We start from the raw sequence: 114,873 nt of genomic DNA on the forward strand, positions 1-114,873 counted from the left end.
CGCGGCGCGTCGGTCGGGCGAGACCGGCCGCGCCCCGCCCGGTGCGTCCCCCGGAGGCGCCGGAGCCCGGGACGGGCGGTGGCGGGCCGGGAACGGGGCAGGCGCACGGGGCGCCTATCGGCGGGCCTCCCGCGCGCAGGCGTACGCCAGCGGACTGATCAGCTCCTCGACGTCCGGCAGCCAACGGTTGGCGTCCGTGGGACGGTTGGCCCACTGGACGGCGCCCCGGGTGCCGAAGCGGGTCGGCGGCGCGGCGACGTACTTGCCCTCGCCGAGGGTGTCCAGGTCCAGCGAGGACGGCGGCCAGCCCAGCTTGCGGATCAGGTCGGGGACCTTCGCCGAGGCGCCGGGCAGGACGAAGAACTGGGTGCGCCCGTTGGGCACGCTCAGCACCGGGCCGAGCGTCAGTTCCATCCGCCGCATCCGGGCCAGGGCCAGGAACCCGGCGGTCTCGGGCACGTCGATCACGTCGAAGGTGCGGCCCGTGGGCAGCAGGATCGACGCGCTCGGCTGCTTCTCCCAGATGCGACGTGCGGTCGACGCGCTCCCGGTGGCCTGCGCCGGCCAGTCGTTGCGCGTCGGGTGCGCCCCCGGCGCGGCGCAACCGGTGTCGTCGCACGAGCACCGCGGGACCCCGTCGACGGTCTCCATCCAGGTGCCGGGGAAGACGTCCCAGTGTCGTTCCTCGGCGTACCGCACCGCCGTGTCCTGCGGTGCTTCGCCCCGCTGCTGGGGGATCTGGGCGGTCGATGCGGCTCCGCGCTGCTCGATGGTCTCTTCCACGTGCTTCTCAACTCTCGCTTTCTGTAGGGGTAACGACACTCCTCGCGCACGGCATGGTGCACGAGGGCCCGCGGCGGGGCGCATGGGTGCACTGGCAGGGGCGCGCGGAGGGTCGAGCCGCGGCTGTGGGTAACCAGGGTAGGGGCGTACTACCGGCCGTTACCCCGGCATTTCTCGTATGTCCCGCATCTTCCCTTTGTCGTCGGGGCATTGATCAGCGAGAAGCCGCCATCTCGACGGCTGAACAGTGCGAAACCACCTGAACCGGACACGATGTCAGAGAAGACCGGGACACCACCCGCAGCACCCTCCACACCCGCGGCAGCCACGGCGGCCCCGACACCCACACCATCCGAACCAGACGAGGCGGCGGGCTGGCGAGCGCCGCAGCAACAGGGGGTTCACGTCATGGCCGCACGGCCTCTCGTCGCGCGACAACCGAACGAACGGCTCCAGTCCCTCATCCAGGAAGCCGCCTGCTCCAACGCCGGACTGGCCCGCCGGGTCAACATGTGCGGCGCCGAGCACGGCCTCGACCTGCGCTACGACAAGACCTCCGTGGCCCGCTGGCTGCGCGGCCAGCAGCCGCGGGGCCGCGCCCCCGCGATCATCGCCGAGGCGCTCGGCCGCAAGCTCGGCCGGACGGTCACCATCGACGAGATCGGCATGGCCAACGGCAAGAACCTGGCCTCCGGCGTCGGCCTCCAGTTCTCCCCCACCGTGCTGGGCGCCATCGAGCAGGTCTGCGAACTGTGGCGCAGCGACGTGGGCCGCCGGGACTTCCTGTCCGGCTCCTCCGTCGCCGCCTCCGCCCTGGTGGAACCCAGCCGAGACTGGCTGATCTCCGCCCCGGACGCCCAGGTGGCCCGTCAGGCCGGCCCCCGGGTCGGCACCTCCGACGTGGCGGCCGTGCGGGCCATGACCGCGGCCCTGGTCGACCTGGACCACCAGTACGGCAGCGGCCACGTGCGGCCCGTGGTCGTCCACTACCTCAACAGCGTGGTCTCCGGACTCCTCGCCGGCTCCTACCGGGAGACGGTGGGACGGGAGTTGTTCGCCGCCGTCGCCCGACTCACCGAACTCGCCGGGTACATGGCCGTCGACACCGGCCAACCCGGCCTGGCGCAGCGCTACTACATCCAGGCGCTCAGGCTCGCCCAGGGGGCCGGGGACCGCGGCTACGGCGGATACGTGCTGGCCGCCTCGATGAGCCACCTCGCCGCCCAGCTGGGCAACCCGCGCGAGATCGCCCAACTCGCGCGCGCGGCGCAGGAGGGCGCACGCGGGCGGGTCACCCCCCGCGCGGAGTCCATGTTCCACGCGGCCGAAGCCCGCGGACACGCCCTGCTCGGGGACGTCCGCTCCGCGCAGGAGGCCTCGGTGCGGGCGGTGTCCGCGATGGAACGCGCCGACGCGGCGTCGAGTGACGACCCGGTGTGGATCGCCCACTTCGACGAGGCGTACCTCGCCGACGAACTGGCCCACTGCCACCGCGACCTCGGGCAGGCCGAGGCCGCGGCCCGCACGGCCCGCGAGGCCCTCGACAAGCACCCGCCCACCCGGGCGCGCCGCCGGGCCATCGCCCTGGTGCTGTTGGCGACGGCCCAGATCCAGCAGCGCGAGGTCGAGCAGGCCTGCCACACCGGGCTGCGGGCCGTGGAACTCCTGGGGACCCTGCGCTCCCAACGGGGCGCCGAGTACCTGGAGGACTTCCACCAGCGGCTCGAACCGTTCCGGGACGAGCCGGTGGTTCGCGAGTTCGGGGCCCGCCTGGAACTCCAGGCGGCCTGACCTCCCGCGTCCCGTGCGGACGTGAGACGGGTCACGGAAGCGGCCCGCCGGTGCCCCTTCGCCGGGCCGCTTCCGAGACCCGTCGCCACGTCCTTCCCGCACCCGCGCCCGCCCTCCCCGCTGGTCGGACGCCTGGTCAACTGGCCGGCGCAGAAGGAGGGAACAGCGCTCCGCGCCGGGGCGGCACCGCTCCCGCCCGGTCGTGCCGCGACGCGTCGACGCACTTGGCGTGCGGACGCGGGCACCGGGTAGCGTGGCCGGTCTGTTCGGAAGTTCCCTCATCCGAAGGAGTCCCGGTGACGCAGAGCGGACAGGGCGAGGACGCGCATCCCGCTCCGGCACGCCACCCCCACGAGGGCCTCGTGCTCCCCGCGGACGGAAGCGGGCCGTTCCTGCCGCCGGCTCCGCAGCCCACCGCCCCGCCCGGCTGGGGCGCACCACCCACCACCCCGCCGCCGGCCCCCGTCGGCTGGGGCGCGCCCGTCCCGCCCCCGCAGCAGCCCTCCCGCGGCCGGCACGCCGCCCCCGGCAGCGGCCCGCTGCCGCCCGAGAGCGGCACCGCGCCCGGCGCCCACCGCGGGCCCGGCCCGGACGCCGAGGCCACCGCGCTGCTGCCGCCGGTCCCGCCCACCGGCCGTCCGCTGCCCGCCGCCGGTCCACCGGCCGGCCCCGCGCCCGGCCTCTTCCCGCCCGCCGCGGCCGGCGACGACCAGGCGACCCAGTACCTGCCGCCGGTCCCGGCCGCACCCGCCCCGCTGCCCGCCGGCGCGGACGCCGCCCCGACCGAGCTGATCCCGCCGATAGCCGCGCACCCGCCCGCGCTGCCCGCTCTCCCCGGGCCGGACGCCCAGGCCACCCAGGTGATCCCCCCGGTGCCGGTCGCCCCGGACGCCCAGGCCACCCAGGTCATGCCCCCGGTGCCGGCCGGGCCCGGAACCCCGGGCCGGCACCTGGAGGCCACCCAGGTCATCCCGCCCGTCACCCCGGGTGCCCTCCCGCCCGAGATGCCCGCGCCCCCCGGAGCCCCCGCCGAACGGACCCACTACCTCGGCACCGTTCCGCGCGCCGGATCGGCCCCCGACATGCACAGCGCGCCCACCCAGCACGTTCCGCAGGTGCCGGCCGCCGCCGCGGGCGCCCCGCACGGCGAGCGCACCCCGCCCGAGGCCCTCGCCGGCTTCGACGCCCTGTTCCGCGACGGCGCCCCCGCCCCCCGGCCCGCACCGCCGGGCCCCCGCCCCCCGTACCCGGGTCCGCCGGGGCCGGCCGCCGCGCCCCCGGGGCGGGCGGCGGCCCGTCGGGCCGCCCGCGATCCGCAGCGCAAGTCCCGGGTGCCGCTGATCGCGGCCGTCGGGGTGGGGCTCGCCGCGATCGGCGTCGGCACCGGGGCGCTGCTCGGCGGCGGCGACGGCGAGGACGCGAAGCGCACCACCAAGGGCAGCGCCCCCGTCTCCGCGGCCGAGGCCGCCGACGCCCCGCCCGGGCCGACCGAGCCCGCACCGTCCGCCCCGGCCCCCGACCGGGCCGCGGACCAGGCGGGGAAGCTGGACGAACTGCTCGCCGACAGCGGCGGCAGCCGCGCCACGGTGATCAGCGCGGTCGCCGACATCAACCGCTGCCGGGACCTGGAGAGCGCCGCCGAGGACCTGCGCGACGCGGCCCGGGAACGGGACGAGCTGGTGACCCGGCTGGCCGGGCTGTCCGTGGACCGACTGCCCCGGCACGGCGAGTTGACCAGTGCGCTGACCACGGCCTGGCAGGCGTCCGCCGAGGCCGACGAGCACTACGCGGCCTGGGCCGAGCGGGTCGACGGCAAGAAGGGCTGCCGCGGCGGCAAGGCCCGGCAGACCAAGGAGGCGGCGGCCGGCAACCGGGCCAGCGGCGAGGCCACCGAGGCCAAGCGGACCGCGTCCGGCCTCTGGAACGCCATCGCCGAGGAGCACGGGCTGACCACCCGGCAGCCCACCCAGCTCTGACGGCCCCGGCGTCCCGGGCGCCCGCCGTCACCGGGCGGGCAGGCCCTCCAGGGTGGCGGACACGTCGACGAACCCGGGGCGGGCGGCCACCAGCCGACCGTCCCGCACCGACTGGAAGGTGACGTTGGCGTTCACCGCCCGGGGGAACTCCCGCACCGCGAGCAGGTCCTCGAACCGCCAGCTCAGCACGGGGGTCAGTCCGCCCGTGTCGACCCGGAGCCCGCCGTCCAGGACGTCCCGCACCCCGCGCGCCGTCACCTCGGCCCCGTCGATCGCCTCGACGGCCTCCCGGAGCACCGTGTAGGCGACCCAGGTGGTCTGCACCCCGGCGTCCGCCGGGTCGATGCGGTTGTCGTCGAAGGCGTGCGCCCCGATGACCTTCCGCATCGGCGCCCACCGGGGGTCCGAGGACACCGGGTACCAGCCGCAGACGTAGGCGCCCTCGTACGGGCCGGAACCGCCGCCGGTGCGGTCCACCGCCGACTGGTCCACGCTGCCGAAGACCGCCCCGACCCGGACCGGCGGGTAGTCGGCGCGGACCCGCCGGAAGGAGTCGGTGAACGTGCGGGTGCGCTCGCCCAGCGCCGAGACCACGCACCCTTCCCCGGGCCCGCGGCGCTGACCCGGGACAGGGCCTCGCGGGCCTGCCGCGTGTACTCGGTCGCCTCCTCCGCGGCCATCACGTCGTGCGCGGCCGGCCGCCGACCGGTGGCGAGTCCGCCGTTGAGCAGCACCGGGAGCTCGTCCCCGGCGGAGGTGTCGGGCCGCACCAGCGCCACGTCGGTGCAGTGCGCGGCGAGCTGTCGTCCCAAGCCCGCCGTCAGCGCCGGCTGTCCGCCGTGCACCGGGTAGGACAGCGCCCGGGTGAACTCGTCCTCGGTGACCCCGTAGCCGCCGATGTACGGGATGCCCGCCGATTCCAGCGGCCCCAGGAAGGCCCGGCTGTGCTGGCTGTAGGAGCCGACCACCGCCACCGCCTCCTCGGCCACCGCACGGTGGGCGCACTCCGAGGCGCCGGCCGCGTCGTTGCGCTCGTTGCAGGTGATCACCTCCAGTTCGCGGCCCCCGATCCCGCCCTCGGCGTTCACCCAGCGGGCGAACGCCCGGGCCATCGCCGGGATGCCGGGCAGGTCGGCGCCCCCGGCCCGCTCGGGCGCCCAGGTCATCACGGTGACCGGGGACCGGTCCGGGCCCGAACCGGGGAGCACGCCACAAGCCCCGACGAGCGCCGTGAGCGCCGTGAGCGCCGTCGTGCGGCGCAGCGCACCGAGGGCGCGGGCGCGCGGTGCGCGCGGTCTGGAGAACCGGGAGGTGAGGAAGCGCGCGGGGCGCGTGGACGTGCGAGGGGAACCGGTCATGGTTCCGCACCCTTGCGCCGCATTCCCAACCGCTGAGTGCCGCCGGGACACGAAGGGGCGACGCCGAGGTGAATTGAGGGAGCGTGCGTGCCGAGCGCGCGGGAACGTACGATCGGGAACCGTGCAAGGTCCGGAGAACCCTTCCCGTCGTGGCCGCCGCTCCTCCACCATGGGCGGCATGCCGCTCAACGACATGCCCTGGTGGCGCTGGCGCAGCCAGGTGCGCTCCGCGCTGCACATGCTCTCCGACCCGGCGTTCCAGCGGGAGTGCTGGCTCGCCGGGCACACCGGCTACGGGGACGTCACCGACGCCGTGTACCGGCTGGTCGAGGACACCTGGCTGGACAACTGGTCGGCCGAGAAGTACGTGGGGACGATCTTCCGGGACGCCGAGGAGGCGGCCCTGGTGGACGCCGCCGTGCTGCGGGTGCTGCGGATCATGCACCAGGTCGGCCCGGACGCCGCCGTCTCCGCCTACCTGGAGCACCCGGGGTGGCCCGAGGCCGTGCACGCCGCGCGCGAGGCGCACCTGCGGCTCGCGACGGCCGACGGGGACGACCCGCACCAGCCGCCGCGCACCCTGGAGGCGCTGCGGATCATGACCGGCCGGGGCTGAGCGCCGCCCCTCCGGCCGGGACCCGGGACGCAGGCGCGGGGGTGTGCGACCCTGGTCCGCATGAACGATCAGGCCGCCGCCCCAGCCGAGCAGTACGTCCTCACCCTGTCGTGCCCCGACAAGCAGGGCATCGTGCACGCCGTCTCCAGTTATCTGTTCATGACGGGCTGCAACATCGAGGACAGCCAGCAGTTCGGCGACCACGACACCGGTCTGTTCTTCCTGCGGGTGCACTTCTCGGCGGAGCCGCCGGTCACCGTGGACAAGCTGCGGGCGAGCTTCGCCGCGGTCGGCGACTCGTTCCAGATGGACTGGCAGATCAACCGGGCCGACGACCGGATGCGGGTCGTCCTGATGGTCAGCAAGTTCGGGCACTGCCTCAACGACCTGCTCTTCCGGGCCAGGACCGGGGCGCTGCCGGTGGAGATCGCCGCGGTCGTCTCCAACCACACCGACTTCGCCGAGCTGGTCGACTCCTACGGCATCCCCTTCCACCACATCCCGGTCACCAAGGACACCAAGTCCGAGGCGGAGGCCCGGCTGCTGGAGCTGGTCCGCGAGCAGGACGTGGAGCTGGTGGTGCTCGCCCGGTACATGCAGGTGCTCTCCGACGACCTGTGCAAGCAGCTCAGCGGGCGCATCATCAACATCCACCACTCGTTCCTGCCGAGCTTCAAGGGCGCCAAGCCGTACCACCAGGCGCACGCGCGGGGCGTGAAGCTGATCGGCGCGACGGCGCACTATGTGACCGCCGACCTGGACGAGGGCCCCATCATCGAGCAGGAGGTGGAGCGGGTCGGCCACGGGGTGACCCCCGAGCAGCTGGTGGCGGTCGGTCGGGACGTCGAGTGCCAGGCGCTGGCCCGGGCCGTGAAGTGGCACGCGGAACGCCGCATCCTGCTCAACGGGCGCCGCACCGTCGTCTTCCCGTAGCCCCTCCCGCGGCCGGTCCGCGGACCGGCCGCTCAGAGCCGACTGAGGGACGCCGTCGCGGCGAGCACCTCCTGGATGGCCCGGCGGTCGCCCTCCCGGCCCGCCACCGCCTCCTCGGGCGCGATGTGCCCGGCGGCCAGTCGACAGAACTCGGTGTCGTCCAGCGCCACGTGCGCGACCACGTGCACCGCCGGGTCCGCCCCGCCGGGCGGGTCCAGCGGGATGTGCCAGTCGCCGCCGCCGAACCCCTCGATCTCCAGCCGCACGCTGCGCGCCGGCGCCCCCGGCCGCCCGGAGGGCTCCGCACCGGGGCCGAGCCCGGCCCGCCGCCGCCGGGCCAGGCTCCGGGGCAGCACCCGCACCCCCAGCGCGACGAGCTGCCGCAGATGGCGCGGCGCGGGCGGTTCGTAGGGGTAGGTCACCGCCTCGGCGATGTCGGTGGCGTGCACCCAGCACTCGAAGGCCCGGTCCAGCATCGCCTCCCGCAGCGGCAGGGTGAAGTCCCCGTACGGCACCGGCACCTCCTCGGCCGGGCCGCCGGGCACGGTGCCGTCCGCGGCGAACGCGGCACCGCGCACCAGTGCGTGGCCCTGTTCCCGCCAGGGCCCGCGCACCGTGCGGTCGGGCGGCGCCGCCAGGGTCCGCCAGTACGCCTCGGTCCGGGCGGTCGGCCCCGCGGCGAGCGGTCCGCCGTCCTCCGCGGCGCCGGCCAGCGGGTCCGTCAGCCCCAGTGCCGCGGCCACCAACCCGTCGACGGTCCACAGGTGGGCGATGACCCCGGCCACGGTGGTGGCGCGGCTGCGCGGTCCGGCGTCCTCGTGCCAGCGCAGCCGCACCGGGGTGTGCCACTCGGCCGGGCCGAAGTCCTGGAGCAGCGCGTCGAGACGGGCGGCCTCCGCGTCGTAGGGCGTGGCCCAGGCGGGGACCGGCACCCGGGGCGGGCGGCGGCCCAGGCAGCTGTCGAGGACCCGGGTGCGCAGCCGCGGGTCGAGGTCCAGCGGTTCGGCGGGGTGCAGCAGGGTCACCGCGTCCCGCAGCCGCAGCGCCTCCACCGCGCAGGGCCCGCACTCGCCGAGGTGCCGTTCCACCGCGGCGACCTCCGCGGCCGAGCAGGCGTCGAGCGCCCAGGCGCCCAACAGGGAGGTCAGGACCTTGTGCGACACGGGCTCCGCCGGGTCCGGGGGAGTGGTGGGCGCGGGCGGCGGCCGGCGGCTCGGGGGCGTGCTCATCGCGGGCTCCCCGACTGCGGCGGCCCGCTCGCGGTGTCGTGGGCGGTCGCCAGCAGTTGCAGGCCCAGCCGTAGCCGGCGGCGGGCCTCCTCGGCGGTCACCCCGAGGTCGGCGGCGGTGCTGTGGTAGTCGCGGCGCTGGAAGTACGTCTGCTCCAGCGCGGTGCGCAGCGGCGCCGGCATCGACGCGACGATGTAGTCGGCGCGGGCCGTCGCGGAGGCGTGGCGCACCTTGCGTTCGAGTTCGGCGGTGGAGGCCGCGGCGTCCGCGGCCCCCTCGGCCAGGGCCGCCGCCTCGGTGCTGCGCAGCCGCTCGACCGCGAACCGGTGGGTCAGGGCGGCGACCCAGGTGCGGAGCGGTTCCTTCCGGGGGTCGTAGGCGTGGGGTCGTTCCCAGACGTGGCCGAAGACCTCCCGGGTGATCCGGTCGGCGCCCGCCTCGTCGCCGAGCACCCGGTGGGCCAGTCCGTGCACCAGCGGGGCGAAGCGGTCGTACAACTCGCCGAGCGCCGCCGCCTCGCCGCGGGCCAACCGTTGCTGCATCCTCCGGTCCCAGCGCCGCGGCGCGTCCTGTGTCACGTGCCCCCCTCACCCGGTCCGGCCGCGCCCTGCCCCGGGCGTCCCCGTCGACGTCGACGGGTGCGACGTTCGCATCCCGTCCCTCGAATGTAGTCGGCCCGGCCGTACGGGGGCGCCCCTTTGGTCCATGAGATTTCCAGTAAATCCGCAGATGATGACCGGGTGGGGAAACCTTTTCAGCCCATCTGCCATAAGTCTGACTGCTGTTGAATGAGCATGTCCGAATGTGATCGTGACAGCGCGAATACTTCTCTTCACGATTCTGGATACCCGTGTTTCGTGACGGCCGGTGCGGGAAGTCGGCCTGGGAAACACGAGAAATGCTTCCGGGCGGACCGCCGGAGTGCGAACCGGCGCGCGGCGGACGGCCCGACCACCGGCGCGCGGCACCGGGAACGCAGGAATGCACGACGGAACGACGGAACGACGGCAGTGACGGCAGGCGGCACGGACGGCGCGGCGACCGCAGCGCCGGGCGGTGGAGGGTTCCGGACGGATTCGACGGTTCGGCGGACGAAGGGCTGGGGCGTGGCGTTCAGAGTGACCGGGGACGAGCGGGGCGAGTGGACGGTGCTCCGGGTCTCGGGGGAATTGGACCTGATGACGTCGCCGGTGCTGCGGCAGCACGTGCGGGACGCCGTGGCGCGGGGCCGGCACGACCTGGTGCTGGACCTCTCCGAGGTGTTCTTCTGCGACTCCAGCGGGGTCGGCGTGCTGATCGCCACCCGACGCCTCATCCGCTCCTGTCGGGGCCGACTGCGGCTGACGCTGCCCGCCCGCGGCGCGGTCGAGGGCTCGCACGTGAACCGGGTGCTCGCGGCGCTCGGCGTCCGGCGCCTCTTCGACGTGTTTCCGGACGTCGAGGCCGCGGTGACGGAACGGGTCGAACCGCTGTCGGCCTGACCGGCGCCGGGTTCCGGCCGCCAAGGTGGCCGAACACGGCCGGGGACCGAACGGGTTCGCCGCCCGGGGGGAGCCGGAAGCACGTACGCTCCCGATCGGAAGCAACCGGAACCCGTAACGTGAGGCGGTCCGAGAACCCATGGTCAGTACCGAGAACGAGCACCGGATCGCCGAGCGGTTCGCCACCTTCGACCAGGACGGCAACGGCTACATCGACCGCGAGGACTTCAGCGCCGCGGCCAAGACCCTGCTCGCCGAGTTCGGCACGACCGCCCGCTGCGACAAGGGCCAGGCCCTCTACCTGGGCGCCGAGGCGTTCTGGCAGGGCATGGCCGGCATCGCCGACCGCGACGGGGACCAGCGCATCAGCCGCGACGAGTTCGTCAACGGTGCGGTCAAGCGACTGCGCGACAACCCCGACCGGTTCGCCGAGATCGCCCGCCCCTTCCTCCAGGCCGCGCTCGCGGTGGCGGACGCCGACGCGGACGGCGCCGCGACGGTCGAGGAGACCGCGCGGGTGCTGCGCTGCCTCGGGGTCGACGCGCCCACGGCGAAGGCGGCGGCCGCGGCGCTGGACGCCGACACCGACGGCCGGGTGACCCAGGCCGAGGTCATCAGCGCCTTCGCCCGGTACTTCACCGTCCCCGAGTAGCCCGCCCGCCGCCGGCCGCGGGACGAACCGCCCCGCGGCCGGAAGACGTCGTACGCCGGTGGCCCGGGTGCGGACCGTCCGCACCCGGGCCACCGGCGTGCCGTGCCCCGCCGCCCCGCCGTGCCGCCGTGCCGACCGTCGCCCCGGACGGTCGGCCGTGGTGGCGGGCAACCGCCCCACAGCACAGGGGAGATGGTGACGCAGCGTGCACGCGAGGCGGGTGCGGAGGGAGGGAATCCGGGGTGCGGAGGTGTCGGGCGCTCGGGTTTACCGGGTTGTGTCCTTCGCGTGACTCGTCACGGTGTGGTGCGAACGCGTCACTCCGGTACCTTGTGAGGGATGCGAGCGGAGTTGTGGCCGAGCCCTGCCGGTGTTGCCCCTGAGGCGGCTCCGTGCCTGGTGACGCACCTGTTCACTCGTACAGAAAGCGGTCCGACGTCCGCTTGTTCGACCCCCCGTGGCGAGCGTCGCACAGTATGCCGCACGCGTACTCCTTCGCGCTGGAATATGCCCGAAGCGCTTGTTGGGGTAATTGAACGTCAACCATGCTGTCTCACAAGGGAATCACGTTCCGTGACCCTCGGGAGGCGCGAGGCGATGTGTCCGCCGGTTCGGATGGTGTGAGCGGTGCAGGTGCTTCAGGTTCAGCTGGAAGTCCGGCCAGACCCCGCGGAGGTGGGGCGGGCCCGGCGATGGGCGCGGTCCCGGCTCGCCGGCTCCGGCATAGCCGCGGACGAGCCGGTGGCGGAAACCCTCATCCTGCTGGTGTCCGAGCTCGTCACGAACGCCGTCGTCCACGCCGGGTGTCCCGCCGTGCTGCGACTGCTGCTGTCGGGCCGGGCCGAGGCGGCACCCGCCACCGTACGGGTGGAGGTCGCCGACGCCTGCGCCCGACCGCCCCGCCCGCGACGGGCCGAGGGCGACGAGACCGGCGGCCGGGGCCTCGAACTCGTCGACGGACTCGCCGACCGGTGGGGCTGGCAGCCGGAAGGGTCCGGCAAGCGCATCTGGTGCGAGGTCGACCGCAGCGTCGCTCCCGCCGCCGCCCCCGGCGGCTACGGCTGCTCCTACGAACGGTACTGACCCCGGGTCTCGGGTCCCGTCCGGACGTCCGGGCGGGGCCCAACCCCTGGGTCAGCCGACCGGTCGCGGCCGAACCGGCGGTCCCGGTGTCGGCCGGTCCGACGCGGCGCGAGCCCGCCCGCCCGAACTGCCCGCCGCCACGCGAACGGCGGCCGGGGGCCTGCCGCGGATTCCTCTCCCGCGAGGCGGGCCCGGCAAGTAGTGCGCAATTCCCGTGAATTGACGGAGCGCCGGATGATCGCCCCGGCGGATCGGGGCAGGTGCGGGCAGATACGCGGATGCGGGCGGAAAACCCCGTGGGGGCATCGTCCCGCCGAAGAGGGTGCAGGGCAGGGGAGACGGAACTCCGAGTGCCCCGAACGCCCTTCACGGACTTCGGCACGCTCGCCATGACCGGCCGGCAGAGGGGTGCATTCCCGGTGCGTCGCCGCCCCGGTCAGCCGCCGGGTAGCGGGCCGCGGGTGCGGAAGGCCCGGCGGTAGGCGTTGGGGGTGACGCCCACGGCCGTCCGGAGGTGCTGGCGCATCGACTGGGCGGTGCCGAAGCCGCACTCACGGGCCACGTGATCGATGCCGAGGTCGGTCGACTCCAACAGGTGTCGGGCGCGCTGCACCCGCTGCTGGGTGAGCCACCGCCCGGGGCTCATCCCGACCTCCTCGCGGAACCGGCGGGTGAAGGTCCGCACCGACATGGCCTCGCGGGCGGCCAACTCCCGCAACGTGAGCGGCCGGTGCAGATGGGACAGGGCCCAGGAACGCCAAGGAACCGCTTGACGGCCGCCCACGCCCCCCGGGCGGAACTTCGTACGGTTCCGCGTCGCTGTTCAGCGACCGGCGGCCGGATCACGGCTTACCCCTGCGGCTTCTCTGGTTGGCCTCCGCGACCCTGCTCCGCAGGCCGTTCGCCGTCCGCTCCGCCGGGGACGGGTAGTCCGGGCACCGCTCTGATGCACACCGGCACGTCGGCCACCGCAGGGCATCCCCCGGAATGAGGTCTGCTCCCTCCGGGCCGGGGTCGGCTTTCTGCGCCAGGAGTACCCCGGCCACTCCGCGTGCTCCGGAGAGACGGGACAGGAATCGTCGGGCCTCAGTGCTGGCTTCACACCGTTCAGCGTCGGCCTGCGGAGGATCGACATCCATTGGCCCGGCATGGGCCCTCACATGGGCCAAGTTGTAGGCCACACTGGGTCGATGACCACCGTGATCGGGGCCAACATCAGGCGTCTGCGGAAACAGCGCGGGTGGACTCAGGCGCGCTTGGCGTGGGAGCTGTGCCGTGCGGCGGGGGTGCAGGGCAAGCCGGTCAGTGCCCAGGAGATCAGCAGGTGGAAAGCCGGTCGGCGCACTCCGCGTGACTGGCTTCCGTTCCTCGCTGCCGTCCTGGGGGTTTCCGTAGACGTGCTCACCAGCCCTCCAGTGCCCACGGAACCGGCGATGCCGATGCTGGCCGACTCTCTGCCTGCGGGTGACCCGCTGGCCCCTCTCAGCGCCAGGAGCGGGCGTCGTATCGGCGGAGGGGCCGTGCTCGACCTGCACCAGAGGGCTCACGGGCTGCGCCTTGCCGACGATGTCGTCTACGGGCTGGACCTGATCGGGCGGGCCATGCGTGACCTGCGGGCCGCTGTCACCTTGTTCCGCGAAGCCCGGTACACCGAGGAGACCGGCCGCCATCTCTTGAGTCTGATCGGCGAGTTCGCGCAGATCGCCGGCTGGATTGCCAGCGATGCGGGGCAGCACACGGAAGCTGAGCGGATCTACCGGCTGGGACTCAGCGCGGCCCAACAGGGTGAGGACCACACCTTGGCCGGGAACCTCGCCGGTTCGCTGGCCTACCAGCTCAGCAACACCGGCCGCGAAGCGGAGGGCCTGGACCTCGCCCGTGCGGCACTGGCCGAAGCCGGACCGGAGGCACCCCCGAAGGCACGGGCGCTGTACCTCGACCGGGTGGCGTGGGCCCACACGAAAGCCGGGGGGCCCGAGAGCGCGCAGCACGCTATGCGGGCTCTCGGAGAGGCGGGGGAAGCGCTGGCCGAGGACAGCGAGGGGACCGAGTCCCCAACCTGGCTGTACTGGGTGGACACAGGCGAACTCCAGGTCATGGAATCCCGCGTCTACACGGAGCTGCACCGACCGCTTCGGGCCGTGCCGCTCCTGCGGGATGTGCTCAGCCGGTACGACGCGACGCACGCACGGGAACTCGCGCTCTACCTGTCGTGGCTCGCCGTGGCTTACGCCGACGCCAACGAACCGGAGGAGGCGGCGGCGACCGCCGAACGGGTGCTCAGCCTGTCGGCGGACGTGGCCAGCGAGCGGACAGCGGAACGGGGCCGGGTCGTGCTGGCGCGGCTCACTGAGTATGCCCACGTCGCGGAGGTTCGGGCGGTGCTTGACAGTGTGGCGTGAGCAGGGGGCCGACTACCCCGTTCGCCGGACGGGTGACGCTCGCCCGCGACACCCGCACCTGAACGCCCCCGTGGGCCCCACGGGCCCGATCTGAACCCCTGCTCCCTTTTCCCCGGGGCGGGGGTTCTCTCATGAATCCGTCCACGGCCCGCCTGTGCCCTCCGGCCAGCCTGTCCTGGCAGGGGAACGACGAGACCCCCAGGTGTGATGCCCGGGGTCGTGGTGCGTCCGCCGATGGTGTTCTTCATCGTCTTCTACGGCCTGGACTGGGTGGCCACGGTGCCGTCGACCATCGCGCTGTGCCGGGAGCACCACGGGGCGGACGCGTCGATCGTGTTCGGCTGGGTGCTCGCCTCGCACCAGATCGGCGCGGCGCTGACCGCCTTCCTCGGCGGGCTGGCGCGCGACGCCTTCGGCTCGTACGACGTGGTCTGGTACGCCTCGGGGGCGCTGTGCGCGGCGGCGACCCTGATGGTGCTGGTGCTGCGACCGACGGGGGCCGGGGCGCCGGCGTCCGTCTGACGGGTCCGCCGGCGCCGCTCCCCGGCGGGCCGACCTAGACTTGCCGCACGGGGTGGTCGGGCCCTCCCGGGGGACCGCCGTCCGGTACGGCACACGAACGACGAACGGAACACCATGGTCCTGTCGATCACCAAGACGCACGGCAGCCTCAACGACATCCTGGTCATCGACGGCGCGCCCACGGACCACTTCGCCGAGGCGGACCTCGCCCGGGCCGTGCGGATGCTGTGCGACCGGGAGCGGGGCCTGGGCGCGGACGGCGTCTACTTCGTCGCCGACGAGGGCGACGGCACCGCCCGCGCGTACTTCCACAACCCGGACGGTTCGGCGTCCCTGCTGTGCGGCAACGGGATGCGCGGCGCGGGCCGGCTGCTGCTGGACCGGTACGGGGCGGAGTCGGTGGTGCTGCGCACCGGGCCGTACGCCTTCACCGTCCGGGACGCCGGCACCACCGGGCACGGGGTGCGGCGGGTGTCGGTGGAGCTGCCGCCGGTGGACTTCGGCCCGGCGGAGCCGATCGTGGCGGGCGCCGCCGGTCGTCCGGTGGTGGACGCGGCGCTGGCCGCCTACCACCCGAGCCGCCGGGTCTCCGCGGTGGCGGTGCCCAACTCGCACCTGATCACCGTGCTCGGCGGGGCGCCCGGCGACGGGGACGCCTACGACGAGGCGGAGCTGGTCGCCACGGGCACCCGGGTGGCCGAGGACCCGGAAGCGTTCCCGATCGGTGCGAACGTGTCCTTCGTGCGCCCGCTGGCCCCGACCGAGGTGTTCGTGCGGACCTTCGAGCGCGGGGCCGGGCTCACCCCGTCCTGCGGTTCCGGGGTGGCCGCCTCCCGGGCGGTGCTGTCGCGGCTCGGGCTGGTGGACCCGGAGCAGCCGGTGGTGGTGCGCAACCCGGGCGGGGTCGCCCGCAGCTGGATGCAGGTGGACGGCGACCGCTGGCAGCCGGTGCTGGAGGGCAACGCGACCAAGGCGTACGTGGCCGAGCTGGACCCGAGGGAGCTGCTCGGCGAGGGGCCGGTCCGCTACGAGAGCACCCCGTTCGCCGAGGAGAACCGCGCCTTCGCCGCCTTCAACGCGGAGAACCTCGCGGAGCTGAAGGCGGCGGGCGTGGAGACGACGCTCCAGCCCCCGTCCGGCGTCTGAGCGCCCCGGGCGCGCCTCGGGTGGCCACGGGCCGCCGCGACCGGCGCCTGCCGGTCGCGGCGGCCCGTGGTCGTGGTCGTCCCGGTCAGCGTCCGCCGAACGGGGCGCGCGGGCCGGGCAGCGGTGCGGGCGCCGCCTCGGGCGCCGCGCCGCGGGCGGTGGCCGCCGGGGCCGGGTCGGGGGTGCAGGTCACGTCCCCGGTCGGGAGTTCGCCGGTGGCCAGGTAGCGGGTGGTGAGCGCGTCGGCGCAGCTGCTGGTCCCGCGCCCGTACACGCCGTGCCCCTCGCCCTCCTCGACGTACACCAGCCGGGAGCCCTTCAGCGCCCGGTGCAGTCCGCGGGCGGAGGCGGGCGGGGTCTGCGAGTCCCACTCGTTCTGGACGATCAGCGCCGGCACCGCGTTGTCGACCCGGGTGGCGGGCTCGACGGGCCGCTCCCAGAAGGCGCAGGGCACGATGTTGGACACCGAGTCGCCGAAGAACGGGTAGCGGGCGCTGTCCCGCCGGCTGTCGGCCCGGTAGCGGGCCGGCTTCGTGGGCCAGCGGACGTCACCGCAGGTCACGGCGGTGTACGAGGCGAGGTCGTTGTCGGTGGGGACGAACGGCGGCTGGGGCTCGACGGGCTTGCCGGCGGCGGCGTCCCGCAGCTTCACCAGGAACGCGGCGCCGAGCGCGGGACGGTACATGTCCCAGCGCATCCAGTCGCGGATCTCGGCCCCGGTGTACGGGTGGCCGCCGAGGTCGATGGGGGTGCGGTCGGCGCGTTCGACCAGGTCCCAGAAGAGGCGGCCGACCTCGGCGGGCGTGGAACCGACCCCGTAGGTCGCGGAGCGTTCGGCGGTCCACTGCGTCCACCGCCGGAACGCCGGCTCCGCCTCCTTGGCCCAGTTCTGCACCATGCCCCGCCAGACCCGCTCGGGGTCGACGGCGCTGTCCAGGACGAAGCGGTCGGCGCGCTCGGGGAACATCTGGGTGTAGACGGCGCCCAGGTAGGTGCCGTAGGAGAGGCCGAAGTAGGAGATCCGCGGTTCGCCGAGGGCGGCCCGGAGGCGGTCCATGTCACGGGCGGTGTTGCGGGTGGTGAAGTGGGCGATGTCGGGGGTGTTGGCCCGGCACTTGGCGGCGAGGTCGCGGGCCCAGGCGACGTCCTTGGCGAAGGTGGCGTCCCGGTAGGGGCGGAAGGTGAGCCGCTCCTCGCGGGTGGTGGTGTTGCAGGACAGCGGGCTGCTGGCGCCCACGCCGCGCGGGTCGAAGCCGATGAGGTCGTACTGGTCCTTCACCGACTGGGGCAGGGTCTCGGCCATCCACAGCGGGTAGAACAGGCCGGGCCCGCCCGGCCCGCCGGGGTTGAACAGCAGGACGCCGCGGCGCTTGGCGGGGTCGGCGGCCTTGATGCGGGAGACGGCCATCTCGACGGTCCGGCTGCCGGGGTCGCCGTGGTCCACCGGGACGGGGAGCACGGAGCACTCGACGGTCGGGGGGAGGTCGGGGCCGCAGCTGCCCCAGGTGAGCGTCGGCCCGGTGGGGGCGGGGGACGCGGGGGCGGCGGCACTGGGGAGTGCGGGGACGAGGGCCGCGGTGAGTCCCAGGGCTATCGCAGGGGTGATCAGTCGTCTGGGGCGCATGGGGTGCCTTCGGCTAGCAGGTGGCCGGAACCCGAGGGTCGACCGGCCGCGGGGGTGCGGTCGGTCGGGTGGCGGGAACCGGGAGACGTGGGGTGGTGCCGTGCGAAGGCCCGGAGGGACGGACCGTGGGGTTGCGCACAGGGTAACGGTCATTGGCCGAAAGGAAGTTGCCCGTTCGGAAATTCGATCGGCGGAGGCGGCGGCCGGGTGGCGGTGCCGGCGGCTGCGCCGCGGGCACCGCCACCCGGTGCGTCAGCGGCTGCGGTGCGGGTCCGTCAGCAGGTGCAGTTCGGCCCACTGGCGGTCGGTCAGCTGCTTGGGCAGGGTGGTCGGGGCCAGCCGGTTGCGGCGGGCCCACTCCCGCACCGTCCGGCGGGCCAGTTCGGGGCGGGCGGCGGCCACGATCTGCTCGATGCCCCGGCCCCGACCGGTGAACACCCGCCCGACGAGGTCCTGGTAGGCGGCCCGGTCGGCGGCCGGGACCAGCGGTGCGGGGCGGCGGGCCACCGTCAACAGGCCGCCGTCGACGCCCGGGCGGGGCCGGAAGGCGTCCGCGGGCACTCGACGGACCAGCCGGAACGCGTACCAGGGCCACCACTGCGCGGTGAGCATGGTGGCCCCGCCGACCCCGGCCCGCCGCCGGGCGACCTCCCACTGCACCAGGAGCACCGCATCGGTCCAGTGGGCGGAGCCCAGGATGCGGCGCAGCATCGGGGTGGTGGCGTGGAAGGGGAGGTTGCCGACCAGCACGTGCGGGACGGCGGGGGTGCGGTGGCGCAGGAAGTCGGCGTGGACGAGACGGGTGGTCGGCCGGGTCCGGCGGCGCAGCCGCGCGATCCGGAGCGGGTCGATCTCGATGCCGGTCAGGGGACGCCCCAGGTCCTGGAGGGGCAGGGTCAGCGCCCCGTCGCCGGTGCCGATCTCGACGATCGGGCCTTCGGTGCGGTCGACGAGGTCGACGACGGTGCGGACGACCGCACGGTCGACGAGGAAGTTCTGTCCCAACTCGTGCCGGCCGCCGGGCCGGCGGGCGGGTGCGGGACGGGCGGATCGGTGGTGCTGGTGCACGGGTGGAGCTCCACGGCTTCGACGGGAGCCGGGCAGCACGGACGGCCGCTCGGCGGGGGCGCGCGAAGCGGCGGTAGGTCTCGGGACCGGCCGTGGCGCGGACCGTGGCCGCGGGCCCCTCGTCGGCGGGCCCGGGGGCGGGCGCGCGGGGGCTGCGGGTCGGATCGGCGCGGGGTCGGTGTGGAGGGGCCGCCGCTAGGAGCGGCGGGGACGGGTCACGGCGAGGCCGGCGCCGCAGCAGCAGGCTGCGGCCGAGCAGGAGATGCCACACATGGGGACCGAGTGTAGGGGCCGGGTCCGGCGGGGGCATCCGCATTTCCTCGGCCCCGGGCCGGGACCCCGGGTCGGGGTCCCGGCGGACGGGGGGCTATTCCGGGGCGCCGGTCTCGGTCAGTTCGCCGTCGGCGAGCCGTAGCCAGCGGTCGACCCCGATCCGGGCGAGGAACCGTTCGTCGTGGCTGATCACCACGAACGCCCCCTGGTAGGAGGCGAGGGCGCCCTCCAGCTGTTCGGTGCTCACCAGGTCCAGGTTGTTGGTGGGCTCGTCCAACAGCAGCAGGTGCGGGGCGGGTTCGGCGCACAGCACGCAGGCGAGGGTGGCGCGCAGCAGTTCGCCGCCGGAGAGCACGCCGACCGGCAGGTGGGCCCGCTCGCCCCGGAACAGGAACCGGGCGAGCAGGTTCATCCGCTCGGCCGGCGGGCGCCGGGGGGCGGCCGCCGCGAAGTTCTCGGCGACGGTGCGCCGCGGGTCGAGCAGGTCCAGCCGCTGGGAGAGGTAGGCGATCCGTCCGTCCGCGCGCTGCACGGTGCCCTGCTGGGGTGCGAGGTCGCCGTGGAGCATCCGCAGCAGGGTGGTCTTGCCCGCCCCGTTGGGCCCGGTGAGGGCGATGCGTTCGGGGCCGCGGACGGTGAGGTCGACGCCGTCGCCGGCGAACAGCGGACGCCCGTCGTAGCGGACCCGCAGCCCGGTGCCGAGGAACAGGGTGCGGCCGGCCGGGACCCGGGTGTCCGGCAGGTCCAGGGAGAGGCGTTGGTCCTCGCGCAGGGCGCGGCCCGCTTCGTCGAGACGGGTCTGGGCCTCGCTGACCCGGGCGGCGTGGGTCTGGCCGGCCCGGCCGGCCGCCTCCTGGGCGCCGCGTTTCATGTTCCCGGCGAAGATGCGGGGGAGGCCGGCGCTCTTGAGGTTGCGGGCCGCGTTGCTCATCCGCCGTTCGGCGCGTTCCCGAGCCTGCTGCAACTCCCGCTTCTCGCGCTTGAGTTCTTGCTCGGCGTTGCGCACGTTCTTCTCGGCGACCTCGCGTTCGGCCTGCACCGCGGTCTCGTACGCGGTGAAGTTGCCGCCGTACAGGCGGAGTTCCCCGCGGTCGAGTTCGGCGATGCGGTCCATCCGGTCGAGCAGGGCCCGGTCGTGGCTGACCAGCAACAGGGTGCCGGACCAGTCGGCCAGCACCTCGTGGAGCCGGTGGCGGGCCTCGGCGTCGAGGTTGTTGGTGGGTTCGTCGAGCAGGAGCACGTCGGGGCGCTTCAGCAGCTGCGCGGCGAGGCCCAGGGAGACGACCTGGCCGCCGCTGAGGGTGCCCAGTCGCCGGTCGAGGGCGAGGCCGCCGAGGCCGAGGCGGTCCAGTTGGGCGCGGGTGCGTTCCTCGACGTCCCAGTCGTCGCCCACGGTGGTGAAGTGTGCCTCGTCGACGTCCCCGGACTCGATGGCGTCCAGGGCGCGGATGATCCCGGCGACCCCCAGCACCTCGGCGACGGTCAGTTCGGCGGTGAGCGGAAGGTTCTGCGGCAGGTGGCCCAGGGTGCCCGTCACGGTCACCGAGCCGGCGGTGGGCCGCAGTTCACCGGCGATGAGCTTCAGCAGGGTGGACTTGCCGGAGCCGTTGGGCGCGACGAGGCCGGTGCGGCCGGTGCCCACGGTGCAGGACAGCCCCTGGAAGACGGGGGTGTCGTCGGGCCAGGAGAAGGACAGGTTCGAGCAGATGACGGTGGCGTCGGACATGGGGATACCTCACGGGACGCGGGCGGCGCGCGCACGGAGCCGGGCCGCGCGGTGCGCGGGGAACGGCGGGCGCCCGCCCTCGGCAGACGGGGCGGCGGGTACGACTGCGCGGGCCACGGCGCCGGCGCACTGGATGCGCCCGCCGGTGGCCGGTCAGCCCCGGGTATCACCCGGAGATGTCGTCGTCACCCGCCATGGGTCTGGTCTCCTCGCTGAGGTGGAGCGGAGGTCGTCCCGGAGCCCGTGGTCCGGGACCTTCCACCCTAACAGGTGGCCCCTTCCGGTCCACGGGGAATTCAGCCGGCGGTCTCCGGGGCCTTCCCGGAGGCGCCCCCGCCCTCCCGGGGGCCACGGGCGGCCGGGAGGCCGCGGGCCACGGCCGCGGCTATCCGCGGGGCGTCCCGCGCCAGCTCCCGGAGCATCCCGCTGATCGGGTTGGTGAACCCGGTGAAGTACAGGCCGGGCGCGTCCTTCGCGCACCGGCGTCCGTGCACCAGCGGGCGTCCGTCCGCGGCGAGCACTCCGAGGTGCCCCACCAGCGGGGCGAGGCCGCGCTCGTACCCGGTGGCGGCTATCACGCTCTCCGGGGCGATCCGCTCGCCGTCCGCAAGGACGACCTCGCCCCCGGCGAACGACTCCACCGCGGCCACCACCTCGATCCGCCCGGCGCGCACCGCCTTCACGAACCCGGTGTCAACGATCGGCAGCGCGCCCTGCCCGGCCCGGGCGAGCAGCCCGCTGCCGGGGCGGGGCAGCCCGTGCGCGGAGAGGTCGGGCAGGGTGAGCCGGGCCATCAGCGCGGCGACCGGGTCGACCACGAAGGGGGGCAGGCGACGGGCCACCACCGCATTGGCCTGCGAGGGCCACCCCAGGGTGGTCCGGCGCAGGACGTGCGGAACGGTGCGCACCGCGAGCCGCACCCGGGTGGCGCCGCCCTCGGCGAGGTCCACCGCGATCTCGGCGCCGGTGTTGCCGGAGCCCACCACCAGGACGTCCTGTCCCGCGTACGGGTCGGGCCGGCGGTAGCGGGAGGCGTGCACCAGGGTGCCGGCGAACCCGGTGGCGCCGGGCCAGTCGGGCAGGTGCGGGGTGTGGTTGTACCCGGTGGCGACGACGACGGCCGCGCCGACGAGTTCGCGTCCGCCGCTGGCCCGCAGCACCCAGTCGGCGCCGTCGGCGGACCGGTCCACCCGGTGCACCTCGACCCCGGTGACCACTTCGAGTTCGTGGTGCTCCGCGTACTTCTCCAGGTAGCGCACCAGGTGGTCGCGGGCGACCCAGCGGCCGAAGGCGCGCGGGATCGACAGCCCGGGCAGGGCGGAGCGACGCCGGGTGGTGTGCAGCCGCAGCCGGTCGTAGTGCCCGCGCCAGGAGGCGCCGACGTGGTCGGTGCGTTCCAGGACCACGGCCCGCACGCCCCGCGCGCGCAGCGCGTACGCCGTGGCAAGTCCGCCGGGGCCGCCGCCGATGACGTAGACCGGGCGGTCGTCCGTGCGGAGCAGGGCGGCTTTGTCGTGGTCAGAGGAGACGGCCATGAGCAGCGAGCGTAACCAGCTCCCGAGTTGATGGGTCTCGGGCAAGGGCGGAATGCGTTGCGAATTGATCACGAGCGGGCCCACGCCCACCCGGTGGGTGCGGTACGGGGATCGGGTGTTGAATGACGGAATGGACAGAACGAACGGGGCCGGCGGTGCGACGGCGAACGAGAACGAATCCGCCGGGCCGACCCTGGGCGGCGCCGGCCTGTTGCTGCGCCCCTGGAACCCGCAGGACCCCGGGGACGTCGACGCCTGGCTGCGCGGGCTGACCGACCCGGAGTTCCTGCGCTGGAACACTCCCATGATCATGGTGCGGGACCGGGCGGACGCCCACCGCTCCCTCGCCGCCCGCGCGGAACAGGTCGAACGGGGCGCGGTGGCCTCGTTCTGCGTCACCGACGAGGAGGACGGCACGGTCCTCGGCCACATGGGCCTCAGCAACATCAACCCGGCGCTGCGGGTGGCCATCGTCGGCTACTGGACGCTCCCGGAGGCGCGCGGGCGGGGCGTGGCGGGGCGGGCCCTCGCCCTGGTCAGCGCCTGGGCCTTCCGGGAACGCGGGCTGCACCGCCTGGAGTTGGGCCACGCCCCGGAGCACGAGGTCTCCTGCCGGATTGCGGAGCGGACGGGCTTCCGCGCCGAAGGGACCCTGCGCGGGGCGATGTTCGAGGCCGAACGGCACGACGCCTTCCGCGACGTGCACCTGCACGGCCGCCTCGCCACGGACCCCTACCCCGCCCTGGGCTGAGGGCGGGCGGCGACCCGCCCCCGCCGCGCCGGTCAGGGCCAGAGCAACTCGCGTCGCCAGCGGCCCCCCTGGGCGTCCTGCTCGTGCACGTACCGCAACCGCACGTGCTGACGGCGGGCGTCGCCCTGGAAGAACTCCACCTCCCGCGCGGCGAGCGCGTACAGCGTCCAGGTCGGGGCCGGAGCGTCCGGTTCGCTGCGGGCGCGCTCCCAGGCCGTCGCCGAGGCGGAAGCCAACTCCTCCCGGCTGGAGAGCACTTCGCTCTGGCGCCCGGTGAGCGCGGCGGCCAGCGCCCCCGTCGTGCGACGGGCGAGGTCGGCCCGTGCCTCCCGCGCCGGCAGCACCGTGACCGGGCCCCGCACCCGCACCTGACGGGCCCGGGCCGGCCAGTAGAAGCCCAGTGCCGCCTCCGGGCGGGCCGCCAACTGGCGACCCTTGCGGCTGGTGGCGTGCGAGGCGAACAGCCAGCCCCGGGCGTCCACCCCGTGCAACATCACGGTGCGGACGTCGGGCCGGCCCCGGTCGTCGACCGTGGCCAGGGACATGGTGTGCGGCTCGGGCTGCCCGGCGGCCACGGCGTCCGCGAACCACTCGGTGAACAGCGCGCGGGGATCCGCCGGGCTGCCCCCCGGATCGAGGGAGGGCAGTTCCGGCAGGTCCCAGACCCGCAGGGTCTTCAGCAGCGCGTCGAGTTCCGACTCGGGGGCGTCGTCCATGGCCCGAGTATGGCGGTGCCCCCGGACGGAACGGCTCAGAAGGTGCCGACGACGAGGGCGGTGCCGTTCACGTCGTGCACCGACACCGTGCCCTCCATCCCGTTCGGCGCGTCCTTCCACCCGTCGAACGCGGCCACCAGGGCCTTCGCCGCGCCCATCGGGTCACGCACCGATCCGTCGCCGCCCAGGTCGGTGGAGAGGTACGCCTCGGCCGACTCGCCCTCCCAGTCGCCGAGGACGCGGTCCACCCGGGCCGCCGCCTCCTGCTGCCGGGCGGTGCCCTCGGCCGCCGCCCAACTCCGGAACTCCTTCGCGGCCCGGGTCGAGCGGGCCTCGTCGACGTCCTCCGGAAGCTTCGGTTCCGACAGCCCGGTGAGCTGCGGCTCGGGCGTGGCCTCCGACTCTTCGGCGGACGGCTCGCAGCCGAGGGTGAGTCCGGCGACCAGCAGCGCGGTGAGCGCGACGGACGTGGAACGGGAGTGCCTGGTCGACATGTGCGGGTGTCTCTCCTCGCCGACGACGCACGTCCGCACGGCGGACGCACGGGGGGATCAGTGCGGTGGCGCGCCCCGGCCGACGGGGATGCGCGCCCGCCCCAGGGTACGGACCACCACCCCCAACACCTGGTCCACCGGGCAGGGCCCGTGCTCCCGCGAATCGACGCTGAACACGCCGTCGCCGACCACCGCCAGGTGGCCGGCCGGCACCGGCCGTCCCTCGAACGGGTCGCCCGCCAGTGCCACGGCCCGCTTGATGTACCACTCGGTGACCGTCAACTCCCCGGTCACCGGCGGCTTCCCGCGCCACGCCGAGTCCTGCGCCGGGCACGCCACCACCACGATGTCGTCCCGCCGCAGCCCCCGCGAGCCGCGACGGATCAGCACCCGGTCCCCGTCGTGCAGGGTGGGCACCATGCTCCCGCCGCGCACCGTCACCGCCACGTAGCCCGAGCGGACCCGCCACACCGCGAGCCCGGCCGCGCCCGCGCACAGCAGCGCCCCGGACAGCCACCGCACACCCCTCATACGACCTTGCCGTCCCGCAACCGGACCACCCGGTCGCAGCGGGCCACCACGTCCGGGTCGTGGGTCGCCATCACCACCGTCGTCCCGTGCCGCTCCCGCAGCCCGGTCAACAGGTCGAGGACCTCCTCGCTGGACCGGGAGTCCAGGTTGCCGGTGGGCTCGTCCGCGAGGATCAACCGCGGCCCCCCGATCAGGGCCCGCGCCACCGCCACCCGCTGCTGCTGCCCGCCCGACAGCTTCGACGGCAGGAACTCCTCCCGCCCCTGAAGGCCCACCGACAGCAGCAGTTCTCGGGCCCGGGTCCGCCGGTCGAAGTCCACCCGGTAGGGCAGCATCGGGGCGATGACGTTGTCCAGCGCCGTCAGCGTGGGCAGCAGGTGGAACCGCTGGAACACGAATCCCACCCGCCGCCGGTACGCGGCCAGCCCGGCCCGCTTCAGCGCGCTGATCCGCTCCCCGGCCACGTCGATGGTCCCCGCGTCGGCCCGCTCCAGGGCGCCCAGCAGGTACAGCAGCGTCGACTTGCCCGAGCCGGACGGACCGGTCAGGGCGACCGTCTCACCGTCCTCGATCCGCAGGTCCACCCCGTCGCAGGCCCGCACCGGGGTGCCGGAACCCGACCCGTACGTCTTGCACAACCCGCTCACCTCGACCACGGGTCCGCCGCCCGCCCCGTGGTCCGTGCGGTGCTTCCGGTCCTGGGACGGCGTCCTCGCCCCGTCCAGCAGCGGCTCGCTCACACCGTCACCTCCTCGCTCTCGGTGTCCTCGGGGAACCCGGTGCTCCCCGTGCCCTCGGTGCCCTCGGTGCCCTCGACGTGCTCGACGTACCCGGACGCCTGGAGGGTGAACAGTCTCGCGTACTCGCCGTCCAGCGCCATGAGTTGGGCGTGGCTGCCGCACTCGCCGACCCGGCCGTCCGCGAGCACCACGATGCGGTCGGCCCGGCGGGCGGTGCCCAACCGGTGGGAGATCAGCAGACTCGTCGCACCCTCCCGGTAGGCCCGCAGCCGCTCGTGCAACTGCTGTTCCGCGGCGGCGTCCAGACCGGTGGTGGGCTCGTCCAGGATGAGCAGGTCCCGGCCCTCGCGGAGCATCGCCCGGGCCAGCGCCAGCCGCTGCCACTGCCCGCCGGACAGCGCCACCCCGGCCGAGGGCGCGCCGCTCTCCTCGTCGTCCGGCTCGGGGAACGTCCGGGACAGCAGCGTGTCGTAGCCGCGCGGGAGTTCCTCGACGAACCCGTGGGCGCCGGCCCGGCGCGCCGCGCCGGCGATCCGGTCCGGGTCGTGCAGATGGGCCAGGTCCCCGATGCCGATGTTGTCCCGCGCCGTCAGGTCGTAGTCCACCCGGTCCTGGAACACCGCGCTCACCCGGTCCCGCAGGGCGGCCGGGTCCCACGCCCGGATGTCCGTGCCGTCCCAGCGGATGGCGCCCCGGGTCGGGTCGTACAGCCGGCACAACAGCTTCACCAGGGTCGACTTCCCGGCCCCGTTCAGCCCGACGAGCGCCACCGCCTCACCCCGCCGGATCGTCAGGCTCACCCCGCGCAGCACCCACGGCCCGTCCTCCCGGTAGCGGAACCACACGTCGTCCAGCTCGATACGGTCCGCCAACTGCCGCACGGGCATGGGGTCGGTCCGCACCGGGAGGTCGGACGGGAGGGCGTTCACGTCCACGTAGTGGCGGAACGACAACAGGCCCTGGTAGCCGCCGATGACGTAGCCGATCGTGGCGGTCAGCGCACCCTGCACCCCGGCGGTCGCCGCGAGGTACGCCGACACGTCCCCCACGCCGAACCGCCCGGACGCCGCACCGTGCGCCATCCAGGCCAGTCCGCCCGCGGCGATCAGCGCGCCCAGCGCGGCGGGCGGCGACTGGAGCGCCAACTCCTTCCGCTCGTAACGCTCTTCGGCCGCGTTGATCTCCCGGGTCTCGGCGTCCATCCGGCCGAGCAGGAACCCGCCCGCCCCGAACAGCCGGACCTCCTTCACCGCGGACAGGTTCAGCAACAGCGACTGGTAGAAGAGTTGGCGCCGGTTGCGGGGGCTGATCGTCCACCGCAGCGCCGCCTGCCGCCGGGTCAGCGACACCTGCGCCAACAGCGCCGGCACCGCCGCGGCGACCGTCACCACCGTCAGCCAGGGCGAGACGGAAGCGAGCACCGCCACCATCCCCACCACCGCGATGCACTGCTGCACCAATCCGAAGAGCGCGCCGTTGATCTGCTGGGGCGCACTGCCCGTCGCCTCCTGGGCCAGCCGCAGCCGGTCCAGGAACTCCGGATCCTCGAACCGCGACAGCCCGACGAACCCGTTCACCTTCCCGTACAGCCGCTGTTGGGCGAGGTGGACGATGCCCCGGCTGAGCCGGGCCTCGGTGTAGTTCGAGGCCAAGGGCAGCACCACCGTCAACGCCGTCACGGCACCGATGCCCACCGCCAGCGCCACCGGGGACGGGCCGCCCGCCTCCCGCCCGCCCCCCAGCGCGTCGAACAGCCACTTGGTGAGCAGGGTGACCGCGACCGGCAGCAACCCCTGCACCGCGGTCAGCAGCACCTGGCAGATCACGGCGACCGGACCCGCGCGCCAGGTCAGCGCCAGCGCCGCGGCCGCGCCGGCCGCCGCGCCCCGCAGCCCGCCGAGCCGGTGCGCCTCGGCGGGTTCCCGGCGGCCTCCTCCGCTCACGCCGGCAACTGGTCCAGCACCGGGTGGGTGCCGGCCTCGGCGTAGGTGACGGTGCCGTCCGCGTCGACCATCACGTTGGTGGGGGTGCCCTTGACCGCGAACAGGACGGACAGCGGGCCGTCCCTCTCCTCCAGGACCACCCGGGCGACACCGGCCACGGGGTCCGCCATGGTCCGGGCCTCCGGCCCCTCGCCGGAGATCACCACCACCATCTGGTCCACGTCCAGCCCGGTGCGGCGGGCGAACTCCGGCAGGTCACGGGCGGCCGCGACACAGGCCGAACAGCCGGTGGACAGGAAGGTCAGCGCCGCCTCCCGGCCGCGCAGGGCCTCCGAACCGACGCGCGTCCCGTCGACCGCGACCGCGGAGAACTCCGGCACCCGCTCACCGACCGGCGGCCCCGAGGGGATGTTCTCGAAGGTGTCGCCCTGCTGCTTGCGTTCCTCCTCGTGCCGGCGCAACCGTCGGATGACGGCGAGGATCAGGACCAGGTTGAGCGCGGTGACGACGCCCAGGAGCAGCAGTCCCAGGGACAGGTAGACCATGTCTTTGCCCTTTCGTCTCAAGCGGGTTCGTGGCTCTTCAGTGGTTCCTCGGTGCTTCTCCGGCGGCTTCCGGTGTCGTTCGGGCGTGGTGTCCGGCCGGTCGGGCCGCTACGGGTTGACGACGAGGTCGGCGATGTCGTCGAAGTAGGCGGTGACCGCGGTGATCACCGCCGCCGTCACCGCGCAGAGTGCGACCGCGGGAGCCTCCGGGTATCCGGACGGCGCCGTCCCCGCCCAGACCCCCCACAGGCCCAGCAGCGCCAGGCCCAGCAGGGGCGCGTTGCGCACGACGTGCCGCGGGCCGAGCCGGGCGGTGGGACGGCCGAAGCAGGCGCACGACACCTCGGCCCGGGTCACGGTGGCCACCACGGCGAGGGCGGTGAACCCGGCGGTCAGCACCGCCGCGGCGACCCACCCGACCCGTACGGTCGTCCCCGGCCCGAGCAGCGCCAGCCCGGTGAGCGCCTCCGCCGCGATCAGTGCGACGGTCGCGGGCCGCGCCAGCCGGTCCCCCCGCGGGCCGATCCGACGCAGGAGTCCGTCCAGCATGGTCCGGGAGTCCTCGAAGGCCCGCGCCTTGGCGACGGCGGACACCAGGAGCACCCCGGCGAGGGCAAGTCGTGCGATGAGGACGAGGTGGGTCATGCGGCTTCCGCGAGGAGTCGAGCGGTGGGCCGGCGTCGTTGGACGAGGACGGGGACGAGGCTGGCGAGTGCGGAGAGCGCGGTGCCGGCGGTGATCACGCCTGCTGCCGGTGGGAGCAGTGCGGCGGTGGCGTCGTCGGGTGCCAGCCAGAGTGCGGCGCCGGCGCCGAGGAGCGTTCCGGTGAGTGAGCCGAGGAGTCCGATGAATGCGCCTTCCAGGAGGACGAGTTGGATGGTGAGGCGTTCGTGCCAGCCGACTGCGCGTAGGAGGGCGAACTCGGCGGCGCGGTCCTGCACTCCGAGGTAGATGACGTCGCCCACCGCGATGGTGGAGAGGACGATCATCGTTGCCACGGCGGCGATGTCGGTGGTGCGGACTTGGAGGGAGATGGTTTCGCCGAGGAGCGTGCCCGCGAGGGTGCCTCGGAAGGTGGTGGTGGCGGCGATGAGGAGGAGGGTCGCGGTGGCGGCGGTGGTGACGGCGGTGATGCCGAGGAGGGTGCGGGCGCGGGCGCGGGCGGCGCCGGCGAGGGCCATGCCGGTGATGCCGGCGAACATGCGGGTGCGGCGTCCGGTGGTGACGGCGGGGCGCAGTGCGGTGACGGGGTGGACGCGGGCGGCGAGCCAGGCGGGTACGGCGCCGCTGAGCGCGGCGACGGCGAGCGCCGCGGGGACGGCGAGGAGTGCCCGGCCCGGGGGCACGTCGATGCCGAGGAGGTGTCCCGCCCCCCAGGCCACGCCCGTTCCCAGCAGCCCGGCGACGGCTCCCAGGAGGAGCAGTTCGCCGAGGACGACGGTGAAGAGGTGCGGTCGTTGCCAGCCGACGGCGGCGAGGAGGCCGAGTTCCCCGCGTCGGGTGCGTACGGAGGCTGCGGCGGCGTTGGCGACGAAGAGGGTGCAGACGACCAGGACCAGGGTCAGCAGGATCAGGGACTTGGTGTCGGAGGCGTTGATGATCTGGGTGGCGACGTTCTTCTTGCTCCACCACTCGGTGAGGCGGAGTTCGGGTCGGCCGTTCTCGCCGGCGGGCAGCACCACGGTCTGGGCGACGGGTGAGGAGCCGAGGACGATGTCGACGTGGAGTCCGGTGCGGTCGCGGATCTCCTCGGCGGCGACCCGGACGCGTTCCCGGGAGACCTCGTCGGCTCCGGTGACCCCGGCGACCCGGACCCGGATGGCCGAGATCGGCGCCAGGTTCTGTCGGTACGACAGGTGGTTGTTGTCCGCGAGCCAGCGGACGGTTTCGATCGAGACGAGGGTGGACGGGGGTTGTTGGATGTAGCTGGTGGGGGAGGAGGCGGGGCGCAGGGCCTTGCCGTCCAGCAGCTTCCGGCTGCGTTCGTCGGCGCCGGAGAGGGCGGGCTCGCCGTAGGTGCCGAGCGGCACCCGGCTGGCGGCGTCGTGCTCGGGGAGCCGCTCAGGGTCGAAGGTGCCGACGATCCGAGGCACCGGGACGCCCCAGGACTGTTCCTCGCTCGGCGGTCGCAGCTCGCGGAACCAGGTGTCCCGGCCGTCGAGCGGCAGCACGGTCTCGACGTTCTCGGGACGCTCGACGGTGCGGGGGCGCAGGGTGCCGTCCGCGGCCCGGTCGTAGGTGACCGGGGTGGTCGGCCGGGGGTAGAGGGAGTCCAGGGCCGCCTTCTCGGTGGGTTGGTGCGGCTTGAGCGTGCCGACCTCGTACCGCTTGCGCAGCAGGGGGCGGTCTTCGCCCCGGGGGGTGAGCACCGTGGAGAGCCGGAGGTCCTTCGCACCACGCGCGGAACGGAGCGCCGGGACCGACATCGTCGGCTGTTCGTTCGGGCGGGCCGTGAGGGTCGTCGGAGCCTTCGGGCTCAGATAGCGGCCCTGGGTCACCGCCTCGTCGAGGCCGAAGAGCCGGGCCTCGGCCTCCGGGTCGATCCCCGCGATGAGCTGACTCCTGGGGAACTGGATGTAGAGACCCGTGTCGGGTCCGTACTTCCCGTCACCCGTCACGGGCTTCAGGTCGGTGTAGCCCGACCAGGACAGGCAGTCCACGGCGGGGCGGAGCATGGTCGCGTGCTCCTCCGCCACGAGGCCGCCCTTGCACACCTCGCGGCGTTCCCCGGAGGGCAGCACCTCGAAGTAGCGGCTGCCCCGACTGTCGTGTGTGGTCCCGTCGGGCGACTCCGCCTGCATTAGGGCGCCGGGACGGACCTCCAGGTGGTGCGGGGTGATGAAGACGGTCCGCCGCTTCTGCACGACGGACGAGAGCCCGCCGTCGTACTCCCAGACCCGGTCCAGGTCGAACGTCCCCCGGGTCCCCTCGGGAACCAGCTTCGCGAGGTCGATGTACACCCCGCCCTGCTCCCGCTGGTGTCCGAGCATCGCGAGGGGGGCGGCGATGTCGGTGCCGGGGGCCCGGCGCACGGCGTCGAGTTGGTCGAAGGTGATGCCGCCGTAGATGTCGGAGAGCGAGTTGGGTCGGATCAGCCCCTCGGTCTTCTCCAAGCCCTGTACGGCCTTCCCGGGGCGGACGAGGACGTCGTAGGCGCCGCGGTTCTTGGCGATGGTGCCGGTGACGGTGAGCTTGCTGGACTCGGTGGTGGCCGTCAGGACCACGAAGGACGAGACGGCCACCAGGATTCCGGTGAGGAGGGCTAAGGACCGGGCCCACTGCCGTACCGAGTGGTGCCACAGCAGACGGAACACGTGCTCTCCTCGTCACGAGCGGGTGGGACAGGTGCGCGCGGGCCCGCTCAGCAGAGGCCGCAGAGCTCCCAGGCGCTGCAATAGCGCACCGGGCAGGCACTACCCCCCCAGTAGCAACAGCGGGCGCTGTACTTGTGGTCCTTGCAGGGGGTGGTCTCCGGGGTGGAACTCATGCACGCCCCGCTGGGGCACTTCCCCTCGCACGGCCGCGTTCCGGGCCCCGAGGCCGAAGCCTCCGTCTCGGGCGCGAGCTTGCCGAGCAGGGTATCGCCGAGTCGGTTCAGGAACTTCACGGTTCTCCACATTCGTCGGTCCGGAGGTGCGGTGACGGACGGGTCGCAGGACTTCCAGGCACGCCCCGTTGGAGCACTGGCCGGTACGGGGGACCGGACCTCAGCAGGCGCATTCGGACCAGGGGCCGCAGTAGCGCACCGGGCAGGCGCTGCCGCCCCAGTAACAGCAGCGGACGCTCATCTGACCGGCGATGCAGGCGCCGGTGGGTTGCGGTGCGCTGCTCAGACACGCGCCACTGGGGCAGCTTCCGGTACACGGATTGGTCTGGGCGGCGGCGGACGCCTCGGTCTCGGGTACGAGCGTGCCGAGCAGGGTGTCGCCGAGTCGGTTCAGGAACTTCACGGTTCGCCTCTTCTCGTCGGTGAACGGGATGGAGCCGGGCCGTACGGAACGGGGCGCGGTGGGCGGCGGGCCGTGGGGACCTCGGCTCCCCTGCCCACGTATCGCGTTGCCGTGCACGGGCGGGAAGCCGGAGGTGCCGTTCCTGCGCACGGCCGCATCCCCCGAACGCATCCCGGAGTACACCATCTGCCCCCGGCGAGGGCAATGCCGGAAGGGGGCGGCTGATCAGGGGATTTGCCGATGCGTGCATCTTCAAGTCATCAGGTTTTAAAGCTGTTTGGCACACTCACGGGGCATGTGCGGAAGCTCGTCCGGCGTGCTCGGTCGGACGGGGAGAGGGGAGGTGGCCTGCCGCTCGACGACGAAGGAGGCCACCGCGCGGGTCGGGGTGGGAAACGGTGCACGCCGGTTCGAACTTGTCCGGGAGTGACACGATCGTCGGGCGGTGCTGGGCGAAGCTGACGGAATCACCACCCGCCGGATGCCCGGTGACCCCCGGCCGGCGACCGCCGATCGGCGCGCCGGTCCGCCCGGCCGGAGGGCCCGCACCCGCCCTCTCCCCGGGCGGGGTCGGTCAGGGTGCCGCCCGCCAGGGTCGCCGTCGCCGCGGTGACCGGTACGCCCATGCACGTGAGCCGCAGTATCCGGATGGCCCGGGCCGAGATGGTGACGGGGTGGGGCGATTCGTCCCAGGTGGGTGCGGGAGTGAGGTGGGGGCCGCACCGTGGACAGGCTTCGTGGGCACGGCCGTTGACCTGGACGGGCAGCGGAACGGTGGTCCGCTGGGCGCAGCGCACGCAGCGGACCGTACGGGCGGCGGGGACGGGCAGCGTCAGGCCCTCTCCGGTCACGCCGTTCTGCCGAGCGCCCGCAGACGCAGGGTGTCGTCGTCGGACGTGGTCGCGACGGTCGTCGCGGCGAGCCGGACGTACGGGCGGACCAGGGCGATGTCCTCTCCGCGCAGGGGCGCGTGACGGGCACGGACGTGCGCGGGGACAGGGGTGGTCCAGGGGCGGGACCAGGGGTCGCCACAGCCGTCGGCGAACACGGGACGACGGGCGTGCCTCGGCCCGGTCGAGGGCGTGTTCGTGACGGCGTGCCGAGGCCCGGCGGCGTGGCGTCCGCGCGGCGACGGCCGGCCTCCGGGTCGGCGGCGCGCCCACAGCTGCCGCAACCAGGCCCTCACGCGGCCGGGGCGGGGAGAGCGCACCACACCCACCCCTCCCGGTCGACGCCCCAGGACTCGGTGAGCGTGGCGACCAGCAGCAGGCCGCGCCCGTTCTCGTCGTCCGGGCCCGCATGGTTCACCCGCACCTCGTCGGAGCAGGCGGGTCCGCTGCGCACGGCCAACCGCACCCCGTCCTTCGTGCGGGTGATGCGGATGTGGACGGCCTCGGCGTTGCCGTACAGCAGGGCGTTGGTCACCAACTCGCTGATGAGTAGGGCCGCATCGCCCCGCAGTCGTTCGAGTCCCCAATGCCGGAGCCGGGTTTCGGTGATGCGCCGCACCTGTCCCACCCACAGTCGGTCGCCCGCGGTGGGGGAGGTGCCCGGACGAACGGGGGTCCGCTCGAAGCAGAACGCGGTGATCGCCGTCGGTGTTGCTCTCGTTGCCGTGGGCTCGGCGGTGGTGGGGGCGCTGGGCATGTGAGGGTGCCTTCTCTCGTGCCAGGGGTGTGAGGGTGTCCCGCAGCGGGCCTCGACGTGGGTCACACACGGCCTTTGCCCTGGAAAGGGGCGCGCTGGGGTGTTCGTCATGGATTCGGATGGTCAATCCGCCTTCGCTGAACTACGGTGAGGCACGGCGCAGTTACAGTGCAAGCTCAAACGGCCTGCGCGGGATATTGGCAAATGCCACAACCGGGGCACGGTCTGCTGGGGCAGGGACAAGGGGTGCCACACTGAGGGGCACGGCACTGACGAGCCCCCACAGGCACCATGGCGAGTACCGACAGGGCAGTCGGTGGAGAGGACAGCCTGATGGCGGCGAAACGGGGCGCGACGTTCCGGCGGCGCGAACTCGGCAAGGAAATCAGGAAGCTCCGGGAGAAGAAGGGGCTCACGATGCTGGAGGTCGCCAACGCCCTCGGCTTCTCGCACACCAAGCTCGCGCGGGTGGAGATCGGGGAGAACGACCTCCCCAGGGTGGCCGACCTGGAAGCGCTCCTGGACTTCTACGACAGCGACATGTCGCGCGAGGACCGCGAGATGCTGCTCAAGATGCATCGGGAGTCGTTGAGCAAGGAGCCGTGGATGCCCTACAAGGCGTTCATGCCCTCCAAGATGCCGACGTATCGGGGACTGGAGCTGGACGCCCGCAGCATGCGGGCCTTCCATCCGAGCTTTGTGTTCGGCCTGCTCCAGTCGGAGCGATACACCCGTGCGTTGTACTCCTTGGCCAAGCCGGTCGAGGAGACGACGTTCGAGTTCATCGAGCAGAACGTCCGGCTGCGGATGGAGCGCAAGGAACTCATCACCCGTTCCGAGGACCCGTTGGAGCTGCGGGTGATCATGGACGAGGCCGCGGTGCGTCGGATGGTGGCCGGGCCGGAGGTCATGCGCGAGCAGTACGAGGAGATCGTGGAGCTGTCGCGCCTGGACAACGTGACGGTCCAGATCCTTACCCATGACATCGTCACGTACCGCACGGACAGCAACTTCGTCATCCTCGACTTCTCCGAGGTGCTCGACCCCGTCGTACAGGTGGACACCTCGACCACCATCAGCGTGACGGACGAACGGCGCGAGGTCCAACGCAGCATCAGGCGCTTTGACGTGATGCGGGAGAGCGCGCTTCCCCCGGCGCACACCGCCGACTACCTGTACCGACGAGCAAGAGAGTGGGATTAGCCATCAGTACGTCCATGACTGTCCGGGACCACACGGCCGACCGGGTGTGGTTCACCTCCTCCTACAGCAACGACATGGGTGGGAACTGCGTCGAGGTGGCCCACCTCGGCGATCGCACCGGTGTCCGTGACACGAAGGACAGGTCCCGTCCGGCGATGTTCGTTCCGCACGACGCCTGGCGGGCCTTCGTCGGCTTCGCTGTGCGGGCGTAGCCACGGGTGGTGCGCGGCCGGGCAGAGGCCGCGCACCACCCCGTCCCGACTGCCCGCCGGCATCGGTTGTGGTCAACCCTCAGAGCCATGACGGGGACGAAGAAGCACCCTGACCAGGGCTGATGTGACGGCGTCACATCAGCCGGGCGAAGATCCTCGCGCCGTTCTGGAAGTGGACGGTGACTCCCTGGTTCCCTTCCCGCTCGCCCTCGCGAGTGGACCAGCGTTCGATGCTGGCGATCTCGGGGCTCTCGGTATGTGCCAGGGCCGCGGCGAACCAGGCTTCCGGGGCGTCGTCGGTCCGGGGCTCCGGGCCGATGGGTGCGGGGGTGCCGGTGACGGGGGCGTCGTCGAAGGAGTCGTGCTTGGCGCCCTCGGGGAGCTGCCCCACGAACTGCCACCGGGCCTCACGGGTCCCGGTCGTGATGACGATTCCCCGTGGATGCTGCTTGTCGCCGGCCTCGGCGAGGGTCTGGACCCGGCTGACGGTGGGCTGGTTCTTCACCAGGTCGATGACGAAGTCGGTGAAGCGGATGGGGCGCGTGTGTTCAAATCCCTTCGTAACAGCCACGCCAGTCTAGAAGTCGGGACGGGACCGAATCCGGCGTCTCGCGATCACCCGCCGGCGTCCACCGCCTCGCCGACGAACCGACGCAGGTGCGCCCGCCCGGCCTCGGGCCCGGGCGCCCCCGGCCCGTGCCAGGCGCCCTCGATCCGGGGCAGCGGCGTGACCCCAACCACCCGCAACCACACGGCGGTTTGCCGTCCGCCCGGGAAACCGGGAAGGATCGCGGCATGTTCAGCGACCGTCTGATGCCCATCCACAGTCCCGAGTTCCGGGCCATGGCCGAACGGGTCCGGCGGGTCACCGAACTCACCTCACGCCTCAACGTCCTGCCCTTCGACGACGAGGCGGGCCAGGCGGAGTTGTTCGAACAGATCCTCGGCAAGCCGCTGCCGCCGGGCGTCACGATCTATCCGCCCTTCTACACCGACCACGGCCTCCGGCTCGACCTCGCCGAGCGCGTGTTCATCAACCAGAACTGCACCTTCCTGGACTACGCCGGCATCCGGATCGCCCGGCGGGTGATGATCGGCCCGAAGGTCACGTTCATCACCAGCGGCCACCCGGTCGACCCCGAGGAACGGCGGCTGTACCTCACCGGTGCGCCCATCGACGTCGCTGAGAACGTGTGGATCGGGGCCGGTGCCACCGTCCTGCCCGGGGTCAGCATCGGTCGGGACGCGGTGGTCGCCGCCGGCGCGGTGGTCGCCGAGGACGTACCGGCGGCGAGTCTGGTGACCGGGGGCAAGGCGACCGTGCACCGGCGGTGGTGATCGAGCCCCGCCGATCAGGGCCGGGCGGGGCGTGAGGAGGAGGGATGCGCGCCCCTGTGGTTGGCGGTACACCCGGGCGCCCGCATCACGTCGAGGCGAACGCCCGCGTCGACCCCAAAGCGCTTTTAAAATCGGGATGTTGCCGCTATGGGACTCCCGATCGACGATTGGAGGCGCAGCACTCATGACGCAGAAGCTCGCACCCTGGGGCGTAGGGCGCATGGGGCCGTACGCGGATGCCGTCCCGGTGCCGCATCAGGTCCCGGTGATCGATCCGGACACGCAGATCGCTGTGATCGTGGACGACCGCGGACGTACGGTCGAACTCGGAGCGCACGGCACCAGCACCAACGGCCTGACGCCCACCACCACGATGCCGGGGGACGGTGCGGCCCCGGGTGGGGCCACCGACGCGGACTCCGCGGAGTCGTACGATCAGGACCAGAGTTCTGACTGATGGGCGATCCGCAGGGGTCGGTGTTGGTGTTGACCAACGTCCACGACGTGACGGCGGACCTCGTGCTGCGGCTCCTGGCCGAACGCCGGGTCCCCGTCGTCCGCTTGGACCCCGGAACCGATTTCCACGCCGGAGCTTCGCTGACCGTCAGGTACTCCGAGGGTTCTCAGCCGGGCGTTCTGCGTACGACGAGCCGTGCTCTCGACACGAGCGGAGTCCGGTCCGTCTGGGTACGCAGACCGTCCCCCTATGAGGGGCCGTCTGAACTAGACGGACAGGACCGCCGGTTCGCGGCGGACCAGTGCAGGTGGGGAGCCGGCGGAATTCTCGCTTCGCTCCCCGGCGCCCACTACCTCAACCATCCGTGGAACAACCGGAGCGCCGAGTTCAAACCTGCCCAACTGTCGGTCGCCCAGGGGTGCGGCTTCCTCCTGCCTGACACATTGATCACCAACGATCCTCGGGAAGCGCGGGAGTTCCTGGCCGACTCCCGGACCGCGATGGTCTACAAGCCGCTGTGGAGCACCCCGTACCGGGTGAACGGCCGACCGCACGCCGTCTGGGTCGAAGAGGTACGGTCGGCGGAGATCACCGAGGCGGTCTCCGCCTGCCCCCACCTGTTCCAAGCCAGGGTGGACAAGGTCTTCGACGTGCGGGTGACGGCGGTCGGGGAGAAGACGTTCGGAGTGCGGATCGACAGTCCAGACCTCGACTGGCGCCGCCGGCAGGACCGGATGGCATGCACGCCGATGGCCGTCCCCGATGAGGTCATACGCTCCGTAGGCGCATACCTGGAAGGGTTTCGCTTGGTGTACGGGGCCTTCGACTTCGCGGTGACCGCCGCCGGCGACTGGTACTTCCTGGAGTGCAACCCGAACGGCCAATGGGCGTGGCAGCCCGCCGAAACCACTGCGGCGATCGCCGAAGCCCTCGCCGACCGACTACAGAGAGGCCCCGACACGTGAGCACGTCGGCCCAACTCCGCGCAGCCCTGGCGGACCGGCTCGCCGAGGACGGTGCGTTCGCCCATCCGGCGTGGCGGGCATCCGTGGCGGCGGTTCCCCGCGAACTGTTCGCGGGGAGCTACTTCCTCCCGGTGGCGGGGAGCGAGCCCACCCGCTACCGCCCGGTGCGCGAGGGCGATCCCGGGTGGCTGGAGGGGGTCTACGCCGATCAGACCCTGGTCACCCAACTCGACGGCACCCTCCGGCCAGGGGACGTGACGGAGGGCACGGTGACGGGGGCGCCCTCGTCGTCGTCCACCCTGCCCTCCCTGGTGCTGGGCATGTGGGACCAGCTCGACGCGGCCCCCGACGACAGGGTGTTGGAGGTGGGGACGGGAACGGGCTACTCGACGGCCCTCGGGGCGCACCGCCTCGGGGACACCCGACTCACCAGCGTCGAGTACGACCCGGTGGTCGGCGAAGCCGCCGCAGCCGCGCTGAAGACGGCGGGGTTCGCCCCGCGCCTGATCGTCGGGGACGGACTGCGGGGCGACCCGGACGGAGGGCCGTACGACCGGCTCATCGCCACCTGCTCCGTCCGGTACCTCCCGTTGCCGTGGCTCCACCAGGTGCGGCCGGGCGGTCGGATTCTGGTGACCCTGTCCGGCTGGAGCTACGCCAACGCCCTCGCAGTGCTGGAGGTGACCGGCCCGGGGCAAGCCAAGGGCCGGTTCCTTCCCGGCTACACCAGCTTCATGATCGCCCGGCCGCACGACCGCCCGCCCCGCTCGACCCTGTCCCTGCTGCCCGGTGAGGAGCGTGCCACCCTGGTCGATCCGGCGGTGCTCGACACCTGGACCGGTGGTTGGGTCGCCCAACTCGCGGCCCCCGCCGCCGAACGCATGGGGGCGGGATCGGAACAGATCCTCTGGGACGTGTCCACCGGCTCGCAGGCCCGTACCGCACCCGCCCCCGACGGCGGCTGGACCGTCGTGCAGCGCGGCCCGGTGCCGCTGTGGGACGCGGTCGAAGAAGCGGTGCGTCGCTGGCAGGCCGCTGGAGGACCCCACCAGGAGGGCTTCGGGATCACCGTCTCCGCCCTCCGCCAGCGGGTGTGGCTCGGCTCGGAGGACGGCCCGGGCTGGAACCTGCCCGTCTGACGTGCCCATCGACGTCGCCGAGAACGTGTGGATCGGGGCCGGTGCCACCGTCCTGCCCGGGGTCAGCATCGGTCGGGACGCGGTGGTCGCCGCCGGCGCGGTCGTCGCCGACGACGTACCGGCGGCGAGCCTGGTGACCGGGGGCAAGGCGACCGTGCACCGGCGGTGGTGATCGAGCCCCGCCGATCAGGGCCGGGCGGCGGCTGACCGCACCAGGTCCGCCGGGTCGGTGTTGGCGCCGCACAGCACCACGGCGATCCGCTCGCCCTCGCGGGGCCGGTAGCCGCCGCTCGTCGCGGAGGCCCCGGGGTCGGCCGACGGCTCCCGCCCCGGGGCGGTGAGCCCGGCCAGGGCGGTGGCCGCCCCGTGCTCGACGACGAGACGGCGGTGGTCCCACAGGGCCTGCCGGGCCCGGACGATCTCCGCGTCCGGGACCAGCACGGAACGGACGTCGCCCTGCTGCGCCGCGGCCAGGGCGGCGGCGGAGGCGCGGCGGGCGCCGAGCGAGTCGGCGGCGACCGAGTCGACCGGGACGTCGACCGGGCGGCCGGCCTCGACGGCGGCGTGCAGGGCACGGGAGCGCTCGGGTTCCACGGCGACGGTGCGGATGCCGTGGTGCCGCGCGGCGGTGGCCACCCCGGCGAACAGTCCGCCGCCGCCGACCGCGACGACCACCGTGTCCAGGTCGGGCACCTGCCGGTGGATCTCCTCCAGCAGGGTCCCGGCGCCGGCGGCGATCAGCGGGTGGTCGTAGGCGTGCGAGGTGAGCGCGCCACTGGTGGCGGCGTACTCCTCGCAGGCGGCGAGGGCCTCGGCGTACTCGGTGCCGATGAGCCGGACCTCGGCGCCGTACTCGCGGAGCCGCGCCACCTTGACCGCCGGGGCGGTGCGGGGCAGGAAGACGGTCGCCCGGACGTGCTGCTGCCCGGCCGCCCAGGCGCAGGCCAGCCCGGCGTTGCCGCCCGAGGCGATGGTCACTCCCGCGTCCGGCAGGGTGCCCGCCTCCCGGTGGGCCCGGAGGAAGTTCTGCGCGCCGCGGGCCTTGAAGCTGCCGGTGTGCTGCATCGACTCCAGCGCGAGCCACACCCCGCCCGGTCGCCCCGCCCCGTCCGCGTCGAACCCGTGGCGGGCGGCGGTGACCTCGCCCGGATCGGTCGGGGTCAGGGCGACGGGTCGGACGCGTCCGGCGATCCGGTGGGCTGCGGCCTCGACGTCGCCGTAGGTGAGCTGGTGCACGGTGCTGCTCCTGCGGAGAGGGGGTGGACGGGTCCCATCGTCGCCCATCGGCGGCGGCCGGCACCCGGCGCCCCGGGCGGGACAGCGGCGGAGACCGGCTGCGGCACCATGGTCGGCATGCAGAGACGATCGGAGCGGCAGCGGAACGCGTCCCGCCTCTGGCGGGAGCACTGCCGCGCCCCCTTCCCCGCCGGCCTCCGCGGCACCGTGCTCGGGGGAACGGACCTGGTGCTGCTCGACGCCGACGTCGCCGGCTGCGTCTCCACCTGGCTGGGCGACCGCGGAACCCTCGACCCGGGGCGCACCCGCATCCTGCGGCGGTGCGTCAAGGAGCTGGACCGGGTCCTCCCCGAGCTGACCGGGTCGGCGGAGATCCGGTACTACGGGCGTCTGCGTCGGCTCGCCCTCCTCGTGCTGACGGCGGCGGAGGACGTCACCGGCGGCACCCCGGGGGTCCTTCGGGAAGGGGACGGGACGCGGTGATCGCCCGATCCGCGGCGGTGAACCGGCCCGTCCTCCGGTTTCGAGGCATGGAATTCTTCAACGCCCCCCGCTAGGCTTCGTGTTGCTCATTCGAGAGACCAATAGAGCGCTGGCGACGTGTCCGATGGGGGGCAGTGCTCCCATCTCGATACGCAGTGAGCGCCATGAGTCTCTAATCGTCGCAGAGCCTCAGCAAGCCATCGAAGTCGGTGGTCGAGCTGAGGCTGCCTGCCGACTGGTCGACCACCCTGGTGAAGGGATCGACCCGTGAGGCTCTCTTTTCCCGTTCGGGTGCTCCTCGTGCTCCTGTCCTTCGTGTCCTCGCTGCTGGTGGCAGTGGTGGCGGGGGTGCTTTCGCGCGAGACAGGAGCGACGGTGGCCGGTGCGACGCTGTACGGAGGCGGCGCCTTCGTCGCCTGGATGACGCTGAGCATCACCGTGTTGACGGCGCTCGGCCTCTTCGCGCAACAAGCGCATTCCGGCGAGTAGCCGCCGTCCGACGACCGGGAGCGCGGCGAGGGACGCTGGTCCTCCCCGTCGGGCGTGCGGTCGAGCAGGGGTTCCGTGGAGTGCGCCGCCGTGGCGCGCGGTCGATCCGTCCGCGCGCCACGCGGGTGCGGTGCGGGCGGAAGCGCTCACTGGCCGCCGGGCCCGACGGGCCGGGGCGACCGCCCCGCCGGGCCCGGCGGACGCCCCGGCCCCTACGCCTCCGGGAGCGTCGCCTCCGTCAGCCGGTACAGCCCGGGCAGCGGCACCTTGACGGGCTCCTGGGTGGTGCGGGCGATCACCACGACCACGGGCTCCTCCGGGTCCGGGTTCTCCTCGCGGTGCGGGACGAACGGCGGCACGAGGACGAAGTCCCCCGGGCCCGCGGCGATCCGCACCTCCTGGGTGCCGTCGTGGAAGACGAACACGGGGTGCCCGCTGACCACGTAGATCCCCGCCTCGGAGTCGCCGTGGTGGTGGTCGTCCGTCGCGCTGAGCGGGGGGTTCTCCACCAGGCCCATCCAGAGTCGGCGCGAGCCCACGGTGCTGCCGCTGAGCGCGGTGTGGCCGTCCAACTCGCCGGCGCGGACGTGGCGGACGCGGTCGTTCAGCGGTTCGGGTGCATGCGCGGGGGCGGTCATGGCGGGAGCCTCCTCGGGATCGGCGGTCGCTCTCCGGTACGGACACCAGGTTGGGTCCCAGCCGGCAGGGACAGCAAGCACGATTGCCGGAGCGGCAAACCGTGCGCCGTGCGGGGTCGAACGCTCCCGCCCGCCGGACGAACCGTCCTACCGGCCGCTCGTCGGCTTCGGCAGTCATATCCCTTTAACGGAATTTGATATTCCTGAACGCTTCCCTTCGTTGGGTGATCGAACCTCCTCCGTTTTCTGATTCAGCGATGCGTGAGGAGCGGCCCGAGGGGGATGCGGGCGATGTGCGTGCGGAGGCGGGAACGGCCCGGAAGGGCAGGCAAATGCCCCTGTCATGCGGTGGGGGAAATCCGATCGGTTCGGTCGACCGACGGAAGGACTGCGGAACCCGTGGCTCCTCCACTAGGCTTTTCGGCATGGGTCTTGAGGGGTGGGGGTTGGTGGTCGGCGTCGTCTCCGCGGTCGCGGCGGTCGTCCCGATCTGCATCGAGTTGTACGGCCGATTCACCCGGGGAAGGACCTCCGCCCCCGCCCCGCCGGTCGTGAATCCGGGCGGTGAATACGACGTGTTCGTTTCCTACGCCGAGGCGGACCGCGGAACGGCGGAAACACTGGCCGACCGACTGCACGCCGAAGGGCTGCGTGTCTTTCTCGCCGAATGGATCGGCCCCGGTCTCGTGGAGAGCCTGGAAAAGGAAGCGGCCCTGAACGCCTCGACCAACGGAATCCTCGTCTTCAGTGCCACGACCATGAACGACACCGCGATCCGCGACGAGTACGCCGCGCTGATCGGCCGGGCGCACACCGGCGGTCGACTGTTCGTCCCCGTACTGGTGGAGGACGTGGAACTACCGCCCTTCGCCCGCATCCGCCGGCCGGTGGACCTACGGGAGCCGGGCAGCACGCGGTTCGACCAGGGACTCGCCGCGCTGGTGCGGTCCTTGCAGCCCCGGAGTGATGCCACCTGATCGACGTCTTCCTCTCCTACCCCCACGAGGACGCCGGGTGGGTCCGCGAGCTGGCCGGCGCCCTCGCCCGCCGCGGGCTGAGGGTCTTCTTCGACGAGTGGGACGTCCTCCCCGGCGACGTGGTCGTCCACCGCACCGACCGTGCGATCGACGAGACCGCGTGCGCCATCGTGGTCATCAGCCCGGCAACCACCACGTCACCGCGCGCCCTCGACGAATACGCGGCCCTGGCCACGGCCGGAGCCATGCGGAACCTACGGTTCATCCCCGTACTGATCGGCGGCGCCGACCCCCCGCCCTTCGCCGCCAGCCGGGTCTGGCGCGACTTCAGCAACGTGGACGAACGGGAGTACGAGAGCAAGGTCGAGGACCTCTGCGCGGCCATCCTGGGGGAGACGGCACCGGAGGCACCGGCCGCCGCCCCCGGTACACCGCCGCTGCACGCGGAGAACCTGGCCGCGGCGCTGCCCTCGGCCCCCCGCCCCCTCACCGCGCCGGACCGACCCGCCCTGGTGCTCTGCCACGCCCGGGCCGACACGGCGTACGGACTGGCGCTCGCCGCCCAACTGCGGACCGCGGGGCTGTCCGTCTGGTCGGCCGCCGACCTGCGGCCCGGGGACCCCCAGTTCTGGACCGTCCGGCGGCAACTGGCCTTCGCCACGGCCGTGGTGGTGCTGATGTCACCGCACTCCCAGGACTCCGACGACATCACCAGCATGATCCTCGAAGGAATGCTGCACCAGCGGCCCTTCTTCCCGATCCTGCTGGAAGGACGACGCAACTACCACCTGGCCCACACCTGGTACGTCGACGCACGGGACGGTCGGCTGCTGGGCCCGGACGAACTCGACCTGCTGAGGGAACTGTGCACCGGGGCGGACCCCGGCCGCCCGGAAGCCCCCGCCCCGGTGTTCCCGGCCCCGCCCGCCGGACCGGCGGTGGGGGCGGTACGGGTGCCGCTGGGCGCCTCCCTCGAACGTCTGGGCGGCTACCTGAGCGCCGGGGAGTTCGCCCACGCCGACCTCCAGACCACCGCCGTCGTCCTGGAAGCGGCGGGTCGGGTCGCCGAGGGGTGGGTGGGCGCCCGACACATGCGCGGCCTCCCCACCGAGGTACTGGCCGGCATCGACGCGGTGTGGGCCGACCACACGCACGGGAGGCAGGGGCTGCGCGCCCAGGCGGCGCTGGCCCCGGTGCGGCGGGCGCGGCACGCGGACTTCCTCGGGCTCTCGGTGGCCTGCGGCTGGCGCGGCTCCCCGGACGCCCCCGTGCCGGCGAGCTACGGCGAGTTCGTCGGACTGGCGGGTCCGGGCCCTCGCACGGGCTTCTTCCCCACCCTGCGCCACCCGCAGAACGAACGCTTCCTCGACTGGTACGACCAGTGGACCGCCACCGTGCTCGCCGTCCATCTGCGGTCCCGGAACGAAAGGGGCGGCAAGTGAACCTGGCCGTCTTCGTGATTGCGTTCCTCGTGACCGGAAGCCTCGGCAACGTGGACGGGAAGTACCTGCCGGTGCTCCTGTTCGGCATCGCCGTCCTGGTCCGCCGCTTCGTCCGCCTCCAGCGCCTGAGCCGGGAACGGGGCGAGGAACTGAAGGGCGGCGGCTGCGTGGAGTGGGGCCTGCTGATGTCCCTGATCCCCCTGACCGGCAAGGAGTTCGCAGAGTTGGACCTCCATCCCCTCACCCTCGTCCTGGGCGTCCTCCTGGTCGCCGTGCTGGTGCTCGTCGCCCTCCTGGCCTGGCGCGGCTACGTCACCGTTCCCCCCGGTCACGTCGGGATCGTGAGCCGCATCCGGGGCGCCAGCGATCCGGAGTTCCGGCACATCACCCCGCACGACACCCGGGGGATCCTGGCGCGCACCCTGCTCCCGGACCGTTCCCGATGGCTGATGCCCTTGACGTACGAGGTCGAATTCGTGCCCCGGACGGAAGTGGCCGAGGGGAAGATCGGAGTGGTCACGGCCAAGGCGGGGAGGACCCGACCGGCGAACCGTGCCGTGGCCCGGTCCGTGGCGTGCGACCACTTCCAGGACGGCCAGGCGTTCCTGCTGGGCGGCGGGGAACAGGGCAAGCAGGTCGACACGCTGGCCCACGGCCAGACCTACGACATCAACACCAGGCTCTTCGAGGTCGAGCAGGTGGACCGCGTCCTCGTCCCCAAGGGCACCATCGGTCTGGTGAGCGCGAGGACGGGCGGGAACAGGCCGACCGTCAGCACCTTCGGCCCGCACGTGGAGTGCGACAACTTCCAGGACGGCGCCCGGTTCCTCGAAGGCGGCGGCGCGCAGGGAACCCAGTTGGCCGTTCTGAAGGGGGACGCGTCCTACGACATCAACCCGGCGCTGTTCAACGTCATCACGACCGACAACGCCTATCAGAACGGCCAGGGGCTGATGCCCTACCACCTCAACCAGGTCTACATCCCTCCCGGCTACACCGGTGTGGTGATCACTCTGGACGGTGCCGAGCAGGAGTCGTCCGACCGGCTCGGGCCGCGCGTTCCCGGACACCAGGGATTCCAACTCCCCTGGGTGTTCCTCCAGAACGGTGGTTGGCGGGGGGTGCAGGAGGAGACCCTCCGCGAAGGCACCCGCTGTGACCTCAACCCGTACTTCGTCTACGTCGTCCTGATCCCGACGCGCATCCTCGTCCTGGAATGGAACGACAAGACCCCGGAGGAGTCCCGGAACTACGACGTGCACCTGGAGCGGATCGTGGTCACCGTCCAGGGCTACCGGCTGTTCGTGGAGATGAGCCAGACGCTACAGATCCGGCCGGAGTCCGCGCCCACCCTGGTCAGCAGGAACGGCACCCGGGACCTGGCCGCCCTCGGCGGCCTCGACACGGACCCGGTGCCCGTCCAGCGGTTCGTGGAACGGGTGCTGGGCGCCCTGGTCGTCTCGTACTTCAGCGGGATCGCCGCCGCCTCCACCATCAAGGAGTTCCTGGAGACCTACGCCGAGACCCGGACCGACCTGTCCGCGCAGGTGAAGAGGGCGCTGAACGAATGGGGAGTGGACGCCAGGGGCACCACCCTCGGGGAGTTCCGGGCCGAGGACCCGATGCTCAACGAGGAACTCAAGAGGCCGGCCCACGAACAGTTGCAGGGCGAGGTCCTCGACCTGCAACTGGCCAACGCGGAACGCGAGGACGCCATCGACCAGGTCCGCGTGGAGGCCGAGAAGCGGCGGTTGAGGATGGACATCGAGGCTCGGGTCGGGGTGCTGGGAATCGACTACTACATGGTGCTGGCGATGCTCCAGGAGATCACCAAGGCGCCCGTTCCCCAGTACCTCAGCGGCAGCGACATCTCCGCCTACCTGGAGACCCAGCCGATGGCGCGGCTGATGGACCTGTTGGACAAGGTGAAGGGTCTGAAGAGGGAAGCGGCCGTCGAGCCAGGTGCGGCACGCCCCTCGCTGACCGAAGGGGACGCCCCGCAGGCCGCCGCCCCGGCCCGGGACACCCCGGAACCGGGGGGCGCCTCCCCGGACGCCCCGGGAGGCGCCGGGTAGGGGCCCCGGCCGGCGGTCGGCGGACCTCACCAGTGGGTCAGGTCGACCAGGTGCGCGCAGTGCGGGTCGGCGGTGTCCACGGTCCAGCGCTCGGTCTCGGTGATCAGCGAGGGCAGGGCCGCCAGCAGGGCGGTGACGGCGCCGGAGGTGCGGGTGTCCGCGGCGATGACGTCGGGGAAGTCCTCCGCGCTGAGGTAGAGCCGCAGCCGGTCCTCGCTGAGGGCGAGGAAGCCGCACAGCCGGGTGCCGGGAGCTTCGACGGGGAGGGGTGCGGCGAGCGTGCGCAGCATTCTCAGCACCTCGTCCTCGGGGACGGGCGGGGCCACGGGCACCTTCCTCGGGTCCACCGGGACGAGGAGCATGCCCAAGGTCTCGCCGACCCGGGAACCCGAGTGGAGCCGGGTCCGGGAGAGCAGCGTGCGCAGCTGCCCGACGAGGTGGTGGGCGGTGAGGTGCTCGCCGTCCGTCCGGAGCGGGAACTCGTAGGCCACCAGGTCCTTCCGGTCGACGGACCCCCGTGGGCCGACGACGATCCGGATCGATTCGGCGGAGCGGGGCCCCGGCAGCACGCCCCGCAGATGGGCCTGCTCGGCGAAGGGCGTGTGCACGTGGTGGAGGAGCAGCGCGACGAGCTCCGCCTGGTGTTCGACCACCTCTGCCCGGTTGAGGCTCATCCGGCGGCCCCGTCCTCGCTCCGGCCCGCACCCGACGACGGGCCCAGCAACGTGTCGATCATCCGGCGGAGGCGACCGGCGTCGACCGGGCCGATCCGGCCGGCCGCGATGGCGCCCTCCCGGTCGAGGACGATCGTCGTGGGGAGGCCCTGCACGGGGATGTGCCCCTTGGGGAAGCGGAGCAGCAGCTTGCCGTGGGGGTCGTACAGGCTCGGATAGCCCACCTCGAACGCTGCGGCCGCGCTCCTGCCCCGGTCACGTGTGTTGATTCCGACGAACTCCACTCCCCGGGAACGGGTTTCAGCGGCGACCTCGGCGAGGTGCTTGGCCTCGGCGCGGCACGGTGGACACCAGGAGCTCCAGGTGTTGATGACGACGACCTTGCCCCGGTACGCCGGCCCGGAGAGGTCCAGTTTCCCGCCGTCCACGGTCGCCCCGGAGAGCGCGGGTACCCGGTCCCGACTCCCCTCGGCGAAGGTGCGGGTGCCGTCCGAGTGTGAAGTGACCGCATCCGTATCGGAGTTCGAACCCGAGTCCGAGGTGCAGGCGCTGAGGGGGAGCAGGAGGGCGAGGGCGGTGGTGGCGAGTGCGGCGCGGGGGGCGGTGGCCATGCGGGGAGTCTGGCATGGGTCGGCGCCGGGGCCGCGGGGGGCGGGTGTTGGTGGGGGAGGGGAAATCCGGTTGTGCGCCGGGCGGGCATCGGCTTGGGTGCGGGGCGTGACTGCCGTGAACGCTCTGGTGCGCCCCGATCGTTACCCCCGCTCCTCCCGTTACGACCCCGGGTGGGTCCTCGACCTCGACATGGGACCCCATCCGTTGTGGTTGCTGGAGGACCTCGCCGGGGACCTCGACCTGCGTCCGGGGATGCGGGTGCTCGACCTCGGCTCGGGCAAGGGCGCCTCCTCGGTGTTCCTCGCCCGCGAGTACGGGGTGCGGGTCGTCGCCGCCGACTGGTGGATCGCCCCCGAGCGGGCGGCGGCCGTCTTCGCCGGGGCCGGGGTCGCGGAGTCGGTGGAGGCGGTGCGGGCGGAGGCGCACGCCCTGCCGTTCGAGGAGGGCAGCTTCGACGCCGTCGTCAGCATCGACGCGTTCGAGTACTTCGGTACGGCCGACACCTATCTGCCGTACCTGCTGCGCTTCCTGCGTCCGGGCGGTCAACTCGGCGTGGCCACCCCATCGTTGACCCGGGAGGTGCGTGAGCTCGGGGCGGTCCCGGCCCATGTCGAGCGGGTGGTGGGCTGGGAGGCGATGGCCTGGCACACCACCGAGTGGTGGCGCTTCCAGTGGGCGACCACCGGCCTGGTGGACGTCACCTCGGCCCGCTCGCAGCCGGACGCCTGGCAGGACTGGCTGCTGTGGACCCGGGCCTGCGTCGAGCGCCGGCCGGAGACCCGGGACGCCCGGCAGCCGGTGCTCGACATGCTCGTTGAGGACCGCGGGGAGTTCCTCACCTTCGCCCTGCTGACCGCCCGCAAGCACTGAGCGCGCACCCCTCGCCGGTGGTTCCCGGGGGCGGGCGCGGGGAAGGGTGGTCCGGAAGCGGGCCGCCGGGACGGTGGCACGGCAGGGCCGGAAGCGGGTGGGACAGAGGTGGGACCGTCGAACGGTGGCGAGCGCGGCGCACGCCGCGCGGGCGACCCCCCGCGCGGTGCGTTCCGGACGGGCGGGGCGCGGGGCGCGGTGAGGCGCTGGGTGCAGCGGGCGTCGACCACGCGGGCGTTCGTCCGGGTGGCCCCGACCGTGCTGCCCGCGGTCGACCGGGCGGTGCACCGACTCAGCGGGGGCCGGACCTTGCTCAGCGAGGTGCTGCTGCCCAGCGTGATGCTGGTGGCCACGGGTGCGCGGACGGGCCTGCCGCGGCGGACGCCGTTGGCGTGGGTGCCGGAGCGCGACGGCACCTGGCTGCTGATCGGCTCCAACTTCGGTCGGGCGGAGCATCCGGCCTGGTCGGCGAACCTGCTGGCGCACCCGCGGGCGCGGGTGTACTGGGCGGGCGGGCCCGCGGAAGGCGTGGGGGTGGTGGCCCGGCTGTTGACGGGCGCCGAGCGGGAGGCGGCGTGGAGCGCCGCGGTGCGGCTGTGGCCGCCGTACGCCACCTACCGGTCGCGGACCGCTCGGGAGATCCGGGTGTTCCGGTTGGCCCGGGGGGAAGGGGGTGCCGGGCGGTGAACCGGGGGTCCCGGTGTCGTGGCGATGGGGTGGTGGGTTCGGGGAGGGGTGCGGCGACCGGGCGGGTGCCGGTCCGTGCGGGGTGCTACTTGGTGGGCTTGCGGCCCGTGATGCCGAGGTGGACGAGCAGGGCCAGGTTCGGCTTCAGTTCGGCCTGCTTGACGCCCCAGGTCGTGAAGCCGCGCTGGTGGCCGGCGACCGCGGTGAGCATGGTGACCAGGGAGCCCGCGATGGCCGCCGGGTTGACGTCCTTGTCGACGCGTCCCTTGGCCTGGAGGTCCTTCACGGTCGCCGTCAGGGCGCTGGTGACCGGGTTCAACACGCGTAGCCGGATGCGGGCGAACCGCTTGTCGCCCTCGGCGGCGGCCAGGTCGATGACCCGCAGGATCGCGTCGTTGCGGCGCCAGAAGTCCAGGAATCCGTCGACGAGTTCCTGCGCGGTCTGCCAGCCCGCCCGGCCTGCCCAGGAGCGGCCTTCGAGCAGTCCGCCGAGCGCGGCGGCCTCGGCGGCGACCTCGTCGGCGATCTCCAGGACCGCGCCTTCCACATCCGGGAAGTACTGGTAGAAGGTCGCCGGCGAGGTGCCCGCCTTGCGGGCCACGTCGATGACCTTCACGTCGCGGTACGGGGAAGAGCTGAGCATTTCGCCCAGGCGGTCCAAGAGGTTCTGGCGGGTCGCCTGGCCTCGTCGTCCGGCCACCCGGCCGTCGACGGTTCTCACCTGTCCTGTCATGTCGTCAGCTTACCGAGGGGGCTTCGGAGCGCGATTCGGCCGACTGCAAATGGGGTCCCCCCTGTTCGGGGGGCGCGTTCGGGGGCGCACGGCAGGTGTCCGGAGCGGGGCCCGATGGCGATCGGCGGAGCGTTTTCCTTGGTGGTGCACGGCCTCCGGGTGCGGGGTGCGCGACACCGGTGGGCGGGCCGTTGAAATCGGAAGGATTCGCTGGTCACCCCTGGTGGACGGGGTCCGATTTAGGGTGCAGGGTGACGTTTGGCGTAGATTGCAAGGAGTGTGGGTTCACGGGAAGGTTGCGGTGATGGTCGGGTTCACCGAGGGGGTGCCCTGCTGGGCCGAGGCGATGTTGCCCGACCTGGCCGCGGGGAAGCGGTTCTACGGAGAGCTGTTCGGGTGGACGTTCGACAGCGGCGGCTATGCGCGGGCTTTCCACCGGGAGCGTTCGGTGGGCGCCCTGGTCCACAAGCGGGACGGTCGGATGCCGACCGTGTGGACGGTGTACTTCGCCGCCCCCGACCTCGCGGGAACGGTGCGCCGGGTGCACGCGGCCGGCGGACGGGTGGTGGCCGGTCCGCAGCCGGCCGGTGACGGGACGGCGGCCCTGGCCGCCGATCCGGAGGGTGCCGTCTTCGGGCTCTGGCACAGCGTCGGGCACCCCGGCTTCGACCGGCAGCAGCAGGTGATGTCGTTCTGCTGGGCGGAGGTGTACGCACGGGACGCCGCGGTGGTGGACCCGTTCTACGCGGCGGTGTTCGGCTACGGCGCCACCGATCTGGGTGAGGGCGGACAGCTGCGGGTGTGGTCACCCGCGGGGAGTGCGCCCGGCCCGGACGCCGCGGTGGCCGGACGCATCCTCATCGGCGACAGCTTTCCGCCCGAGATGCCGTCACACTTCCTGGTCTACTTCAGGGTCCCCGACTGCGACGCCGCCGCCGCGACCGTCGTCCGTCTCGGGGGCCGCGTCCAACTGGCGCCCACCGACACCCCCTACGGCCGGATCGCCGTCTTCGCCGACGACCAGGGTGCCGACTTCGGGGTCCTCCAGGACGACGAGGACCGTACGCCGCCCGCGGACGACCCGGAGGCAACCCAGGAGTGCGACGTGCTCGCCGATCCCGGCCCCGGGGGCGGGGCGACGGGCGGTTCCGCGGACCGGCCGCAGGGTACGGGGGAGGATGCGTAGCGACGCGGGTGGGCCGGCGGGCAGGAGGCGGGGGAGTGGTGAAGGCTCGCGGGAGACTGAGTCGTGCGCCACATCCGAGGCCCGGCGCGGGAGGTCGGGGCCCCCGGCGCACCGGGTCGAGTGCCGCACGTCACGTGGTGGACCGTCAGGCGCCCGACGGGAAGGGGGCGGCGTGCGGCGAATGGGATGACTAGTCGTAGACATCCCGTTTCGTCCTCGGGTTCGCAACAGGCCCCCGGGGCAGGAAGAATCGGGGTGCGTGCCGCCCTGGCGGTTCGGTGGTGAGACGCTGCACGGGGTCGTGTTCGCGGAGGCGGCCCGTACGGGGAGGTGGCAGGCAAGTGGTGGATCAGCTGACACAGCATGATCCGAGACGGATCGGCCCGTTCGAGGTGCTGGGGCGGCTCGGTGCCGGCGGCATGGGGCTCGTCTACCTCGCCCGCTCGGCCTCCGGTCGACGCGTCGCGATCAAGACCGTGCGGACGGAGCTCGCGGAGGACCAGCTCTTCCGCGTCCGCTTCACCCGTGAGGTGGAGGCCGCCCGGGCCGTTTCCGGCTTCTACACCGCCGCCGTGGTGGACGCCGACCCTCGGGCCGCCGTGCCGTGGCTGGCCACCGCCTACGTGCCCGCCCCCTCCCTCGAAGAAATAGTGAACGAGTGCGGGCCGATGCCCGCGCAGGCCGTGCGCTGGCTCGCCGCCGGGGTGGCCGAGGCGCTCCAGTCCATCCACGGCGCCGGGCTGGTCCACCGCGACCTGAAGCCCTCCAACGTGCTCGTCGTCGAGGACGGGCCCCGGGTCATCGACTTCGGCATCGCCAGCGGGGTGTCCAACACCCGGTTGACGATGACCAACGTCGCGGTCGGCACCCCCGCCTACATGTCACCCGAACAGGCGAAGGACTCCCGCAGCGTCACCGGCGCCAGCGACATCTTCTCCCTGGGCTCCACCCTGGTGTTCGCCGCCACCGGCCACGCCCCGTACCACGGGGCCAACCCGGTCGAGACGGTGTTCATGCTGCTGCGCGAGGGCCCCGACCTGACGGGGCTGCCCGACGAGCTGCGGCCCCTCATCGAGTCCTGCATGCAGCCCGACGCCCCGGCCCGCCCCTCGCCCGCCGACCTCCAGGCCCAACTCGCCCCCCACCTGTTCGGCTCCGGCTCCGACGACAGCGGCACCGCGTCCGCCTGGCTGCCCGAGCGGGCCACCAGCCTGATCGAGGCCCGCCGCGGCGGGCGCACCCAGGCCGCCCAACTCCCGGCCCCCGCCCACCCGCAGGCCCCGCCGCACGGCCACGGCGCGCCCCCCGCCCAGGGCGGCGCCCGCGGCGGCCGGGGCCGGGGCGCCCCCGGCGTACCGCCGCCCCCGCCGCACGCCCCGCCGCTGCCGCACCAACCGCCCCCCGGCCCCGACGCCCACCCCGACCGGCACCCCGCCGAACCCGGACGGCACGCCGCCGGCCACGGCGGGGTGCGGCTCGCCGGCGCCCGGGTGCCCATCGGCCCCGGACCCCGGGTCGCCGACGCCCGCCCGGCCCACGCCGGCTCCCCCGAGGCCCAGCTCTCCGGGCACTGGTCGCGCTCCGCCGCGGCCGGCCCGGGCGCCGTCGCCGAACCCGCCGCCCCGCCCCGCCCCGCGGCCCCGCCACCGGCCGGCGGCGCCGGCTGGCGCCCCTGGCGGTTCCGGATGTCCAACGACGTGTGGGGCACCCCCGCCGTCGACGGCGACCTCGTGTACGTCACCTCCTTCGAGGTGCACGCCCTCGACGTCGCCACCGGCCGCCGCCGCTTCAAGACCCGCGACGTGGCCTGGTCCATGGCCGTCTCCAGCGGCCGGGTCATCGCCTCGGACGGCCCCACCCTCTACGCCCTCGACGCCCGCGAGGGCACCGACCTGTGGCGCCTGTCCGCGGACGGCTGGGTGTACGCGCTCCGCGCCGACCGGGGCACCGTCGTCACCGCCACCCGCGGCGGCGCCGTCCAGGCGTGGGACGCCTCCGGCGGGCAGAAGCTGTGGGAGGTCACCGGGGTCCAGACCGACTTCGAGACCGCCGAGGCGGGCCCCGCCCTCCACGACGACACCGTCTACGTCTGGCACGACGCGCGGCTGCGCGCCCTGGCCGCCCGCACCGGGGAGGAACGCTGGTCCTACCCGATCGGCGACGCCGCCTCCTGCGGCGGGGTGCCCGTCCGGGTCACCCACGCCCCCGACGGCCACGTCTACGTCGCCGCCGGCACCCGCGTCCTCGCCCTGGACACCGCCACCGGTCGGGTGCGCTGGCACTTCGAGGCCCCCGCCGCCTTCCTGGCCCCGCCGGCCTTCGCCCCCGGCCCCGCCGTCACCGGCGGCGGCGTCTACCTCGCCGACTACCTGGGCACCGTGTACGCCCTCGACCCGGCGGACGGCCGCGACCGCTGGCGCATCGCCACCGAACCCCGCTCCTCCGCCGAACCCGTGCTGGTCGCCGACGGACACGTCCACGTCGGCAGCGGACGCGGTCTCTACACCCTCGACGCGGTGACCGGCACGCCCAAGTGGCGGTTCCAGGCCGGCGGGGACGTGGTGGGCACCCCGGTCGTCGCCGAGGGCCGCATCCACTTCGGCTCCACCGACCACCTGCTGTACACGCTCAAGGCGGACGACGGCCGACTGCGCTGGAAACTGGCCACCGGAGGGGAGATCACCGGCGCCCCGGTGGTCCAGGCCGGGGTGGTCTACGCGTGCAGCAAGGACCGCTGCGTGTACGCCCTCGACGCGGAGAAGGGCACCGGCACCGCCCGTCACGGCTGAGGCCCCCGGCCCGGTCCGTCCCACGGGGTGGACCACCGGGACGGGCGGGGCGGTGGACCGGCGGGCGCCGCCCGCCGCGGGGACAATCGCCCCATGCCCTCCACGACGTCCACCGCCGGGCCGGCCCCGGGCGAACCGCACCGCAGCCTCCTGCCCGCCCTGCTGGCCGCCGGCCGGCCGCACCGGCTGGCCCTCGCCGGCGGGTGGGCCGCCCGCGCCCACGGCCTGGTCGACCGGGCCAGCCGGGACGTGGACCTGGCCACCGCCGCCGCCGCTCCGCTCGCCGAGGTCACCACCGCCGTCCGCACCGCCCTGGAACACCGCGGCTGGACCGTGACCGCCGAGGAACGCGGACCGCTGGCCGCCCGGCTCACCGTGGCCGTACCGGAGCCGCCCGGCGCACTCGCCCCGCTTCCGAGCGCCCCGGACTCCGCCCCCGTGGGCGTCCACCTCTACAAGGAGGTGCTGTGGCACCCGCCGGTCGGCACGCCCCTCGGGCTGGCGTTGGCGCTGGAGGACCTGATCGGGACGAAGGTGCGGGCACTCGCCGACCGGGGGTTGGCCCGCGACCTGGTCCACGTGCACGCCGTCGCCGACCGCTGGAGCCGCCTCGACCTAGAGGAACTGGGCCGCCGGCACGCCCCCGACACCTTCGACCCGCGCGACCTCCAGGCCCGGCTGGCCGGCGCCGCCTGGCTCGACGACCGGGAGTTCCGCGCCTACGGACTGGGGCGCCGGGCGACCGCCGAACTGCGTGCCTGGGCCGGGGAGTGGGGCGACGAGATCGCCGAACGACTCGTCGAGGGGGAGCCGCCGACCGAGGAACCCGACTGAACCTCAGCCGCCCGGCGGCGGTTCGGGCGGCGGCTCCCCGCGCGGCGGCACCGTCCCGTAGCGGGCGCGGGCGGGGCGCCGACCGGACATCACGGCCGCGCCCAGCAGGAGCAGCAGCCCGCCGCCGAGCCCGCCGACGACACCCCAGCCGAGCCCCCGACCGTCGCTGGTGACGGCCAACTCGCCCATCGCCTGCCCCGTGCGGACCATCCACAACACGGTGAACCCGAGCACCACCACCCCGGCCACGGCCACCGCGAGCCGGGAGCGGAGCACCACCCCGACCAGGGCCAGCACGGCAGCGGCCAGGAAGGGCAGGAACAGGGAGAGGAACAGCTCCGCCCGCGCGTCGCTGACACCTCGGGCGGTGAACAACTCGCCCACCTCGTAGTACCGCCCGGGACGGCCGTCGTACCAGGCACGGAAGGGGCTCCAGACGGCGGCCGTCGCACCGAGGAGGGCGAGGAGCGATCCGAGGACGTTGCGCGCCATCGGTGTCGCCTCCTTCGGCCTCACGCCACCGACGCTACGCCCGGTGCCACGGGTTCGCCAGACGGGGCGGACGCCGCCCCGGACACGGCGGTGCCGTGCCGGCGCGGCGTCCCGGCCGTGGGCCGACCGTCGATCAGGGCCGGTCAGCGACGGTTCCCCGGCGCTTCGCCCCGCGGCCGTGCCGGGCCGCGGTCGGCCCTCAGCGGACGCCGGTGGCGTGCTGGTCGGCGACGCGAGCCTGGCCCCCGGTCGCGTGCTGGTCGAGGGGGCGGACCTGGACGCCCTCCTTGCCGCCGGTGGCGTGCTGGTCGGCTGTCGCGACCCCCGACGCGCCGAGGGCCGCCCCGGCGGCGAGGGCGGTCACGGCGAGTAGTTTCGCTGCGCGGATCATGATGGTGTCTCTCCCTGCGGTTGTGGTCACCGGGCGTCCTTCGCCCGGTCGTCGATGCGGGGACCACCGGCGCGGGAACACGACGACAACGAACCGCGGCGGCTCCCCCTCGGTGCCGCCGCGGTTCGTCTTCCCCCGTCCCCCTGTGTGCTTCCCCCGTCTCCCCCCGGTCGGTGCCTCGGGCCTACGGCTTGCCGCCCGTGGCGTGGCTGTCGACGGGCTTGGCCTTGCCGCCGGTGGCGTGGCTGTCCGTGGTCTTGGTCTTGCCGCCGGTGGCGTGGCTGTCCGTGGTGCCCATGACGGGCTCGTCGGTGGCGTGGCTGTCCGTGGGCTTGACCTTGCCGGGCTTCTCGGTGTTGCTCATGGTGCTGAACTCCTGTTTCTGGGAGCCGTTTGCGATGGATCCGTCCGGCAACACCCCCGTCGGGTGCCGGACGAACCGGGTCGGATGGCTGTCCCCAGGGGATGGCCGTCCGCCCGCTCGGTTCGTCCGCCCCCCGCTAAGACGACCCGATGCCCGAATGATGGGCCCGGGCGATAAACGAACGATGAACGCCCCGGTGACCGGAGGATTTCCGGCCGGCCCCGGACCGCCCGGACCTCACCCGGCAGGACGGCCGACGGCGGGCGGGGGGTGCGCCGGCCCGGGGCCGCACCCGCCGCCGTCCCGACCGGTCCCGGGGCTCAGGCCCCGAACCAGCGCCGGACGGCCGCCCGCAGTTCGGCCAGTTCCGCCGCGTCCGGGCGCAGCGAGCCGCAGGCCCAGGCCACCATGCCGTCGGGGCGCACCAGCAGGCCGGTGAGGCCGTCCGGGCCGCCGCGGGCGAGGACCGGGTCGACGGCGCCCTGCCCGGCCGGGAGGGCCGCCGCCGGCGACCGGTCCGCGGTCAGGTCGACCAGCAGGGGACGACCGCTCCGGGCGAGCTCGGCGAGCCGGACCCGCTCCGTCCCGGTGTCCAGCTCCACCTCCAGCTCCGGCGCGAAGCGGCCGACCGCGGGGTGGGGGTCGGTGACGCCCATGTCGTAGCGCACGTCGCTGCCCGCGACCAGGTCGGCGAGGTGCTGGACGACCTGCTCGCCCCGCAGCAGCTCGGTGAGCAGCTCGCGCAGGGCGGCGGCGTCCTCCCCCGGCGCGGTCAGCGCCGCCTGCGCCCGGGCGTTGAGCAGCATGCGCCGGGCGGCGAGGCGGCGCTCGGCGTCGTAGCTGTCGAGCAGTCCCGCGGGGCCGGTGCCGCGCAGGGTCGCGGCCAGCTTCCAGCCGAGGTTGGCGGCGTCCTGGAGACCGAGGTTCAGCCCGGGGCCGCCGCCGGAGGCGTAGACGTGGGCGGCGTCGCCGACCAGCAGGACCCGGCGGTCGCGGAACCGCTCGGCGACCCGGGTGTGGCCGCCGTCCAGTCGACGCAGCACGTGCGGGCCCGCTCCGTCCGGGGCGCCGAGCGGCAGTTCGACGCCGAGGACCCGCTCGACGCTCGACGCCAGCTCGGCCAGCGTCATCGGCCCGTCGGAGGCGGGCTGGTCCCACTCGGTGGTGCTGACCAGCGGCGGGTGGCCGGGGAAGGGGGCGTAGGAGAAGCTGCCCCGGTCGGTGAGGTGGGGCAGGAAGGGCAGGACCGGTGCGCGTCCGGGGATCGCGAGGGCCCCGTTGACCGGGTCGATCCAGTCGGCCGGAACGTCGGCGTGCGCGGTGCGGTTGGTGCGGCGGTCGTAGCCGACGCCGGGGAAGCCGATCCCGGCGAGCTTGCGGAGCACGCTGTGCGCCCCGTCCGCGCCGACCGCGTAGCGGGCGCTCAGCCGTTGCTCGCCGTCGGGACCGGTGACGTCGAGGGTGACCGTCCGTGCGTCCTGGGCGAGAGCGTGCACCCGGTGGCCGCGCCGCAGGTCCACGCCGAGGGCGAGGGCCCGTTCCGCCAGGACCTCCACGATGCGGTGCTGCGGCACGGCCAGGCCGAAGAGCGGGCTGGAGTCCAGCAGGCTGAGGTCGAGGCCGAGCGCGCCGAACATGAAGTAGGCCGAGTTCGGTAACGGCGGCTCCGGGCTGCCGCTGAGCGGCTCGTGCAGCCCCCGGTGGTCCATCAGGCGCACCACCTGCCCCAGCAGGCCGTTGGCCTTCGGCACGGTACTGGGTCGGGGGAGTTGCTCCAGCACGATCGGGCGGATGCCGGCCAGGCTCAGTTCGCAGGCGAGCATCAGCCCGTTCGGGCCGCCGCCCACGACGATCACGTCGGCTGTCACGGTCGGGTCTCCTCGGCGGGTCGGGGGCCGTGCGGCCCCGGTTGCGGGACGGGCAGGCCGGCGGCGAGCTGCTCGAACACCCGGGTGAGGACCGTGTCGAGCGGTTCGGCGGACGCGGAGCGCAGACCGTGTTCGACGGCCACCGCGCTGCCGGCCGCGACGACCGCCGCGACCAGCCTCGGGTGGAGGTCGTGATCGGGGTCGGTGCCGGTGCGCCGAGCGACGGCGGCGGCCAGCGTCCGTTCGGCGGCGGCGCCGGCCTTGACGATCTCGCCGGCCAGGGCCGGCTCGGTCAGCATCAGCCGTACGCCCTCGCGCCACCGCGGGTCCTGCGGAACGGAGTCGGGCGGTGCGAACCGGCCCAGGACGGCGCGGCGGAGCGCTTCCCACAGCGGCTCGTCGGCCGGCCGGGCGAGCAGGTCCTCGGCGACCCCGGTCATCCGCTCCAGGTGGCTGTGGGCGATCGCCTCCGCCTTGCCGGCGAAGTAGTTGCGGAAGGTGCGGACCGAGACGTCGGCCTCGGCGGCGATCCGTTCGATCGTCACCTCGGCCCAGCCGTGCAGCACGCACAGCCGGATCGCCGCCCGGCTCAGGGCGAGTCGGGTCTGCCGCTTCTTGCGCTCGCGCAGTCCGGGCGGTCCGTCCGCGGAGGGCTCGTCGATGGGGGACATGGGAGAAGGGTAGAAAAATCTTGCACAGACGGCAAGATTTCTGAATCGGCAAGTTTTTGGATACTGTCCGCCCTCCGCACCCGCCCCGGACGCGCAGGTGCCGCCCCCCGGACGGCCGGGGAGCGGCACCTCGGTGACGGGTGCTCAGGCCGCGGCGGCCGGCGCCAGCAGGCCGCGCACCTCCTCGGCCTCGTGCGAGCCCAACTCCTCGTAGATGGCGAGGGCCTCGGTCAGACAGGCGCGGGAGCGGTCCGACTGGCCCAGCCGGGCGAGGGCCCGCCCCAGCAGGGTCAGCACGTTGCCGCGCCGCCACGGACCGCCGATCTCGCGCAGTGCGGCCAGCGCCTGCTCGGCGAGGGCCGCGGCCTGCGCGGGACGCTGGCCCACCAGATGGGCCTCGGCCAGCCGGAACAGGCTCATCCCCTCCCACAGCCGCTGCCGCGACTCGCGGAACACCGATAGCGCGGCGGTGAGCTGCCCCAGCGCCTCGGTGAGCCGGCCGGCCTGGGTGAGCGCCATCCCCAGCGCGTAGCGGCCGTTGGCCAGCCGCAGCGTGAGCCCGATCCGGTCGTAGATCGCCACGCCCTCCTCGGCGAGGCGCACCGCGCTCTCGGTGCGCCCGGCGGCGAGCTGGATGCGCGACAGGTTGCACAGGGCGCTCGCCTCGCCCGGTCGGTTGCCGTCCGCCCGGAACGCCGCGATGGAGTCGCCCAGATGGCGCTCGCCCTCCGCGTGCCGCCCCTCGTACAGGGCGATGATGCCGCGCTCGTTGGGTGCGTTGCAGCGCACCCACGGGTCGTCGGTGCCCGCGCTGAGTTCCAGCGCCCGCCGGGCCTCGGCCTCGGCTTCGGCGAACCGGCCCCCTGTGCTGTGCACCAGGGTCAGGGTCAGGCCCGCCCGGGCCGCCGTGCGGACGTCGCCGACGCGGACCGCGGCGTCCCGCAGCGCGCCGGCCGCGGTCTCGTAGCGACGGGCACCCACCCCCGTCTCGGCCAGTGCCTTCGCCGCGATCAGCAGGTCCACCGCGCGGCGCAGCCCCTCGGGCCGCTCGCCCTGGCGGACGGCGGCCAGCAGGCACTCGGCCTCCGAGTACAGCCAGTCCAGCGCCGGCCCCGGGTCGGTGAAGGACAGCCCGGGGTGGCTGGTGGGCTCCAGGTGGTCGACGGTGCGGTCCCCGGGGCGCTCCAGCGCGTACACCCCGGCCGTGGTGGCGAGGTAGAAGTCGAGCAGCCGCCCGAGGGCGGCGGAGCACTCCTCGGGGTGCTGCTCGTCCCGTTCGGCGCAGGCCCGCGCGTACAGCCGCAGCAGGTCGTGGAACCGGTACCGGCCGGACGCCGCCGACTCCAACAGGGAGATGTCGACCAGCCCTTCGAGGAGGTCCTCGGCCTCCTCCTCCGACAGGTCGAGGGCGGCGGCCGCCGCCGACAGCGAGAGGTCCGGGCCGTCCGCGAGGCCCAGCAGCCTGAACGCCCGGGCCTGCGCCGGCTCCAACTGGCCGTAGCCCAACTCGAAGGTGGCCTTCACCGCGAGGTCGCCGGCCTGGAGCTCGTCCAACCGGCGGCGCTCGTCGGCGAGCTTGGCGGCGAGCACCGACACCGTCCAGGTGCGGCGGGCGGCCAGCCGGGAGGCGGCGATCCGGATGGCCAGCGGCAGGAAGCCGCAGGCGGCGACCACGTCGAGCGCGGCCTCGCGTTCGGCGCCGACGCGTTCGGCGCCGACGATCCGGGTGAACAGTTGCAGGGCCTCCTCGGGGGACATCACGTCGAGGTCCACGAGGTGGGCTCCGGCCAGGTCCACCATGCGCACCCGGGAGGTCACCAGCGCCGCGCAGCCCTCGGTGCCGGGCAGCAGCGGGCGCACCTGGGCGGCGTCCCGCGCGTTGTCCAGCAGCACGAGCACCCGCCGCCCGTCGAGCACCGTGCGGTACAGGGCGGCGCGCTCCTCCAGCGTCTTGGGGATCGACGGCTCCGGGGTGCCGAGCGCCCGCAGGAACGCGCCGAGCACCGCCTCGGGCTCGGCGGCCCGGGGGCCGGCGCCTTGGAGGTCGACGTACAGCTGCCCGTCCGGGAAGCCGGCCCGCGAGGCGTGCGCCACGTGCACCGCGAGGGTGGTCTTGCCGACGCCGCCGATGCCCGCGACCGCCGACACCGCCATGACCCGCCCCTCGGCGGTGGTGAGCACCTCGCTCAGCTCGGCCACGAAGGTCGAACGTCCGGTGAAGTCCGGTACCGTCGCCGGGAGTTGCGCGGGACGGGCCGGGGTGGGCGCCGGCTCGGGTGCGGTCGCGACGGGTTGGCTCAGCGAGGGGTCGGCGCGCAGGATGCGCTGGTGCAGTCCGCTGAGGTCGGGGCGCGGGTCCACGCCCAGCTCCTCGGCGAGCAGCCGCCGGGTGTCGGCGTAGACGGCGAGCGCCTCGGCCTGGCGTCCGCTGCGGTAGAGCGCCAGCATCAACAGTTCGCGCAGCCGTTCGCGCAGCGGATGGGCGGCGGTCAGTGCGGTGAGTTCGGAGATCGACTCGGCGTGGTGGCCCTGTTCCAGGTCCAGGTCCAGTCGGGTCTCCTGGAGTTGGAGCCGCCACTCCTCCAACCGGGTGCGCTGGTTCTGCGCGTACGGTCCGGGCAGGCTCGCCAGGGGCTCGCCCTCCCAGTGCGCGAGCGCCTCGCTCAGCAGGGCGCGGGCCCGGGGCAGGTCGCCCCCGGTGCGGGCCTTGTCCGCCGCGGCGGACAGGTCCTCGGCCCGGGTGAGGTCGAGCGCTTCGGGCGGCACCCGGATCGCGTAGCCGCCCGCCTCGCTGCTCAGTACGCCCGGCCCGAGCGTCTTGCGCAGCCGGGAGGCGTAGGTGCGGACGGTGGCGAGCGCTTGACTGGGGGACTCCTCGCCCCAGAGCGCGTCGATGAGTTGGTCGGCGGTGGCCATCCGCCCCTCGCGCAGCAACAGCGCGGCGAGCAGCGCGCGCTGCTGGGGCGAGCCGGTCGCCAGGGGCGCCGTCCCGCGCCAGGCCCGCACCGGGCCCAGCACCCCGAAGCGGAGTTCCGGCGCCGCCCGGTCGGCCCCGGCGGGCCGTCGCGCGGTCGGGGCGCCGGGCGCCGGGAGGGCGCTGGCGTCCGCCCCGGGCACGTCGCTGGTCGCCTGGTGGGTGCTGGCCGCCGCGGCCCGGGTCGGGTGCGCCCCGGCGGTGCGGTCGTCGGTGTGGTGCGTCCTGCTGTCGGCGTCGGTGTGCGTCCGGTGGCCGTGCCCCGGGTCCGGTGCGGCGCCGGCCCCGCCGGCGGGTCCGGTCACCGTGGCTCCGGTGCCGCCCGCCCCCTCCCGGTCGTGCGCCCGGGCCCCGCCGACGTGCGGGGTCGCGGGCCGACCGGAAGCGGGTGCCGCCGGGCGGCGCTGATCCGGGACTCGCGGTACTCCGTCCATGCGTTCCCCTGCCCTGCCTGACGTGATTCCTGAGGTTTCGTCAGTGTGCCTTGTTCCTACACGAAGAGTCAGTCTTGATATGCGCCTGTCACAGTAGTCGGGTGTGGTGCTTCGTCCGTCGACGTCCGGCCCCGCACAAGGGCGGTCGTACCCAGGGTGGACACCCGTACGCCGGTGGAAGGTTCCCGACCGGTTCCCCTGAACGAGGGGTTCCGCCCGCGCCCGGTCGACGGCGACGGGCCGGGCGCGGAGCCGTTGCGGTCTCCGGGAGGACCCCGGCCGCCACCCGGGGCCCTCCCGGCGCCGGCGGCGAGCCGTTCCCCGCGACACGGTCCACGAACGGTCTCCTCGTCGTCTTCGACGCCCCCGGTCCCGACGTCGACCCGTGGGCGGAGCCGGGGCGGCGCGGCCCCGGCCGGATGCCGGGTGCCTTCCGGACCGGAGGATGCCGACGGCGGTCCCCGCGGTTGCCTGCCCGAGGCCCGGACGCACGGTCCACGCGTCCGGGCGTCATCCGGTACGGCGGGCCCGCCGTACCGGATGACGTCGACATGCGCAGGACGACTACGCCCGCCGAAAGGTTGTACGGGCCCGTCCCGCGCGGAGGCCGGGCACGGGTCAGGACGGCGGGTCCCGGCGGGCGTAGTCCGTGGCGGTGCCCCCGTGTTGGTCGACCCACCAGGCGATCCGGCAGTCCAGACAGGTGTAGCGCCACCGGGGGAGCCGCGTCTCCGGATCGGCGGCCTGGGCCAGGATCACGCACGTGTGCCCGCACTGGACGCACCGGACCGGCTTCTGAGCGTTCACCCGGCCAGTCTCGCAGGGCGCCCCCGTTTCCCCGCGGGGCCGCGGCGGGGCGTCAGCGCGCGGCGGGCGGGGCCCAGCTCGCCAACTCCTCGACGAAGTCGGCGTAGGAGTCGTTCCGACCCTCCGGAACGGAGACCAGCCCGTGCTCCAGAGCGCGGCGGGCGACCGCGGGGCCGTCGCTCTCGCGGAAGACGGGAGAGCCGAGCCGTCTCTTGAGTTCTTCCTTGGGCCCCTTGAGCCGCCCCGAGTCCTTGCCGCGCAACTGAGCGGGGACCTTCCACTTCGGGTGCACGCGCGCAAAGGCGTCCGGGAAGAGGAGGAGCCAGCCCTCGGACTCCCAGGCGGCGAGTGCCAGGGCGGTGAGGGCTCCGCCGCACTGGGTCCTCAGAGCGTCCGCGACCGACGCCCGCACCTTCCGGTACTGCGGGTCGGTGAACCCGTCCAGGTCCTCGTGGACCACCAACCCCAGGAGTTCCGAACGCTGCTGGAGGGCCTTGGCCCGCGCCTTCCCGACGAGGGCCTTCGCCGCCACGGCCAGTTCCTGGCCGGACTTGCGGCGCAACCGCACGGGATCGTTGATGCGGACCAGTTTGGCGGCCGTGCACAGGTCGGGCCGGTGCGCGCGTATCAAGGCCGCCACGATCTCGCAGTCGTTCTGGTCCTCGCCGGCGAGGACGATCACGCGTCCCCGTGCGCCGCCCCGCCGGTCGCCGCCCCGGTCCCGGCCCGTCACAGCGCATCCCCGGTCAGATCGCCGCCCAGCACGCCCGCGAACCAGAGTTCGCCCAGCGGTTGGTCCCCGGACGCCTCGACGATCGCCTCCACCTCGTCCACGGTCAGCGCCGGAATGATCGACGCGCCCTCCTCGTCCCGGTCACAGACCAGGAACTCCCCGGGACGCAACCGGTTGACCAGAGCGGGAGAGTGGGTCGCGACGATGAACTGGGTGCGCTCGGAGGCTTCGCGCAACCGCTGCACCACCAACTCCAGCGCCTGGGGGTGCAAGCCGTGGTCGATCTCCTCGATGCAGGTGAACGCCGCCGGACGGGGGTCGTACAGCAGGGCGAGCAGGCCGAGCAGTCGGACCGTGCCGTAGGAGGCGTCGGCCAGCGGTGTCAGCCGGCGCAGTCCGCGCTCCCGCAGTACCACCGTGAGCTGGTCGATCGCCCCGCCGACCTCCTCGAACTCGATGTTCTCCAACTGAGGGAGGACGTGCCGGGCGTCCTCGACGAGGCGCTCCCAGAGGTCGTCCCGAGCACTCAGGCTGATCAGGAACGCGGCCAGGTTCTCCGCGTGCGGTGCCAGGGTCGCCATGTCCGCGGCGTGCAGCCGGGTGGGCAGCCGGGCAGCGGCCACGTCGACGTCGAACACCCGGAAGGAGGAGAGACGGTCGGCGACCCGGGACACCTCGTCGCCGCCGTCCGAGGGGCCGAGCCGGGGGAGGGTGGACAGACCGCTGCTCAGCCGGCGGATGCCGAAGCTGCTCCCGCTGCCCTCCTCCTTGCCGGAGCGCTGGTCGACGACGTGCGCCTCCTCACCGGAGATGGTGATGCGCCGCCCCCGCCCTCGCGTCCGTTTGAACGCGAAGACCTCCTTGCGGGAGAGCGTGTAGGCGGGCCCGTGGGACCGCAGCGAACGGCGCCGGATCGTCAGGTCGTACTCGTCGGGCGCGTTCAGGGTGGAGTGGCTCGTCCAGGTGGCCTTGAGCTGGATGCGCATGGACGTGGGCGGCTTGACACCGCCCCAGAAGGCGACCTCGTCGAAACCGCCCCGGGCGTCCAGCGCGGGCTGGAGGTCGGTGCGGATGATGTCGGCGAGGAAGTCGAAGACCTTCAGCACATTGGACTTGCCCACACCGTTCGGCCCCACCAGCACGGTCAGCGGACCGAGCGGGACGGTCACGTCGCGCAGGCTGCGGAAGTTCTCGACGTGCAGTTCGAGGAGACGACTCGACATGGGGTGAACCTACCCGGTCCGTGATCACGGCGGAGGCTGATCCTCCGCCGATCCGCCCCGCCCTCCGGCCGCCCCGCCCCGCCCTACTCCTCGCCCGTGGGAAGCACCGGCAGCAGCCGCGGCAGGTGACCGTCCGAGGCCGCCGCGGCCCGCTGCCGCTCCTCGGGGACCTCCCCGTACAGGGTCGTCCGGGGCCGGGCCGGCCGGCCCGCCGCCTCCGCGATGGCGACCAGGTCCTTGACCGAGCGGTATGAGCCGTAGCCCGAGCCGGCCATCCGGGAGATGGTCTCCTCCATCAGGGTGCCGCCCAGGTCGTTCGCCCCGGACCGCAGCATCTCCGCCGCCCCCTCGGCGCCCAGCTTCACCCAGCTCGTCTGGATGTTGCGCACGTGCGGGTGGAGCAGCAGGCGGGCCATCGCGGTCACCGCCCGGTTGTCCCGGGTCGTCGGACCGGGGCGGGCGATGCCCGCGAGGTACACCGGGGCGTTGGTGTGCACGAAGGGCAGCGTCACGAACTCGGTGAACCCCGCGACGCCCTTCTCCTGCGCCCGTTCCTGCACCTCCACCAGGGTCCGCAGGTGCCCCAGCCAGTGCCGGGGCTGGTCCACGTGCCCGTACATCATCGTGGACGAGGAGCGCAGGCCCAGTTCGTGCGCCGTCTCGATGACCTCCCGCCAGGTGGCCGTCGGCAGCTTGCCCTTGGTGAGCACCCAGCGCACCTCGTCGTCCAGGATCTCCGCCGCCGTGCCCGGCACCGAGTCGAGCCCCGCCTCCTGGGCCGCCGCCAGCCACTCCCGGATCGACAGCCCGGTGCGGCTCGCCCCGTTGACGACCTCCATCGGCGAGAACGCGTGCAGGTGGATGCCCGGCACCCGGGCCTTCACCGCCCGCGCCAGGTCGAAGTACGCCGTCCCGGGCAGGTCCGGGTGGATGCCGCCCTGCATGCACACCTCGACCGCACCCACGTCCCACGCCTGCGCCACCCGGTCCGCGACCTGCTCCAGGGACAGCGTGTAGGCGTCGGCGTCGGTGCGGCGCTGCGCGAAGGCGCAGAACCGGCAGCCCGTGTAACAGACGTTGGTGAAGTTGATGTTCCGGGTGACGACGTACGTCACCTCCTCGCCGACGACCGACGCGCGCAGGTCGTCCGCCACCCCGCACAGCGCGTCCAGCGCCGGGCCGTCCGCGTGCAGCAGCGCCAGCGCCTGGGCGTCGTCCAGCCGGGTCGGATCGTCCGCCGCGGTGCGCAGCGCACCGCGCACGTCCCCGTCGATCCGGGACGGCACCATCCCCGGCGCGGCGGCCTCGCGCAGCGCCTCCCAGTCGCCGTACACCGCGTCGAAGTCCTCCCGCCGGTCGGCGGTGCGGCCCTCGGTGTCGATGGTGCGGTGCAGGTCGGTGCGGCCCGAGGGCGCGGCGAACCCCTCGTCGGGCTCCTGCCAGGGCAGCCCCACCGGCCGGGCGTCCGGATCGGCCAGCCCGGTCACCGGGTCGGCCAGCGCCCGCACGTGGGGCAGCACCCGCGGGTCCAACCAGGGCTCGCCCCGCTGCACGAACTCCGGGTACACGCACAGCCGTTCGCGCAGCGTGAAGCCGGCCGCCGCCGAGTGCCGCGCCAACTCCTCGATCCGCGGCCACGGCCGCTCCGGGTTGACGTGGTCGATGGTCAGCGGCGACACCCCGCCCCAGTCGTCGACGCCGGCCCGGATCAGCCGCCCGTACTCCTCGTCCACCAGGTTCGGCGGGGCCTGGATGCACCCCGCCGGGCCCATCAGCAGCCGGGCCACCGCCACCGCGGCCACCAGGTCGTCCAACTCCGCGTCCGGCCTGCCGCGCATCGCCGTGTCCGGCTTGGCCCGGAAGTTCTGGATGATCAGCTCCTGGACGCCCCCGTAGGCGCGGGCCACCTTCCGCAGCGCGAACAGCGACTCCGCGCGCTCCTCGTACGTCTCGCCGATGCCCAGCAGCAGTCCGCTGGTGAACGGCACCGAACTGCGGCCCGCGTCCTCCAGCACCCGCAGCCGGACCGCGGGCTCCTTGTCGGGCGAACCGTGGTGCGGGCCGCCCGGCTCGCTCCACAGCCGGGTCGCCGTCGTCTCCAGCATCATGCCCATCGACGGCGCCACCGGCTTCAGCCGCTGGAGGTCCGTCCAGCTCAGCACCCCCGGGTTGAGGTGCGGCAGCAGCCCCGTCTCCTCCAGGATGCGGATCGACATCGCCCGCACGTACGCCAGGGTGTCGTCGTACCCCTCCGCGGCCAACCAGGCGCGGGCCTCCGGCCACCGGGCCTCGGGCTTGTCCCCGAGGGTGATCAACGCCTCCTTGCAGCCCAGTTCGGCGCCGCGCCGGGCGATGTCCAGCACCTCGTCGGGCGAGAGGAACATGCCGTGCCCGGCCCGGCGCAACTTGCCGGGGACGGTGACGAAGGTGCAGTAGTGGCAGGTGTCCCGGCACAGCCGGGTCAGCGGGATGAACACGCTCTTGGAGTAGGTGATGACCCCGGGCCGGCCCGCCGCCTCCAGCCCCGCGTCCCGGACCCGGGCCGCCGAGGCGCACAGGTCCTCCAGGTCCGCGCCGCGGGCCTGGAGCAGCACGGTCGCCTCGGCGAGGTCCAGCGCGACCCCGTCCCGGGCCCTACGCAACGCTCTGCGCAGCGAGTTGGCGGTCGGCCCGGCCACGCCCCCTCGGGCGGGAACTGCGTGATCGGCGGGGCCTGACGGGGTCCGGGCATCTGTCATACGGCGAGCATACGAGCGCCCGCCGACCCCGTCAGCGGGGCCTCCACCAGCAACGATGCCCTGGCACGACCGGCGGGCCTGCATTATCCTCGACCGGACTGCGGCGCCCGTTCGAGCCCTCGGCCGGCCGGGCGACGACCCGGCGGGCGTGCGGACGACGGATCACGGGGGGTGACGAGCGTGCTGTTCCTGGCGAGCTTCTTCGGGGTGCTGGCGGCGATCGTAGGGGTGTTGGTCGTCGTCCTGCTGCGCCGGCCGTCCTCGACCACCGAGAACGTCGACGGCCTCCTCATCGAACAGCAGCGACGGATCCAGGCGTACGAGGACCGGCAGAACTACGGGCCCGGGGCCCGCAACCGTCCGCCGGGCTTGGGCGACTCCCACCGCCGGTAGCGCCCCGACCCGGCCCTGCACCGATGCCGGCGGGGCGGAACCAACGGCCCCGCGGAGCACGTCGCAGGGGGCGGGAAGCCACGGGCGGGTCACCGGCGCCGAGGTACGGACGGCGCGGCGGGCCCGCCCACCCGGCTCGGGTGGGGAGACGGATGAGTGACGTGAAACGGGCGGGGGCCCTCGCCCGGACGGCGGGCGCCGCCGGGCTGTGCGCGGTGCTGCTCGCGGGATGCGGCGGCGGGGGAGGGGAGCGGTCGGACGGGAAGGACCCGGCGACCACCACCCCCACCGGGGCGCAGGGCGCCCCCCGCGGCGGCGGCGATCCCCCCGTCCCCGGACCCACCGGCTTCGACTTCGACCCCGACCCCGCGCGCGTCCCCCGCGACCGGGCCGCCGCCCTCGCCCTCGCCCGGGTGGTCGCGGCCGGACCCGAGGACCTCGGCCGCGACTACCGGCGGGCCACCCCGTACGAGAGCGGCCCCGCCGCCTGGAACGTGCTGGACGCCTCCTGCACCTGGCGCGGCGGCGCACTGCCCCGGGACGTCCTCGCCAGCTTCACCCGCCGCAGCCGCCTCCCCGCCGCCGACGGCAGGGGCACCCTCCGGGTCGCCGCGACGGTGACCGTGCACCGCACCGAGTCCAGCGCCGACTGGGAGATGGCGGAGACCCTCGAAGAGGCCCTGCGCTGCCCCGACCAACGGCTCGGCGGCAGCGAACGGATCACCGGCCTGATGTCCATGGGCGCGGGCTTCGGCGACGGCGCCAACCGCACCTCCGACGACACCCTGATGGAGGGCGGCCGGTTCCTCGACGAGCGCGTCGGCGGCGAGCCCGCCTACTACGCCTGGCACCAGGACCGCCTGGGCCCGGTCACCGTCGCCCTGGTCATCAAGGGCGCCGAGGGCTTCGAGGACCAGGAGCTGCGCCGCTCCGCCGCGCAGGTACTCGTCTACATGAAGGCACGGCTCACCGAGGCCCTGGGGGCCGGGGCATGACCGAACCCCTGCTCCCGAACGATCCGCCGGCCGTCGGCGGCCACCGACTGCTCGCCCGGCTCGGCGCCGGCGGCATGGGCGTCGTCTACCTCGCCCGCGCCGCGTCCGGGGCCCTCGCCGCGGTCAAGGTCATCCGGGCCGAGCACGCCGACAGCGAGGACTTCCGGGCCCGCTTCCGCCGCGAGGCGGACGCCGCCCGCCGGGTGGACAGCCCCTGGGCCGTCCCGGTGACCGGCGCCGACCTGGACGCCGAACAGCCCTGGCTGGCCACCGCCTTCGTGCCCGGGCCGCCGCTCCAGGAGGCGGTGGCGGCGTGCGGGCCGCTGCCCGTGCGCAGCGTGCGGTACCTCGCCGGGGCGCTGGCGAGCGCGCTGGGCGCGGTGCACGCCGCGGGCCTGGTGCACCGGGACGTCAAGCCCGGCAACGTCCTCCTCGCCGTCGACGGGCCCCGGCTCATAGACTTCGGCATCGCCCGCGCCGTGGACGGCACCGCGCTCACCTCCGCCGACCTCGTCATCGGCACCCCCGGCTTCCTCGCCCCCGAACAGGCCCGCGCCGACGGCACCGAACTCGGCCCGGCCAGCGACGTGTTCGCCCTCGGCTGTCTGCTCGCCTACGCCGCCACCGGACGGCCCCCGTTCGGTTCCGGCGCCGTCGACGCGCTGCTGTACCGCACCGTCCACGACGAACCCGACCTCGACGGCATCGCCGCCCCGGCCGCCGGACCCGGCCCGGAGTCCCGCCCCGACCCGCGCCTCGCCCTCGGCACCGAGCCCCGTGACGCACCGCGGGACGCCCCCGGACCGGCGCCCGGTCCGGCGGCCGCCGACCTGGTCGCCCTGCTGCGCCGCTGCCTCGCCAAGGACCCCGCCGAGCGCCCCACCGCGGCCGAGGTGGAGGCCGCCGTCGCCGAGGACGGGGCGCCGGGCCCCGCCGACTGGTTGCCGCCCCCGGTGGTGCGGCTGATCGCCGACCGTTCGGCGGCGATGCTCGCCCTGCCCGACATCGAGCCCACCCGGGTCGACGCGCCCCGGTCCGCCCCCGGCGGCCGGCGCCGTTTCCTGGCGTTCGCCGCCGGCGGCCTGGTCCTCGCCGGGGGCGGCGGAGCCGGCCTCTGGGCCTGGCGCCGGAACGGTTCCGCGGCGGACGGGCCCTCGGCCCGCCGCTGGACCCTCGGCCTCCAGGGCGACTTCTCGGGCCCCACCGCGCAGGTCGGCCGCGCCCAGGAACGCGCGGCCCGGTTGGCCGTGGAGCAGTACAACGCGCGGGGCCTGCGCTCCTTCGAGCTGACGTTGAGGACGAGCGACGACGCCGGCCGGCCGGAGCGGGCCGCGGCCGCGGCCCGCCGGCTCGTCGCCGACCGGGACGTCCTCGCCGTCATCGGCTCCAGCACCGACCGCACCTCGGACGCCGCGCTGACGGTGTACGAGGGCGCGACGGTCCCCGTGCTCACCGTCACCAACGGCCGCACCAGCCCCGAGCAGGGCCAGTCCCGGATGTTCCTGCGCGCCCGCCCCGCGCACGCCTACGCGGCGGCGCAGGTCGCGTACGCCCTGGCCGCCGCCGGACCGCGCCGGCCGGGCATCATCCAGGACCGGGCGGACGAGACCACGGCCTGGACGTACGCGGGGATGGCCGCCCACGCCTTCCGGCAACTGGGCCGCCCCGCCCACCCCCGGGTCGTGCCGGCCTCCCTCGGCGACGGCTTCGGGCCGGTCGTGGACGGAATGCTCGACGCGGGCGTCGACGCCTTCCTGTACTGCGGCCCGGCCGTCGGCGCGGCCCGACTGGCCCGCACCCTCGCCGCCCGCCGCTTCACCGGGCCCCGGTACGCCGCCGAGCCCGCCTTCGACCCCGCGTTCCCGCGCCGGGCCGGGGCCGCCGCCGAGGGCTGGCGGGTCGTCGCCGCCGCGATCGGCCCCGGCGCCCCCGGGACACGCCGGTTCGCCGACGCCCACCGGGCCCGGTTCGACGCGCCCCCCGGCCCCTGGGCGGCGGAGACCTACGACGCGGTGAACCTGGTGATCCGCGAACTGGAGCGGGCCGCCGACGGGGGCGCCCGCCCCGAACCGCGGTCCCTCAGCCGCCCGCTGCGCGAAGCGAGGTACGAGGGCGTCACCAAACCCCTGGTGTTCACGGCGGACACCGGCGAGTTCGACTCCCCCCGCGGCGTGCACCTCCACGAGGTCAGGAACGGCGCGTTCCACCACCTCGGCCCGGCCCCGACGAGTCCCCCGGGGAGCTGACCACGACGGAAGACCGGCCGGACGGGGGAACGACGGAGGGGAACGGAACGCGGACATGCGGGCGCTGACGGGGGCCGACCCCGGGGAGATCGGCGGATACCGGCTGCTGGCCCGCCTCGGCGCGGGCGGCATGGGCGTGGTGTACCTGGCCCGTTCCACCGGCGGCGCCCTGGTCGCCGTCAAGGCGATCCGTGCCGAGTACGCGGCGGACCCGGCGTTCCGGACCCGGTTCCGACGGGAGGTCGACAGCGCCCGCCGGCTGGCCAACCGGTTCGTGGTCCCGGTGGTCGCGGCCGACCCGGAGGCCCGCGAACCCTGGCTGGCCACCGCCTTCGTCCCCGGCCCCTCCCTCGCCGAAGCCCTCGCCGAGCGCGGTCCGTTCCCGCCGCACGCCGCCCGCGGCCTCGGCGCCCGGCTCGCGGCGGCGCTCACCGAGGTGCACGCCGTCGGCCTCGTCCACCGGGACGTCAAACCGGGCAACGTCCTGCTGGCCCTCGACGGGCCCCGACTCATCGACTTCGGCATTGCCCGCTCCCTGGGCGCCACCGCGCTCACCGCCACCGACGCGGTGGTCGGCACCGCCGGCTACCTGGCACCCGAACAGGCCCTGGCCCGCAGCGGCGAGGTCGGCCCGCCGAGCGACGTGTTCGCCCTGGGCTGCGTCCTCGCCCACGCGACCACCGGCCGCCGCCCGTTCGGCACCGGCCCGGCCCTCGCCGTCCTGGCCCGCACCGTGCAGGACCCGCCCGACCTCGCGGGCGTCGCCGCCGGCCCCTGGCGGGACCTCCTGGCCCGCTGCCTGGCCAAGGACCCCGCCCACCGGCCCACCGCCGCCGCCCTCGCCGTCGAACTGGGCCCGGTCCCCGACCGGGCGGGCGCCCCCGGGGACGACGCCTGGCTGCCGCCCGACCTGCCCGCGCTGATCGCCGAACGCTCCGCCCGGGTCCTCGACCTGCCCGAACCGCCGCCCACCACCGCTCCCGTGCCCGTGCCCGGCCCGCGCCGGCGGCGGTTCCTGTGGCTCGGCGGTGCCGGGGCACTGGCCGCCGGCACCACCGCCTACCTCGCCGCCCGGCCCGGTCCCGGCACCCCCCGGCGCCCGGCCGTCCCGGAGGTCACCATCGGCCTGCACGGCGACACCTCCGGCCCGGGCCGGGCCCGCGGCCTGGCCCAGGAACGCGGCGCCCGGCTCGCCGTCGCCGCGCACAACGCCCGCCCGGACCGGGCGCACACCCTCCGCCTCCTCAGCCGGGACGACGGCGGCGAACCGCGGCGCGCCCGCGAGGCGGCCCGCCGCTTCGTCGAGGACCCCCGGGTGTACGCCGTGCTCGGGCCGACCGGTGACGCGACGGCCGTCCCGGTGCTCCCCGGCTACGTGAAGGCGGGGCTGCCGCTGCTGACGGCATGGGTGACCGACGCCGCCCGCAGCGCGGCCGACGCCGCCCCCGGCACGCCCGACCACCCCGTGGTGCTGCTCAGCCCGCCCCCCGACAACCTGGCGGCACCCGTCCTGCACTGGCTCACCGCGGTACGGCCCGCCCGCCGCACCGCGCTGATCGACGACCGTGAGGCCGGTGACCGGAGCTACTCCCTGGTCAGGGCGGTGCGCCAGTTCCCGCCGACCGGGGGCACCGTCTCGGTGCACACCGTGGCGGCACGGGACGACGACTTCGGCCCCGCGGTGGCCGCCGCCCTGGCGGCCGGGGCGCAGGGCCTCGTCTACTGCGGCACCTCCCCGCAGCGGGCGGCGCGCTGCGCCCGGGCCCTGGCCGCCACCCGCTTCGACGGCGGCCGGGCCCTCACCCAACCCGCCGGCACCGCCGCGTTCCTGACCGCCGCGGGCCCGGCCGCCCGGGGGTGGGCCATCGCCTCCACGCTGGTCGACCCCCGGGGCCTGGACCGGGCCGCCGACTTCGTCGCCGCCCACCGGGAGCGGTACGGGGCGGGACCCGTCCCGCCCGGCGCCGCCGAGTCGTACGACGCCCTGGGCCTGGTCGCCCGCACCCTGGACGGTCTCCCCGTGCTCGACCGCGTCGCCCTGGCCCGCGCCCTGCGCACCCGGCCCTACCGCGGCGTCACCCGCACCTTCCGCTTCGCCGAGAACGGCGAGCTCGCCCCGGACGACGGCCTCTTCCTCTGGGTGGCCGAGGAGGGCCGCGCGCGCTTCCTGGGCCCCTTCCGGGAGGTGGACGCCACGCACGCCCGGGGTGACGGGAGGTGACCGCCCCTCGGGACGGCGTCGACCCCACCAGCCCCACCGACCCCGAAGCCTCACACGGTCCACACGTCTCCCGCACACCGCCGGTGACGCCGCCACCCCCACCCAACGGGTCCACTACAGTGCAGCGAGCCAGCAGCCCGGGCGGGGGCGGAAGGGAGCGTCGGTGAGCGCAGCGGCCACCGCGGTGTGGGGACGAGCCGAACAGCAGGACTACCGCAGTCGGGTGCGGGGCACCCTGCTCGGCCTCGCGATCGGGGACGCCCTGGGAGCACCCGTCGCCGCCCTCGACCTGGACGCCATCCGCGAGACGTACGGCGCGGCCGGCCTCACCGACCTCGGCACGGCCCACGGCCGGCGCGGGACGGTCACCGGGGCGACCCAGCTGACGCTCTTCACCGTGGACGGGCTGATCCGCGCCCAGGTGCGCCGGGACGTCGGCGTCTGGCACCCGCCGACCGACCTGCACCGGGCGTACCGGCGGTGGGCGGCGACCCAACGCGACTGGGGCCCCGACGAGCGCCGCCCCGACCTCGGTTGGCTCGCCCGGGAGGAGTGGCTGTACGCCCGGCGCGACCCGGCCCGTTCCCTGATCGTGGGCTTCGGCGACGAGACCATGGGCACCCTCGACGCACCGAAGAACCCGGACGAGAAGGGGTGCGAGGCCATGATCCGGTCGGCGCCGTTCGGGCTGCTGGTCGGCTGGGAGCCGCACCTCGTCGCCCAACTGGCCGTCGAGTGCGGGGCGCAGACGCACGGCCACCCCGAGGGCCACCTCGCGGCCGGCGCGTTCGCGGTGCTGGTGCACGGGCTGGCACGCGGCACGGGCCCCGACGCCGCGGTGCAGGAGGCGCTGGAGGCGATCGAACCGTGGGAGGGCCACGAGCCGGTCGCCGAAGCGCTCCAGCAGGCCGTGGACGCGGTACGGGGAGGGGCGCCGGGCCCGGAGCGGGTCGAGGAACTGCTCGGGGCGGGGGAGGCCACCGGGGTGTTGGGTGCCGCCCTGTACTGCGCCCTGGTCGGCGAGGACATCCGGCACGGGCTGACGCTCGCCGTCAACCACGGCGGGGACTCGGTGGGCGCCGGCGCGCTGACCGGTGCGCTGCTGGGCGCGCTGCACGGGGAGACGGCGCTGCCGCCGGCCTGGCTCGCCGCCCTGGAGGGCCGCCCCACGGTCCTGGTGCTGGCCGACGACTTCGCGATGGAGATGACCCAGGCGCCGTCCCTGCACGGCCCCGCGGCCTCTTCCCCGGAGTGGCTGGCCCGCTACCCGCGGGAGTGACCCGGGGCCGTCCCGCGCGGGGTTCCCGGGAACGGACCGAGCCCCCTCGGCCGGGACGGCGGGCCAGTCGAGAGGGCTCTTCGGGCGACCGGTGAGGGTCGCCCACGTCGTACGGGTGCGGCGGACCGGGCGAGGGGATCGCACGGCGCGCCGCGACGGGCGGGCATCAGCCCCGGTCGAGCCCGCCCCCGTGCACCCCGGCCACGAAGGACGTCCAGGACTCGGGGGCGAGCGCGAGCGCGGGTCCCCCGGCGACCTTGGAGTCACGGACGTTGATGGTGTGCGCAAGCGGGGACTTGACCTCGATGCACGCGCCGTTGCCCGTGGAGTGGGAGGACTTGACCCACGTACGCGTAGAGCCCTGCTGGATTGCCATGTTCGCTCCGGATTTTGCCAGTTGCCATTCGGTCGTGTGGCGAGCGCGTCCGTTGGCCGGGGCCCCGGCGGTCGCCGCCCCGGGAGACCGGCCCGGTGACGGCGGACGGTTTCCACGAAGGCGCGAGTGACGCTACTCGTCAACTCCGGCTCATGGCCGCGCTATTCACTCGACAGGATGGGAAATGGCATTCAAGGGTTCCGCGACTTCTGGCCGAGGTGTATTATTCGCCAATTTTTTCGATGGCGGGTAATTCCCCGCATTACCGGGGCAGTTGGCGGCCGGCTCGCTCCGGACGAGGCTCGGGGCGGCGGGTGGACCGGCACCCGTCGGGCCTCCGGTGCCGACCCCGCGACCACCCGGAGGGACACCCCCGGACGATCAAGGAGACCCGTGACGCAGCGTACCTCCGTACGATCACTTCCGCTATCGTCGAGGCCACTTGGGCCGACGAGCCGACCGAAACCGTTCGTTCAGCGCGCGTACTCCTTCGCGATCTCGGAGATGAACTGACGCGACTGTTCGACGTTCAGCGCCTGGGCCCGCAAATGCTCGTACATCACGCTGTAGCGCTGCACGTCATGGGCCTTCTCCAGATAGAGGTCGCTCGTGACGCCCTCGATGTACACCACGCTGGAATCCGAGGCGTCGGGAAACTCCAGAATGGCGTACTGGCCGTTCAACCCCGGGTGCGCACCCATCTCGAACGGGATCACCTGCACCGTGACGTGCGGCAGCCGCGACTGCTCGACCAGGAACTCCAACTGCTCCCGCATCAGGTCCCGACCGCCCACCACCCGGCGCAGCGCCGCCTCGTCCAGCACGGTCCACAGCCGCAGGGGATTCTGCGCCGCGGAGATCCGCTCCTGCCGGCGCAACCGGACCAGCACCCGCTTGTCGATCTCGCCCAGCGCGGTCTCCGGAAGCGCACCCGAGATCAACGCCTCCGCGTACGGCCGGGTCTGGAGCAGACCCGGCACCACCTGGGGGTCGTACACCCGCAGCGAAGCCGCATCCGTCTCCAACCCGATGTACACGCTGTACGGGATGTCGCCGAACGAGTGCCACCACCCCTGCTGGCGCGAGTCCTTCGCCATCTGCATCAACGAGTCGACGACCCGGGCGTCCTCGACCTCGTACACCCCGCACAGGTCGCGCACGTCGCGCTGGCTGATGCTGCGCCGGCCGTTCTCCAACCTGCTGATCTTCGACTGGGAGACCAGCAGGCGTTCGGCCACCTCCTCGGCGGTCATGCCCTTCAGCTCCCGGAGCCGACGCAGCTCCTGGCCCAGACGTCGTCGCCTGACAGTGGGGTTGACATGGGACGCCATGGGCGTGCACCTCCGGCTCCGGGCCCGCGACCACTGGCTGCTGTCGCCGGCGACTATCCGTATCTGCTGTTCAGCAGACTGCCACCCGTCGGGGTGGCGGCGCTGGCAAACACCAGTCTTCCCGCGACCCCGTCGTCCGGCTCGCCGCCCGCGACCCCACCGCCCGGCCCGTCCCCGTCGACCGGTCGCACCGGCCGACCGCCGTCGCCGTCGTGGCCGCCCCGTCCGCCCACCGCGAGCACGCCGGCCCTCCTGACGACCCGCCACGGAGGCCCCGCGTGCGGGCACGACGATGCGGCGGGCCGGCGGTGCCCGTGCACCACCTGCCCGCCGCGAACGCGTCACCGGCCCGAACGGCCGGACTCAGTGCGCGGCGACCCGGGCCATCGGCCCGTGCTCCGCCGCCACCCCGGGCTCCGCCCGGGCCGCGGTCGGTCGGGGAGTCGCCCCTGCGGGCGACGCACCACGCCGCGGCACGGCACCCACCCCGTTCTGGACGTCCATGACGGCGTGCGCCACGAGTCCGCCCATCGGATCGTGCCGGATCAGGTCCCGCAGCCGGGACCGTGAGGAACGCCCCTCGTTCCCCGGATACAGGTGCTTGCCGAGCCCGACCGCATGGGCCAGGGCGGCGAGCGCCGCGGTCCGGGGGTCCGGCGGTACGCCGGTGCGGATCGCACTGTCCAGTCGGGCCCTGATTTCCCGACTGACCGCCGTGTCCGTCGCCTGGTAGCGCGTCGTCGGCAGCACCCCGCACATCTGACCGGCCACGGCATGCACCATGCCGCACCGTTCGAGGTGCGAGAGGTAGGTCTGGCGCAGCCCCAGTCGGGGCCCGCCTATCCAGTGGACGGCCCGCACCGGTGCGCCGCGCCTGCGCAGCAGTTCCAGTGCGGAGTCCAGCGTCGGATCTCCGGTCGGCCGTGGCACGACCACGGCGATACGATCCCCGTCCGGGGCTATGCGTCCGGCCAGCGCCAGCTCTACTAGCTGTGCTCCGGCCAGACCGAGGTCGAGCGACTGCGGCTGCGCCGTGGTACCCGTGGTCGGGTCCAGGGCGAGCAGCAGAAGCTCTTCCGGAAGTGTTCTGCGGCTCCTGCCCATCCATGCCTCCCCGCGTGGATGAATGACAGGGTGACCCCTCTCACATTGGTCTGTCGAGAGTGCGTGGTCGTTTTGTAGTGGAACCGATAGGTATGTCGTTCTCGTCTACCGCAGGGGGCGGGTCCGGAACCCAGCAGACTGGGGGGCGGCCGTAGACACCCCGGGTCGGGGTCGGGGCCTGCCGTGCGTTCCGTGGCGAGCGGATGCGGCCGGTTCCTCGGCCGAGTGGTTGGAAGCACGGCGTAGGAGGCACGGTGGCGGGCGAGTCCCCCGACAGGTCGGAGCAGCAGAACGCATCGGGAGACCCGGCGGACGTCTCGCCATCCCCCGCGTCTCCGACAACCATGACGGCACCCGGGCCCGGATCGGTTCCGGCGCCGTCACGCGAGCGGGGCGCCGCGCCCTCGCCGGACCGCACCCCGCGGTCGGGCGAGGACCCGAGCGGTGCGGACGACGCGAAGGGCGCGGAACGTGTCGACGAGGCCGACGAGGCCGCGGACGGCGGGGGCGCCGGGGGCGCGGAGGAGCCCGAGAAGGCCGCAGCGCCCGCCGAAGCCCTGGACGGCCCCAGGAAGGCCGCGGCCGGTTCCGCTTCGCCCTCGGGCCGGGAACGGGCCGAGAGCGCGGCGGAGGGCCCCACAGAGGGCCCTGAGAGGGCGCAGGAAGGGGACCGCGACCCCGACGACACCTCCGAGGCTCCCGAGGTGAGCCCAGGGAGCGGCCCGAAGCCGGATTCCGCTTCCGTGCCGTCCGCGGGTTCCGCCCGGCCCGCGACCCCGGACCCGGAGCGCCCGGAGCCGTCGGCGAAGGGGGACGGGCCGACGGAGGACGGCCCGGCCGTCGCCGTCGACCGGGACGACCCCGTGGACGGCGAGGGTGACCCCGCCACCGAGGAGCCCGCCGCTGCCCCTGCTGCCTCCGCCGATTCCGACTCCGACTGCGACGAGGAGACGGACGAAGCCGAGGAGCGTCCGGCCGTCGACCAGGCGACCGCGGTCTTCCGCACCACGACCGCACCCCGCGTCGACCAGCCCACCACGACCCTCGGCCTGGCCGCACGCCCGGCGGGGGAGTCCGGGAAGGCCGCCGGAACCGAGGACATACGCGAGGCCGACGGCGACGACCAGGGGCCGCCCGACCGGGACGACGCCGGGGCCCCAGCCGAACGGGCGCAGGAACGGACCAGCAAGTTCGTCGCCCTGAAGCCCTTGGACGAGCCGGCGTCCCCGCGCCGCCCCGCCGCCAAGCCGTCCTGGGCCGCCGGCGCCGACCGGCCCGAGGTTCCCGACCCGCGCACCGACTCCGGCCCCGGAACGGGGGCCACGGCCGCCCGCCCCGCCCCGGACGGCAGCGCGGGCGAGACCTCGGCGCTCCCGGCGGCGCAGCCCGAGCGGACCACCCAACAGCCGCTGCCGCCCAGGCCCCCGTTGGACCTCCTCGCCGAGCTGACCAACACCCCGCCGCCCCCGGAGACCCCACTGCGGACCGCGGTGCGCCGGGTCAAGATCTGGACCCCGTTGGTCCTCCTACTGGTGATCGTCTTCGCGGTCGCACAGTATCTGCGGCCCCTGCCGGAGCCGACGTTGACGCTCACCGCCGAACGGACGCACTCCTTCTCGGGGAAGGAGGTCTCCCTGCCGTGGCCGGCGGAGGGGCAGGGCTGGATGGACGTCAACGGCGTGGGCACCATGGACCGGTTCGGCGAGCAGAAGCCCGTGCCGATCGGTTCGGTCGCCAAGGCCATGACGGCGTACGTGATCCTCAAGGAGCACCCGATGAAGCCCGGCTCCGCCGGAGCGAAGATCCCGGTGGACCGCACGGCGGAGGAGGAGGGCCGGCTCGACTCCGTGGGCGAGTCGACGCTGAACACCCTCAAGGAGGGCGACGAGATCACCCAGCGGGACGCGATCGCCGCCATCATGATCCCGTCCGCGAACAACATCGCCCGTCTGCTGGCCCGCTGGGACTCCTCGGAGAAGGAGTTCGTCGAGAAGATGAACCGGGCCGCCGCGGACCTGGGCATGAAGAACACCACCTACACCGACCCCTCGGGGCTGAAGGAAGCGACCGTCAGCACCGCCGAGGACCAGGTGAAGCTGGGCAACGAACTGGTGCGGATGAAGGCCCTCACGGACATCACCCGGCTCCCGGAGTGGACCGACCAGACCGGTAAGAAGTGGATGAACTACAACCGCCTGGTGCCCTTCGACGGAGCCATCGGCATCAAGACCGGCACCACCACCAAGGCCGGCGGCAACCTGCTCTTCGCCGGGACCAAGGAGGTCGGCGGGGAGACGGCGATCGTGGTCGGCGCCATCCTCGGCCAGCACCGACCGCCGATCATCGACACCGTCAACGCGGTCAGCAAGACGGCCATGATCGCCGCTCAGGGCGAGGTCGAGGCCGAGACCATCCTGAAGAAGGGCACGGTGGTCGGCCACGTGGACGACGGCCTCGGCACCCGCACCCCGGTCGTCGTCACCGAGGACGTGTCGGCGGTCGGCTTCGCCGGGCACACGGTCCGTCTGGAACTCGACGCGGGCGACGGCCTGGCGCACGAGGCCCCGGCCGGCACCCGGGTCGGCACCCTGAAGGTCGGCGACGGCTCCACCGGCGCGGTGTCGGTCCCGGTCGCCCTCCAGAACGCCAAGACCGAGCCGGGCTTCGGCGCGAAGGTCGGCCGCCTGGGCTGACCCCTCCCGCGCCCCGGACCCACCACGCCGCACGGACGGGGCGCTGGTGACGTTTGTCCACTCCCGTAGCGAAACAAGGCTCCTGACCGACCATCACCGATTCCGGTCTACGTATCCCCATAACGCCCGAGAAATGCAACAATCCTGAACATCCGAAAATACGCACGGAAGGACACGTAGCGTGACTACGCACCGGCGCACCACCCAGGGACTCACCGCGATCAGCGCCCTCCTCGCCGCAGCGGCCCTCTACGCCGCGTACCAGGGCCACTGGCTGCCGGCCGGAGCGATCGCGTACACGACCGTGCTCCTCACCTGGTGTGCGAGCCGAGAACGGGCCCGCCATCAACGCACCCGCGCCGAACGCGAACACGCACGCCAGAGCGGCGCCCACCCCTTCGCCTCCCCGGCCCCGCTGGACCCCTGCTGTCTCCTCTGGCACCACTCGGCCGCCGTCCACAACCCCCAGTGCACCCGCCCCGCCGCCGCCCGCCCGGCCCTCCACGAAGCGAACGCGACGCGCCACCGCGCGGCCTAAACGCATGCCGATCTCCGACTACGGAGCGTGATCGAGGTGTGGCGGGTGGGAACCCGGGACCCTGATGGAGAGCGCCCGGGCGGCGCTTCGAAGCCCGATCAACTCGTACAAACGGCCTCGGGCGAGAGCCCGAGGCCGAGTGGAGCGCGTCCCTGGGGACCCCAGGCCATGCGCGGTGCCCCCGGCAGGATTCGAACCTGCGACACCCGCTTTAGGAGTGGGATTGGATCCTTGCCGGGGGGTGCCTGGGCGTGCTGTGTGGTGTTGTTCTGCCTGATCAGCGCCCTGCAGTATGAGTGGAGGTCCACTGTGTGACGGCTCGTCTCGCGCTGTCCGCTCACGCAGCGCTCACGCATATGAACTGTCCCGCGCCGTGCATCGACCTCTACTGTCCAACTCATGCACATGGACGCAGAACGACTCGCGGGTTCCTCGCGCAAGTGGATGATCGCCGCTTTCGCGGCCTTCTCTGATGGACCGTCCTCGGAAGACATGGCGGTCCATCACGCGGGTGTGGCCACCGAGCATCTACTGAAGGCGTTTCTCGTCAGTCTGCACCCGACGCTGATAGTCGACGCCAAGGACTTCAATTCGATGCTCTACGCCACGGGACATGGCGCGCTCCTTCAGGTTCGGGGGGCACAGGTCAAGACGATCCAGCTCGGTGAGGCGTATGACCGAGTGCAGAGGATCTTGAAGGGCAAGATCCCTCCGAAGCCCAAGGTCTGGCCGCTCGCTGATGCACGTAATGGCGTTGCCCACTGCGGGTACCACGATCGGGCAGAGGTGGATGTAGTCTTCACCGACTGCATTACGGTGATCGATCAGCTGCTTGTAGAGCTTGCGATTGGGCCTGACTATTGGGGTGACTACAAGGCGTTGCACGACAAGCTGCTCGGCGAGGGCGTGGAAGCTGCTCGTGTTCGGCTGGAGGGCAAGCTTGCCAGAGCCCGGCGCGTCTTCGAGGAGCGGTATGGGCACATAAACGAGAAGGATCGGGAGCTCGTGCTGACCACCGTTGCTCGTGTGACCACTCCGGGGTTCATCGGCGAATACTCCGCGCCAGCGGCATGTCCTGCGTGCTCGTCACAGGGTTCGTTGATGGGGCACAGCTCCGTGGATGAAGAGAGGTGGGTCGTCGTGCTGACACCCCACATCTTTCGGTGCTTTGTCTGCGATCTTCGCCTTGAGCTGGCGGAGCTTGACCTGCTGGTTGTACCCCTTGGAGGCGACGTCGACCTGGACGTTTCGCCCGAGGACTACTACAGCGAGTTCGAACCAGACGAGGATTACGAGCCCGACGGCGATGACGACGAGCCGGACTATAGCGCGCGGCTCCTTGCCTACAGGAAACGGTGACGGCCTCATGGCAGACAGGGCTGGGGCACGGGGGGAGCCCCGCTCGGTCTCCGGCAAGGGCGTACTGAACATAAAGCGTGTGGGCAAACACGCCTCGGCGTCCCCTGGGAATGTCGACTCGAACCCATCATCTCGTTGGCCTGCAGCCTCATCTGCTGGAGACACCGGATGAAGCTCCAGTCACGATCCTGTTACGAGGAGCTTCCGATAGCCGCCGCTACAGAATTCTGTATTTCTGGATAGGGCGCGATAAAGTGCCGCCTTCCAGTGATTTATGCCCTTCCTCTCCGCCCCCCGAGCCAAAGCGCCAAGAGTCGATCGCAGTCCTGAATCGCCAAATGAGTCGTACGTTTCATCGTATAGATCAATTTGATCCGTCAGCTCGGCTACGGCCTCCATCTGATAGAAATCGAAAAGGCCAAGTATCTTGAATTGCCTTTCGACCCTCCCGAAGGTGAAGTTGTCAATTTTGTCGGAGTGACGTAGAGAGTAGCTGATCGAGACGGTGTTGCCGATATTAATTTCCGCGAATAGTATTTCGATGTCTGGGAATTCGTCGAAGTATGCATGGAACATGAGCAGCCCGTCTGCCCTGTCACACTCGTCACCCTTTAGTCGATTGCACCTTTCGCAAACGGGGATAAGGTTGTCGGCTAGGATTGAATATTCCGGGAAGTGATTCTTTGGAAGGAAGTGGTCGAGGGCGCAGACCTGGGCTCTTTCGCATAGGGGGCACCGAGAGTTGCGGGCCAGAGCTGTCCGGAAGATCGAGTTTCTGAGATCTTCCAGGGGTCGGCCCCTGTCCAGAAGCGCGTAATTTCCCAGAAGAGCTTTGGTGAGCACATCGGAACCGTGAGCAAGCGACGTGAACCGGCGAATATCCCGTAGTACGTCCTCGTAGTTCCCGTAGGCGTCGATGATTCCCGTGCGCACTCCCATGAGTACACGTCGAGAGGACGGTCTTCTCCGGCTCACAGCAAGATCAAGATCGGCAAGACGGTCTCTGTCTGGGCGGGGGAGCCGAATCATCTACCGGGCCGATCACGACTGATGCTCGCCAGGTAAGAAATGGACTGCGCGCTCATCTCGCCGTCGAAAAGTTCCATAATCTCATCCAGGTGCAAACTCTCCTGCATGGACCGGAGGGTTGAGTGATAGTCGGTCGCGCTGCTGTCCAAGTTGAATACGTGACGTGTCAGCAGTCCTACGTTTTCTGCGAAAGTTTCGATCTCCGGAGTGGCAACGAGTGTGAGATCTCCGAATCGCTGCAGGACCCTGACGTAACGTCTGGGAACTTCCTGGAGGAGGACCGGGGAGTGCGTCGCCATCACGGCGTAGGAGTTGAACTGATCCAGGGATATGTTGATGCTCTTGAGGAGGGCGGCCAGGAGCGGAGGGTGCAGGTGGGATTCGGGTTCGTCGATGAGAACTAGCGATCCGGGCTCCAGGTGGGCCACAAGCTGCACAACAATGTTGAGTACGAGTTTGTGTCCGGTACTGAGGCCAGAAAAGGAATCCCGCCATGAATCGCTGTCGAAGGCGAAGGTGTCGGACAGCTCGACCCGTTTGAACGAGGGTTCGCGGCTCAGCGGAGAGAGGGCTGCTGCCAGTCTCTGTTTACGCTCAGGTGTACTAGCTCTAACGAGGGCGGACACGATGTCTCCCTGGATCTCCTCGGCACCTTTGAGTGACCCAGTGCGGGGTGCGTCGAGACCAAGGCTGCGATCGTATCTCCGAAGGCCGCAATAGGTATATCCGGACACCTCGCCGCTGGATTCCAGCCGGTCCTCTTCCTGTCGGTTCTTCCCCGGCAGGTCGAACGTGTCGAAAGCGCTGTAAGAGATGGCTATAACCGAGGAGAATCGTGGCGCACCGGCTGCTTCGGGGAATTCTCCGTACCGCTGGATGAAACTTTCGTCGGCTCGGTCGGTGAGGTCTGCATGCGCGGTGTTGGCTAGGTTGGCAAGGAGCTGCGTTTTTCCGCATCCGTTGTAACCTACGACGACGTTGATGCGGCCGGGCAAGGGGTGGCGGTCCGCGAAAGCAAAATTAATGGAGAAGGGCTCCCCTCCGACACTCGTTCTGAACGTGAACGCGAGCGCACTGTCCCGTTGGGCTATTTCTCCTCCGAACAGGGCTGTGGCGTCTCTCAGTGCGAGTTCGGCGTTCCCGTAGCGCAGGAGTGAGGCGGCCATCGCCGGCTCGTTGGCGAACGATTCCCTGAGTGACGAGTCGATAGCGATATCGCGGAGCCCGAACAGAATACTGTCGCGCAATTCATCTGGAAGTCCGTGCAGTGCTTCATAGTAGGAAAATGCCTGCCCGAGTGAGCAGTAACTGTCATCGAGCTGAACGAAACTTTCGGGGATCTCGGTGGCGCCGCCCCGTTGCCCTCTTTTGATGATCTTGACGGATCCCAAGTCGATGGACGCCTCCGTTCGAGACGGGTACAGATGAGCGTCGAACATGGTTTTGAATCCGAAATCATCCCAGAGGTCGCGCCTGAGGACGAGTGCCGGAAGACTGGACGGCACGGTGAAGCCCGCGCTGCGAGGCACTACAAGAAAATGCATCAGCGTACTCCAGACGTGTGTCCATCAGAACCGATGTAAACGAACTGCTAGGTGTCCGAGCCCGGGAGAGCCGGTGTCAGCGGGAAGGTGCGCAGAAAGGCCCTGCCCGCTGCCCGACCGGTCAGTCGAAGAGGCTCTGCAGTCTCGACTCGATCCAACCGGGCCGCCGAAGCAGCTCGAATGTATCGACCGCGACGACCGCGCGCTGTGGCGGTTCGCTGTCCAGGACCGGGTTCTCGAACGACTCGAATACCTCGAAGCCCTCTGCCTCCAGTGAGGCCAGAGCTCGGGCCACACGCTTCGAGCGGGCGGGACCGGTCCAGGACTCAAGAGGATGAGTGATGAGGACTGCGAGATCATCGTGCTGGATGTCTTTCAGGACTGGCAGGCCGTGGGAGGAATCGGCCTTCCAGTGCGAGAAGCTTCTGGCGAACTGCTCGACGCGCTCGAACGCATAGACCTCCTCAGCGGCGAAGTCCGGGTTCTCCCCATCGAGCAGTTCGACCATCTGCGTGGCAAGGCGCCAATCGAGCAGCGGGTGGTAGGCGCTGTTGCTGTAGTCCCGCAGGCAGTCGTAGCAGGACGAGTCGCAAGGCGCGGCCACCAAGCTGCCTGAGCGGTGGCGAGTGAGATCGGCCGCGACCTCACGCGCGGCGAGCAGGAATTCGGCAGGGCGCTTCCCCAGCCAGGTCGAATATCCGGCACCGTTCTCCAAAGTGTCCGAGAGGAAGACTTGTGCCTGGACACTGCCCTCCTCTTCCCCCCGGACGGGGTACAGACCCGCCGAGAGTTCTCTTCCGTCGATGTCCAGTAGCCTGACGGCTGCGAGTTTGAAAACCGTACCGAGTGAGAGCCAAGCAGCCCTTGCGGCCATGCGTCTAGGGTCGAGAGCCAGATCGGTGGGTTGCTCGCGGAGGCCGACCAAGAGAACGTCGGTCAGTTTCGCCGAGGCCAGTGCCAGCTTCTCCTCATTGCTGACTGAAGGCTGGGTGGGCAGGCCCAGATCTCTCGCACGGTCGGCATCGGCCAGGAGTTTCGTGTCCAGCAGACCGTCGTGTCCCTTGACCTTGCCGAACTGGTATCCCTCACCAGTTCCCGCGTTGACCACCACGATGCGTCCCTGGCCACTCCTGAATTCAGTGGCCTTAGTGCAGCGTGGGACGAGCGCTGATGTCGTGTCGAGGGTGAGGCGCGCGGAGAACGCGCGTGGTGTGAACTCGAAGGTGCCGTCGTAATCCTGAGCCTTGTAGCTGGTACGAAATCCGAGCGGCTGACATGACGGGAGCATCCGGTAGTCGCCGGCTTCTCCTGCGGTGGCCCCACACACAGGACACGAATGCTCGGATTCGCGGAGATTGACGGAGAGGCACTTGGCGCAGATGCCCACCATGAGACGATCACTGTCCGGAGCTTTGCCGGGCAGCCACTGCCCGCCCGCGGGCTCGTACGTCACGAGGCCGACTGCTGTGTGCAACGCCTTGTCTTTGACCACTTCACCGCCGGGCGCCCATTCCGAGATGGCGATGTCGATGTCCCGGTCGATGACGTCGGTGAGTTCCGGTCCGTGCGGCCTCTGATGGTGCAGGTTGCGGACCCGGGTGGGGAATCCGAACATAGGGAGCACTCCGTGCTCAGCGAGCGACTGGCTGAGCGGACCCGCGTCCGGTGCGTTCGTCACCACCTCCTCGATCTCGGAGTAGAGGCGGGAAGTGGCCCAAGACACCAGAGTATCCACCGAAGGCGCACCAGGAGACGCCCCTTGTAGGAGAACCTGGCCCGCGTGTCTCTTAGCGATGTCGTTCCCGGCCAGCCAGGCGCGGACGTCATCCCGTACCTGTGGCCATCCGCTGACGGTCCCGAAGGGCCCGTGGACATTACGTCCCGGATCCCAGTCGGATGTTCCCTCGACCGACCGAAAGGCGAGAGTCAGCAGGCTTGCGGCGTAGCAACGGAGCAGGATCTCCAGGCGATCGAGATCCACATATGGGCTCGGCGAGGGGTCGCCGGTGATGCGATAGGGGTGCTGGAAGTAGTGGTCGTCATGGGTCCTGGTGCCACGGCAGAGGGTCAGGGCGATGGACAAGTGATCGAGCCGGCGGCCGGCCCGGCCCACACGCTGCTGGTAGTTGAAGCGCTGTGGTGGCATGTTCGCCATTACCACCGCGCGGAGCGCGCCGATGTCGACGCCAGCCTCCATAGTGGTGGTGACACTGAGTAGGTCGACCTCATCGACCAACTCGATGTCCTTCCCGCTCAGAAAGACCGACTGGAAGAGGGCTTGCCGGGCCTGCGCGTCGTCGTTGTCGGTCTGGCCCGTCAGCTCTTCGCAGTGGAGTCTGAAGGGGATCCCGGCCTCGCGGGCCAGGAAGGTGTAGTAGTCGTCCAGGGTGACGGAATCCGGGTCGAGGGGTTGGGCAACGAGATGTGAACTGAGGCAGAAGGCACACACGCCTGCGGAGCCGTGGAGGTGCCTTCTGGTACAGCGTTCACAGCGCCATTCTGTCCCGCCGGCCAAGACGATCCTGATCTTCTGCCCTTCGATCCTGGGCTCCGTGTCGCTCAGACCCAGTGCATTCTTCACCTCTTGGACCAGTGCGTCCGGGAATACATCGTGACGTTGTGCGACGGCCTTGATGTATTTCCTCGCTGCCGTATGCAGATTCGCCGGCGGCTCAGGCCGCTGCTCCTGGAACTGGCGGCGCACACCCAGCAGCCTCAGGGTGGACAGGCACACCTGCTGGAAGACCTCGTCATCCAGCAACCGGCTCTTGAAGGTGATGTCCTGGGCGGCATGGCCGATGCCTAGCGACTCCAAGTCGCGGCCGCCTCCCGCAAAGACCGCCTGCTGGACCTGTGCCTGCACTGTCCGGTGGATTTCGGAACTCAGGACGCGCAGATCGTTGGTGAGGGAAGCATCGGGACGTTGGACTGGGACGCCACTGTTCCAATCGTAGAGATTGGTCCAGCTCCGTGACTCGGTGCTTGCGCTCAGCGAAAACGAGGGCCCACCCGGATGCACGCCGTATGTGACTGCTTGCGTGCTGACTCCGTTGCCGAGTTCGACAAGTGTCGGGCCCTTCTGCTGGGCTCGGTAGTCCGCTAGCACGCGTTCGTGGTCGGGGGTGAGGCTGTCATGGGCCAAGGCGACCACTGCTGCGACCAGTTCGGGTGAACCAGTCGCAGCGAGCTGGGCTAGCGCGGCCTGGCCTGCCTGGTTCCCCTTGAAGGACTCTGCTGCAAGGGCCACGAGATCCTTCGGATGGTCGAGGGCGGCGATCACGAGCTGCCTGACCAAGTCCTGATAGTGCGATCGCTCCAGGCCCGCCGAGATGCGGGCGGCGTCCTGTCGGCTGTCCGAGAAGACGACGATCTTCGTCTGCAGCTGCCTTTTGAGGGCGTCGGTCAGGACCTGGTTGGACTTCTCAAAACCTGTACCCATGGTGCGGATGGGGGACCTGGACCGGGACGGGTCCTCGAACTGGCGAACGTTCTTGAAGATCTCCTTGTCTTCCCCGCAGCAGGGGCAGACCGTGGGAAAGGCGCGGACTTTGCCGAGGTGGTTCTGCGGTTGGCTCTGTGCTACCAGCAGGTATCCGTTGTTCTCCTCGTCCGGGTAGCTGCCAACCTTGCCGCTCACGGGATCCAGCACGGCCGGAACAAAGGTGAACGTGTACTCTGTCCGATTCCTCGCCCCCGGCCGGCCGCCCTTGTGTTTGTGCGGCGATATGTCGAGATCGGAGCGTTCTCCCGCAGTGGGCAGAAAGATGCTGTACACATCGGCGGTGCGATCGAAGCGCGCTTTGTCCGGGAGGGATTCGAGATCGGTTGCGGTGGAGACCAAGTAGCGCCTGGTGGGATCAGGGCCGATGGTTGGAGAATTGAATCCGCCGAGGAAGACCTCTCCGCACGTGTCGCAGTACAGCAATTCAAGGACGCGAGCGCCGCATTCACAGGCATACCTGGGTCGGCTGTAGAGCTTTCCGACCAGGCGTTCCGCCGGTGACTCCGCGGTGCGTGGTTGGACCTCCGAGCAGTTGCGATCCGCGCACGCCCACATGCCGGTGACGTTCCGGAAGAACAGGTGGAGCCGGAATCGCGAGCCGGCATCCGCCTCACCGTCGAGGCGCGAGATGAGTGCGTCAGTGGCTTCCAGTGCCTTGTCGGGTGCGAGGCCAGGGAAGAGCTTGGCGGACACGTCGGTCAGCGGCTTCGCTCGGGGGGAGTCGTCCTCGTCGCTCGCTGTGAACGCGGTCTGGAGCGCCGCGTGTCGGTCAGGAAGTGGCGGCAGGGCACCTGTTCCTTGGCCAACGGTGTCTGCCCAGGGCATGAGATCGGTCCTGCCCGTGGTCCGGACGCGTTCACCGGCCAGCACGGAGAAGCGGTCGGCTGTACGTCCGAAGAAGTCGCTCAGAAACTTCCGGTCCACCGGATTTTCCGGATCCATGGAGGCGGAGGTGGCGATCACGGACAGTTGGTCGGAATCGGTGGACAACCCGAGCCGGTCGATAAGCTTGCGTAGGAGGTAGGCGACCTCAGTGCCCTGAGTGCCTCTGTACATGTGGAGTTCGTCCACGACCAGGCTGAAGACGTGGTCCTTGGAACTCTTCAGCCAGTCGCGGGTCCGATCGAAGATGGGATCCTCGTCTCGGCGCATGAGCATGATGTTGAGCATGCTGTAGTTGGTGATGAGGATGTCCGGCGGAGCGACCTGCATGTCCCAGCGAGAACGCATCTCGGCCCCGAAGGGGCGCTGGAGGAAGTAGCGGGCTTCCTCGTCCTTTATAAGGCCGTCCGCGATGCGCTGCTCCAGCTGGCGGCTTCGGTCCTCCATCGAGGCCAGAGTCCTGCGCAATTCCTTCATTTTGGAGGAGTTCGGCTTGGAAGCTAGCTCCAGCGGGCCGGCAACCGGGGTGCGGCCGGTATAGCGTCCGAAGTGGAAGCGGTTGCCATCACGGTGTCTGTCGAACCAGCCGCGTACGTCTGGTGCGTCCAGGCTGCGTCGCAACCTGATCAGCTGGTCCTCCACCAGCGCGTTCATTGGATAGAGGAACATGGCGCGCATGGCCGAGGGGCGACCGCTTCCGTGGCGCTGGGCCTGCCAGTGCTGCGACGTGCGCCACCAGGGTTGGTCGGCACCCTGGGGCCTTGCTGGTGCCCACTGACGGGATTCATTGGCCAGTCTGGCTAGCACCGGGACGAGGAAGGCTTCGGTCTTTCCGGAACCGGTTCCGGACGTCACCACGATGTCCCGTCCGTGGTTGTTTGCCCTCAGCGCCTCCGCCTGGTGGGTGTAGAGCCTGGGGATTCCCCGGAGCAAACCGGCTCCCAGAAGTTCGGCGAACTCCGGAAGCCCTATTTCCGCCGTCAGCTCTTCCAGGGCCTGGGTCGACTGCACGTATTGAGGCAAAAGCTCCAGATACGGCTCCTGGAAGAGGACCCCGGGAGTGCGGAGTAGCTCTCTTAGTTCCTCGCTCACCGAGGAGTCGCGAAGGGAGTAGGCGGTGTCGTAGTACCGCTGGAAGTAATCGGCAAGTCGGCCGTGGACGGCCGACGGAGAGACGCCAGACATCAAGATCCTCACGGGTCCGGGCTTAGGGGACGAGTTGAAGTTTCTGGTATAGGGATTCGGCCAATTGTCTGGCGAATGCCTCGTCAATGTTCACGTATTTGACGTAGCTCTTGTGCTCAGGGACCAACTGGCGGTTTGGCGCTGTCTGCGGGTCGAGCGCGGTTAGTTGCGGCAGCAGCCCGCTGCGTATCACGGCGGCGCGGGCGTGAAGATGCGGTAGTTGCATGCGTTTCGGGGCGTAGAGTTCCCGCCGTAGCGGGCTGTATCGCAGCACCCAGCGTTCTGCGCGCGCGAGTTCCGCGTACACCACTGTGCGCTTGTCGGCAATGAAGCCGCTCATGCCGATCCAGTAGATATAGCGGTGGGTGTTGTAGCGCTGATATCGGTAGGCGCCGTGGAGAGGTGGTTCGCCGTGACCTTCGACATCTGTCCAGAGGTCACTGCCCCCCTCGGACATCTTCTGAGGCTCGATGCCGCCGGGCCCCCGCTGTACGCCACGCTCGGTAAGCATTTCTTGGAAGCGGGGAAGACGCAGAACGAGTTGATCTGCGGCGCGGTCCTCGAAGGCGATGCCGAGTACGTCGCAGAGAGCGCGGCATTCCTCAGGATCCGCTAGTGTCACCATCCGCACCGACGGGCCGTCGGCCTGTCGATGTGGCGGAAGTGGTACCACGGACTGTGCGAGGGCGGCAATATCAGCGTCAGAGTCTTCGTGCAGCCGTTCCAGCCGCTGTATGAGCCAGAGCGGCCTTTGCCCCACCAAGAGCGCGTGCCCTCCGGAATTGGGCAAGGTGGTGAGGACCGGTGGCGTCACACTCCAGATCCGGGCTTCCCAGTCCACTTCGACATGGCCGAGAACCTGCAGGTTGTACAGCGCGATGCGCCAGTCCAGCATGGAACTTTCCTGCTTGCTCTTCCCCAGCCATGTGTACGTGTCGCGGAAGGCATCGAGGCTCCCGGCGCCGCGTTCGGAGCACCACAGGAGCAGCTCGTCGTGCACCATTCACTTCCCTGCCGTGTAGTCGGTCCAGTCTTGTGCGCAAGCTACTGCGGTGCTGGTGATGTTTCCGGAGGTCAGCCTGCGCCAGTCGGCTTGGCTGAGAATTGTCCAGCTCCCTGAAGGCGCGTCACACGGGCCATTTGAGTCGGTTTGGACGATCGGGGCTCGCCAGGCCCTGGCGTTCTGGGAACTGGTTACCTGAAGCAGCCATAGAGCTTGGAAAGGCAGAGCAACGAGCAGCGGTTCGATGTCGATCGCGTGAGGCACGTGGTCCATGGTGGCGATCCAGGCTGGAGCTTCGGGAACGAGCTGGGCAACGAGGCGATTCCTGCCTAGGGCGTAGATCGAGCCGCCGAGGCGCAGGAGGCTCGTAGAAGGAAGCGGGTCGCGTTGGTAGTCTCCGAAGAACGAGCCGGACAAATGACCGGGCGGCAGCCAGGGGGCGGGCGCCGACGGACTTGCTGTGTTCTGGATCCTGCTGGGGATGGTGGCCAGCTTGTCGCTCCTCGGAGGGAGCGCTAGTAGTGGCAGGGCAACGCTCTCCCGGAAGCGCTCGACCAGGGTGAAGGTGAGCTTGCGATTCCCGACCTCGATCTGGTGCTCGCCGGCGGAGTGCACTCGATCCGCTAGCCGGATCGTGATCGTGTCCGTCGAGGCCGGGGAAATCGGCGGCAAGGGCACCCCGTTGATGGTGACGGCGGGCGGATGGTCATCGGGAGTCGCTGGCAGAACCAGGTCGGGTGCGTAACCGAGGAGGTAGGTCTGTCTGCCGCCATCGATGCGAAGGCCGCCGGACAGGCGGGCCAACTGCTGGTGCAGCGGGGCCAGCGGGCCAACGACGCCGGATACCGTCACGGATCGGGTCGGTGTGTAGCCGCTGAACAACGTCCAGCCGGGCGGCACCTGAACCCTGCGGGGCTGGCGTACGCCGTCTGATCCACAGGCGAGCATCACCGCCTCGGCCTGCGCTGCGAGTGCAGTCCTCACCAGGACCCGATGAGGCACCCCGATTTCCGCTGTATTGACGGACGTCCACTTCCCGACCAAGTCATTGGCCTGGAGGACGTAGAGGTCGCGAGCGGAGAGCATCAGTGTGGCGGTGTCGGCGGCCAGTTCGAGTGCCGACCCCGGAGTGAGCTTAGGGTCCGGAGGCGTGAGAGGTAACCATTCCGCGCCTGAGGGAACCGTGATGACGTCGCCGCTCAGACTGAGCGATGCGAGACGGAGGTGGGAGGGGATGCGGGCCGCGATGCCGTACGGGAAACCGCCGGCATCGGTCGTGAGGGACAAGGGCACACACGGCAGGCCAGCGGAGTTCCTCGGGAGCCCGTCGTAGTGGGTGAGTTCCTGCTGCAGGATGCTCGCAAGGATCGGTCGCAACTCCGGCGATGCCAGGGCGCGCTGGATTCGCAGGCTGGGCCGATTGAGCCGTACCCACTCCTGGAACCGGGCGAGGAGTTCCGCTTCGGGGACCGAATCCCCCGGCTGCGCTCCGATCGCTGACAGGAACAGCCCGACTTGCACGCGGTCCGATCCGATCAGAACGGCTTGGGACAGGGACCAGCCGATGTTGACCTGGGTCGGATGGGGAATAGCGGAGGGTAGGCCGCGGCGGCCCTGTTCATGGTCGGTCAACCACCACTTCAAGTGACCCCACAGGGTGGGGACGATTACGTCGTAGCCGTCCGGCATGCCGGTGCCTTCGTACAGGCCGAGCAGCTCGCGGAGCGGGCGGTAGTAGGAGAACCTGCCGACCACGCTGCCCTCGGAGCGGCTCATTCGGGAGGCGGGGAGCACGGTCGCCGCGAGCACAGCGATGAATGGCGGAGTGCCGGTGGCCCCGTTCCGTCGCCACTGGCGAGCGCGGGAGGCGATGCCGCCGAAGGGGTCGCGGCCGAAGACTACGCTCCTGATGGCGGCCTGGAAGTCGTCAACGGCAGCCGGGAGAGTTGCGGCAACCTTGGTCCGACTGGTCAGCAGGTCAGCCAACAGGACATCATCCACTGACAGGTACACGGGGGTTGCCGCCTCGCGGATGGCGAAGAAGTGTTCCGCGAGCGTTCTGTTCCAACTGTCATAGTCCATGGGCAACCCCCTCAATTGCGTAGGAAGAAGTTAGCCCATCGGTGGGACATTGATCGCTTTTCGAACGTGCGTTTGATATTATCTGCCGCTGGCGTCCGTGTGGCTGTCGGACGGCCTTGACAAGCGAGGTTTTCTCCGGTGAGCTCCCTATGTCAAGACTCTGAGCAGACCAACTTCGGGGAGTGCCTCCGTTGACCGCCGCACGATCGTCAGCCCGAACCCGGCCCATGGGGAAGGTGCTTTCTCTCTTCACCGGAGCGGGTGGTCTTGACGTAGGTCTGGAGCGGGCGGGGCTGGAGACCGTCGCCTGCGTCGAACTCGACCCCGAGGCCAGGTCCGTACTCGCGGCCAATCGGCCGGGATGGGCCCTACCCGGCGATGGAGACGTCAACACGGCTGCCCAGCAGCTCGTGCCCCAGTCGCTGGGCATGAAGCCTGGTGAACTCGAACTCATCGCGGGTGGACCGCCGTGTCAGCCCTTCTCCAAGGCCGCACAGTGGGCTTCGACGGCCCGTAGTGGCATGCAAGACGACCGGGCCAAATGTGTGCACGGGATGCTCGACCTGGTGGAGAGTTTCCTTCCGAAGGCATTGCTCATCGAGAATGTCGAGGGATTCCTGCGAGGCAGAGACAACGCCTCCGAGGTCATCGAGGAGGGCCTCGCGGGTGTCAACGACCGGCATGGCACTTCCTACCAGCTGGTGGCCCAGATCGTAGACGCGGCCGACTTCGGGGTACCACAGCACCGGCGCCGGGCCATCGGTATCGCCTACCGGGATGGTGCGGAGGTCCACCTACCGGAGGCCACGCACGCGGACAACCCGATGCGGGCCTGGGATGTGCTCTGGGATCTCGAAGAGCACGAGAAGCCTCCCGCTACAGGTCAATGGGCAGCGTTGTTGCCTTCCATCCCCGAAGGGGGCAACTACCTCCATCTCACGGCCCGTGGTGACGGGGAGGAACTCTTCGGCTGGCGGACCCGATACTGGTCGTTTCTGCTGAAGCTGGCCAAGGACCGGCCGTCATGGACCTTGCCTGCGTCTCCCGGACCGAGCACCGGGCCGTTCCACTGGGACAATCGGCCCCTGTCCGTGCGGGAGCAGATGCGCTTGCAGACCTTCCCTGACGAATGGCGCATCGACCACCCGTTCCGCGCCGGCCGACGGATGGTGGGCAACGCGACCCCCCCGCTCCTTGCGGAAGTGTTGGGGCGGACAATCGTCGGAGACCTTGAACTGGGCGAGGCTTCAGCCAGGGCCCGACTCTTGGGGGGAACGCCTTCTTTGTTGCCCGTGCGTCAACTGAGGGTCCCCCACGCCGTCGCGCCCGTTCCAATACCTGAGGAGTACCAACCGCAGGTGGGCGCCAAGGAGGCTCATCCAGGCGAGGGGGTTGGACCTTCACCCCGACGGTTGGCGACGAGGGGGTGACCTGCCCTTCCGTTTTCTGCGTAGCCTGTGGCTGGGCAAACCTCCATCGAAGGAAGCCTGGGCCGCTCGCGTCCAGACGGCGGGCTGTGGCGGGTGCCGGTCAGCGGATGGACCGGATCATCACCGTAAGCACCGGCGAGGCCAGTGACGGCTGGCTCTGCCCGATGTCCTCGTACCCCCACGACTTGTAGAGTGCATGGACTTTTCCGTCGCCGGCGGCCGGGTTGACCATGAGCGTCACGTAGGACTCGTCGCGGGTGGTGAGAAGGGCATCGTGGATGCGGCGTGCGGTGCCGGTCTTCCGCCAGGTCGGCCGGACGCCGATCTCCTTCAAGGCCACGGCCGGATGCTCGGTGTACTTGTCCTCCAGCGTCGGGCTGGTGCGCTGCCAGTACCGGTCGCCGTGCTCGATGGTGTTGCCGTAGGCGTAGCCGACTGGATATCCGTCTGCGTACGCGAGGACGGCCTTGAATCCCGGCTCGGTGCTGTGCCGGTCAAGGCGCTCGCCGAACGCGGTGACCGCGTAGTTCGGCAGGTGGAGGAGCGGGGCGCGTACTTCGGCGTACACGTCGAGGAGGTCGCCGCGGGCGGTGTCGAGAGTCGTGAACGTGCGCAGTTCGATGGCGGGCGCCGTTGTCATGCAGCCATCCTCCAGGCGGCGGTGTGCTCGGTCCAGGTCTGCACGGTGGAGCTGCCCGGCGCGGTAGCGCGCAGTGCCGCCCCGAACTCCTGCAGCATGCGCGTTACCCGGGCGTGCTGGGTGGCGGCTTCGGCGGGGACTTTCATCGCGGTGGCCGTGGCGGCGTCGGGGGCGCCCTGAGCGAGCTGGGCGTGGGCGAGCCGAGTGGTGGTGATGGCGCGGGACCGGATCATGTGGGGCCGGAGGGCGGACAGACAGCGGTGGGCGTGGTACTCGGCGGTCGAGTAGTCGCCGAGCGCCAAGTGCGCGGACAGGCCAGGGAATCCAGTTCGGCCTGGTCGTAGAAGGCGAGCATCCACACCGGCCGGTAGTCGGCGGGGTCGGCGCGCAGCATGGCCTCCTGGGCCTGCTCGAACGCGCGGCGGGTGCCGGTGCGGTCCTGGGCCGCGCCGTGGATGGCGCCCTGGCGGGCCAGGCCGAGGGACGCGAAGAGCGGGTCTCGGCGGGTGAGGTGCAGGTTGCGGGCGACGTCGTTGGCGGCGAACGCGTCGGCGGGGCGACCCATGTGCCGGTACATGGTGCCCGCGTGGCTCCAGATGCGGAACTTGATCGCCTGGTCGCCGGACATCTCGGCGAGGGCCTGGGCCTCGCGCATGTGCGCCTTGGCGACGTCGTAGCGCCGACCGTCGATGGCGGCCCACATCGCGGAGGAGCGGAAGGCGGCTGCGGAGGCGTAGAGGTTGCTGCGTACCCGCTGGGTGGCGCTGCCGGCGTTCTGGAGGTTGAGTGCCTCGTCGGCGAGGGCGGCGGCCCGCTGTTCGATGCCGAGTTGTCCGCCGTGGCGGTGGTCGCTGGCGATGATCTCGGCGAAGCGCTTGTTGAGGCGGTTGACGTCGCTCATGCCGATACGGCGCGGCGATGCGGTGCCGGGTGCGGCTGCTGCTGCGGCAGCAGCCGCGATGCTGCCGACGAGGGTACGGCGCTTCATGTCGGGGTCCTCCTGCTGCGGTGGGGCCGGGGTGGACGAGGGCCGACTCCGTGGCACGAACCCTAAAGCGACGGTGGGTAGTCCGGTGACGTCATCAAGTGCCTTGCGGGCAGCGGACTTTGGCCACGTAACCCGGCCCGCTTTCCATGCCCGGACCGATGAGCCATCGAGTCCTCCAGGGCGCCCGGTCAACCGTTCAATGGCCCTGTTCACGGCCTCGGCGAGGCTGTTGGAGCTGTAGCCGTGTTCGGTCATCCACGCCTCAAGAACGGTGTTGCGGGTGGTGTCCATGCGGGAACGGTAGCCCCCGCGATCCTCTCCCGCCAGGTAAAGGAGAGGTCAAAACGCCCTAGGTCGGTCCATCGAATGAGCGCCTGAACGTCCTAACCAACCTGCCGGGAAAGGGAGTTGTCTGGGTGCTGGTCGCCCGCCACACCCCACCGTGCGGGCGGCTGTTGACGGCCCGGCCCGCCCCTGAGGTTCCCCCGCGGGGGCGGGCCGGGCGCCGAGACGACACGAAGGCTCCACCCCAATGACGAGTCTGAGAACATCAGTTGAGGCCCACTCCGTCGGTCACCCCACGTACAGCCAGACCTTCCCGTGCAGCCGTCCACGGCCGAGCTCGGCCGCGAACTCGTCCGAGACGTCCTCGGTGTGTGGCATCTCGACGGCCTTGCCGACCGTGCCGCGCTGATCGTTACGGAGCTGATCGCGAACGCCTCCAGGCACACTCCGTGTCCCGAGATCCGCCTCACGGTCCGGCGGCCGAGCGCGACACGAGTGCGTGTCGGGGTCGTGGACCGTGAGCCATCGCGTCTGCCCATACTCAGCCAGGCGGCTGACGACGATGAGTCGGGGCGCGGGCTGCTCCTCGTCGATGCTGTCGCCGACCGGTGGGGCTACGACCTGCACGGTTCGGGCAGACGTCCTTGGGGCAAAGAGGTCTGGGCGGAACTCCGCACCGAGGGCGGCAAGTGAGTATCCCGGCGACGGCACCGTCGCCCCTTCCGGATCTCGCCCGACTCCGGCCCCGCCAGCAGATGGCCATGGACTGCGCCCTCTGTGCCCGTCCGTTGGGAGCGAGCGGTCGACGGCTGGGCGAGATATGCCACCGGGGCCTGCCGTTCCAGCTCTGGGCCTGCGCTCCCCACTGCCGGGCAGGCAGATCGGCCATCCCGACCAGCTGAGAAAGGGGACGTCCTTCCATGGAGTGGCTATGGATCACCGGTGATTGCTGGCTCGGCTGCGGGCGTACCGGAGTTCTGGTGATCTGGCTCGGCCCGGTGCAGTGGGACGGGCAGCACGCCCCCTTCTACGCGTGCGAGCCGTGCCTCGATCGCCTCCAGGCTCAGGCGCTCTCCTACTTCATGGAGCGGCGGTCGGCATCCGCTTGATCAGACTTTCGGCACACGACTTCCCGGCGTGAGGCAGGCGCCCCGTGAGGACTTCCCCCGCGGAGCACGTCCCTTCGTGCCGGGCGGCCAGGAGCCGTTCAGGGAGCAGCCGTCTGGCACCGCTCCCGTGGGCACCTGGTGGGCGCTCCAGCCCAGTAACACCACAACGATTACGAGGAGTTGAAGCATGACGCGCAGCACCGTAGTTCCCAGCCGCACCGAAGTACGCCCGCAGATTCCGGGGGCATCGGATGGCTTCGACCTGGACGTCTCCCTCGTCGAGATCGCCGACCCGGCGGGCCTGGTCAACCTGACCGACGACAACTGCGGGTCCACCTGCGGCGCCTGCACCACCAACGTCGCCTGATCCGGCCCCAGGTCATCCCGGTCTGGTGCCGCCGCGTCTCCGCGCGGCGGCACCAGCCGCCCGTCCCCTCACCTACGGAGGTACCTCGGTGGTCGCTCTGCCTGCAGCGTTCCGTACTGGTTCCACTGCTCTCGTGCGCGCCGTGGCCCGACCCTCGCTGCCGTTTCCTCCATGCCCTGACCTCGATGACCGCTCGCCCAGTGGTTCGTCTGCCCGCGTGGCGTGGCTACGCGCGGTCTGGGCGGACAACGACGTTGCCGAGGCGCTCCAGCACTCCAGCCCGGTCCTGGCCGCGCAGGTAGGGGCCCTGTGTACGGCCGAGCACCCCGCCCTCCGGGATGTGCAGCGCGCGGCGTTCTCCGTGGCCCGCTACCTGCTGCGGGCCCAGCACCGGGCTACGCCCTTCGGCCTGTTCGCCGGTGTGGCCGCCGCGGAGTTCGGCCCGCAGGCGCGGGCCGACTGGGGCGAGGAACACGTGGCCGTGGGCCGCGCTGGGGCAGAGTGGCTGGCGGCCCTGGTCGCGCGGCTGGAGTCATGCCCGGTCCTTCTCGAACGGCTGCCCGTCGTCGTCAACAACACCGTGACGTACCGGGGAGACAGGCTCATCGTGCCGTTCCAGCCGGACTTCCAGGACGAGCGGACGCGCGCGGTCGAGGCGTCTCTGGCCCTGACCGGACCGGTGCGCGCGGTCCTTGCCGCGACCCGGGCGCCGATCCGGTTCGGCACCCTTCTGGACAAGCTCCAGGCGGAGTTCCCCGAGGCCGGTCCCGAGAAGGCGCGTCAACTGCTGGCGGAGCTGATCCGGCGGCGGGTGCTGATCACGAGCCTGCACACTCCGAGCACCGAGACGGACGCCCTCGGGTATCTGGTGGGCCAACTCGACGCGATCGACGCTGGAAGCCTTGCCCCGGTCGCGGAGACCGTGCGCGAACTCCGCGCGGTCCGGGCGGGCCTGGAGGAGTGCGCCGCGCACGGCGGCCGGGACAGCGTCGCGGCGCGGATGCGAGATCTCGTCCCCGGTCTTCGTCGCCACCCCGTCGCGCTTGACCTGCGCCTGGACGCGCAGATCGTTCTGCCGGAAGCGGCCGCCCGAGAGATCGAGCGCGCCGCTCTCATCCTGACCCGCTTGAGCATCCGCCCGTACGGGACCGCCGCGTGGAACGAGTACCACCAGCGGTTCTACGAGCGGTACGGCATCGGCACGATGGTGCCGCTCGCGGAGGTCGTCGCGGACAGCGGCACCGGCTATCCCGACGGCTACCCAGGCACTCCGGCCGGCGCACGCAGGCGCCGCGTCTCCGCTCGGGATGACGCCCTCGTACGGCTGGCTCAGGCCGCCGCGCTCGACGGACGCAACGAAGTGATCCTCACGGACCAACAGATTGAGGCCCTGGACGTAGGTCCCGACGAGCCTCGGCTGCCACCGCACCTGGAGATCGGGGTGCGGCTGCACGCGGCCAGTCTGGAGGATTTGCAGGGCGGGCGGTTCCGGCTGGAGGTCGTGAGCGTGTCCCGTGGCGTCGGCGTCTCCACGGGCCGGTTCCTCAGCGTGTTGGCCACCGCCGACCGGGAGGCCCTGGTCGCCGAGCTTGCTGACCTCCCGGCCGCAGACGGCAACACCATGCCCGCGCAGCTCTCCTTCCCGCCCCTGCTCCCCGAGAGCGCCCACGTCACCCGCTCCCCACAGGTCCTACCCACCGTGATCAGCCTTCAGGAGCACCGTGCCCCGCAGGACACCGTCCTCACCCCGGAGGACTTGGCGGTCGGGTGCGACGGCCGCCGCATGTACCTCGCCGCCCCCGAGCGCAGACATCGAGTCGAGGCCATCGGGATGCACGCGCTGAACCTGCGCACCCACACGTCGCCGCTGGTGCGGTTCCTCACCGAACTGTCCCGCGCCCAGTGCGCGCAGGTCATCGTCTTCGACTGGGGCGCCGCCGCGGCGATGCCGTTCCTTCCACGCTTGCGGTACGGCCGGACCGTGCTGGCCCCGGCGCGGTGGCGGCTGGAAGCGTCCGAACTGCCCGGCCGCGTCCGTCCTCGGGCCGAGTGGGATGCTGCGTTCGCCGCCTGGCGTGTCCGGCGGAGGCCGCCGCGCCGCGTCTACCTCGTTGAGGACGACCGGCGCCTCTTCCTCGACCTCGACGAGGCCGGCCACCGTGCGCTCCTGCGCAGACACCTCGACCGTTCACGCCTGGCCGTGCTGGTCGAGGCCCCTGAACCAGAGGCGTACGGCTGGTGCGGCGGGCGAGCCCACGAGGTCGTAGTTCCACTCAGGGCGACCCGACCGCCGACGTGGCCACCTCTGCCCACCCCGAGCCGGGCCCGCGTCCTGTCTGCGGCCCAGATGCAGACGCCTGCCGCGTCCTCGGTTCTTCTGGCCGCCCTGTACTGCGATCCCCGCCGCCAAGACGTCTTGCTATCCCGGCACTTGCCTGGCCTTCTCGAACAACTCGGTAACCCGCCTTGGTGGTTCATCCGCTTCCGCGACCCGGACCAGCACCTTCGCGTACGCATCGCCCTCCCCGACCCGGAAGCCTTCGCTGACACGGCCCGAACGGCAAGCGCTTGGGCCGACGAGCTACGAAGCATCGGCCTGCTGACCGACCTGCGCTATCCCACCTCCTATCGGGAGATGGGCCGTTGGGGCTCCGACACCGCGTGGGAGGCGGCCGAGGAGGTCTTCCGGGCAGACTCGCGCGCCATCCTGGCTCAGCTCGCGCAGTCACAGCGCCCCGTTCAGCGCACGCTGGTGGCGGCCCACACCGTTGCCATCGCCTCCGCGTTCCTCGGCAGCACCGCAGCCGGGATGCGGTGGCTGATCAACCACATCCCTCCGAAAGCCCCCGCTCCCGTTCCGCGCCCGCAGTTCACCGACGTCGTACGGCTCGCTGACCCGAGCGACGACTGGGCGGCGCTGCGCCGTGTCCCGGGCGGGGACGCCGTCGTGTCGGGATGGGCCGACCGGGATACGGCACTCACCACGTACCGGCCGCACCTGCCTGGCCCGGACACCCAGGGCATCGCCGTCGACGACGTCCTGACCTCCCTGCTGCACGTCCATTTCGTGCGCCACGTCGCCGTGAACTTCCCGGAGGAAGAGGTCTGCCTCTACCTGGCTCGTGCCGCCGCCCTGGCCTGGACCGCCCGCACCCGTGGGAGGGCTTCGTGACCGCCCACCCCGCGCTCGGCCTGGTCGACGCCATCGCCGCCCGGCTCGCCGATCCCGAGACCGTGCCCCTCGCCTCCAGGACGCTGTCCTCGGACCGGCAGCACCTTGCTTACGGCCCGCCCGGAATCGCGCTGCTGCACATCGAGCTGGCCGCGAGCGGCCTCGGCCCGTGGTACCGCGCCCACGCCTGGCTCGCCGCCGCCTCCCGGCAGCCGCTCACCAGCGGCCCGGACAGCCACCCGTTCTACGGAGTGCCCGCCTTCGCCCACGCCCTGAGCTGCGTCGCCGACCACCTTCCCGGCTCCTACCAGCGCGCCCTCAACGCGATGGACGGACGGATCGCCGTCGACGTCGGGCGCCGTCTCGATGCCGCACATCGCCGCATCGACGCCGGACGCCTGCCGCAGCTCGCCGAGTTCGACGCCATCCGGGGCCTCACCGGATACGGCGCCTATCTACTGCGCCGAGACCCCGGCAGTTCCACGATGCGCGCCGTTCTTGACTACTGCGTGCGCCTCACCGAACCGATCACTCACTACGGCGAGACCCTGCCGGGCTGGTGGGCGGAGACCGGGCCCTCGGGAAGCCCGGACGACCGATTCCCCGGTGGACACGCCAACACCGGTATGGCGCACGGCATCGGCGGCGTGCTCGCGCTCCTGGCCCTCGCCGCTCGGAACGGCTCCGTCACCGACGGGCACCACGCAGCATTGCGCACCATCCTGGCCTGGCTGGACCGCTGGAAGGAGAAGGCCGACGGCGGACCGGTCTGGCCGTACTGGGTCACTCAGGGCGAGCTGCGCAGGGGGCGTCTCGCCCCGTCCGCGCCCCGGCGGCCATCCTGGTGCTACGGCACCGCTGGCCTCGCCCGCGCCCAGCAATTTGCCGCGCTCGCCCTCGGCGATACCAGCCGCCAGATCGACGCGGAGAACGCACTCGTGGCCGCCCTCACCGACCCCGAGCAGCTGAAGGCCACAACGGACATCGGCATCTGCCACGGATTCACCGGCCTCGCCCACGCTGCCGCGCGGACGGCAGATGACGCCCACCCCTCGACCGTGAGGAAACTCCGAGCCGCAATCCCGGCCCTCCTGGCTGCGGTCATCCCACCGGGCACCGACCTCGAACGCATGGCCACGACTCTCATTCAGAACGAGGAAGGCGGCCCCGGCCTCCTCGACGGTGCCGCCGGCATAGCCCTGGCCCTCCTCGCGCCCGGCACCGCCGCACCACCCCGGTCCGCCTGGGACACATGCCTCCTCATCGCTTGATCCACCGACCGAAGGACCTCTATGCCTCCCGACCACTGGCAGCAGCACAACATCACCTTCGTTGACCGCGAGACTGCCCGGCGCACCATCGCCGAACGCCTCGGCCCAGCCCTGATCGAGGCCGAGGCCGACGGGCAGCTCACCGGCTGGTGGTTCATGAACAAGCAGCCCTGGCCGCTGCGTTATCTCGCCGACAAGCCCTCACCAGCCGTCGAATCACTCCTGAGCGATCTCGTCGGCGACGGCGTGGCCGTGTCGTGCCTGCCCTGCGTCTACGAGCCCGAGACCGACGCATTCGGCGGCCCGGAGACTATGGACGCAGCCCACGAACTGTTCCACAGCGACTCCCACCACCTGCTCACCTACCAGCCGGGCCCGATGCACTTGGGACGCCGGGAAACCGCCGTCCTGCTGGCGAGCACCCTGATGCGCGGCGCTGGACTCGACTGGTTCGAACAGGGCGACGTATGGGCGAAAGTCGCAGCCCTTCGACCGGCCACCAATCCACCACCACCCGAACGAGCCGCCGAACTGGCCCCGCCCATGCGCAAGCTCATGACCGCCGACGCCCACAACCTCTGCCACCCGGGCAGCCCACTCCACGCGCACAAGGAATGGGTGACCGCCTTCGAACGGGCAGGCGCCACGCTCGCCGACCTCGCAGCGCGCGGCTCCCTCACCCGCGGCCTGCGAGCCGTCATCGCCCACCACGTGATCTTCCACGCCAACCGCGCTGGTCTCCTCCGGGACGACCAGAGCGCCCTGTCCCACATCGCACGAGAGGTAGTCATGGGAACGAGTGACCACACCGAGTCGCCCACCGAGGCAACGGCCGACATCGATAGCGTCAGCGCGGTGAACACCGATACGATCACCACCCCCACGGCGGACGCCGAGCGCCTCCGCAACGCCCTGGTCGACCAGCTCCGTGCGGACGGACACGCCCGCACGCCCGCCGTCGAGACTGCGTTGCGGACCGTGCCCCGCCACGTGTTCGTGCCCGACGCGTCGCTCGAAGACGCCTACGCCAACACACCGGTTCATATCAAGTACGACACCGACGGCACGTCCATCTCCTGCGCCTCCCAGCCCGGCGTCGTCGCCCTCATGCTGGACCAGCTCGAAGCCCAGTCCGGCGAGCGCATCCTCGAACTCGGCGCCGGCACCGGTTACAACGCCGCTCTGCTCGCCTACCTGGTCGGCGAGACCGGACATGTGACCACGCTCGACGTCGACGACGACCTCGTGGAAGGCGCCCGCGCCCACCTCTCCGCCGCCGGGATCACCAACGTCGAGGCCGTGACCCGTGATGGGGCTCTCGGCTACGCCGAAGCGGCGCCGTACGACCGGATCATCGCCACTGTCGGTGCCCACGGCGTACCGCACGCCTGGCTGCAGCAGCTCGCCCCCGGCGGTCGGCTCCTCGTCCCCCAGCGCCTCAAGGGCACGGTGTCCCGCTCCATCGCCTACGAGCAGCGTGACGGCCGGTGGGTGTCCCTCGGCAGCGAGATGAACACCTTCATGCCGCTTCGGCGGGGCATCGCTGACGACGACCGCCGAGTGATCCCGCTCAGTACGGACGGCGCCGTACGACTCCAGGCTCCCGCCGGGGTCAGCATCGACGCCGATGCCCTCGCAGGCGTACTTGACCAGCCGCGCACCGAGGAGTGGACCGGCATGACGGTCCGCGCCATGGAGTCGCCCGAGTGGATGGAACTGTTCGTCACCTGCTCTCTCCCCTCTGGCCTGATCCGGATGCTGTTCCCCCAGAGTGCCAAAGGCACTCTGCTCACTGAGGACCCCTACCCCTCGTCGACCGCGGTCGTCGACAAGGGCGCCGTCACCTACCTCGCCCGGCGCCTGTCGAAGGAGAAGACCCCCGACGGCGACAAACTCTGGGAGTTCGGCGTCATCGGCCACGGCCCCGGAAGCGACGAACTGGCCGCGAAGGTCGCCGACGCCATCCGTACCTGGGACAGGCAGTACCGAGGCCGTGAGGCCACCTTCGAGATCAAGCCCCTCGACGCCCCCGAGATCGAGCAGCGCTCCGGTCTCTTCGCCCTCGACACCCCGCTGAACCGCATCGTCGTCGACTGGCGATGACTCCCCACGCGTAGCGGACGGTGCCCGCCGGCACACGGCCGGCGGGCACCGTCGCCTCAACAGCCCTCACTCTCGACCCCGGGGGATTCATGGACCCGCACGGCCTCACGGCCCAGCGCTTCCCGCTCGTCGCCCGATTCCGACCCGCCTGCTTGCCCCTGCCCGAACGCGTAAGCGCACTCGTCGACTTGGCCGACACCGCGGTGAAAGAGGCTGACCAGGGGCTCGGATCGGCCGTCTACAACCAGGCCGCGCTCATTGCCTCCGACCTAAACCTTCCCGACCTCGCCCGCGAGATGTGCCACCAGCACGCCGCCGCCTACCTCCACGCTTGCCCCCTGCCCGGCATGAGCGCGATCCGAGGACTGGAACCGGTCGTCAATCTCGCTCGCCTCCAGATCCGCGCCGGCCACGCCGATGAGGGCCGTCAGCGACTGCTCGACCTGTACAAGGCCGTCGAGACGCGTACAGCCGCCCGGTTCGAGGGCGTCACCGTACCCCCGGACCTGACTGCGACCAGCGAAGACCGCCAGGAAGTTCGCGCGTGGCTGTGGCGCGTCCTCCTCGCAGACGGCACGCGCACCCTCACCGTCCAAGGGCGATGGGCCGAGGCGCTGGCGCACATCGAAGCCCACCAGGGCATCGGAAAGCGGATGCTCGACGGTCGGCAGGTCGCCGTACTCGCCGCCCTCGTTGCGGGTGACACCGCATGGGCCGCTGTCCTCCTTGCCGACACAATGCCCGGCGACCCATGGGAACAAGCCGTCACGGCATGCCTGACCGTCCTATGCCGACGCGACGCCGGGCAGTCGATCGACGGTCATCTTGCCGATCTGGTGACGGCCTACTCCGGGCGGAAGGCCGAACCCGGGATGACCGTCTTCGACACCCGCCTCGGACTTACAGTTCTCGACGCGATCGGGTCCGCCGAGGCGCTCGCCGCGCACCACATCGTCGAGGACCTCCACCGCAGGACGACGTACGCCGAGGACGGCTACGCGGCCCGCGAGAACTTGGCCCACCCTCTGTTCACCGAGATCGCCACGGACGGGCAAGTGCAGGACTGTCGCGCGCTGGTGCGCTCCTGCGCCCTCGGCACAGGGGTCCTCCCGGACGAGCTACGACGAGAACTGACGCCAGCTCTGCGCGTGAGCGACAGCGTGATCCGGGAAAGCCTGACACGTTCCTCTGGGCCCGGAGGAACGTAACCCCCCTGCGGGCGTGACGGTGCCTATCGGCGCTGTCGGCGTTGCTGTTCGGTAGGCGTCGTAGTCGCTGACGGAAGCTGACCGTCGTGGGTCTGTTGGACGCGGACTGAGGCTGTGAGGGTGGAGCGTCGGCGGGCTGCTTCGGCGCGGCGGTTGGGTGCTGGGTTGCGGGCGGTGTGCTGGATGCGGGTGATGAGGACGCGGGCGGGCTGTCGGGCGGTGGTCAGCTCGCGCTGGGCGGCGGCTTCCCGAAGGAGTTGGTGGGGTTGGTGGCCGTGGGCTTCGGCGTCGGCAAGGACGGTGGCGAGCGCGGGCCAGGCCGGGTCGGCGAGGATGCGCTCGGCGTAGCCGGGGACGGCTGCTCGTACGTCGCTGGCGAGGACGCGGCGGGCTTGATCCCTGGGTGGCCGGGCTGTGAGTTCGGTGAGCGTCGGGGCGAGGGCGCGGTCGGCGGCCGTCTGGAGGTGCTGGACGGCCTGGCGGGCGGCGTCGGCCTGGTGGGCGTGGTTCTTCGCTTCGTGCCAGCGCGCGGCGACGATGGTGGCCCAGACAAGAGCTGCGACCAGGGCGGCGAGTGCGCTTCCGTCGGAGCCGGTGGCGGTGTGGACGATGTCGCGTGCCGCACTGCGCAGGGCGTGGGCGGCTCGGTCTTCGGCCCGGACCTGAGAGCGCTGAGCCCGGGCGAACGCCTGGGAGGCGGCCTGGAGTTCGGCGCGCAGAGGGGCGGGTGCCGTCTGGGCGGTGGCTTCGATGAGTTCGCCGAGGGCGGTGATGTGGGCCTGGGCGTGGGTGTCCTCGGCCAGGTCGGTGTGCAGGGTGTCGAGGGCGTCGGTGGCTTGGTGCCAGGGGGTGCTGGGGTGGTTGCGGCGGGCGGTGGGGTGTTCTTCGGGCCGGCTGGATTCGAGGCGGGCCTTGATTTTGGGCAGGGAGAGGTCGGGGGAGATCTTGCTTCCGGGGTGGTAGATCTGCTCGCCGGCCTCGTTGACGTCGCCGGGGCGGCCTGCGGCATAGCCGAGGAGGTCGCCTGACGGGCCGCGCCGGACCTGGACCTCGACGCCACCGGCTTCGAGGTAGGCGATGAATTCCTCGGCGTTCGTCGCGTGGGGGATGGCGGCACGGATGCGGTCCTGGAGCCATTCGGGGCTGGGCTGGTCCCAGCCGAGCCGTTCGGCCTTGTGCATCTCGGCCTGAGTCGGGCGACGGCTTCCGGTTCCGTCCCCCTTCTTCAACTGCCGTAGCCCGTAATCCTTTTCGATCTCGCGGCAGGAGTCACCGACGCGCACGCCGCTGCCGTGCAGTTTGGGGCGGCGGCCGTCCTCACGGACGGTCGTGGCGAGGATGTGGATGTGGTCGTCCGCGTGGCGTACGGCGATCCAGCGGCAGGCCAGGTCGTAACCGGCCGGAGCGATGCCGGCGGCCTGGACGATGCGCTGGGCGATCTCGCCCCACTCGGCATCGGAGAGGTAGCGGTCCTCGGGGGCAGCACGGACCGGGCAGTGCCAGACGTGGTCGGTGACCGGCTTGCCGAACTCACTGTTCCGAAGGTGTACAGGCTCGTCGAGGTAGCGGGCGAGTTCGGTGAGGGTGGCGTTCTCGTCGCGGCCGGGGTCGGGCATGCCGAGCATCGCGAAGGCGGCCACGATGTGCGGGTCGAGGTGCTCGTCGTGGTCGCCGGGGCCGTAGAGGTAGGCGAGCAGGCCGCGGGTGTTGGACCCGGCCGGTTTGATGGCGGCGATCACGCGGACGCCTCCGTCTCCGGATCGGCGGGCCGGCGCAGGGCTTCGGCGATCAGCTCCAGCAGGTCGTGGAGTTCGGTCAGGCGCTCGCGGATGTCGGGTGGGGTGTGGTCGCTGTTGAGGGCGCGGGCGATCTGGTTGACGTTCACGCCGATCCGGTTGAGCTGGCGCAGGACCTGGGCGCGGAAGACGTGCGTGCGGCGGCGGTCCTCAGACAGGGGCAGGTTGGCGGTGAACCGGCCGGTGATGAAGGCGAGGACGATGTCGGCGGCGAAGCCGGAGTCTCCCTTGTAGCCGTGCTCGGCGGCGGCCTCCTGCAGCTGGGTTTGCTCGTCGCCGGTGAAGCGGAGCGGGCCGACGCGGACGACGCGCTTGGTGCCGGTGAAGCGGCGGATCGTGGGCTGCACGCTCTTCACGACGGGCTCACCGCCGACGATCTCGGCGGTGTCGGCGGCGCGTACGGGGCGCAGAGTTGCGCGCTGGACGGTGTGGAGCGTGTCCTCGCCGGGGCTGCCCTCGGCCCCGACGTCCCGGCCTGGCGCCCCCTGGCGCTGGGCCGTCTCCGCCACCCCCGGGGCGGAGACCCCCGAAGGCCGGCCATGAGTCGGACTCGGGGTACTACTGGCTCCGCCCGGGGAAGGCCGTCCGAACGCCCGGCGCCAACGGTCCAACAAGGTAGGGGACTTCGTCAGCGGCAGCGGCTCGTCGGGAGCGTCGTCGGTCTGGAGTGGGTCGTGCGTCATGGACGGTTCTCCGGAGAGGGGTGGGGAAGGCGCGCGGGGCACCACGAAGATCGGATGGCGTTCGGACGGTTTCCGCCTCATCCACAGGTGTGGACGATCACGCGTTACGTGCGGGTGGTGACCGGCGGGCCGGGTGACCGGAAGGGTTCCGGTCACCCGGCAGCGGTTCCGGTCAGCTGCCGGTCCGATGGGTCTCGGCGGAGGGTTCGAGGTCGGCCCGGAGGATGTCCATCACCTCGGTGAGCCGCTTGCTGCCGACCGTCAGCCCTTTGTCCTCAACTGCCGTCCGGACGACGGCCCGGGTGAGCTTGCCCTGCTCAGAGGCAGCAGCCCGGCCGATCTCCACGAGCACCTGGAGGGAGGCGCCAGGCGGACGGCCACCGCGCACCCTGCCCGCCGCAGTGGAAGCGGGCGATTCCGGCGACCGGACGGATACGGAGACTGGCAGCTCAGCGGCCGGGCTGGCAGGCCCGACGCGCGCGACCGGAGCTTCGCGTGGCTGTCGGCCTGCCGTGGCCGAGGTCGCGGCGGGGTGGACGGATGTGGTGGCCGGTGGTTCCGGCACCTGCGCTGCATCAGGGGCCGAATGGTCGGCAGGCTCCGCGACGAGCTCGTGGACCTGCCGCATCAGCACGCCGAAGGCCACCATCGCGGCGGCCGGGGGAACCGCCGCGACCACGTAGTCGAGCAACGGGACGCTGCCGACTTCGCGAGTGCCGGTCACCCCGGCCACGTTGAGCCCGATGGAGCCGACCGATCCGATGGCAGTGACGCCGATGGCCCATCCATCGGTGACCTGGCGCAGGCCCGCGCGGAGCATGAGCAGCTCACCCGCGACGATGAACGCGTCCAACGTCGCGGGCCACGCCCATCGACGAGTCGGCGAGTCACGAAGCCCGTGCTGGGCAGCGACCTCGGCCAGGTGCGCGTAGGAGAGCCAGAACGCACCGGCGGTCAGGACCACGATGACGAACCCGGCCAAGCGGAACACGCGCTGCTCCGCACTGAGCTTCGTCTTCACCGGCTGCGCCTGACCGGGCTGGTCGCCACGCGGCGGGCGTTCTTGGCGACGGGACAAGAGAGGGACCTTCAAGCGGGGTACTCCTGTGGTTTCGGTGTGGGGCGTCTTTACCGTCTTGGCCGTTGCAGGCGCAGGTCACAGCGGGTACGGCAACCGCTTCGGCTCTCCGTCCCGGCAGGCGCCGCCAACATCTCGTTCCGAGAGGAGACAAGCGCGGGACGTCTCGGCGGTCCGGGTGCCGGTGTGGCCGTGCCCCCGGTCGGGACGGTGGCGTTGCGTCTTCCGTCCCGGCGGGCAGGGCTGTGACCTGCGGCGATACGGCAGGACGGCGAGGGACGGCGCATGACGGATACGGGCGGCGTCTTGGCGGTGGGCTGCGATGGTGGATCGCCTTGCCGTCTTGACGCCGGTTGCCGTCTTGCCTGTAGGCCGTGTGACCTGCGAGATCACGGCAGGGACGGCAAGGACGGCAACAAGGGGCGGGGTTCAGCCCGCGTCGAGACCGCCGGGCAGGGCGTTCACTCAGTGAACGGTGGGTGGTTCACCGGACGGGGCCGCCGGGGTGTCCACTGAGTGGACACTGGGGCAGTACCGGCGCCAGGCGTCGAGGAACTTGTTGCGCATGTAGCCCTTGCGCTGGGTCCGGTCGGCCATCCGCACGTTGCCAGGCCGAATCTCGAACGTGCGGAGCATCCTGCCCAGGTCGCGGGAGGTCAGCCCGCCGCGTCCCCACTCCGCCCACGGAGCCTCCGCGTCCTGGCGCAGATGGTGAAGGAGTTCCTCGGTGGACAGGCTGTCCACCTCACGCTGGGCGTAGAAAACCCGGCGGATGTCAGCGAGTATCCGCGCACCGCTCGGGTGGTCCTCCTCGGCCGCCACCTCGGAGGCAACCATCCGCGCACACGCGAGGCGCGCCAGCCGGGGCCAGTGCCCGCCCGCCAAGTCGGCGACGATGACCAGAGGCTCCCAGGTGTCCGCCGCGCGGTCCTCGACCGGCATCTCCGGCTCCAGGTCCGCGGCCTCGTCCAGGAGCGGCCCGACCCACGCGACGACACGGTCACGCAGCTCATGCAGCGCCGGGATGTCGCGCCGCGACCGGAACGGCTTGACCTTCTCGCCCTCGGCCCGGCGCCGCATCCGGATCACCACCGCCCGGTCCATGACCGTGTCGGGCAGGTCGCCGATCCCCGCGATGGCCGCCATGGCGAAGGTCGCGAAGCGGTGCGGGGTGTGGTCGTTGCCGACGACCCGGGTCACGTACCGGTTGCGCTGGTGGCCGGCGTTGAGCAGGCCGCGCATCTCCTCGTTCTTCTCGGCCATCTTCGGGGTGCCGAAGATGGTGTCCGCCTCGTCCACCAGGAGCGTGGGCGGGTTCTCCTCGGTGATCGACCGGAAGATGGCCGCCGGTGTGGTGTTGATGGTGAGCATCGGTTCGTGGACCGTCTCGGTCAGCACGTCCAGCAGCCGCGACTTGCCGCACCGCTTCGCCGGCCCCACCACCGCCAGACGCGGCGCGTGCTGCCACGCGGGCTGCAGATGCGTCGCCGCCACCCACAGCGTGACCGCGTCCAGCGTCTCCGGCGAGGGCAGGATCACGAACTGGGCGATCTGCGCACGCAGTTCATCCAGCAGCGCCGAGCCGCAGGTCGGCTCCGCATCGGGTATCGCCTCCAGGCCGCTCGGCGTCTCCACCTCGTCGGCGCCACGGGCGTCCGCATCGCCGTCCCGGTTCCGATCGGCGCCGTCGGCCTGCGTGGCGTGCAGGTGGGCGCCGGGGCGGCCGGGGATGGCCGCTGCGGGCCAGACGGCCTGCGCGGGGGCGGAATAGGGCTCGGGGTTCTCGGGTTGCACTCGGCAGCTCCTCGTCTGGCGGTGGCGGGCTTGCACGCCCTTGCCGCCGGGTCGGTTCACATGGGATCGCTGGGGAGTCATCGGGCCTCCGGCGTTGCACCGCCGGGGGCCCACCCCTTTCTCGCGAGCGTTCGGTGATCGCGAGGGAACACGGACCGTACGTCCACACCCGGCAACAGTCCAGCGTTTCTGTGTCAGCTCAGCGCAGAATGGTCTGCTATCGCTCCCCGCTGTCACGCGGCCAGGCCCAGCAGGGCCAACAGGTCCGCGGTCACCACCCGGTAGGCGTTGCCCAGCCGCAGCACCTTGCACGGGTACTGGCCGCGCTTGGCCAGCTCGTACCCCTTGCTCCGCCCCAGCCCCAACGCCCGGTTGCCCGTCTCCAGGTCAATGGCTGCGGGAAGCTCCAGCAGCTCCTCGCGGCTCATGCCCTTCGCCCGGCCGGCGAGTCCGTTCTCGCGCATACGCGCTCCATCCATGACTGAGCCCTCGGCGAACACGGCGATCGCGCTCGTCTCCAGGCCATGGAATCAACGGTAGGCAAGTTAATGTGTCTTCATGACACAACACCGTTCCGACTATGGATCTGAGAAGGACACCGAGGTCGACGACCTCGAATGGGAGGACCACGTCATGGCCACCGTGGCTGGCGAGGTCCGCAGACGACGGAAGGAACTGGGGTGGAGCGCACAGGATCTCGCCGACAGGTGCGAGGGGATCGGCTACCCGATCCCCCGCAACGTGATCGCCAACATGGAGTCCGGCCGCCGAGCCAGCCTGCCCCTGGTCGAGGTCATGGTCCTCGCCAAGGCCCTGCGCATGTCCCCGATCAGCCTCATCTACCCCGTCGGCTACGTCGACGAAGTCCGCCAACTCCCCTACCAGGACCCGCAACCGGCATTCGACGCCCTGCAGTGGTTCACCGGCAGCTCGGCTGCCGATGACGCCACCGACTACATGCTCGACCACTTCCTGGCCCATGACCTCGAAGTCCGCTCGGCCCTGGCCGCCGTAGAGAGCGAGGACTACGAGCGCTGGAAGGTCAAGACCGCCCCCAACCGCGTCCAGCGGGAAGCGGCCGAGCGCGCCTTGGCCCGGTACGCCGACCAGGCCACCAACGCCAAGCACGAGCTGCGCAGCCACCGCGACGCCATCCGCGAAGCCGGCGGCACCCCACCCCACCTGCCCTCGCAGCTCGACGACGTCGATCCACCGGATATCGACACCACCGAGGAGAACGATCTTTGAAGGGTTCCACCCACCGCCGCTGCTACTGCCGCGACCCTCACACCGGTAAGCCGCTCGGCAAGAAGTGCCCCAAGCTCTCCAGCCGCAAGCACGGCTCGTACTCCATACGCCAGGAACTCCCGCCCCGCGAAGACGGCACCCGCCGCTCATTCAGCCGCGCCGGCTACGACTCCCTCAAGGCCGCCCAGGCGGACCTCGACCACGTGCGCGCGCTCGTCGGCCTCGCCGACACTGACGACGCCGAGGGCCTGGGCCAGATAGCCGAGTTGCTGGAGAAGGTGGCCGACGAGAAGGCCCCGCTGCCGAACATCGAGGCGACCCGCAGGCGCCTCAGCCACGGCCTGGACCTGACGAGCAGGCTCACCGTCGGTGAGTGGCTGGACATGTGGCTGGCGGGCAAGAGGGGGCGGCAGAGCGCCATCAGCCGCGACGAGAGCAACATCAGGGTGCACCTCAAACCCAGGATCGGGCACTACCGGCTCGACCGCCTCCGGGTCGCCCACCTGTCGGAGATGTTCGAGGCCATCGCCGAGGCCAACGTCGAGATCGCCGAAGGCAACGCAGCCCGCCGTAAGGCGTTCGAGGACCTCGCCCAGATCCCCTGGAAGGGCCGCGAGCCCCGCGCCCGTCGCAAGGCGATGAAGGCGGCCATCGACGAGATGGAGCCCTACCGCCGCATCGTCGGTCCGGCCACACGCCAGCGCGTCCGCTCCACCCTGCGGGCCGCGCTCAACGCCGCGATTGCTCAGCAGCTCATCACCTTCAACCCGGCCGCCCACGTCGAGTTGGAGGCGGGCAGGCGGCCCAAGGCCCTCGTATGGACCGAGGAACGCATCCTGCACTGGAAGCGCACCAGCGAGAAGCCGTCGTCGGTAATGGTCTGGACGCCGGAGCACACTGGCCTCTTCCTCGACCACGTCGCGGAGGACCGCCTGTACGCCCTGTTCCACCTGATCGCGTTCCGCGGACTGCGACGGGGCGAAGCGTGCGGCCAGAAGTGGACCGACACCAACCTGGACGCCGGTCTCATCACCGTCGCCAAGCAACTCGTCGTGGACGGCTGGGAGGTGTACGAGGACGACCCCAAGACCGACGCCGGCGCACGCACCATCGCGCTCGACTCCGACACGGTCCATGCCCTCAGGCGGCACCGAGCCCAGCAGGGCAAGGACCGTAAGGAGTGGGAGAACGCGTGGGTGGAGACCGGACGCGTCTTCACCAAAGAGAACGGTGAGCTGCTCCACCCCGCCAACGTCACACGACGGTTCATCGAGCTGTACGAGGAGATCGACCTCCCGCCGGTCCGGCTCCACGACCTCCGCCACGGCGCCGCGACCCTCGCCCACGCGGCCGGTGCCGACCTGAAGGACATCCAGGAGATGCTCGGCCACTCCTCGATCACCATCACGGCCGACACGTACACGAGCCTGCTCCCCGAAGCGGACCTGGCGATCGCCGAGGCCGCAGCCCGGCTCGTCCCGCGCGCCCGCGCGACCTCCGAGAACACCGCCCCCGAAGCGGAAGCCGAGCCCGACGACGCGGAGCATCCCGGCCCGGAGTCTGTGCCGGATGATGCTGATCCGTCGGGAGGAATTCCGGAGATCAACTCTCCGTCCGCTCACGCACCGCTCACGCAAACGGCCCCGGACGAGAAGTCCGAGGCCGAGTAGGAGCCCTCCCTGGGGGGATAAACCCCAGGTCAGAGCGGTAACGCGTTGTGCCCCCGGCAGGATTCGAACCTGCGACACCCGCTTTAGGAGAGCGGTGCTCTATCCCCTGAGCTACGAAGGCGGGGATCTGCGAGAAATGCGGTGGAGACCTGCGGCGGGAGCCACGATCCCGGACGCATCGGCCCACTGATCCGGCGGCGCACCGGCGGACCGGCGCACCGCCGTCAGTGTAGCGGGTGGGGGTGCACGGGTGCGGGGCACTGTCCTGGACCCCCTGCGGCACCTGGGGCGGAGGGGCCCGTGCGCGGACCGCGCCGGCGGGGCCGGGAGGACGGCGGAGCGGGCCGAGCCGCCGGCGCCGGAGCGGCGTGGGCTGGACGGCGGCACGTCGTGCCGCCGCCCCGCGGAGGGCGGGGTGCGGCGCCCAACGGGGGACGGGGGCGGTACCGGCCCGCACGAAGGCGATGCCGGCCCGGGGAGGCCGGTCCCGGGGACCACCGCTGAGCGGTCTGCCCCCTGCCGGAAGCCGGGGACTCGATCCGATCATTGACGGGTCGTCACCATCCGATTTCTGATAGTTGTTTCAGCGGGGTACGGGCAACTGCCCGTGGCGGTGTGTCTCCTGGCACCGCAGGGAGGACGCACATGAGCACCACCACTCGGGACCAGGTCCTCGCCGGCGAGCAGCGGGCGGTGGACCACGCCTACGCCTGCTACGCCACGAGCCTCGCCGAGCTGAGCGGCACCTCGGCGGCCACCGCTTCCGCCAGCGGCAAGGACGGCATCGCCAACCGGGCCGGAACGGAGGCCCGTGCCGAGGCGTACGGCGGGCTCGGTGACGAGGCGCTGGTCTTCGCCCGGGTCGACGCACCGGAGGACCCGGGCGGGGAGCCCCGGCCCTGGTACATCGGGCGCCGGGGCGTACGGGACGGAGCGAGCGAACCCGTGGTCGTGCTGTGGACCAGCCCGCTCGCGAAGAAGTGGATCGAGGCCAGGCCGGAGGCGGCGGGCGACGTGGTC

At 72.1% G+C, this 114,873-nt stretch carries 93 protein-coding genes, 1 tRNA gene and 6 pseudogenes (1 of these 100 cut by a window edge); 47 read left to right on the top strand and 53 right to left on the bottom strand.

Features of this window, described 5'->3' with window-relative positions:
• Positions 1–114 precede the first annotated feature (114 nt).
• Positions 115–783 (bottom strand): bifunctional DNA primase/polymerase, encoded by a 669-nt coding sequence (locus tag ACSMX9_RS17125; protein ID WP_445394971.1) that lies wholly within the window; start codon positions 781–783, stop codon positions 115–117.
• A gap of 408 nt (positions 784–1,191) precedes the next feature.
• On the opposite strand from ACSMX9_RS17125, the gene ACSMX9_RS17130 reads away from it, so the two are divergent.
• Both ACSMX9_RS17130 and ACSMX9_RS17135 read left to right on the top strand, forming a co-directional pair.
• Entirely contained in the window at positions 1,192–2,574 is a 1,383-nt protein-coding gene (locus ACSMX9_RS17130) for a transcriptional regulator (RefSeq protein WP_351241402.1), read from the top strand.
• Positions 2,575–2,870: 296 nt separating this feature from the next.
• Positions 2,871–4,550, top strand: a complete 1,680-nt coding sequence (locus ACSMX9_RS17135) for a hypothetical protein (protein ID WP_445394972.1) — start codon at positions 2,871–2,873, stop codon at positions 4,548–4,550.
• A 27-nt stretch (positions 4,551–4,577) separates the two neighbouring features.
• Here ACSMX9_RS17135 and ACSMX9_RS17140 read toward each other — a convergent pair.
• A pseudogene (locus ACSMX9_RS17140) lies at positions 4,578–5,908 on the bottom strand (ABC transporter substrate-binding protein).
• A 169-nt stretch (positions 5,909–6,077) separates the two neighbouring features.
• Between ACSMX9_RS17140 and ACSMX9_RS17145 the strand changes: the two are divergent.
• Both ACSMX9_RS17145 and purU read left to right on the top strand, forming a co-directional pair.
• Entirely contained in the window at positions 6,078–6,524 is a 447-nt protein-coding gene (locus tag ACSMX9_RS17145) for an SCO4402 family protein (RefSeq protein ID WP_445403012.1), read from the top strand.
• A gap of 60 nt (positions 6,525–6,584) precedes the next feature.
• Positions 6,585–7,457 (top strand): formyltetrahydrofolate deformylase, encoded by an 873-nt coding sequence (gene purU, locus ACSMX9_RS17150; protein ID WP_351241396.1) that lies wholly within the window; start codon positions 6,585–6,587, stop codon positions 7,455–7,457.
• Positions 7,458–7,489: 32 nt separating this feature from the next.
• On the opposite strand, the gene ACSMX9_RS17155 is transcribed toward purU, so the two are convergent.
• Positions 7,490–8,686, bottom strand: coding sequence for a zf-HC2 domain-containing protein (locus tag ACSMX9_RS17155; protein WP_445394973.1), 1,197 nt, complete (start codon positions 8,684–8,686; stop codon positions 7,490–7,492).
• Positions 8,683–9,228 carry a sigma-70 family RNA polymerase sigma factor gene (locus ACSMX9_RS17160; protein WP_445403013.1) on the bottom strand — a complete coding sequence of 182 codons (546 nt, stop codon included), beginning with the start codon at positions 9,226–9,228 and terminating at the stop codon, positions 8,683–8,685. The genes ACSMX9_RS17155 and ACSMX9_RS17160 overlap by 4 nt, the downstream gene beginning before the upstream one ends.
• Positions 9,229–9,792: 564 nt before the next feature.
• On the opposite strand from ACSMX9_RS17160, the gene ACSMX9_RS17165 reads away from it, so the two are divergent.
• The 3 genes from ACSMX9_RS17165 to ACSMX9_RS17175 all read left to right on the top strand — a co-directional run bounded on the left by ACSMX9_RS17165 (position 9,793) and on the right by ACSMX9_RS17175 (position 11,902).
• A complete protein-coding gene (locus ACSMX9_RS17165; RefSeq protein WP_445394974.1) occupies positions 9,793–10,167 on the top strand; it encodes an STAS domain-containing protein in 375 nt (124 codons plus the stop codon).
• 139 nt (positions 10,168–10,306) lie between these two features.
• Entirely contained in the window at positions 10,307–10,819 is a 513-nt protein-coding gene (locus ACSMX9_RS17170) for an EF-hand domain-containing protein (protein WP_366116159.1), read from the top strand.
• Between the two features lie 627 nt (positions 10,820–11,446).
• Complete coding sequence (locus tag ACSMX9_RS17175) at positions 11,447–11,902, top strand: ATP-binding protein (protein ID WP_366116160.1); 456 nt, start codon at positions 11,447–11,449, stop codon at positions 11,900–11,902.
• 436 nt (positions 11,903–12,338) lie between these two features.
• Here ACSMX9_RS17175 and ACSMX9_RS17180 read toward each other — a convergent pair.
• Positions 12,339–12,659 (bottom strand): annotated as a pseudogene (locus ACSMX9_RS17180) (helix-turn-helix domain-containing protein); the annotation flags it as partial.
• 433 nt (positions 12,660–13,092) lie between these two features.
• Between ACSMX9_RS17180 and ACSMX9_RS17185 the strand changes: the two are divergent.
• The 3 genes and pseudogenes from ACSMX9_RS17185 to dapF all read left to right on the top strand — a co-directional run bounded on the left by ACSMX9_RS17185 (position 13,093) and on the right by dapF (position 15,972).
• Complete coding sequence (locus tag ACSMX9_RS17185) at positions 13,093–14,304, top strand: helix-turn-helix domain-containing protein (RefSeq protein ID WP_445394975.1); 1,212 nt, start codon at positions 13,093–13,095, stop codon at positions 14,302–14,304.
• Between the two features lie 222 nt (positions 14,305–14,526).
• A pseudogene (locus ACSMX9_RS17190) lies at positions 14,527–14,826 on the top strand (MFS transporter); the annotation flags it as partial.
• 114 nt (positions 14,827–14,940) lie between these two features.
• On the top strand, positions 14,941–15,972 hold the full coding sequence (gene dapF, locus ACSMX9_RS17195) for a diaminopimelate epimerase (RefSeq protein WP_445394976.1): 1,032 nt from the start codon (positions 14,941–14,943) through the stop codon (positions 15,970–15,972).
• An 85-nt stretch (positions 15,973–16,057) separates the two neighbouring features.
• Here dapF and ACSMX9_RS17200 read toward each other — a convergent pair whose 3' ends face one another.
• The 4 genes from ACSMX9_RS17200 to ACSMX9_RS17215 form a co-directional block, all read right to left on the bottom strand.
• Positions 16,058–17,596: an alpha/beta hydrolase gene (locus ACSMX9_RS17200; RefSeq protein ID WP_445394977.1), complete on the bottom strand. Its 1,539-nt coding sequence runs from the start codon at positions 17,594–17,596 to the stop codon at positions 16,058–16,060.
• A gap of 252 nt (positions 17,597–17,848) precedes the next feature.
• Positions 17,849–18,664, bottom strand: coding sequence for a 23S ribosomal RNA methyltransferase Erm (gene erm, locus ACSMX9_RS17205; RefSeq protein WP_445394978.1), 816 nt, complete (start codon positions 18,662–18,664; stop codon positions 17,849–17,851).
• Positions 18,665–19,031: 367 nt separating this feature from the next.
• Positions 19,032–20,663 (bottom strand): ribosomal protection-like ABC-F family protein, encoded by a 1,632-nt coding sequence (abc-f, locus tag ACSMX9_RS17210; protein ID WP_445394979.1) that lies wholly within the window; start codon positions 20,661–20,663, stop codon positions 19,032–19,034.
• Positions 20,664–20,959: 296 nt separating this feature from the next.
• Positions 20,960–22,198 carry a flavin-containing monooxygenase gene (locus tag ACSMX9_RS17215; RefSeq protein ID WP_445394980.1) on the bottom strand — a complete coding sequence of 413 codons (1,239 nt, stop codon included), beginning with the start codon at positions 22,196–22,198 and terminating at the stop codon, positions 20,960–20,962.
• A 130-nt stretch (positions 22,199–22,328) separates the two neighbouring features.
• On the opposite strand from ACSMX9_RS17215, the gene ACSMX9_RS17220 reads away from it, so the two are divergent.
• Complete coding sequence (locus tag ACSMX9_RS17220; RefSeq protein WP_445394981.1) at positions 22,329–22,949, top strand: GNAT family N-acetyltransferase; 621 nt, start codon at positions 22,329–22,331, stop codon at positions 22,947–22,949.
• 32 nt (positions 22,950–22,981) lie between these two features.
• Here ACSMX9_RS17220 and ACSMX9_RS17225 read toward each other — a convergent pair whose 3' ends face one another.
• The 11 genes from ACSMX9_RS17225 to ACSMX9_RS17275 form a co-directional block, all read right to left on the bottom strand.
• The gene (locus ACSMX9_RS17225) at positions 22,982–23,665 is read right to left on the bottom strand and encodes a pyridoxine/pyridoxamine 5'-phosphate oxidase (protein WP_445394982.1); all 684 of its coding nucleotides are present in this window, start codon (positions 23,663–23,665) and stop codon (positions 22,982–22,984) included.
• Between the two features lie 35 nt (positions 23,666–23,700).
• Positions 23,701–24,159, bottom strand: a complete 459-nt coding sequence (locus ACSMX9_RS17230) for a hypothetical protein (protein WP_445394983.1) — start codon at positions 24,157–24,159, stop codon at positions 23,701–23,703.
• Positions 24,160–24,216: 57 nt separating this feature from the next.
• Positions 24,217–24,690: a S26 family signal peptidase gene (locus ACSMX9_RS17235; RefSeq protein WP_445394984.1), complete on the bottom strand. Its 474-nt coding sequence runs from the start codon at positions 24,688–24,690 to the stop codon at positions 24,217–24,219.
• Positions 24,687–25,430, bottom strand: a complete 744-nt coding sequence (locus ACSMX9_RS17240; RefSeq protein ID WP_445394985.1) for an ABC transporter ATP-binding protein — start codon at positions 25,428–25,430, stop codon at positions 24,687–24,689. Before ACSMX9_RS17240 ends, ACSMX9_RS17235 begins: the two co-directional genes overlap by 4 nt.
• Entirely contained in the window at positions 25,427–27,373 is a 1,947-nt protein-coding gene (locus ACSMX9_RS17245; RefSeq protein WP_445394986.1) for an ABC transporter ATP-binding protein, read from the bottom strand. Before ACSMX9_RS17245 ends, ACSMX9_RS17240 begins: the two co-directional genes overlap by 4 nt.
• Entirely contained in the window at positions 27,370–27,918 is a 549-nt protein-coding gene (locus ACSMX9_RS17250) for a TlpA family protein disulfide reductase (protein ID WP_445394987.1), read from the bottom strand. The genes ACSMX9_RS17245 and ACSMX9_RS17250 overlap by 4 nt, the downstream gene beginning before the upstream one ends.
• A 108-nt stretch (positions 27,919–28,026) precedes the next feature.
• A complete protein-coding gene (locus tag ACSMX9_RS17255; protein WP_445394988.1) occupies positions 28,027–28,563 on the bottom strand; it encodes a MauE/DoxX family redox-associated membrane protein in 537 nt (178 codons plus the stop codon).
• On the bottom strand, positions 28,560–31,232 hold the full coding sequence (locus ACSMX9_RS17260) for an FtsX-like permease family protein (RefSeq protein WP_445394989.1): 2,673 nt from the start codon (positions 31,230–31,232) through the stop codon (positions 28,560–28,562). The genes ACSMX9_RS17255 and ACSMX9_RS17260 overlap by 4 nt, the downstream gene beginning before the upstream one ends.
• Positions 31,233–31,625: 393 nt before the next feature.
• Complete coding sequence (locus ACSMX9_RS17265; protein ID WP_445394990.1) at positions 31,626–31,868, bottom strand: hypothetical protein; 243 nt, start codon at positions 31,866–31,868, stop codon at positions 31,626–31,628.
• An 847-nt stretch (positions 31,869–32,715) separates the two neighbouring features.
• On the bottom strand, positions 32,716–32,916 hold the full coding sequence (locus ACSMX9_RS17270; RefSeq protein ID WP_445394991.1) for a hypothetical protein: 201 nt from the start codon (positions 32,914–32,916) through the stop codon (positions 32,716–32,718).
• A gap of 134 nt (positions 32,917–33,050) precedes the next feature.
• On the bottom strand, positions 33,051–33,515 hold the full coding sequence (locus ACSMX9_RS17275; RefSeq protein ID WP_445394992.1) for an ATP-binding protein: 465 nt from the start codon (positions 33,513–33,515) through the stop codon (positions 33,051–33,053).
• 333 nt (positions 33,516–33,848) lie between these two features.
• Between ACSMX9_RS17275 and ACSMX9_RS17280 the strand changes: the two genes are divergently transcribed.
• Positions 33,849–34,718, top strand: coding sequence for a helix-turn-helix domain-containing protein (locus ACSMX9_RS17280; protein WP_445394993.1), 870 nt, complete (start codon positions 33,849–33,851; stop codon positions 34,716–34,718).
• A gap of 14 nt (positions 34,719–34,732) precedes the next feature.
• Positions 34,733–34,930, top strand: a complete 198-nt coding sequence (locus tag ACSMX9_RS17285; RefSeq protein WP_445394994.1) for a DUF397 domain-containing protein — start codon at positions 34,733–34,735, stop codon at positions 34,928–34,930.
• Positions 34,931–35,063: 133 nt separating this feature from the next.
• Here the strand turns inward: ACSMX9_RS17285 and ACSMX9_RS17290 are convergent, their stop codons facing one another.
• Both ACSMX9_RS17290 and ACSMX9_RS17295 read right to left on the bottom strand, forming a co-directional pair.
• Positions 35,064–35,501, bottom strand: a complete 438-nt coding sequence (locus tag ACSMX9_RS17290) for a hypothetical protein (RefSeq protein WP_445394995.1) — start codon at positions 35,499–35,501, stop codon at positions 35,064–35,066.
• A gap of 44 nt (positions 35,502–35,545) precedes the next feature.
• Positions 35,546–35,671 (bottom strand): hypothetical protein, encoded by a 126-nt coding sequence (locus ACSMX9_RS17295; protein ID WP_445394996.1) that lies wholly within the window; start codon positions 35,669–35,671, stop codon positions 35,546–35,548.
• Between the two features lie 54 nt (positions 35,672–35,725).
• Between ACSMX9_RS17295 and ACSMX9_RS17300 the strand changes: the two genes are divergently transcribed.
• The 5 genes and pseudogenes from ACSMX9_RS17300 to ACSMX9_RS17320 form a co-directional block, all read left to right on the top strand.
• Positions 35,726–36,268, top strand: coding sequence for a DapH/DapD/GlmU-related protein (locus ACSMX9_RS17300; protein WP_445394997.1), 543 nt, complete (start codon positions 35,726–35,728; stop codon positions 36,266–36,268).
• 184 nt (positions 36,269–36,452) lie between these two features.
• Positions 36,453–36,725 carry a putative ATP-grasp-modified RiPP gene (tgmA, locus tag ACSMX9_RS17305; protein WP_351245529.1) on the top strand — a complete coding sequence of 91 codons (273 nt, stop codon included), beginning with the start codon at positions 36,453–36,455 and terminating at the stop codon, positions 36,723–36,725.
• Positions 36,725–37,690, top strand: coding sequence for an ATP-grasp ribosomal peptide maturase (tgmB, locus tag ACSMX9_RS17310; RefSeq protein ID WP_445394998.1), 966 nt, complete (start codon positions 36,725–36,727; stop codon positions 37,688–37,690). The genes tgmA and tgmB overlap by 1 nt, the downstream gene beginning before the upstream one ends.
• Positions 37,687–38,829 (top strand): ATP-grasp peptide maturase system methyltransferase, encoded by a 1,143-nt coding sequence (gene tgmC, locus ACSMX9_RS17315; RefSeq protein WP_445394999.1) that lies wholly within the window; start codon positions 37,687–37,689, stop codon positions 38,827–38,829. The genes tgmB and tgmC overlap by 4 nt, the downstream gene beginning before the upstream one ends.
• A gap of 4 nt (positions 38,830–38,833) precedes the next feature.
• Positions 38,834–39,001 (top strand): annotated as a pseudogene (locus ACSMX9_RS17320) (DapH/DapD/GlmU-related protein); the annotation flags it as partial.
• 14 nt (positions 39,002–39,015) lie between these two features.
• On the opposite strand, the gene ACSMX9_RS17325 reads toward ACSMX9_RS17320, so the two are convergent.
• Positions 39,016–40,113 (bottom strand): serine/threonine dehydratase, encoded by a 1,098-nt coding sequence (locus tag ACSMX9_RS17325; RefSeq protein WP_445395000.1) that lies wholly within the window; start codon positions 40,111–40,113, stop codon positions 39,016–39,018.
• A gap of 69 nt (positions 40,114–40,182) precedes the next feature.
• Between ACSMX9_RS17325 and ACSMX9_RS17330 the strand changes: the two genes are divergently transcribed.
• Both ACSMX9_RS17330 and ACSMX9_RS17335 read left to right on the top strand, forming a co-directional pair.
• Complete coding sequence (locus ACSMX9_RS17330) at positions 40,183–40,548, top strand: hypothetical protein (protein WP_445395001.1); 366 nt, start codon at positions 40,183–40,185, stop codon at positions 40,546–40,548.
• Between the two features lie 300 nt (positions 40,549–40,848).
• Complete coding sequence (locus ACSMX9_RS17335) at positions 40,849–41,037, top strand: hypothetical protein (RefSeq protein ID WP_351245515.1); 189 nt, start codon at positions 40,849–40,851, stop codon at positions 41,035–41,037.
• Between the two features lie 212 nt (positions 41,038–41,249).
• Here the strand turns inward: ACSMX9_RS17335 and ACSMX9_RS17340 are convergent, their stop codons facing one another.
• Positions 41,250–41,675: a cupin domain-containing protein gene (locus ACSMX9_RS17340; RefSeq protein ID WP_445395002.1), complete on the bottom strand. Its 426-nt coding sequence runs from the start codon at positions 41,673–41,675 to the stop codon at positions 41,250–41,252.
• A gap of 425 nt (positions 41,676–42,100) precedes the next feature.
• On the opposite strand from ACSMX9_RS17340, the gene ACSMX9_RS17345 reads away from it, so the two are divergent.
• From ACSMX9_RS17345 to ACSMX9_RS17355, 3 genes are read left to right on the top strand one after another with little or no spacing between them, the layout of a single operon-like run.
• Complete coding sequence (locus tag ACSMX9_RS17345; RefSeq protein WP_445395003.1) at positions 42,101–42,652, top strand: toll/interleukin-1 receptor domain-containing protein; 552 nt, start codon at positions 42,101–42,103, stop codon at positions 42,650–42,652.
• Positions 42,652–44,094: a TIR domain-containing protein gene (locus ACSMX9_RS17350; protein WP_445403014.1), complete on the top strand. Its 1,443-nt coding sequence runs from the start codon at positions 42,652–42,654 to the stop codon at positions 44,092–44,094. The genes ACSMX9_RS17345 and ACSMX9_RS17350 overlap by 1 nt, the downstream gene beginning before the upstream one ends.
• A complete protein-coding gene (locus ACSMX9_RS17355; protein WP_445395004.1) occupies positions 44,091–46,169 on the top strand; it encodes an SPFH domain-containing protein in 2,079 nt (692 codons plus the stop codon). The genes ACSMX9_RS17350 and ACSMX9_RS17355 overlap by 4 nt, the downstream gene beginning before the upstream one ends.
• A 26-nt stretch (positions 46,170–46,195) precedes the next feature.
• Here the strand turns inward: ACSMX9_RS17355 and ACSMX9_RS17360 are convergent, their stop codons facing one another.
• Complete coding sequence (locus tag ACSMX9_RS17360) at positions 46,196–46,843, bottom strand: hypothetical protein (RefSeq protein ID WP_445395005.1); 648 nt, start codon at positions 46,841–46,843, stop codon at positions 46,196–46,198.
• Positions 46,840–47,454: a TlpA family protein disulfide reductase gene (locus ACSMX9_RS17365; RefSeq protein ID WP_445395006.1), complete on the bottom strand. Its 615-nt coding sequence runs from the start codon at positions 47,452–47,454 to the stop codon at positions 46,840–46,842. Before ACSMX9_RS17365 ends, ACSMX9_RS17360 begins: the two co-directional genes overlap by 4 nt.
• A 106-nt stretch (positions 47,455–47,560) precedes the next feature.
• On the opposite strand from ACSMX9_RS17365, the gene ACSMX9_RS17370 reads away from it, so the two are divergent.
• Positions 47,561–48,325, top strand: coding sequence for an SAM-dependent methyltransferase (locus tag ACSMX9_RS17370; protein WP_445395007.1), 765 nt, complete (start codon positions 47,561–47,563; stop codon positions 48,323–48,325).
• Between the two features lie 198 nt (positions 48,326–48,523).
• Positions 48,524–49,012: a nitroreductase family deazaflavin-dependent oxidoreductase gene (locus tag ACSMX9_RS17375; RefSeq protein ID WP_445395008.1), complete on the top strand. Its 489-nt coding sequence runs from the start codon at positions 48,524–48,526 to the stop codon at positions 49,010–49,012.
• An 85-nt stretch (positions 49,013–49,097) separates the two neighbouring features.
• Here the strand turns inward: ACSMX9_RS17375 and ACSMX9_RS17380 are convergent, their stop codons facing one another.
• On the bottom strand, positions 49,098–49,745 hold the full coding sequence (locus tag ACSMX9_RS17380; protein ID WP_351245502.1) for a TetR family transcriptional regulator: 648 nt from the start codon (positions 49,743–49,745) through the stop codon (positions 49,098–49,100).
• 304 nt (positions 49,746–50,049) lie between these two features.
• Here ACSMX9_RS17380 and ACSMX9_RS17385 point away from each other — a divergent pair, with 304 nt between their 5' ends.
• The 3 genes from ACSMX9_RS17385 to ACSMX9_RS17395 all read left to right on the top strand — a co-directional run bounded on the left by ACSMX9_RS17385 (position 50,050) and on the right by ACSMX9_RS17395 (position 54,554).
• Entirely contained in the window at positions 50,050–50,931 is an 882-nt protein-coding gene (locus ACSMX9_RS17385; RefSeq protein WP_445395009.1) for a VOC family protein, read from the top strand.
• A gap of 341 nt (positions 50,932–51,272) precedes the next feature.
• Positions 51,273–53,720: an outer membrane protein assembly factor BamB family protein gene (locus ACSMX9_RS17390; protein WP_445395010.1), complete on the top strand. Its 2,448-nt coding sequence runs from the start codon at positions 51,273–51,275 to the stop codon at positions 53,718–53,720.
• Positions 53,721–53,813: 93 nt separating this feature from the next.
• Positions 53,814–54,554: a nucleotidyl transferase AbiEii/AbiGii toxin family protein gene (locus tag ACSMX9_RS17395; RefSeq protein ID WP_445395011.1), complete on the top strand. Its 741-nt coding sequence runs from the start codon at positions 53,814–53,816 to the stop codon at positions 54,552–54,554.
• A 3-nt stretch (positions 54,555–54,557) separates the two neighbouring features.
• Here the strand turns inward: ACSMX9_RS17395 and ACSMX9_RS17400 are convergent, their stop codons facing one another.
• The 10 genes from ACSMX9_RS17400 to ACSMX9_RS17445 all read right to left on the bottom strand — a co-directional run bounded on the left by ACSMX9_RS17400 (position 54,558) and on the right by ACSMX9_RS17445 (position 67,249).
• Positions 54,558–55,046, bottom strand: coding sequence for a hypothetical protein (locus ACSMX9_RS17400; protein WP_445395012.1), 489 nt, complete (start codon positions 55,044–55,046; stop codon positions 54,558–54,560).
• 199 nt (positions 55,047–55,245) lie between these two features.
• Positions 55,246–55,437 carry a hypothetical protein gene (locus ACSMX9_RS17405; protein ID WP_445395013.1) on the bottom strand — a complete coding sequence of 64 codons (192 nt, stop codon included), beginning with the start codon at positions 55,435–55,437 and terminating at the stop codon, positions 55,246–55,248.
• A 184-nt stretch (positions 55,438–55,621) separates the two neighbouring features.
• Positions 55,622–55,801, bottom strand: coding sequence for a hypothetical protein (locus tag ACSMX9_RS17410; protein WP_445395014.1), 180 nt, complete (start codon positions 55,799–55,801; stop codon positions 55,622–55,624).
• A 320-nt stretch (positions 55,802–56,121) separates the two neighbouring features.
• Positions 56,122–57,669, bottom strand: a complete 1,548-nt coding sequence (locus ACSMX9_RS17415) for an FAD-dependent monooxygenase (protein ID WP_445395015.1) — start codon at positions 57,667–57,669, stop codon at positions 56,122–56,124.
• A complete protein-coding gene (locus tag ACSMX9_RS17420; RefSeq protein ID WP_445395016.1) occupies positions 57,666–58,340 on the bottom strand; it encodes a TetR/AcrR family transcriptional regulator in 675 nt (224 codons plus the stop codon). Before ACSMX9_RS17420 ends, ACSMX9_RS17415 begins: the two co-directional genes overlap by 4 nt.
• Before the next feature lie 144 nt (positions 58,341–58,484).
• A complete protein-coding gene (locus ACSMX9_RS17425) occupies positions 58,485–61,457 on the bottom strand; it encodes a BTAD domain-containing putative transcriptional regulator (protein ID WP_445403015.1) in 2,973 nt (990 codons plus the stop codon).
• A gap of 909 nt (positions 61,458–62,366) precedes the next feature.
• The gene (locus ACSMX9_RS17430; protein ID WP_351245484.1) at positions 62,367–62,555 is read right to left on the bottom strand and encodes a hypothetical protein; all 189 of its coding nucleotides are present in this window, start codon (positions 62,553–62,555) and stop codon (positions 62,367–62,369) included.
• Between the two features lie 52 nt (positions 62,556–62,607).
• Positions 62,608–63,288 carry a hypothetical protein gene (locus tag ACSMX9_RS17435; RefSeq protein WP_445395017.1) on the bottom strand — a complete coding sequence of 227 codons (681 nt, stop codon included), beginning with the start codon at positions 63,286–63,288 and terminating at the stop codon, positions 62,608–62,610.
• Positions 63,285–64,511, bottom strand: a complete 1,227-nt coding sequence (locus tag ACSMX9_RS17440; RefSeq protein ID WP_445395018.1) for an AAA family ATPase — start codon at positions 64,509–64,511, stop codon at positions 63,285–63,287. Before ACSMX9_RS17440 ends, ACSMX9_RS17435 begins: the two co-directional genes overlap by 4 nt.
• An 83-nt stretch (positions 64,512–64,594) precedes the next feature.
• Complete coding sequence (locus ACSMX9_RS17445) at positions 64,595–67,249, bottom strand: bifunctional FO biosynthesis protein CofGH (protein WP_445395019.1); 2,655 nt, start codon at positions 67,247–67,249, stop codon at positions 64,595–64,597.
• Positions 67,250–67,420: 171 nt separating this feature from the next.
• Here ACSMX9_RS17445 and ACSMX9_RS17450 point away from each other — a divergent pair, with 171 nt between their 5' ends.
• The 5 genes from ACSMX9_RS17450 to ACSMX9_RS17470 all read left to right on the top strand — a co-directional run bounded on the left by ACSMX9_RS17450 (position 67,421) and on the right by ACSMX9_RS17470 (position 74,383).
• Positions 67,421–67,642, top strand: a complete 222-nt coding sequence (locus ACSMX9_RS17450) for a hypothetical protein (RefSeq protein ID WP_445395020.1) — start codon at positions 67,421–67,423, stop codon at positions 67,640–67,642.
• Positions 67,643–67,794: 152 nt separating this feature from the next.
• A complete protein-coding gene (locus ACSMX9_RS17455) occupies positions 67,795–68,637 on the top strand; it encodes a hypothetical protein (protein ID WP_445395021.1) in 843 nt (280 codons plus the stop codon).
• On the top strand, positions 68,634–70,883 hold the full coding sequence (locus ACSMX9_RS17460) for a bifunctional serine/threonine-protein kinase/ABC transporter substrate-binding protein (protein ID WP_445395022.1): 2,250 nt from the start codon (positions 68,634–68,636) through the stop codon (positions 70,881–70,883). The genes ACSMX9_RS17455 and ACSMX9_RS17460 overlap by 4 nt, the downstream gene beginning before the upstream one ends.
• Before the next feature lie 55 nt (positions 70,884–70,938).
• Complete coding sequence (locus ACSMX9_RS17465; protein ID WP_445395023.1) at positions 70,939–73,104, top strand: bifunctional serine/threonine-protein kinase/ABC transporter substrate-binding protein; 2,166 nt, start codon at positions 70,939–70,941, stop codon at positions 73,102–73,104.
• A gap of 163 nt (positions 73,105–73,267) precedes the next feature.
• On the top strand, positions 73,268–74,383 hold the full coding sequence (locus tag ACSMX9_RS17470; RefSeq protein WP_445395024.1) for an ADP-ribosylglycohydrolase family protein: 1,116 nt from the start codon (positions 73,268–73,270) through the stop codon (positions 74,381–74,383).
• 166 nt (positions 74,384–74,549) lie between these two features.
• Here the strand turns inward: ACSMX9_RS17470 and ACSMX9_RS17475 are convergent, their stop codons facing one another.
• The 3 genes from ACSMX9_RS17475 to ACSMX9_RS17485 form a co-directional block, all read right to left on the bottom strand.
• Positions 74,550–74,759 carry a DUF397 domain-containing protein gene (locus ACSMX9_RS17475; RefSeq protein WP_351245466.1) on the bottom strand — a complete coding sequence of 70 codons (210 nt, stop codon included), beginning with the start codon at positions 74,757–74,759 and terminating at the stop codon, positions 74,550–74,552.
• 473 nt (positions 74,760–75,232) lie between these two features.
• The gene (locus ACSMX9_RS17480) at positions 75,233–76,090 is read right to left on the bottom strand and encodes a helix-turn-helix domain-containing protein (protein WP_351245464.1); all 858 of its coding nucleotides are present in this window, start codon (positions 76,088–76,090) and stop codon (positions 75,233–75,235) included.
• A gap of 363 nt (positions 76,091–76,453) precedes the next feature.
• Positions 76,454–77,194 (bottom strand): GOLPH3/VPS74 family protein, encoded by a 741-nt coding sequence (locus tag ACSMX9_RS17485; RefSeq protein ID WP_445395025.1) that lies wholly within the window; start codon positions 77,192–77,194, stop codon positions 76,454–76,456.
• 344 nt (positions 77,195–77,538) lie between these two features.
• Here ACSMX9_RS17485 and ACSMX9_RS17490 point away from each other — a divergent pair, with 344 nt between their 5' ends.
• The 3 genes from ACSMX9_RS17490 to ACSMX9_RS17500 all read left to right on the top strand — a co-directional run bounded on the left by ACSMX9_RS17490 (position 77,539) and on the right by ACSMX9_RS17500 (position 81,784).
• Positions 77,539–79,887: a D-alanyl-D-alanine carboxypeptidase gene (locus ACSMX9_RS17490; RefSeq protein ID WP_445395026.1), complete on the top strand. Its 2,349-nt coding sequence runs from the start codon at positions 77,539–77,541 to the stop codon at positions 79,885–79,887.
• 181 nt (positions 79,888–80,068) lie between these two features.
• On the top strand, positions 80,069–80,425 hold the full coding sequence (locus ACSMX9_RS17495) for a hypothetical protein (protein ID WP_445395027.1): 357 nt from the start codon (positions 80,069–80,071) through the stop codon (positions 80,423–80,425).
• Positions 80,426–80,824: 399 nt separating this feature from the next.
• Positions 80,825–81,784, top strand: a complete 960-nt coding sequence (locus ACSMX9_RS17500; protein WP_445395028.1) for a hypothetical protein — start codon at positions 80,825–80,827, stop codon at positions 81,782–81,784.
• Positions 81,785–81,964: 180 nt separating this feature from the next.
• Here the strand turns inward: ACSMX9_RS17500 and ACSMX9_RS17505 are convergent, their stop codons facing one another.
• The 5 genes from ACSMX9_RS17505 to ACSMX9_RS17525 form a co-directional block, all read right to left on the bottom strand.
• The gene (locus ACSMX9_RS17505) at positions 81,965–82,717 is read right to left on the bottom strand and encodes an HNH endonuclease (RefSeq protein WP_445395029.1); all 753 of its coding nucleotides are present in this window, start codon (positions 82,715–82,717) and stop codon (positions 81,965–81,967) included.
• A 92-nt stretch (positions 82,718–82,809) separates the two neighbouring features.
• Positions 82,810–84,357: an AAA family ATPase gene (locus ACSMX9_RS17510; RefSeq protein WP_445395030.1), complete on the bottom strand. Its 1,548-nt coding sequence runs from the start codon at positions 84,355–84,357 to the stop codon at positions 82,810–82,812.
• A gap of 121 nt (positions 84,358–84,478) precedes the next feature.
• Positions 84,479–89,938, bottom strand: coding sequence for a DEAD/DEAH box helicase (locus ACSMX9_RS17515; protein ID WP_445395031.1), 5,460 nt, complete (start codon positions 89,936–89,938; stop codon positions 84,479–84,481).
• Between the two features lie 10 nt (positions 89,939–89,948).
• Positions 89,949–90,929, bottom strand: coding sequence for a hypothetical protein (locus ACSMX9_RS17520; protein ID WP_445395032.1), 981 nt, complete (start codon positions 90,927–90,929; stop codon positions 89,949–89,951).
• Positions 90,930–93,011 carry a hypothetical protein gene (locus ACSMX9_RS17525; RefSeq protein WP_445395033.1) on the bottom strand — a complete coding sequence of 694 codons (2,082 nt, stop codon included), beginning with the start codon at positions 93,009–93,011 and terminating at the stop codon, positions 90,930–90,932.
• A gap of 227 nt (positions 93,012–93,238) precedes the next feature.
• Here ACSMX9_RS17525 and ACSMX9_RS17530 point away from each other — a divergent pair, with 227 nt between their 5' ends.
• Positions 93,239–94,441, top strand: coding sequence for a DNA cytosine methyltransferase (locus ACSMX9_RS17530; RefSeq protein WP_445395034.1), 1,203 nt, complete (start codon positions 93,239–93,241; stop codon positions 94,439–94,441).
• Between the two features lie 100 nt (positions 94,442–94,541).
• Here ACSMX9_RS17530 and ACSMX9_RS17535 read toward each other — a convergent pair whose 3' ends face one another.
• Both ACSMX9_RS17535 and ACSMX9_RS17540 read right to left on the bottom strand, forming a co-directional pair.
• On the bottom strand, positions 94,542–95,081 hold the full coding sequence (locus ACSMX9_RS17535; RefSeq protein WP_445395035.1) for a GNAT family N-acetyltransferase: 540 nt from the start codon (positions 95,079–95,081) through the stop codon (positions 94,542–94,544).
• A pseudogene (locus tag ACSMX9_RS17540) lies at positions 95,078–95,982 on the bottom strand (hypothetical protein). Before ACSMX9_RS17540 ends, ACSMX9_RS17535 begins: the two are co-directional and overlap by 4 nt.
• A 619-nt stretch (positions 95,983–96,601) precedes the next feature.
• Between ACSMX9_RS17540 and ACSMX9_RS17545 the strand changes: the two are divergent.
• The 7 genes and pseudogenes from ACSMX9_RS17545 to ACSMX9_RS17575 all read left to right on the top strand — a co-directional run bounded on the left by ACSMX9_RS17545 (position 96,602) and on the right by ACSMX9_RS17575 (position 105,584).
• Positions 96,602–97,047: pseudogene (locus ACSMX9_RS17545) on the top strand (ATP-binding protein).
• 227 nt (positions 97,048–97,274) lie between these two features.
• Positions 97,275–97,463, top strand: a complete 189-nt coding sequence (locus ACSMX9_RS17550) for a hypothetical protein (RefSeq protein ID WP_445395036.1) — start codon at positions 97,275–97,277, stop codon at positions 97,461–97,463.
• A gap of 187 nt (positions 97,464–97,650) precedes the next feature.
• The gene (locus ACSMX9_RS17555) at positions 97,651–97,830 is read left to right on the top strand and encodes an FxLD family lanthipeptide (protein ID WP_016825826.1); all 180 of its coding nucleotides are present in this window, start codon (positions 97,651–97,653) and stop codon (positions 97,828–97,830) included.
• 217 nt (positions 97,831–98,047) lie between these two features.
• Positions 98,048–101,002 carry a lantibiotic dehydratase gene (locus tag ACSMX9_RS17560; protein WP_445395037.1) on the top strand — a complete coding sequence of 985 codons (2,955 nt, stop codon included), beginning with the start codon at positions 98,048–98,050 and terminating at the stop codon, positions 101,000–101,002.
• The gene (locus ACSMX9_RS17565; RefSeq protein WP_445395038.1) at positions 100,999–102,273 is read left to right on the top strand and encodes a lanthionine synthetase C family protein; all 1,275 of its coding nucleotides are present in this window, start codon (positions 100,999–101,001) and stop codon (positions 102,271–102,273) included. The genes ACSMX9_RS17560 and ACSMX9_RS17565 overlap by 4 nt, the downstream gene beginning before the upstream one ends.
• 21 nt (positions 102,274–102,294) lie before the next feature.
• A complete protein-coding gene (fxlM, locus tag ACSMX9_RS17570; protein WP_445395039.1) occupies positions 102,295–104,376 on the top strand; it encodes a methyltransferase, FxLD system in 2,082 nt (693 codons plus the stop codon).
• An 89-nt stretch (positions 104,377–104,465) separates the two neighbouring features.
• Entirely contained in the window at positions 104,466–105,584 is a 1,119-nt protein-coding gene (locus ACSMX9_RS17575) for a hypothetical protein (protein ID WP_445395040.1), read from the top strand.
• Between the two features lie 23 nt (positions 105,585–105,607).
• Here the strand turns inward: ACSMX9_RS17575 and ACSMX9_RS17580 are convergent, their stop codons facing one another.
• The 5 genes from ACSMX9_RS17580 to ACSMX9_RS17600 form a co-directional block, all read right to left on the bottom strand.
• Positions 105,608–107,323, bottom strand: coding sequence for a relaxase/mobilization nuclease domain-containing protein (locus ACSMX9_RS17580; protein WP_445395041.1), 1,716 nt, complete (start codon positions 107,321–107,323; stop codon positions 105,608–105,610).
• Positions 107,320–107,889 carry a MobC family plasmid mobilization relaxosome protein gene (locus tag ACSMX9_RS17585; protein ID WP_445395042.1) on the bottom strand — a complete coding sequence of 190 codons (570 nt, stop codon included), beginning with the start codon at positions 107,887–107,889 and terminating at the stop codon, positions 107,320–107,322. The genes ACSMX9_RS17580 and ACSMX9_RS17585 overlap by 4 nt, the downstream gene beginning before the upstream one ends.
• Positions 107,890–108,235: 346 nt before the next feature.
• Entirely contained in the window at positions 108,236–109,084 is an 849-nt protein-coding gene (locus ACSMX9_RS17590; protein ID WP_445395043.1) for a DUF2637 domain-containing protein, read from the bottom strand.
• A 522-nt stretch (positions 109,085–109,606) separates the two neighbouring features.
• On the bottom strand, positions 109,607–110,935 hold the full coding sequence (locus ACSMX9_RS17595; protein ID WP_445395044.1) for a DUF3631 domain-containing protein: 1,329 nt from the start codon (positions 110,933–110,935) through the stop codon (positions 109,607–109,609).
• 233 nt (positions 110,936–111,168) lie between these two features.
• Positions 111,169–111,399 carry a hypothetical protein gene (locus ACSMX9_RS17600; RefSeq protein ID WP_445395045.1) on the bottom strand — a complete coding sequence of 77 codons (231 nt, stop codon included), beginning with the start codon at positions 111,397–111,399 and terminating at the stop codon, positions 111,169–111,171.
• 94 nt (positions 111,400–111,493) lie between these two features.
• Here ACSMX9_RS17600 and ACSMX9_RS17605 point away from each other — a divergent pair, with 94 nt between their 5' ends.
• A complete protein-coding gene (locus ACSMX9_RS17605; protein WP_445395046.1) occupies positions 111,494–112,183 on the top strand; it encodes a helix-turn-helix domain-containing protein in 690 nt (229 codons plus the stop codon).
• Positions 112,180–113,853, top strand: a complete 1,674-nt coding sequence (locus tag ACSMX9_RS17610) for a site-specific integrase (RefSeq protein WP_445395047.1) — start codon at positions 112,180–112,182, stop codon at positions 113,851–113,853. The genes ACSMX9_RS17605 and ACSMX9_RS17610 overlap by 4 nt, the downstream gene beginning before the upstream one ends.
• Before the next feature lie 48 nt (positions 113,854–113,901).
• On the opposite strand, the gene ACSMX9_RS17615 is transcribed toward ACSMX9_RS17610, so the two are convergent.
• Positions 113,902–113,974 (bottom strand) — tRNA-Arg (locus ACSMX9_RS17615).
• 524 nt (positions 113,975–114,498) lie between these two features.
• Between ACSMX9_RS17615 and ACSMX9_RS17620 the strand changes: the two genes are divergently transcribed.
• Positions 114,499–114,873, top strand: partial view of a HelD family protein gene (locus ACSMX9_RS17620; protein WP_445395048.1) — the beginning only. 2,991 nt of this gene lie beyond the right edge of the window; only the first 375 of its 3,366 coding nucleotides appear in the window; the start codon lies at positions 114,499–114,501; its stop codon lies beyond the right edge, outside the window.

It is taken from the genome of Streptomyces sp. LE64 (assembly GCF_052606915.1).

What these genes read in the sequence shown, in the direction of transcription:
- ACSMX9_RS17170 (WP_366116159.1), top strand. Translation starts at nt 10,307, where the DNA reads ATGGTCAGTACCGAGAACGAGCACCGGATCGCCGAGCGGTTCGCCACC.
- ACSMX9_RS17365 (WP_445395006.1), bottom strand. Translation starts at nt 47,454, where the DNA reads ATGGCCACCGCCCCCCGCGCCGCACTCGCCACCACCGCCCTCGCCCTC.
- ACSMX9_RS17255 (WP_445394988.1), bottom strand. Translation starts at nt 28,563, where the DNA reads ATGACCCACCTCGTCCTCATCGCACGACTTGCCCTCGCCGGGGTGCTC.
- dapF (WP_445394976.1), top strand. Translation starts at nt 14,941, where the DNA reads ATGGTCCTGTCGATCACCAAGACGCACGGCAGCCTCAACGACATCCTG.
- ACSMX9_RS17475 (WP_351245466.1), bottom strand. Translation starts at nt 74,759, where the DNA reads ATGGCAATCCAGCAGGGCTCTACGCGTACGTGGGTCAAGTCCTCCCAC.
- ACSMX9_RS17530 (WP_445395034.1), top strand. Translation starts at nt 93,239, where the DNA reads ATGGGGAAGGTGCTTTCTCTCTTCACCGGAGCGGGTGGTCTTGACGTA.
- ACSMX9_RS17325 (WP_445395000.1), bottom strand. Translation starts at nt 40,113, where the DNA reads ATGGGCGACGATGGGACCCGTCCACCCCCTCTCCGCAGGAGCAGCACC.
- ACSMX9_RS17550 (WP_445395036.1), top strand. Translation starts at nt 97,275, where the DNA reads ATGGAGTGGCTATGGATCACCGGTGATTGCTGGCTCGGCTGCGGGCGT.
- ACSMX9_RS17200 (WP_445394977.1), bottom strand. Translation starts at nt 17,596, where the DNA reads ATGCGCCCCAGACGACTGATCACCCCTGCGATAGCCCTGGGACTCACC.
- tgmA (WP_351245529.1), top strand. Translation starts at nt 36,453, where the DNA reads ATGACGCAGAAGCTCGCACCCTGGGGCGTAGGGCGCATGGGGCCGTAC.
- ACSMX9_RS17280 (WP_445394993.1), top strand. Translation starts at nt 33,849, where the DNA reads ATGGCGGCGAAACGGGGCGCGACGTTCCGGCGGCGCGAACTCGGCAAG.
- ACSMX9_RS17535 (WP_445395035.1), bottom strand. Translation starts at nt 95,081, where the DNA reads ATGACAACGGCGCCCGCCATCGAACTGCGCACGTTCACGACTCTCGAC.
- ACSMX9_RS17445 (WP_445395019.1), bottom strand. Translation starts at nt 67,249, where the DNA reads ATGACAGATGCCCGGACCCCGTCAGGCCCCGCCGATCACGCAGTTCCC.
- ACSMX9_RS17215 (WP_445394980.1), bottom strand. Translation starts at nt 22,198, where the DNA reads ATGGCCGTCTCCTCTGACCACGACAAAGCCGCCCTGCTCCGCACGGAC.
- ACSMX9_RS17410 (WP_445395014.1), bottom strand. Translation starts at nt 55,801, where the DNA reads ATGAGCAACACCGAGAAGCCCGGCAAGGTCAAGCCCACGGACAGCCAC.
- ACSMX9_RS17230 (WP_445394983.1), bottom strand. Translation starts at nt 24,159, where the DNA reads ATGTCGACCAGGCACTCCCGTTCCACGTCCGTCGCGCTCACCGCGCTG.
- ACSMX9_RS17155 (WP_445394973.1), bottom strand. Translation starts at nt 8,686, where the DNA reads ATGAGCACGCCCCCGAGCCGCCGGCCGCCGCCCGCGCCCACCACTCCC.
- ACSMX9_RS17185 (WP_445394975.1), top strand. Translation starts at nt 13,093, where the DNA reads ATGACCACCGTGATCGGGGCCAACATCAGGCGTCTGCGGAAACAGCGC.
- ACSMX9_RS17455 (WP_445395021.1), top strand. Translation starts at nt 67,795, where the DNA reads ATGAGTGACGTGAAACGGGCGGGGGCCCTCGCCCGGACGGCGGGCGCC.
- ACSMX9_RS17395 (WP_445395011.1), top strand. Translation starts at nt 53,814, where the DNA reads ATGCCCTCCACGACGTCCACCGCCGGGCCGGCCCCGGGCGAACCGCAC.
- ACSMX9_RS17250 (WP_445394987.1), bottom strand. Translation starts at nt 27,918, where the DNA reads ATGGTCTACCTGTCCCTGGGACTGCTGCTCCTGGGCGTCGTCACCGCG.
- ACSMX9_RS17440 (WP_445395018.1), bottom strand. Translation starts at nt 64,511, where the DNA reads ATGTCGAGTCGTCTCCTCGAACTGCACGTCGAGAACTTCCGCAGCCTG.
- fxlM (WP_445395039.1), top strand. Translation starts at nt 102,295, where the DNA reads ATGCCTCCCGACCACTGGCAGCAGCACAACATCACCTTCGTTGACCGC.
- ACSMX9_RS17235 (WP_445394984.1), bottom strand. Translation starts at nt 24,690, where the DNA reads ATGAGGGGTGTGCGGTGGCTGTCCGGGGCGCTGCTGTGCGCGGGCGCG.
- ACSMX9_RS17480 (WP_351245464.1), bottom strand. Translation starts at nt 76,090, where the DNA reads ATGGCGTCCCATGTCAACCCCACTGTCAGGCGACGACGTCTGGGCCAG.
- ACSMX9_RS17130 (WP_351241402.1), top strand. Translation starts at nt 1,192, where the DNA reads ATGGCCGCACGGCCTCTCGTCGCGCGACAACCGAACGAACGGCTCCAG.
- ACSMX9_RS17605 (WP_445395046.1), top strand. Translation starts at nt 111,494, where the DNA reads ATGACACAACACCGTTCCGACTATGGATCTGAGAAGGACACCGAGGTC.
- ACSMX9_RS17380 (WP_351245502.1), bottom strand. Translation starts at nt 49,745, where the DNA reads ATGACAGGACAGGTGAGAACCGTCGACGGCCGGGTGGCCGGACGACGA.
- ACSMX9_RS17300 (WP_445394997.1), top strand. Translation starts at nt 35,726, where the DNA reads ATGTTCAGCGACCGTCTGATGCCCATCCACAGTCCCGAGTTCCGGGCC.
- ACSMX9_RS17340 (WP_445395002.1), bottom strand. Translation starts at nt 41,675, where the DNA reads ATGACCGCCCCCGCGCATGCACCCGAACCGCTGAACGACCGCGTCCGC.
- ACSMX9_RS17220 (WP_445394981.1), top strand. Translation starts at nt 22,329, where the DNA reads ATGGACAGAACGAACGGGGCCGGCGGTGCGACGGCGAACGAGAACGAA.
- ACSMX9_RS17360 (WP_445395005.1), bottom strand. Translation starts at nt 46,843, where the DNA reads ATGAGCCTCAACCGGGCAGAGGTGGTCGAACACCAGGCGGAGCTCGTC.
- ACSMX9_RS17575 (WP_445395040.1), top strand. Translation starts at nt 104,466, where the DNA reads ATGGACCCGCACGGCCTCACGGCCCAGCGCTTCCCGCTCGTCGCCCGA.
- ACSMX9_RS17275 (WP_445394992.1), bottom strand. Translation starts at nt 33,515, where the DNA reads ATGCCCAGCGCCCCCACCACCGCCGAGCCCACGGCAACGAGAGCAACA.
- ACSMX9_RS17460 (WP_445395022.1), top strand. Translation starts at nt 68,634, where the DNA reads ATGACCGAACCCCTGCTCCCGAACGATCCGCCGGCCGTCGGCGGCCAC.
- ACSMX9_RS17465 (WP_445395023.1), top strand. Translation starts at nt 70,939, where the DNA reads ATGCGGGCGCTGACGGGGGCCGACCCCGGGGAGATCGGCGGATACCGG.
- ACSMX9_RS17485 (WP_445395025.1), bottom strand. Translation starts at nt 77,194, where the DNA reads ATGGGCAGGAGCCGCAGAACACTTCCGGAAGAGCTTCTGCTGCTCGCC.
- ACSMX9_RS17400 (WP_445395012.1), bottom strand. Translation starts at nt 55,046, where the DNA reads ATGGCGCGCAACGTCCTCGGATCGCTCCTCGCCCTCCTCGGTGCGACG.
- ACSMX9_RS17225 (WP_445394982.1), bottom strand. Translation starts at nt 23,665, where the DNA reads ATGGACGACGCCCCCGAGTCGGAACTCGACGCGCTGCTGAAGACCCTG.
- ACSMX9_RS17420 (WP_445395016.1), bottom strand. Translation starts at nt 58,340, where the DNA reads ATGTCCCCCATCGACGAGCCCTCCGCGGACGGACCGCCCGGACTGCGC.
- ACSMX9_RS17385 (WP_445395009.1), top strand. Translation starts at nt 50,050, where the DNA reads ATGGTCGGGTTCACCGAGGGGGTGCCCTGCTGGGCCGAGGCGATGTTG.
- ACSMX9_RS17500 (WP_445395028.1), top strand. Translation starts at nt 80,825, where the DNA reads ATGCACATGGACGCAGAACGACTCGCGGGTTCCTCGCGCAAGTGGATG.
- purU (WP_351241396.1), top strand. Translation starts at nt 6,585, where the DNA reads ATGAACGATCAGGCCGCCGCCCCAGCCGAGCAGTACGTCCTCACCCTG.
- ACSMX9_RS17525 (WP_445395033.1), bottom strand. Translation starts at nt 93,011, where the DNA reads ATGGACTATGACAGTTGGAACAGAACGCTCGCGGAACACTTCTTCGCC.
- ACSMX9_RS17490 (WP_445395026.1), top strand. Translation starts at nt 77,539, where the DNA reads ATGACGGCACCCGGGCCCGGATCGGTTCCGGCGCCGTCACGCGAGCGG.
- ACSMX9_RS17345 (WP_445395003.1), top strand. Translation starts at nt 42,101, where the DNA reads ATGGGTCTTGAGGGGTGGGGGTTGGTGGTCGGCGTCGTCTCCGCGGTC.
- ACSMX9_RS17405 (WP_445395013.1), bottom strand. Translation starts at nt 55,437, where the DNA reads ATGATCCGCGCAGCGAAACTACTCGCCGTGACCGCCCTCGCCGCCGGG.
- abc-f (WP_445394979.1), bottom strand. Translation starts at nt 20,663, where the DNA reads ATGTCCGACGCCACCGTCATCTGCTCGAACCTGTCCTTCTCCTGGCCC.
- ACSMX9_RS17510 (WP_445395030.1), bottom strand. Translation starts at nt 84,357, where the DNA reads ATGCATTTTCTTGTAGTGCCTCGCAGCGCGGGCTTCACCGTGCCGTCC.
- tgmB (WP_445394998.1), top strand. Translation starts at nt 36,725, where the DNA reads ATGGGCGATCCGCAGGGGTCGGTGTTGGTGTTGACCAACGTCCACGAC.
- ACSMX9_RS17555 (WP_016825826.1), top strand. Translation starts at nt 97,651, where the DNA reads ATGACGCGCAGCACCGTAGTTCCCAGCCGCACCGAAGTACGCCCGCAG.
- ACSMX9_RS17285 (WP_445394994.1), top strand. Translation starts at nt 34,733, where the DNA reads ATGACTGTCCGGGACCACACGGCCGACCGGGTGTGGTTCACCTCCTCC.
- ACSMX9_RS17145 (WP_445403012.1), top strand. Translation starts at nt 6,078, where the DNA reads ATGGGCGGCATGCCGCTCAACGACATGCCCTGGTGGCGCTGGCGCAGC.
- ACSMX9_RS17330 (WP_445395001.1), top strand. Translation starts at nt 40,183, where the DNA reads ATGCAGAGACGATCGGAGCGGCAGCGGAACGCGTCCCGCCTCTGGCGG.
- ACSMX9_RS17160 (WP_445403013.1), bottom strand. Translation starts at nt 9,228, where the DNA reads ATGCAGCAACGGTTGGCCCGCGGCGAGGCGGCGGCGCTCGGCGAGTTG.
- ACSMX9_RS17600 (WP_445395045.1), bottom strand. Translation starts at nt 111,399, where the DNA reads ATGCGCGAGAACGGACTCGCCGGCCGGGCGAAGGGCATGAGCCGCGAG.
- ACSMX9_RS17520 (WP_445395032.1), bottom strand. Translation starts at nt 90,929, where the DNA reads ATGGTGCACGACGAGCTGCTCCTGTGGTGCTCCGAACGCGGCGCCGGG.